100 protein-coding genes, 1 rRNA gene, 1 pseudogene and 1 riboswitch (1 of these 103 running past the window's edge) are annotated in these 115,343 nt (G+C 46.0%); of the genes and pseudogenes, 28 read left to right on the top strand and 74 right to left on the bottom strand.

The annotated features are described in order from the left end of the window. From ACFVQB_RS30655 to ACFVQB_RS30640, 4 genes are all read right to left on the bottom strand, one after another. A protein-coding gene (locus ACFVQB_RS30655; RefSeq protein ID WP_076291641.1) for an ArsR/SmtB family transcription factor crosses the window boundary here: on the bottom strand, window positions 1–84 show its beginning. The gene continues 246 nt to the left of window position 1, outside the view; only the first 84 of its 330 coding nucleotides appear in the window; it begins with the start codon at window positions 82–84; its stop codon lies off the left edge, out of view. Between the two features lie 177 nt (window positions 85–261). Then, window positions 262–1,614 carry a sensor histidine kinase gene (locus ACFVQB_RS30650; RefSeq protein ID WP_379448408.1) on the bottom strand — a complete coding sequence of 451 codons (1,353 nt, stop codon included), beginning with the start codon at window positions 1,612–1,614 and terminating at the stop codon, window positions 262–264. Continuing rightward, window positions 1,611–2,285: a response regulator transcription factor gene (locus ACFVQB_RS30645; RefSeq protein ID WP_379448406.1), complete on the bottom strand. Its 675-nt coding sequence runs from the start codon at window positions 2,283–2,285 to the stop codon at window positions 1,611–1,613. Before ACFVQB_RS30645 ends, ACFVQB_RS30650 begins: the two co-directional genes overlap by 4 nt. A gap of 54 nt (window positions 2,286–2,339) precedes the next feature. Next, window positions 2,340–4,313 (bottom strand): serine hydrolase domain-containing protein, encoded by a 1,974-nt coding sequence (locus tag ACFVQB_RS30640; RefSeq protein ID WP_379448404.1) that lies wholly within the window; start codon window positions 4,311–4,313, stop codon window positions 2,340–2,342. Between the two features lie 401 nt (window positions 4,314–4,714). Between ACFVQB_RS30640 and ACFVQB_RS30635 the strand changes: the two genes are divergently transcribed. Continuing rightward, a complete protein-coding gene (locus ACFVQB_RS30635) occupies window positions 4,715–5,110 on the top strand; it encodes a hypothetical protein (protein WP_379448402.1) in 396 nt (131 codons plus the stop codon). Window positions 5,111–5,253: 143 nt separating this feature from the next. Further along, on the top strand, window positions 5,254–5,397 hold the full coding sequence (locus ACFVQB_RS30630) for a hypothetical protein (RefSeq protein ID WP_379448401.1): 144 nt from the start codon (window positions 5,254–5,256) through the stop codon (window positions 5,395–5,397). Between the two features lie 94 nt (window positions 5,398–5,491). Here the strand turns inward: ACFVQB_RS30630 and ACFVQB_RS30625 are convergent, their stop codons facing one another. Continuing rightward, complete coding sequence (locus ACFVQB_RS30625) at window positions 5,492–6,481, bottom strand: phosphotransferase (protein WP_379448399.1); 990 nt, start codon at window positions 6,479–6,481, stop codon at window positions 5,492–5,494. Window positions 6,482–6,730: 249 nt separating this feature from the next. On the opposite strand from ACFVQB_RS30625, the gene ACFVQB_RS30620 reads away from it, so the two are divergent. Both ACFVQB_RS30620 and ACFVQB_RS30615 read left to right on the top strand, forming a co-directional pair. Beyond that, window positions 6,731–7,654: an alpha/beta hydrolase fold domain-containing protein gene (locus ACFVQB_RS30620; protein ID WP_379448397.1), complete on the top strand. Its 924-nt coding sequence runs from the start codon at window positions 6,731–6,733 to the stop codon at window positions 7,652–7,654. A gap of 170 nt (window positions 7,655–7,824) precedes the next feature. Then, a complete protein-coding gene (locus tag ACFVQB_RS30615) occupies window positions 7,825–8,148 on the top strand; it encodes a hypothetical protein (protein WP_379448395.1) in 324 nt (107 codons plus the stop codon). 133 nt (window positions 8,149–8,281) lie between these two features. On the opposite strand, the gene ACFVQB_RS30610 is transcribed toward ACFVQB_RS30615, so the two are convergent. Next, the gene (locus tag ACFVQB_RS30610; RefSeq protein ID WP_379448394.1) at window positions 8,282–8,497 is read right to left on the bottom strand and encodes a hypothetical protein; all 216 of its coding nucleotides are present in this window, start codon (window positions 8,495–8,497) and stop codon (window positions 8,282–8,284) included. Between the two features lie 390 nt (window positions 8,498–8,887). On the opposite strand from ACFVQB_RS30610, the gene ACFVQB_RS30605 reads away from it, so the two are divergent. Then, the gene (locus tag ACFVQB_RS30605; protein WP_379448392.1) at window positions 8,888–10,234 is read left to right on the top strand and encodes a lytic polysaccharide monooxygenase; all 1,347 of its coding nucleotides are present in this window, start codon (window positions 8,888–8,890) and stop codon (window positions 10,232–10,234) included. Window positions 10,235–10,392: 158 nt separating this feature from the next. Here the strand turns inward: ACFVQB_RS30605 and gnpA are convergent, their stop codons facing one another. Further along, window positions 10,393–12,567 carry a 1,3-beta-galactosyl-N-acetylhexosamine phosphorylase gene (gene gnpA / locus ACFVQB_RS30600; RefSeq protein WP_379448390.1) on the bottom strand — a complete coding sequence of 725 codons (2,175 nt, stop codon included), beginning with the start codon at window positions 12,565–12,567 and terminating at the stop codon, window positions 10,393–10,395. Window positions 12,568–12,580: 13 nt separating this feature from the next. Beyond that, on the bottom strand, window positions 12,581–13,600 hold the full coding sequence (locus tag ACFVQB_RS30595; protein WP_379448374.1) for a glycoside hydrolase family 88/105 protein: 1,020 nt from the start codon (window positions 13,598–13,600) through the stop codon (window positions 12,581–12,583). Between the two features lie 172 nt (window positions 13,601–13,772). On the opposite strand from ACFVQB_RS30595, the gene ACFVQB_RS30590 reads away from it, so the two are divergent. After that, window positions 13,773–14,717: a helix-turn-helix domain-containing protein gene (locus tag ACFVQB_RS30590; protein WP_379448372.1), complete on the top strand. Its 945-nt coding sequence runs from the start codon at window positions 13,773–13,775 to the stop codon at window positions 14,715–14,717. Between the two features lie 149 nt (window positions 14,718–14,866). On the opposite strand, the gene ACFVQB_RS30585 is transcribed toward ACFVQB_RS30590, so the two are convergent. The 6 genes from ACFVQB_RS30585 to lpdA form a co-directional block, all read right to left on the bottom strand. Then, window positions 14,867–15,172 carry an MBL fold metallo-hydrolase gene (locus ACFVQB_RS30585; RefSeq protein WP_379448369.1) on the bottom strand — a complete coding sequence of 102 codons (306 nt, stop codon included), beginning with the start codon at window positions 15,170–15,172 and terminating at the stop codon, window positions 14,867–14,869. Then, window positions 15,148–15,393 (bottom strand): MBL fold metallo-hydrolase, encoded by a 246-nt coding sequence (locus tag ACFVQB_RS30580; RefSeq protein WP_379448367.1) that lies wholly within the window; start codon window positions 15,391–15,393, stop codon window positions 15,148–15,150. The genes ACFVQB_RS30585 and ACFVQB_RS30580 overlap by 25 nt, the downstream gene beginning before the upstream one ends. Before the next feature lie 194 nt (window positions 15,394–15,587). Further along, window positions 15,588–16,760, bottom strand: a complete 1,173-nt coding sequence (locus ACFVQB_RS30575) for a DUF4317 domain-containing protein (protein ID WP_379448364.1) — start codon at window positions 16,758–16,760, stop codon at window positions 15,588–15,590. A gap of 438 nt (window positions 16,761–17,198) precedes the next feature. Further along, window positions 17,199–18,371 carry an ABC transporter permease gene (locus ACFVQB_RS30570; protein WP_379448361.1) on the bottom strand — a complete coding sequence of 391 codons (1,173 nt, stop codon included), beginning with the start codon at window positions 18,369–18,371 and terminating at the stop codon, window positions 17,199–17,201. After that, window positions 18,355–18,987 carry a biotin/lipoyl-containing protein gene (locus ACFVQB_RS30565; protein WP_379448359.1) on the bottom strand — a complete coding sequence of 211 codons (633 nt, stop codon included), beginning with the start codon at window positions 18,985–18,987 and terminating at the stop codon, window positions 18,355–18,357. Before ACFVQB_RS30565 ends, ACFVQB_RS30570 begins: the two co-directional genes overlap by 17 nt. 36 nt (window positions 18,988–19,023) lie before the next feature. Next, on the bottom strand, window positions 19,024–20,427 hold the full coding sequence (gene lpdA / locus ACFVQB_RS30560) for a dihydrolipoyl dehydrogenase (protein ID WP_379448357.1): 1,404 nt from the start codon (window positions 20,425–20,427) through the stop codon (window positions 19,024–19,026). 199 nt (window positions 20,428–20,626) lie between these two features. Here lpdA and ACFVQB_RS30555 point away from each other — a divergent pair, with 199 nt between their 5' ends. Together ACFVQB_RS30555 and ACFVQB_RS30550 are read left to right on the top strand one after the other, a co-directional pair. After that, complete coding sequence (locus ACFVQB_RS30555) at window positions 20,627–21,202, top strand: TetR/AcrR family transcriptional regulator (RefSeq protein ID WP_379448354.1); 576 nt, start codon at window positions 20,627–20,629, stop codon at window positions 21,200–21,202. Between the two features lie 309 nt (window positions 21,203–21,511). Beyond that, window positions 21,512–21,592, top strand: a complete 81-nt coding sequence (locus tag ACFVQB_RS30550; RefSeq protein ID WP_370739116.1) for a putative holin-like toxin — start codon at window positions 21,512–21,514, stop codon at window positions 21,590–21,592. A gap of 216 nt (window positions 21,593–21,808) precedes the next feature. Here ACFVQB_RS30550 and ACFVQB_RS30545 read toward each other — a convergent pair whose 3' ends face one another. Continuing rightward, entirely contained in the window at window positions 21,809–22,516 is a 708-nt protein-coding gene (locus ACFVQB_RS30545; protein ID WP_379448352.1) for a DNA alkylation repair protein, read from the bottom strand. Between the two features lie 512 nt (window positions 22,517–23,028). Here ACFVQB_RS30545 and ACFVQB_RS30540 point away from each other — a divergent pair. Further along, the gene (locus tag ACFVQB_RS30540; protein WP_379448349.1) at window positions 23,029–24,192 is read left to right on the top strand and encodes a glycoside hydrolase family 27 protein; all 1,164 of its coding nucleotides are present in this window, start codon (window positions 23,029–23,031) and stop codon (window positions 24,190–24,192) included. After that, on the top strand, window positions 24,193–24,396 hold the full coding sequence (locus tag ACFVQB_RS30535; protein WP_379448347.1) for a hypothetical protein: 204 nt from the start codon (window positions 24,193–24,195) through the stop codon (window positions 24,394–24,396). It abuts the gene before it with no gap. Between the two features lie 2 nt (window positions 24,397–24,398). On the opposite strand, the gene ACFVQB_RS30530 is transcribed toward ACFVQB_RS30535, so the two are convergent. Then, window positions 24,399–25,208 (bottom strand): AraC family transcriptional regulator, encoded by an 810-nt coding sequence (locus tag ACFVQB_RS30530; protein WP_379448331.1) that lies wholly within the window; start codon window positions 25,206–25,208, stop codon window positions 24,399–24,401. 117 nt (window positions 25,209–25,325) lie between these two features. Here ACFVQB_RS30530 and ACFVQB_RS30525 point away from each other — a divergent pair, with 117 nt between their 5' ends. After that, window positions 25,326–26,861: a carboxylesterase/lipase family protein gene (locus tag ACFVQB_RS30525; protein WP_379448328.1), complete on the top strand. Its 1,536-nt coding sequence runs from the start codon at window positions 25,326–25,328 to the stop codon at window positions 26,859–26,861. 239 nt (window positions 26,862–27,100) lie between these two features. Here ACFVQB_RS30525 and ACFVQB_RS30520 read toward each other — a convergent pair. From ACFVQB_RS30520 to ACFVQB_RS30510, 3 genes and pseudogenes are all read right to left on the bottom strand, one after another. Then, window positions 27,101–27,208 (bottom strand): annotated as a pseudogene (locus ACFVQB_RS30520) (DUF4256 domain-containing protein); the annotation flags it as partial. Window positions 27,209–27,321: 113 nt separating this feature from the next. After that, window positions 27,322–28,665: a HAMP domain-containing sensor histidine kinase gene (locus ACFVQB_RS30515; protein WP_379448325.1), complete on the bottom strand. Its 1,344-nt coding sequence runs from the start codon at window positions 28,663–28,665 to the stop codon at window positions 27,322–27,324. Then, complete coding sequence (locus tag ACFVQB_RS30510) at window positions 28,658–29,350, bottom strand: response regulator transcription factor (RefSeq protein ID WP_379448323.1); 693 nt, start codon at window positions 29,348–29,350, stop codon at window positions 28,658–28,660. Before ACFVQB_RS30510 ends, ACFVQB_RS30515 begins: the two co-directional genes overlap by 8 nt. Window positions 29,351–29,509: 159 nt before the next feature. Here ACFVQB_RS30510 and ACFVQB_RS30505 point away from each other — a divergent pair, with 159 nt between their 5' ends. Then, a complete protein-coding gene (locus ACFVQB_RS30505) occupies window positions 29,510–30,295 on the top strand; it encodes a TVP38/TMEM64 family protein (RefSeq protein ID WP_379448321.1) in 786 nt (261 codons plus the stop codon). 76 nt (window positions 30,296–30,371) lie between these two features. After that, window positions 30,372–30,950, top strand: coding sequence for a GNAT family N-acetyltransferase (locus ACFVQB_RS30500; protein WP_379448319.1), 579 nt, complete (start codon window positions 30,372–30,374; stop codon window positions 30,948–30,950). 169 nt (window positions 30,951–31,119) lie between these two features. Here ACFVQB_RS30500 and ACFVQB_RS30495 read toward each other — a convergent pair whose 3' ends face one another. Together ACFVQB_RS30495 and ACFVQB_RS30490 are read right to left on the bottom strand one after the other, a co-directional pair. Then, window positions 31,120–32,286 carry a cobalamin-independent methionine synthase II family protein gene (locus tag ACFVQB_RS30495; RefSeq protein WP_379448317.1) on the bottom strand — a complete coding sequence of 389 codons (1,167 nt, stop codon included), beginning with the start codon at window positions 32,284–32,286 and terminating at the stop codon, window positions 31,120–31,122. Window positions 32,287–32,534: 248 nt separating this feature from the next. Beyond that, entirely contained in the window at window positions 32,535–35,393 is a 2,859-nt protein-coding gene (locus tag ACFVQB_RS30490) for an HD domain-containing protein (RefSeq protein ID WP_379448315.1), read from the bottom strand. Between the two features lie 314 nt (window positions 35,394–35,707). Between ACFVQB_RS30490 and ACFVQB_RS30485 the strand changes: the two genes are divergently transcribed. Continuing rightward, window positions 35,708–35,788, top strand: coding sequence for a putative holin-like toxin (locus tag ACFVQB_RS30485; RefSeq protein ID WP_353057537.1), 81 nt, complete (start codon window positions 35,708–35,710; stop codon window positions 35,786–35,788). 218 nt (window positions 35,789–36,006) lie between these two features. On the opposite strand, the gene ACFVQB_RS30480 is transcribed toward ACFVQB_RS30485, so the two are convergent. Together ACFVQB_RS30480 and ACFVQB_RS30475 are read right to left on the bottom strand one after the other, a co-directional pair. Next, complete coding sequence (locus ACFVQB_RS30480) at window positions 36,007–36,576, bottom strand: SF0329 family protein (protein WP_379448313.1); 570 nt, start codon at window positions 36,574–36,576, stop codon at window positions 36,007–36,009. Window positions 36,577–36,929: 353 nt separating this feature from the next. After that, complete coding sequence (locus tag ACFVQB_RS30475) at window positions 36,930–37,907, bottom strand: tRNA dihydrouridine synthase (protein ID WP_379448310.1); 978 nt, start codon at window positions 37,905–37,907, stop codon at window positions 36,930–36,932. A 547-nt stretch (window positions 37,908–38,454) separates the two neighbouring features. Between ACFVQB_RS30475 and ACFVQB_RS30470 the strand changes: the two genes are divergently transcribed. Beyond that, window positions 38,455–38,661 (top strand): DUF2536 family protein, encoded by a 207-nt coding sequence (locus ACFVQB_RS30470; protein ID WP_379448308.1) that lies wholly within the window; start codon window positions 38,455–38,457, stop codon window positions 38,659–38,661. Window positions 38,662–38,860: 199 nt separating this feature from the next. On the opposite strand, the gene ACFVQB_RS30465 is transcribed toward ACFVQB_RS30470, so the two are convergent. Further along, entirely contained in the window at window positions 38,861–43,315 is a 4,455-nt protein-coding gene (locus tag ACFVQB_RS30465; protein WP_379448306.1) for an endo-1,4-beta-xylanase, read from the bottom strand. 422 nt (window positions 43,316–43,737) lie between these two features. Between ACFVQB_RS30465 and ACFVQB_RS30460 the strand changes: the two genes are divergently transcribed. Both ACFVQB_RS30460 and ACFVQB_RS30455 read left to right on the top strand, forming a co-directional pair. After that, window positions 43,738–44,619 carry a GNAT family N-acetyltransferase gene (locus ACFVQB_RS30460; protein WP_379448304.1) on the top strand — a complete coding sequence of 294 codons (882 nt, stop codon included), beginning with the start codon at window positions 43,738–43,740 and terminating at the stop codon, window positions 44,617–44,619. Window positions 44,620–44,803: 184 nt separating this feature from the next. Beyond that, on the top strand, window positions 44,804–46,669 hold the full coding sequence (locus ACFVQB_RS30455) for a leucine-rich repeat domain-containing protein (protein ID WP_379448302.1): 1,866 nt from the start codon (window positions 44,804–44,806) through the stop codon (window positions 46,667–46,669). Window positions 46,670–46,994: 325 nt separating this feature from the next. On the opposite strand, the gene ACFVQB_RS30450 is transcribed toward ACFVQB_RS30455, so the two are convergent. Then, window positions 46,995–47,585 (bottom strand): TetR/AcrR family transcriptional regulator, encoded by a 591-nt coding sequence (locus tag ACFVQB_RS30450; protein WP_379448300.1) that lies wholly within the window; start codon window positions 47,583–47,585, stop codon window positions 46,995–46,997. A gap of 148 nt (window positions 47,586–47,733) precedes the next feature. Here ACFVQB_RS30450 and ACFVQB_RS30445 point away from each other — a divergent pair, with 148 nt between their 5' ends. Continuing rightward, the gene (locus ACFVQB_RS30445) at window positions 47,734–48,672 is read left to right on the top strand and encodes a ketopantoate reductase family protein (protein ID WP_379448298.1); all 939 of its coding nucleotides are present in this window, start codon (window positions 47,734–47,736) and stop codon (window positions 48,670–48,672) included. A 196-nt stretch (window positions 48,673–48,868) separates the two neighbouring features. On the opposite strand, the gene rlmD is transcribed toward ACFVQB_RS30445, so the two are convergent. Next, complete coding sequence (gene rlmD / locus ACFVQB_RS30440) at window positions 48,869–50,665, bottom strand: 23S rRNA (uracil(1939)-C(5))-methyltransferase RlmD (RefSeq protein WP_379448516.1); 1,797 nt, start codon at window positions 50,663–50,665, stop codon at window positions 48,869–48,871. Between the two features lie 108 nt (window positions 50,666–50,773). Continuing rightward, window positions 50,774–51,655, bottom strand: a complete 882-nt coding sequence (locus tag ACFVQB_RS30435) for a diacylglycerol kinase (protein ID WP_063568189.1) — start codon at window positions 51,653–51,655, stop codon at window positions 50,774–50,776. A 614-nt stretch (window positions 51,656–52,269) separates the two neighbouring features. Between ACFVQB_RS30435 and ACFVQB_RS30430 the strand changes: the two genes are divergently transcribed. Next, entirely contained in the window at window positions 52,270–52,986 is a 717-nt protein-coding gene (locus ACFVQB_RS30430) for an NPP1 family protein (protein ID WP_379448296.1), read from the top strand. Between the two features lie 67 nt (window positions 52,987–53,053). Here ACFVQB_RS30430 and ACFVQB_RS30425 read toward each other — a convergent pair whose 3' ends face one another. Next, window positions 53,054–53,470, bottom strand: a complete 417-nt coding sequence (locus ACFVQB_RS30425; RefSeq protein WP_247900748.1) for a DUF4395 domain-containing protein — start codon at window positions 53,468–53,470, stop codon at window positions 53,054–53,056. 75 nt (window positions 53,471–53,545) lie between these two features. Further along, window positions 53,546–54,472 carry a ketopantoate reductase family protein gene (locus ACFVQB_RS30420; RefSeq protein ID WP_379448295.1) on the bottom strand — a complete coding sequence of 309 codons (927 nt, stop codon included), beginning with the start codon at window positions 54,470–54,472 and terminating at the stop codon, window positions 53,546–53,548. 204 nt (window positions 54,473–54,676) lie between these two features. Here ACFVQB_RS30420 and ACFVQB_RS30415 point away from each other — a divergent pair, with 204 nt between their 5' ends. Beyond that, the gene (locus tag ACFVQB_RS30415) at window positions 54,677–55,243 is read left to right on the top strand and encodes a TetR/AcrR family transcriptional regulator (RefSeq protein WP_379448293.1); all 567 of its coding nucleotides are present in this window, start codon (window positions 54,677–54,679) and stop codon (window positions 55,241–55,243) included. A 64-nt stretch (window positions 55,244–55,307) separates the two neighbouring features. On the opposite strand, the gene ACFVQB_RS30410 is transcribed toward ACFVQB_RS30415, so the two are convergent. The 11 genes from ACFVQB_RS30410 to ACFVQB_RS30360 all read right to left on the bottom strand — a co-directional run bounded on the left by ACFVQB_RS30410 (window position 55,308) and on the right by ACFVQB_RS30360 (window position 65,666). Next, complete coding sequence (locus tag ACFVQB_RS30410; RefSeq protein ID WP_379448291.1) at window positions 55,308–56,243, bottom strand: dipeptidase; 936 nt, start codon at window positions 56,241–56,243, stop codon at window positions 55,308–55,310. Between the two features lie 118 nt (window positions 56,244–56,361). Continuing rightward, window positions 56,362–57,108, bottom strand: a complete 747-nt coding sequence (locus tag ACFVQB_RS30405) for a creatininase family protein (protein ID WP_379448289.1) — start codon at window positions 57,106–57,108, stop codon at window positions 56,362–56,364. 54 nt (window positions 57,109–57,162) lie between these two features. Next, window positions 57,163–58,134 carry an ABC transporter ATP-binding protein gene (locus ACFVQB_RS30400; protein WP_379448285.1) on the bottom strand — a complete coding sequence of 324 codons (972 nt, stop codon included), beginning with the start codon at window positions 58,132–58,134 and terminating at the stop codon, window positions 57,163–57,165. Next, window positions 58,131–59,108, bottom strand: a complete 978-nt coding sequence (locus tag ACFVQB_RS30395; protein WP_379448284.1) for an ABC transporter ATP-binding protein — start codon at window positions 59,106–59,108, stop codon at window positions 58,131–58,133. The genes ACFVQB_RS30400 and ACFVQB_RS30395 overlap by 4 nt, the downstream gene beginning before the upstream one ends. Window positions 59,109–59,187: 79 nt before the next feature. Beyond that, window positions 59,188–60,021 carry a nickel transporter permease gene (gene nikC / locus ACFVQB_RS30390; protein WP_379448514.1) on the bottom strand — a complete coding sequence of 278 codons (834 nt, stop codon included), beginning with the start codon at window positions 60,019–60,021 and terminating at the stop codon, window positions 59,188–59,190. Between the two features lie 71 nt (window positions 60,022–60,092). Beyond that, the gene (gene nikB, locus ACFVQB_RS30385; protein ID WP_379448282.1) at window positions 60,093–61,025 is read right to left on the bottom strand and encodes a nickel ABC transporter permease; all 933 of its coding nucleotides are present in this window, start codon (window positions 61,023–61,025) and stop codon (window positions 60,093–60,095) included. A gap of 47 nt (window positions 61,026–61,072) precedes the next feature. After that, window positions 61,073–61,882, bottom strand: coding sequence for a carbon-nitrogen hydrolase family protein (locus ACFVQB_RS30380; RefSeq protein ID WP_379448280.1), 810 nt, complete (start codon window positions 61,880–61,882; stop codon window positions 61,073–61,075). 171 nt (window positions 61,883–62,053) lie between these two features. Next, window positions 62,054–63,637: an ABC transporter substrate-binding protein gene (locus tag ACFVQB_RS30375; RefSeq protein ID WP_379448278.1), complete on the bottom strand. Its 1,584-nt coding sequence runs from the start codon at window positions 63,635–63,637 to the stop codon at window positions 62,054–62,056. After that, on the bottom strand, window positions 63,634–64,302 hold the full coding sequence (locus tag ACFVQB_RS30370; RefSeq protein ID WP_379448276.1) for an RraA family protein: 669 nt from the start codon (window positions 64,300–64,302) through the stop codon (window positions 63,634–63,636). The genes ACFVQB_RS30375 and ACFVQB_RS30370 overlap by 4 nt, the downstream gene beginning before the upstream one ends. A gap of 297 nt (window positions 64,303–64,599) precedes the next feature. Further along, window positions 64,600–65,373 carry a sirohydrochlorin chelatase gene (locus ACFVQB_RS30365; RefSeq protein WP_379448274.1) on the bottom strand — a complete coding sequence of 258 codons (774 nt, stop codon included), beginning with the start codon at window positions 65,371–65,373 and terminating at the stop codon, window positions 64,600–64,602. 2 nt (window positions 65,374–65,375) lie between these two features. After that, window positions 65,376–65,666, bottom strand: coding sequence for a YerC/YecD family TrpR-related protein (locus tag ACFVQB_RS30360; RefSeq protein WP_017690665.1), 291 nt, complete (start codon window positions 65,664–65,666; stop codon window positions 65,376–65,378). Window positions 65,667–66,115: 449 nt separating this feature from the next. Here ACFVQB_RS30360 and ACFVQB_RS30355 point away from each other — a divergent pair, with 449 nt between their 5' ends. Both ACFVQB_RS30355 and ACFVQB_RS30350 read left to right on the top strand, forming a co-directional pair. Beyond that, window positions 66,116–66,748 (top strand): tyrosine protein kinase, encoded by a 633-nt coding sequence (locus tag ACFVQB_RS30355; protein WP_379448273.1) that lies wholly within the window; start codon window positions 66,116–66,118, stop codon window positions 66,746–66,748. Between the two features lie 180 nt (window positions 66,749–66,928). After that, entirely contained in the window at window positions 66,929–68,017 is a 1,089-nt protein-coding gene (locus ACFVQB_RS30350) for a DNA alkylation repair protein (RefSeq protein WP_379448271.1), read from the top strand. Window positions 68,018–68,381: 364 nt separating this feature from the next. On the opposite strand, the gene corA is transcribed toward ACFVQB_RS30350, so the two are convergent. The 4 genes from corA to ACFVQB_RS30330 all read right to left on the bottom strand — a co-directional run bounded on the left by corA (window position 68,382) and on the right by ACFVQB_RS30330 (window position 72,599). Continuing rightward, the gene (gene corA / locus ACFVQB_RS30345) at window positions 68,382–69,341 is read right to left on the bottom strand and encodes a magnesium/cobalt transporter CorA (protein WP_113055597.1); all 960 of its coding nucleotides are present in this window, start codon (window positions 69,339–69,341) and stop codon (window positions 68,382–68,384) included. Between the two features lie 352 nt (window positions 69,342–69,693). After that, window positions 69,694–70,683 carry an inorganic phosphate transporter gene (locus tag ACFVQB_RS30340; protein ID WP_110001756.1) on the bottom strand — a complete coding sequence of 330 codons (990 nt, stop codon included), beginning with the start codon at window positions 70,681–70,683 and terminating at the stop codon, window positions 69,694–69,696. 14 nt (window positions 70,684–70,697) lie between these two features. After that, entirely contained in the window at window positions 70,698–71,315 is a 618-nt protein-coding gene (locus ACFVQB_RS30335; RefSeq protein WP_062327047.1) for a DUF47 domain-containing protein, read from the bottom strand. 216 nt (window positions 71,316–71,531) lie between these two features. Further along, the gene (locus ACFVQB_RS30330; protein ID WP_379448261.1) at window positions 71,532–72,599 is read right to left on the bottom strand and encodes a DUF3048 domain-containing protein; all 1,068 of its coding nucleotides are present in this window, start codon (window positions 72,597–72,599) and stop codon (window positions 71,532–71,534) included. Between the two features lie 338 nt (window positions 72,600–72,937). On the opposite strand from ACFVQB_RS30330, the gene ACFVQB_RS30325 reads away from it, so the two are divergent. Together ACFVQB_RS30325 and ACFVQB_RS30320 are read left to right on the top strand one after the other, a co-directional pair. Continuing rightward, window positions 72,938–73,477, top strand: a complete 540-nt coding sequence (locus ACFVQB_RS30325; RefSeq protein ID WP_379448259.1) for a DoxX family protein — start codon at window positions 72,938–72,940, stop codon at window positions 73,475–73,477. 158 nt (window positions 73,478–73,635) lie between these two features. Continuing rightward, window positions 73,636–73,848 carry a hypothetical protein gene (locus ACFVQB_RS30320; RefSeq protein ID WP_076291601.1) on the top strand — a complete coding sequence of 71 codons (213 nt, stop codon included), beginning with the start codon at window positions 73,636–73,638 and terminating at the stop codon, window positions 73,846–73,848. A gap of 179 nt (window positions 73,849–74,027) precedes the next feature. Here ACFVQB_RS30320 and ACFVQB_RS30315 read toward each other — a convergent pair whose 3' ends face one another. The 3 genes from ACFVQB_RS30315 to ACFVQB_RS30305 all read right to left on the bottom strand — a co-directional run bounded on the left by ACFVQB_RS30315 (window position 74,028) and on the right by ACFVQB_RS30305 (window position 76,300). Then, a complete protein-coding gene (locus tag ACFVQB_RS30315; protein WP_379448255.1) occupies window positions 74,028–74,813 on the bottom strand; it encodes a DODA-type extradiol aromatic ring-opening family dioxygenase in 786 nt (261 codons plus the stop codon). A gap of 179 nt (window positions 74,814–74,992) precedes the next feature. Next, complete coding sequence (locus ACFVQB_RS30310; RefSeq protein WP_379448253.1) at window positions 74,993–75,823, bottom strand: alpha/beta hydrolase; 831 nt, start codon at window positions 75,821–75,823, stop codon at window positions 74,993–74,995. A 240-nt stretch (window positions 75,824–76,063) separates the two neighbouring features. Then, window positions 76,064–76,300, bottom strand: coding sequence for a hypothetical protein (locus ACFVQB_RS30305; RefSeq protein WP_379448251.1), 237 nt, complete (start codon window positions 76,298–76,300; stop codon window positions 76,064–76,066). A 413-nt stretch (window positions 76,301–76,713) separates the two neighbouring features. Between ACFVQB_RS30305 and ACFVQB_RS30300 the strand changes: the two genes are divergently transcribed. Continuing rightward, window positions 76,714–77,550 carry a hypothetical protein gene (locus ACFVQB_RS30300; RefSeq protein ID WP_379448249.1) on the top strand — a complete coding sequence of 279 codons (837 nt, stop codon included), beginning with the start codon at window positions 76,714–76,716 and terminating at the stop codon, window positions 77,548–77,550. 304 nt (window positions 77,551–77,854) lie between these two features. On the opposite strand, the gene ACFVQB_RS30295 is transcribed toward ACFVQB_RS30300, so the two are convergent. Together ACFVQB_RS30295 and ACFVQB_RS30290 are read right to left on the bottom strand one after the other, a co-directional pair. Continuing rightward, window positions 77,855–78,772, bottom strand: coding sequence for an AraC family transcriptional regulator (locus tag ACFVQB_RS30295; protein WP_379448246.1), 918 nt, complete (start codon window positions 78,770–78,772; stop codon window positions 77,855–77,857). A 351-nt stretch (window positions 78,773–79,123) separates the two neighbouring features. After that, window positions 79,124–82,291: a stalk domain-containing protein gene (locus ACFVQB_RS30290; RefSeq protein ID WP_379448244.1), complete on the bottom strand. Its 3,168-nt coding sequence runs from the start codon at window positions 82,289–82,291 to the stop codon at window positions 79,124–79,126. 287 nt (window positions 82,292–82,578) lie between these two features. Between ACFVQB_RS30290 and ACFVQB_RS30285 the strand changes: the two genes are divergently transcribed. Further along, window positions 82,579–83,544, top strand: coding sequence for a hypothetical protein (locus ACFVQB_RS30285; RefSeq protein ID WP_379448241.1), 966 nt, complete (start codon window positions 82,579–82,581; stop codon window positions 83,542–83,544). 127 nt (window positions 83,545–83,671) lie between these two features. Here ACFVQB_RS30285 and ACFVQB_RS30280 read toward each other — a convergent pair whose 3' ends face one another. The 23 genes from ACFVQB_RS30280 to ACFVQB_RS30170 form a co-directional block, all read right to left on the bottom strand. Then, window positions 83,672–84,274, bottom strand: coding sequence for a GNAT family N-acetyltransferase (locus ACFVQB_RS30280; RefSeq protein ID WP_379448238.1), 603 nt, complete (start codon window positions 84,272–84,274; stop codon window positions 83,672–83,674). Then, complete coding sequence (ilvA, locus tag ACFVQB_RS30275; RefSeq protein ID WP_379448235.1) at window positions 84,274–85,566, bottom strand: threonine ammonia-lyase IlvA; 1,293 nt, start codon at window positions 85,564–85,566, stop codon at window positions 84,274–84,276. The genes ACFVQB_RS30280 and ilvA overlap by 1 nt, the downstream gene beginning before the upstream one ends. Before the next feature lie 63 nt (window positions 85,567–85,629). Next, window positions 85,630–86,520: an alpha/beta fold hydrolase gene (locus ACFVQB_RS30270; RefSeq protein WP_379448233.1), complete on the bottom strand. Its 891-nt coding sequence runs from the start codon at window positions 86,518–86,520 to the stop codon at window positions 85,630–85,632. A gap of 343 nt (window positions 86,521–86,863) precedes the next feature. Continuing rightward, a complete protein-coding gene (locus ACFVQB_RS30265) occupies window positions 86,864–87,469 on the bottom strand; it encodes an alpha/beta hydrolase (protein ID WP_379448511.1) in 606 nt (201 codons plus the stop codon). A gap of 14 nt (window positions 87,470–87,483) precedes the next feature. Next, window positions 87,484–88,434, bottom strand: a complete 951-nt coding sequence (locus ACFVQB_RS30260) for a ring-cleaving dioxygenase (protein ID WP_379448230.1) — start codon at window positions 88,432–88,434, stop codon at window positions 87,484–87,486. 303 nt (window positions 88,435–88,737) lie between these two features. After that, window positions 88,738–89,820, bottom strand: coding sequence for a hemolysin family protein (locus tag ACFVQB_RS30255; protein WP_379448228.1), 1,083 nt, complete (start codon window positions 89,818–89,820; stop codon window positions 88,738–88,740). A gap of 136 nt (window positions 89,821–89,956) precedes the next feature. Beyond that, window positions 89,957–91,294 (bottom strand): hemolysin family protein, encoded by a 1,338-nt coding sequence (locus ACFVQB_RS30250; protein ID WP_379448225.1) that lies wholly within the window; start codon window positions 91,292–91,294, stop codon window positions 89,957–89,959. A gap of 715 nt (window positions 91,295–92,009) precedes the next feature. Further along, a complete protein-coding gene (gene purD / locus ACFVQB_RS30245; RefSeq protein WP_379448223.1) occupies window positions 92,010–93,275 on the bottom strand; it encodes a phosphoribosylamine--glycine ligase in 1,266 nt (421 codons plus the stop codon). 32 nt (window positions 93,276–93,307) lie between these two features. Further along, window positions 93,308–94,855: a bifunctional phosphoribosylaminoimidazolecarboxamide formyltransferase/IMP cyclohydrolase gene (gene purH / locus ACFVQB_RS30240; protein ID WP_379448218.1), complete on the bottom strand. Its 1,548-nt coding sequence runs from the start codon at window positions 94,853–94,855 to the stop codon at window positions 93,308–93,310. 284 nt (window positions 94,856–95,139) lie between these two features. After that, entirely contained in the window at window positions 95,140–95,766 is a 627-nt protein-coding gene (gene purN, locus ACFVQB_RS30235; RefSeq protein ID WP_379448216.1) for a phosphoribosylglycinamide formyltransferase, read from the bottom strand. Further along, window positions 95,766–96,806 carry a phosphoribosylformylglycinamidine cyclo-ligase gene (purM, locus tag ACFVQB_RS30230; protein ID WP_379448213.1) on the bottom strand — a complete coding sequence of 347 codons (1,041 nt, stop codon included), beginning with the start codon at window positions 96,804–96,806 and terminating at the stop codon, window positions 95,766–95,768. Before purM ends, purN begins: the two co-directional genes overlap by 1 nt. Window positions 96,807–97,295: 489 nt before the next feature. Further along, entirely contained in the window at window positions 97,296–98,774 is a 1,479-nt protein-coding gene (gene purF, locus ACFVQB_RS30225) for an amidophosphoribosyltransferase (RefSeq protein ID WP_379448211.1), read from the bottom strand. Next, entirely contained in the window at window positions 98,759–101,002 is a 2,244-nt protein-coding gene (gene purL / locus ACFVQB_RS30220) for a phosphoribosylformylglycinamidine synthase subunit PurL (RefSeq protein ID WP_379448207.1), read from the bottom strand. Before purL ends, purF begins: the two co-directional genes overlap by 16 nt. Next, window positions 100,980–101,669, bottom strand: coding sequence for a phosphoribosylformylglycinamidine synthase subunit PurQ (gene purQ, locus ACFVQB_RS30215; protein ID WP_379448205.1), 690 nt, complete (start codon window positions 101,667–101,669; stop codon window positions 100,980–100,982). The genes purL and purQ overlap by 23 nt, the downstream gene beginning before the upstream one ends. A 4-nt stretch (window positions 101,670–101,673) precedes the next feature. Beyond that, window positions 101,674–101,919 (bottom strand): phosphoribosylformylglycinamidine synthase subunit PurS, encoded by a 246-nt coding sequence (purS, locus tag ACFVQB_RS30210; protein WP_017690695.1) that lies wholly within the window; start codon window positions 101,917–101,919, stop codon window positions 101,674–101,676. A gap of 591 nt (window positions 101,920–102,510) precedes the next feature. Further along, complete coding sequence (locus tag ACFVQB_RS30205; RefSeq protein WP_379448202.1) at window positions 102,511–103,383, bottom strand: phosphoribosylaminoimidazolesuccinocarboxamide synthase; 873 nt, start codon at window positions 103,381–103,383, stop codon at window positions 102,511–102,513. Window positions 103,384–103,762: 379 nt separating this feature from the next. Continuing rightward, the gene (purB, locus tag ACFVQB_RS30200; RefSeq protein ID WP_379448199.1) at window positions 103,763–105,061 is read right to left on the bottom strand and encodes an adenylosuccinate lyase; all 1,299 of its coding nucleotides are present in this window, start codon (window positions 105,059–105,061) and stop codon (window positions 103,763–103,765) included. Further along, complete coding sequence (gene purK, locus ACFVQB_RS30195; protein ID WP_379448196.1) at window positions 105,058–106,260, bottom strand: 5-(carboxyamino)imidazole ribonucleotide synthase; 1,203 nt, start codon at window positions 106,258–106,260, stop codon at window positions 105,058–105,060. Before purK ends, purB begins: the two co-directional genes overlap by 4 nt. Continuing rightward, window positions 106,257–106,742, bottom strand: coding sequence for a 5-(carboxyamino)imidazole ribonucleotide mutase (gene purE, locus ACFVQB_RS30190; RefSeq protein WP_090904914.1), 486 nt, complete (start codon window positions 106,740–106,742; stop codon window positions 106,257–106,259). Before purE ends, purK begins: the two co-directional genes overlap by 4 nt. Before the next feature lie 187 nt (window positions 106,743–106,929). Continuing rightward, a riboswitch (purine riboswitch) is annotated at window positions 106,930–107,031 on the bottom strand. Window positions 107,032–107,300: 269 nt separating this feature from the next. Further along, window positions 107,301–107,735, bottom strand: coding sequence for a universal stress protein (locus ACFVQB_RS30185; protein ID WP_379448190.1), 435 nt, complete (start codon window positions 107,733–107,735; stop codon window positions 107,301–107,303). A 187-nt stretch (window positions 107,736–107,922) separates the two neighbouring features. Beyond that, on the bottom strand, window positions 107,923–108,186 hold the full coding sequence (locus ACFVQB_RS30180; RefSeq protein WP_063568208.1) for a DUF1294 domain-containing protein: 264 nt from the start codon (window positions 108,184–108,186) through the stop codon (window positions 107,923–107,925). Between the two features lie 129 nt (window positions 108,187–108,315). Beyond that, a complete protein-coding gene (locus ACFVQB_RS30175; protein WP_379448188.1) occupies window positions 108,316–108,453 on the bottom strand; it encodes a hypothetical protein in 138 nt (45 codons plus the stop codon). Window positions 108,454–108,511: 58 nt separating this feature from the next. Continuing rightward, complete coding sequence (locus ACFVQB_RS30170) at window positions 108,512–110,641, bottom strand: DNA topoisomerase III (RefSeq protein WP_379448185.1); 2,130 nt, start codon at window positions 110,639–110,641, stop codon at window positions 108,512–108,514. 385 nt (window positions 110,642–111,026) lie between these two features. Between ACFVQB_RS30170 and ACFVQB_RS30165 the strand changes: the two genes are divergently transcribed. Beyond that, entirely contained in the window at window positions 111,027–112,961 is a 1,935-nt protein-coding gene (locus ACFVQB_RS30165) for an amidase family protein (protein WP_379448183.1), read from the top strand. 240 nt (window positions 112,962–113,201) lie between these two features. On the opposite strand, the gene ACFVQB_RS30160 is transcribed toward ACFVQB_RS30165, so the two are convergent. Beyond that, window positions 113,202–114,197: a ketoacyl-ACP synthase III gene (locus tag ACFVQB_RS30160; protein WP_379448180.1), complete on the bottom strand. Its 996-nt coding sequence runs from the start codon at window positions 114,195–114,197 to the stop codon at window positions 113,202–113,204. A 297-nt stretch (window positions 114,198–114,494) separates the two neighbouring features. Here ACFVQB_RS30160 and ACFVQB_RS30155 point away from each other — a divergent pair, with 297 nt between their 5' ends. Beyond that, window positions 114,495–115,049 (top strand): NADPH-dependent FMN reductase, encoded by a 555-nt coding sequence (locus ACFVQB_RS30155; RefSeq protein ID WP_379448177.1) that lies wholly within the window; start codon window positions 114,495–114,497, stop codon window positions 115,047–115,049. 199 nt (window positions 115,050–115,248) lie between these two features. Here the strand turns inward: ACFVQB_RS30155 and rrf are convergent. Then, a 5S ribosomal RNA gene (gene rrf / locus ACFVQB_RS30150) occupies window positions 115,249–115,343 on the bottom strand; the annotation flags it as partial.

The raw sequence follows: 115,343 nt of genomic DNA, 5'->3' as shown, positions 1-115,343 counted from the left end.
CAGCAGCTCCAGAATCTGAATTCGCATCGGATGCGCCAACGCTTTGAAAAAATCTGCTTTAAACTGTTGTATGCTCTGATTCATACGCTATGCCCCTTCAACCAAACTTTTGAAGATGCAAATATCATAACATATAACATATTGAAAGGAAGTAGAAAGGAAATGTAACGCTCTATGTCGTCCGTGAAGGGTTCAGTGGTCGGATTTTAGCCGTAAAGAATCTAAAGGAATCTATAGGCAGCCCTGAGCAAGTATTCTTAATTATTCTAAAGGCAGATGAACCATCACCGTCGTACCCTTACCCTCCTGGCTTTTCATTTCGACGGTTCCGTGATGGAGCATTACAATTTTCTTGACGATCGCAAGGCCCAGACCGTTACCACTGATGCTGCGGTTTCGCGACAGGTCCGTTTTATAAAACCGATCAAACACATAATCCAGCTGCTCTGGCGCTATTCCAATGCCCGTATCCGTTATCGTGATGAGAATCTCATTCGCTACCTGGTGCGTTCGTATGTGAATATGCCCGCCTGCTGGCGTAAACTTGATGCTGTTCCCCAACAGATTCATCCAAACCTGATCAAGCTGATCCCGATCTGCTGTAATTTGAATCGTATCTGCCAACTCCAGATGAACCTGAATATTTTTGGTGGACCACTGCGGCTCGCAGGTAACGATAATTTGCCGAATTTGCTCGTCAAGATTATAGATAGTAGCCTCGAACGGATGATGATCGGAGTCCAGCGATGCAAGCTCCAGCAGATTATCGCTAAGTCTGGATAGCCGTCCACTCTCCGTAATAATGATATCGAGGTAATAGTTACGATCAGCCTCAGCAACCAGGCTACTATTTTTCATCGCCATGGCAAAACCGGAAATAGAGGTCAGCGGGGTTTGAATCTCATGAGATACATTGGAAACAAAATCCTGTCTCATCTGTTCCAACTGTTTGAGCTCACTCGCCATCTCATTAAAACTGTGTGTCAAAGCTCCCATTTCGTCCACACGTTTCGTTTGAATTTCCACGTCAAAATCACCCTTCGCCAGCCGCTTGGTTGCACGCGTCAATACCTGGATTGGTTTCACCAAGTACCTTGCAGCAATAAGAATACAGAGGCTTCCGATAAACAGTGCTAGTAATAATACCAGGAAGACCATCCGATTAATGATATTTTCGTTCTGCGGGGAAAATTGCATAAACACGGCTTGCGGCTCCCCTTGGAATGGGAAAGGAAGACCGATAAAGGTCTGATCCACCTCAGCCGGAGAACGATAGACCTGACCCTGCAACACCATTTGAACCACCTCAGGTGCAATTTGAACGGTATCCGTATTGTCCAGATCATAGTATGTTACGTTGCCGGAAACGTCATATAGATGAATGGGATAGGTGGATATCTTCACCATACTTTTAATGAATGCATCCCGGTCCTCCGGGTGAGTTTGTTCATAGAGACGTATCATTTCCTCACCTGTTGCAATCATGTCATTCTGACCGAGATGGTTTACTTCTTTTTTGAACAGAAAGAGCCCTATGAGGAAAGACGACAGCAGGCTACAGATAATGACAACCAGAAATGTGAAAATGATACGAACGTATAAGGTCTTGATCATGTGATCATTAACCGGTAGCCCAGACTACGGGCCGTTTCAATCTGAAAATGGTGTGCATCGCCAGCAAATTTTTCCCTCAATCGCTTAATATGAACATCAACCGTCCGGTCATCCCCTTCATAGTCGCTCCCCCAGATTTTCGTAATTAACTGTTCCCGGGTAAATATCTGCCCAGGCTGATTCGCCAGCATGAACAGCAATTCGAACTCCTTTAAAGGCAGATTGAGCGTCTGCTCCCCTCGAATCACTTGAAAGCTGCGGCGATTCAGTGTAATGCCCCCCAATTGAATCGTTTGGGAAGAGACAATCAGATACCGTTTCAGCAATGCTTTCACTCTCATCACTAGTTCCAGCGGATCAAAGGGCTTCGTCAAATAATCATCTGTTCCAAGCTGGAATCCCTTCACTTTCTGAGCCGATTCCCCTTTCACCGTAACCATCAAGAGCGGCATATTCAGATCCATGCGCCGGATCTCCTGGCATAGTTCCCAACCATCCAATCGTGGCATCATAATATCGAGGATAACCAGATCAATTTGGGATTTCTCAACAATATCCAATGCTTCCGCACCGTCTTTAGCCACCACAATCTCAAATCCCTCATTCCGCAAAAACAAGGTAATCAGCTCACGAATATGCACATCGTCGTCCACGACAAGGATTTGGGTCATATGAAATGCATGCCTCCAATAACTTTCTTCTCCTCTTCCACCTGGGTGGAGGGTTCAACCAAAATGCCAGCCCAACAGATTCCAATGATAGAAAAATAAACACAAGGTTACTGCTGCTAGAGTTACGAACGTATAGTACACACGCTTAGGTAACGTCCAATATTTGTTTTTCCATGCCAGAACGTTCATCGTTACGATCGCCACACTCCATCCCACAAGAATCAGAGGCATGAACAGATAAAGACGTAGAGATAGTGGAATGTGACTGAGTCGATCAATCAGATCCATGTTCATCACCAGAAGTGTAGCTCCCAAGGTCACCAATGACCACACGGACGTAACTACCAACAGTAGGACTGCCCATTTCTGCGCCCTTGGCATCGCTTTGATTTTGCGTCTGCGATAAACAGCTCCCAGCAATACGGTAATGAATAGAACGGCCGAGATACCGAGCAACGCAAGCCAAAACTTCGATTGATTGATTAACGGGGTTGGCTCCAGTGGCATGGGGTTGAGCATATCCAGAAACAGATACGTGACCTTGCCCTCTGTATCCGTACGGAATCCCATCTGATGCTTCCCGCCGACTTCCTGGAATAGATTCACTCCAATCGGAGTATATACTTGCTGATCTGCACCACTTCCAATCGACAGCCGGTTATCCGAAACCTCAATATTGATCTGAGTCAGAAAACTGAAAATCTTATCGATCTTCGTGTGATTACGACGTGTAAATTGATAGGAGCCTGCATATTTCTCCAGGGGTTCCCCCAGTTCGATAGAGGTTGCAGCAGGCTGCTTAGTCATATGGGCAGGATAGTAACGATCAAAGAAGGCTTGCGCCAATCCTCCCGCTGCCATTCCTCCTTCCCCTCCACTATAGGAAACAAATATGCCGACTTGTTGGTCTGGTACAAGATAGAGCGCTGTATTAAACAGCTCGTCAGCACCTTCATGAGAGATCACATGCAGTCCATTCATATTCAACTCATAAAAGCCCAAGTCCATGGCGGGTAAACGTTCGTCAAACTGGAACGCCGGAGAATGCATGAGCTTGGCGGTTTCTTTCTTGAGAATTTGTTTATCCTCATATCGCCCGTCCTGTAGATGAGCAATCATGAAATGAGCCATATCATTCGCCGAGACACTCCCTGATCCTGCTGGTCGGAAGCCACCTTCAAACGTAGGGCGCTTGGTTACATACTCGCCATTGGCTCGGGCATATCCAAGTACGGCATAAGGCTTCAACGAAGCCGGAACAGGCTCCTCCACCGTAGCATATTTCATGCCCAGCGGATCAAATATATTGTTCTGTATATAGTCATTATAAGCAATGCCACTAACTTCTTCGACGATAAGTCCCGCGAGGGAAGCACCATAGTTGGAATAGGCCAGCATCTCGCCTGGCGGCATGACCCTCGCTGGCATATGGTTTGCCATTGTTTCTGCAATGGAAACGGGGAGCTTCTCCGGATCGGTGGTAATCTGATATCCGACACCGCCTTCCTCGAAGCCTGCCGTATGGGTCATGAGATGACGCAACGTAATTGGTTCCGCATAGGTTGGTGGTATTTTCACCGTTTTCAGATAGGTGTTAACGTCCGTGTCCAAATCAAGCTTTCCCGCCTCAACCAGTTGCATCACTGCAGTCCACGTGAACAACTTTGTGGTCGAAGCAATCCGAAACAGGCTGGTCTCAGGATCAACGGATTTATTTTCTTCAATGTTCGAGTGTCCGTACCCTTTGGAGAGCAGAATCTTCCCATCCTTCACAATCGAAATGACTGCACCCGGGATTTGGAAGGAGTCCATTTGCACATCCATAATCCCATCAATGAATGCTGTTAGCTGTTCTTTGTTATCCAGGTTAACAGCGACTCTCTTCTCTTGTGTACCAGAACTCAATCCGGAAGCAGAAACCGCTGCTGATACGGGAGCCTTAATCCCTAACCAAGTTGCCCCTAGCGTAGCACCCAACAATACCAGGAACATCATTTTGCAAACCATTTTCCTTATCAAGGATGACATAACAAACCTCCACCACTCCGTATATTTTGATCACTGTTCCTCGGCTTTCTTTCGAGAGCATATCAAGAACGTATGAACGGAGCGTGAACCTTTTACCCATTTTTATCCAAAATACATTTTCACCGCAATCTATTAGGAATAGTTAGAACATATCGTTTAGTCCCCTTATAGGATAATGTAGCCCTTTATTTGATGGCATCATTTATGTAACTTATGCAATTTTTCACGTCATTTAATCCACTATTTACAACTGTATTTTATTGGTATATAGTATAGCCGTCAGGAATGTTAACGCTAACATAAACTGAAAAAAGGAGGATGTCTCAATCCACTTTCGAAAAGGTTTTCGTTTTAGTGAGCTTACACTTTAAAACATTTCATTTTGAAAGGATGAGGTATCGATGAAAAAACTAAGCACCACATTATTTGTATTTTTTATGGGTATATCCCTTATGTTTGGCCTGACCGCATCAGCTAATCCCTCCATCGTAAGTTATGGAGGAAGCTATTCCAATACGCTCACTGCTGGTCAAGGATACGCCTACATTCTCCCTAATGCCAAAACCACCGGTACAAGCGTAAAAATTACGGCATCCGCAGCCAATGCACTTCAACTGCACTACTACTGGAGCTACAATAATACGACAATCGACCTGGGTACAGCCATCGTAAACAACAACAATTACACCGGCGGTTCAGCCTACTACAATCCTGGCACTCTGGTCACTGTGGTAGAACGTGTACCAGCGTCCACGACGTTGTACCCTTCCGTATCCTATACCATTTCTTTCAATTAAATTGATCGAACAGATAGTATCTATTCTTATATGCAGATTCAAATACATGAACTCTTTCAGTTTAATCAAAAATGCACCTCTTAGAAGTACAAATTGGAGCCTGCCAAGGAATCCATAAACTTCTGTTGGGGTGCTTTTTTTCTGTGAACGGTGTGGTCCCATTTATAGTAAACTGGAGAAAAGGTCCAATCATTCGGGAGGTCACCAACATTATCATTGCCCAACAGGCCGCCATGGCCGCTGCTGCAACATCGGCTGCCGTCGTAGCTTCGACTTCATCGAGCTAAAGGTCATGAAATACATCTTACAAAATAAAACAGGCCCTCTGGAACCATCCAGAAGGCCTTCTTCATTTGAGTCCATCATTGTTGTTAGTCATCACTACTGAACAATTCCCGTGTCACGAAATTCCTCAATGAAGCTGTTCAGCCAATCCGCACCATAATCCAGTGCACCCATATCACTTTCGATAAAAGCAACATCCAGACCCATAACCCAAAATCTGCGAGCCATAATGAATAGATCTACGGCCTCTTCATCTTGTGCAGAGAAGCTTCTAACCGAACGATAGCCCTTCAAGAGCGCATTCCATAACGCTTCTCTCTGTTCACCAGATTGTCTCTTCCGGGCTTTCACCTGCGCCAGATCGTAGGCGCGCCAACCTTTGGCCGCCCACTCAAAGTCATAATGGATAAACTGTTTGCCCTGTTGAAAAGCGTTATTGTTCCCATGCATATCGCCATGACACAGCCCTGTGTCCAAACCTTGTTTGGAAACGGCAGCGATGCGTTCTTTTAACGCTGTGCCAAACGTATGGAGAAATGCTGCTGCTTCATTTTTTTCACCGATGTAGTTGATAATTCGCTCAAGCGGCTCGTCGATAAGAAATTTCAAATCAAGCTCATATCGTGGCAGCTCCACGGTCACCTGATCCATCGCCTTATGCAGCTCAGCCGCAGACTGACCAAAAGCGTAACATGACTGTTCATCTTCTAGATTGTTTTCTGTCCCCTCGATGTATCGAAACATCACGGCCATCCGTCTCCCTTCTGCCGCATCCAGAGCGGTATATCCACTACGATCTTTCTTCTCGATGTACTCTCCAATATCAGTATGTACAGATGAACCTAGAATGCCCTTTAATTGAGATAACAGGGACAGTTCGTACTGAACATCAGCCTCCGTAATTTCAGTACGGTAGACACGAAGAATATACATGCCAGCGGATGTACGTACCCGGTAGGTATCATTTAACCCTCTCAGCCAAAACAAACATTCTTTCCATTGTCCAATGTCATACTGATCACTCAATACAAACTCCAGATATTTAGGGTTGAGCACTGAACGTAATGCAGTCGGTTGGTTGAACATATGTATGCTCCTTCAGTTTGATATGATCTTTGCTATATTTACAGATAAATGATCCCTTCATCTATCAACCTATAACATAGTATATTTTTAATTTATTTTCCAGAATATATATTTAATTAGGTGAATGCTTAGCTGAATTCATTTCGCCTCTTTTATGCGCACAAATCATTTTCCCAGCCTTGACCTTGAAGTATACTTCAGGTTTTATACTGTGAATATCATACTTTATGGATGAGAGGCGGCGCACAGATGAGTGTGAATATATATAACAAAAAACGCTCTATCAAGAGCTATCTATTAGAAAAATACATCGGAACTTTAGATAGCAAGAAGAATTTCTCCACGCGAGAAAATACCCTGAAACACCTGGAGCACATGGGTGTAGAGAACACTAAGCCTTATGAGCTGGGAAAGGTTAAATTAATCTCCTCAGTAAATGAACGTTCCTTTGAAGACATGCAGGTATTTACATTGAATGACCAGATGTCTGCTGATCAAAAAGTGATTCTATATATACATGGCGGCGCTCATACACACCAGCCTCTAACCTTTCATTGGAAGTTCATGGACCGCATTGCACAATCGTTGAATGCCAAAGTTATAGCACCCATCTATCCCAAAGTACCTCATTTCAACTACCAGCATACTTATCCAAGACTCTTGAACTTATACCAGGAAATCATTGAATCGATAAAGAGTCTTGCACAACTTACCATTATGGGAGATTCAGCGGGCGGAAATATTTCGCTAAGTCTCGCGCATTACATTAAGATGAATCTTCTTCCTCAACCCAAAGATATCATTTTGTTATCTCCATGTGTGGATATGGTTCTGGACAACCCGGTGATATTCGACTATGAGACCCGAGATCCGATGCTGGCTGTGGAAGGCTATGATGTAATTCGGAGAATATGGGCGGCAGATAAAGATCTGGATGATCCACTGATCAGCCCAATCTACGGAGATTTCAAAGGACTTGGAAAGATTACCATTTTCATCGGAACCCATGAAGGTTTATTTCCCGACAACATGAAGCTCGATAAACTGCTTACCGACCAAGGCATTGACCATAATACCTTTGTTTATCCAAAAATGAATCATGCCTTTGTGCTTTATCCTATTCCTGAAGCCAAAGATGCAGAGCGCCAAATCATTGATATTATTAAGTATTGAACGGTTACTTCTTCAACTCCAAATCACTACAATGCAGCCCATAGCCATCTCTTGTATATTCTCTGCATGATTAAATTCCAAAAAAATCCTATAACCCACTTGTAAATTATATTATTCCGGGTATAATACTCGGTATATAGAAAAGCGAAGCGACTGGAGTGAATCACGCCATGAGTTCTTGGACACAAGCTTGGGTTAACGATTATTTGGATTTATATAATTATGCCCGTACTATAGGAGACTCGGAATGGGCTGAAAATATTCTCAGAAAGCTTCATGAGCAGAAGGATGCTTTGCTACAAAAAGAAAAGAAGGTTGCTATGTTGCGAGAGTTGCTTGCCAACTATGACCGGATCAACAACCAACTGTTGGAGATTTTCAACAAACTGCGGGTTGCTTCTGAAGGTTCTCAGACCGAATCCCTTCAAGAGCAATGGTTCAAATTAAAACTGATGCGGATTGATGTCTCTCGGAAGATTCTTCAATATAAATAAGAAAAAAGCCGGTCTGCAGTTCGTCTGCTTAACCCGCCTTGATTAAAGGCTTACTATTCTTTTGATGCGTACAGTCAACTGTTCCGCACATATGTAAAGCCCGCCAGCTTTACATGATATGAATGATTAAAAATTACATGGTTGCTTTCTTCATGTTGCTCATCATGCCCATCATTGTAGTCATCATTTCGTCGCATTCTTGCATACAGGACATCATTTTATTCATGTCCATGCCTTCCATCATGCTTTTGTCTTCCATGCATTCCATCATCATCTTCATGGATTTCATCTTGCACATCATTTCTTCCATACACATGTTCATCATCATGTTCATACACATATTTTCCATTTCAAGTTCCTCCTTTTCAAATATAGTAAACTTCCTTTTTTTAGAATAAACGATTCCTCACTTAAAAGCAATCTTTTCCCTCTTGCCTTTTATGTAAAATCAATGTATAATACGCACTTCACTTATCAATCCAGTCGGAAATAAAGGCTTTTGTGGAGATATGATCTCTCCGCAAAGGCCTTTTTGTATGCCTACCTAAGTTTTGAATAAATGGATTATCTATCAAATTTATCCTTGTTCAGCAAATGTGCGTCCTTTACAATAACTTTAGAAATTCCCGTATATCGATTTCTTTATCGAACAATATCCATATATGGTATAGCACTTCTTTAATTACGATATAAGCTCTTATTTGAGTTTATATAAAAAAATGATACAGGAGGCTATCGAATGTCCTTATTCAGATTCATTTTACCGTCTTCCAAGCTAGTATTGATTTGCTGTCTGCTGGTGCTTACAACGGTAAGCATGCTGTTCAACAGTCCAAAGGCGTTGTCACATGGTTACGTAGAAGGGCCGGCGAGCCGAGCTGCACTGTGTGCTTCGGGTGTCAACCAGGATTGCGGCAGTATCGTGTATGAACCCCAAAGCCTGGAAGCACCTAAGGGCTTCCCTGCTGCAGGACCTACAGACGGCCATATTGCAAGTGCTAACGGCGTCTTCCCTAAGCTCGATGAGCAATCCGCTACACGTTGGTCGAAAGTGAATATGTCTAGTGGAACCAATACGTTTACTTGGAAGCTAACAGCCAACCATTCAACGGCAAGCTGGAAATATTATATTACGAAAACGAACTGGAATCCGAATGTACCTCTTTCCCGTGATTCGTTTGACCTGACACCGTTCTGTTCAGTTGCCTATAATGGCAGCCAACCTCCATTTAGCTACACCAACTCATGCAACGTACCAGAACGTAGCGGTTATCATGTGATTCTAGCAGTCTGGGAGGTTGCGGATACTCCCAACGCCTTCTATAATGTCATCGACGTAAACTTCTCCGGGACCAACCCGGTTGATAATGTAGCACCAACACCTCCAGCATCACTTTTGGCAACTGCAACTGCTGCGACCAGTACATCCTTATCGTGGAAGGCTTCATCAGATAATGTAGGCGTAACGGGGTATAAAATTTACAACGGGACTACCTTAATAGGGAATGTATCCGGCACAACTACAAGCTATACGGTAACGGGGCTGACAGCAAGCACGGCCTATACCTTTACTGTCAAAGCAGTCGACGCAGCAGGCAACGAATCTGCAGCCAGTAATAGTGTAAGCGTTACCACGACTGCACCTCCTGCAAACGACACTACCGCACCCACATCTCCAGGCGGGCTGCATGTGATGGGGACACCGACCGCCTCCAGCATTCAGCTGATGTGGACGGCATCCACGGATAATGTAGGGGTGACAGGGTATAAAATTTACAAAGATTCTACTTTGGTTACAACGACATCCGGGACGGCAACGTCCTATACGGTAACTAATCTTGAAGCGAACACGACCTACAACTTCTCGGTTTATGCTGTTGATGCGGCAGGCAACCAATCGGCTGCTAGCACGGTCAGTGGTAAAACAGCCGCAGCTTCAACTGCACCTGCATGGGCAGCCAATACGCAATACACAGTGGGTACAGTCGTGAGCTACAATAACCTGACGTACAAATGCCTCCTTACACACAAGTCTCAAGTGGACTGGATCCCTTCGGCAACACCAACCCTCTGGCAATTGCAATAACCGGATTGACTGAGGACTAGATATAATGAATTCCATGTAGATTCTGATATACAAACACAGCCGATCCATATTCATAGGATCGGCATTATTACACCATGCAAAAATAAGACGCTTCCGGAAGCATTCCCGAAACGTCTTATTACTTGCTTTTTGCGTTCCTACACCGACTTTATCAAGCCAATATGGGTGATCTTGGTGTCATACGGATCTAATTCCACGGTTTGTTGTCCATACTCCGTATCAATCGTCGTGGTTTGAACTTGATCACTATTATTAATCACGACCAATATTTTACTCTCCGGATAATAAGTACACTCTGTAAATAAGTTATCCGTGATGTACTTCGTGTCACGGGATTCATGGCCCGCATAGCGAATCAGATTCAGCAGCAACCTCGTGTTCTCCCAACTGAATTCGAAGGCAGGCAGGTAGATTCCTTTTCCTCTACCGAAGTCATGTGTGGACAATGTTATACTACCGCCCTGTGCATCCACTACATCAGCTGTTCCATCGGTAAGATAAATGTTATGTTTCGGCGCTATATTTGCCCCTTCCGGCAACAAACCATGCTCATCACGAGTCTCATATGTCCATTTTCCATGAACCACCCTGGCGCCTGTATCCTCATCCACCCCAAGAACATGTGCCAGTCTGAAAAAACGGTCGTAGCCTTCTACCGCCGATGGCTGGTTGATGCCAATAAAGGTACCGCCCTCATACACCCATTCGGTCAGCAGGTCCACACACTGGTGGTCATTCCAATGTTCTCCGCCGCTCCAGGCTGAACCAGCAGAGCCGGCATTGATCACGACATCTATATTTTGCAGCACGCCCTGACGGATATCTTCAAAATCAATGAACTGCACTTCAACCGGTAAGCCGGACAAAGATTCATTTACATGAATCAAGTCATGCATGTACGTTTCATGAAAATGGCCGGACAATGTCCACGATCTCAATTTGCCCCAGCTATGCAGAACCGCTACCTTCGTCTTAATCTGATAGGGCTTGCCTTCATGATGCAGCTCTTTTATTTCCCTGAACTCATCCGCAATCTTCTCGATGTAATCGCAAAAGTCCGGGTAAGGCTCAACCAGATGCAGATATCCACCCAATCCAATCCGGTCAATCGGCTCTCTGAGCAAAGCGCGCCTTATATTGATCCAATACTTTTTGGCATCCAGCGTGGGGTCTCCGCCCTCCTTAAAGGTAGGAAGACCACCTAAGCCAACCGGAAACAGGTAGGGATGCAGCCGAATCTCATGGGTATCCACGTTGACACCTGAACACATCCTTGCCTCATAACCGGAGAATACACATTTAATCATCCCGTCGAATCCAAACTCCTGAAAGCGGTCATTGTAAGGCTCCATGCCAACCCAGCTATCATCATAGAAGACATACGCCAGCTTGCCGTGGTTATGCACGATATCAATTAACCTTTTCCCGAATTCGATGACAAAATCATTAATAAATGCCATCCAGTCCAGCTTACGCTGCTCAGCTGGGATATGACTTACCCGATATTTTCCGCCATTCACAAAATCCTCAGCAGAGAGCGAATATCCATACTTTTTGGCGAATAGATCGAGCGCTCTTGAACTTACCGTAAAATCATATGAGCCCCAATCCGAGAAGAGATGGCGATTACGCTCGTCGCTGCCCCAGATCCATGCGAAATTATAAAATAACGAGGTGAACCGGACCACCGTTGTTTCCGGATGCTGCTGACACCAATTCTCCATCCAATCCAGCAGATATGTCTGCGTTTCCGAATAGATTGGATCAATTTGCATCAAATGCTCTTTGTCCCAATGGTTCGTCGTGTGATTGTACATCGAAATCTCTTCCCAGATCCGATAGGCCATGAAGCTTACCGTGTATTTATGCCAAGGGACAATGCCGGTAATAACCACATGGCCGGATTCCCTCTCATAATTCCACTGTCCTCTTGGCACTTCCTCCCCGGTTGTCCGGTCAAAGACCTGCCAATACTTAAACGCCTCTTTCGAATCATTCACCTTGAATTGTTCAGCAAAAAAATCCTCCATCAAATAGAACGATACATAATCTTGTACAGCTACCTTCGGATTCGTAATTAGAAAACATTGCTGCAGTTTATCGGGATTGCGGGATGCCCACTCGTTATGATCCCGGATGATGCAGATGGTCGAATAAATACCATACCCCGCGTTAATAATCTCATCGGATAATTGTGTACCGTCACTGTCACGAATGACATCGGCACCCCACCGTTCGGCAAGTTCCAAAGTCAGTGCCTCATAACCGGATTCGCCGGGTAGCGTAAAGGAGCCTTTGATTGGTTTGGACAACGTGGTTCCCTCCCTATTTCAACATGTCGGACAGGAAAGCGAGCGCCAGGCCCTGACCCCAGCCCTGAATCCAGTCTTTTGGAATATTGCGATATCCATCCCGATCTTTCATCACCGCCGTACCACCCGATACGCCCAGTACACGTCCATCTTCGCTAATATTTTTCAAGATGCCTTCCAAGGCCTTTTGCACGTATTTCGTATGCAGCGGATTACCGTTATTGATCATCGCAGCCGCAATCCCGCAAGATGCTGATACTTCCTCATACGACTCCTCGTCATCCAGAACTGTCCGCCACAAGCCATTCTCTGTCTGAACGAGCTTCAGAGCTGCCAGTTGATCCCGCAGCGAGCACTCCACGTCCATGCACTGTGGATACAGATACCAGTCCTTCAATTGTGGTTTTACTTGCGACATGGTGTAGGCGCCCCAGGCGTTCGCTCTTCCCCAATATAATCCGGACATGTGGTCCTTGTTAACGTTATTGTAGCCGTGGTACCAGAAACCACTGCTCGGATCTTGCAGGTATTTGATATGCCAGTAATATTGATTCAGAGCATCCTGGATCATTTCCTGATCCTTTAATTTGCTTCCCACACGGAGCAGGAAAAATGCCGCCATAAACAAGGTATCCGCCCATGCCTGCTCGGGAAAATCATTGGAAATGGATACGGTATGCTGTAGCACGTTATCTCCGAATCGAAGCGCATGATTTTGAAGATAATCCACCTTGCTCATTACAATATCCCAATATTTCTGGTTCCCTGTTTCTTCATATAAAGTAATCAGCATATGGCCCATCGCACATGTATTTACGGTCCAGTCCGGCAAGCCCAACTCGATGTATTCATCCGCCCATTGGATAAGCCTGTCCAAATACTCTTGATTCCCTGTCGTTTGATAAGCTCTGGATACACCATAATACGCCACACCACAAGGCCAATCCCACGTCAAATCCATTGCCAGTGTTTTTTTGGTAACGTTATCAATAACGTTTAAAATTTCTTCCCTGTCATATTTCACTTGAAGCATCGGTGATTCCCCTCTCGTAGCGCACACGCCCCCAAATGCGCTTGAGAGCTGTCCGTCCTTGGTTTGAAAACGCTTTACTTATTCCATTGTACGCAGTAAAATAGTGTCAATCTAAGCATATTCGCAACAAAACTGCGCAATTTCAATCATTTATGAATGGGAGTTATCGAATGTGCCCAGAAAAAAACAGCCCATTATTGAATATCGCCATTACAGCTTGCCGATTCACTTTCCAATTCTGCTGTTAAGCGGTGAACGTTGGAAGATCTCTGATGTCAAAAGTGAACATCTTCATTTCCACAACCATTTGGAGATTGGCATTTGCCATTCCGATAGCGGCATTATGGAGATCAAAGGTGAATCAGTACCTTTTAAAGCCGGTGACGTGACCTTTATCCCCAGGTATCTTCCACATACAACGTATAGTTCACCCAATGAAGCCAGCTTATGGTCTTATCTCTTTTTCTCGCCAGAGGACCTCTTTCAACATTCGTTTAAGAGCAGTGCCTACAGTAACTTTGAACCCAATCTGTGGGCCATTAAGGGATTGAACTGCATTTTAAACAGGGAGGAACATCCGAGGATTTATACCCTTGCGTCATCCGTCGTAGAGGAATTGAAGCAGAAAAATCCTTTTTATCAGGAAAGTGCCTATGGCTTATTGTTATCTCTTTATATCGAACTCCTGCGAATCCATTCCCGGAATGAACCCTTGCCAGATCAAGAAACACATCATAATTTAAAAGGGAATCTTGTTGTTTCTCCGGTTCTGGAGTATATCACCACAAACTATATGTCGCCCATCACCATCGATTTTCTCGCTGATCTGTGTCATCTGAGCACCACTCATTTTCGAAGAAAATTCCATGACATTATGGGAACCGCACCTCTGGATTTCCTCAACAGCACCCGGATTGAAGAAGCCTGCAAACAATTAAAAAGCACGGACGCTTCCATTCTTTCAATCTCAGAACAAGTCGGTTTTCAGTCCATTTCCAGCTTCAACCGCTGTTTCTCCAAACTTATGGGGAAATCGCCGAAAGAATGGCGCAAAGGCGCACAGTCCGAAGTGCAATCTGCGAAAGCCTCCATATTGGAGTTTACGGGGTGGATGTAAGGAAGGGATATCTGCGATAGAGTTTATAGCCAAATTAAAGACGCTTCGGAAGCGAATCTCGAGCGTCTTCTTGATCTGGAACGTTTAGATTAATTGCCATGCTTAAAGGTACCACTCACTGTCTACACATTACAAAAACGACTTAACACTTAAATGATTTGTTCCTTGCTCGCTCTCATTTTAATAGGATCAATCTTGCCTTCCCCATGATAGTAATCTCCACTATGTGCATCACCTGCAAATAAAATTCCGGCTTCTTTTAAATATACAACACAAGAATCTTCTTCATGAGGTCCGCCTACCTTTAGTATCTGGCAAGTGGTATCCCCCAAATCTAGCGTCAAATAATCCTCGAACATAATCGAACCCGTGCTAACCGCAATATCATCAAACGTGTCATATTCTTTTTTCATACAGTTATAGACAAAATCTATTTCTTCTTTTGTCTCCAGCATTTTAAGACAGATTCTTCATTCCATTCCCAGCCTTTCAGTCTCTGGAGTATTTCATTCGTTGCCGATGAGACTATGGCTTCTCCATCAAACGCACGCATACCAAATGTATGATCCCAATGCCAGTGGGTGATCAAAGCATATTTGGGACGTGGCAGCTCTTGATCATCCAGACACTTGATAAATGCATCGAAATGCGATTTTGAGTTGCCACAATCAATCATAATGGAGAAGTTTATAGCGTTCCCACCTTTATGATACAGACTTAAAATGTACTATACCAAATCTCTCAAGCCAAAAAGAGAAAAATGGGCTACAACTACAATATGGGCTATCCAAAATCTTGATAAAAGATTTTAAGAATAGCCCATATAGCATTTCTTCTATTTATCTCAAAAAACAAAACCGTGAAGCGACTCTACAGTACCTCTGTCGTAAGCGTAAACCCTTCGATTACGGCGTCTTCATCGACCTCAATCATGATGCACCGTCTACCTTGATAATTCACCTGTTTTAGATACTTCAAATCCTGCGGGCTAACCGAGATCGTGGCTACTTTGGTTTCAATCTTAATGGATTTCGAAGTGAATTTCGGCAGAACACTGTTCGCTTTCAATTCATAATGCTTATCGTCCACGATCGTTTCAAATGCCCGTTCCACTTTCTCCGACGTCAGATCCTCTACACCGCTTGCGGTTAGCACACGTTCCACATCTTTATAATCGAGCTTCGGGGGCTCCTCTTCATGCGTCTCTTCATTGATTTCGATGACCCGGTTGATCTCCTCGTACACATGGGCGAGGGTGCTTGCGTCGAGTTGTTCACCAGTCAGCTCCTTCACGATATCTTCAAAGATCGCTCGTTCTTCCAGCGCTGTCACGGAACGTTCTCCGTTCAAGACCTGTTCGACAAAATGTGGATCCGGAAAATTCGATTTCCCTGTACAATACAAAATACGATTAACATCGGAATAGTTGTCCGTCACGCTCGGGTACAGGAACCCCTGCTCCGGCGTGCTTAATTTGACAACCGGATCTACAATGACATTGTACTTAAATTCTCTCTCCACGTAATCAAACAAGAGGGTTTTCCGCTGCTTCTCCGTGGAATTCACACTGCAAAGAATGAATGGATGTGCGAACACTTCATTCTTCTCGCTCTCTTCCGCTTCATCGTTACGGGCCTTGGTCGGCAAGTAATACTGTCCACGGACGAACGTGATCACCATATCCCGTTCATACTTGGCATCCGCCAACATTCTTTCCACCAACAGGAGCATCAGGTCTTGCCATTCCTCCGGATCTCCTGTTACCAGTGCTTGGTGAAGCATCACCTGAGCCGGCTCCTCCGCTTGCTCCTGAAACTTCAGCTCAAACAATTTCTGATCCAGCTCGCCCGTCAGCAATTTTTTGAAATTGCCCATGTACAGTTCCTGCTTCTCTCTGTATACCAGCTCAAACGGATGGCGCTCCCAATGATAGATCTCGTTCGTTTCTTTCGTAATATACACGTTGAGAATATCGTAAATATTCATTAGATCATGATCCATCTTAAACTGCTTGCGTATATGCGCGACTTCTTTTTTATTCATGATTCGTTAGACAACTCCTCAAGTAAATTGGCTTTACAAGTATAAACGATATAAAAAACCTTCGCTATATAAGTTCAACTAAAGAATATTTACACTGGCACTCCGATGACAGAACAACCTTCCGATCGCTGTTATCCCCAGATTTCTTGATTCTCTTTTTAAAAAGATAAATCCGGGGATAGCTTATGCTTCCGATGTAGCTTTCTTTTAGAAAGCTTTTAGGCGAAGTGTATGCTTTCGAAGTAGCTTTCTTGCAGAAAGCTTGTAGCTTCGCTTCTTCAGGTTATTTCTGTCCTCTCCGTTATCGTGTAAATGTTTAATTGAACTTATATAAAAGGACCTTTATCGTTATATGTCATCTGCGGGATCTCCAAAAAGAAAGACGCATCAGGAATGATTCCCGTGCGTCTGTTCTCGTATTAATAGTTATCTTTTCAATCAACTACTGCTCGGCAATACATCTGCATTCAATAGGGGTTCCCGACTGGTAGACACTTTCCTCGTTTCCCGCAGAAACAGTAACCCCATGAACAAGGACACGACGCCAATAATAATCAGCAATGCCCCCAACTCCTGACTGTAGGCTGTCAGCGCTCCGTCCCGAAAAGCCATTCCGCGAATCAGGCGGTTAAGCCAGTTCATTGGTAATGCCCATGCGAAAATTTGGAACGGCTCTGGAAACGCCAGCGGTGTTAGTTGAATTCCCGTAGCCAGAAAGGACGGATACAATATAAAGCTGGTTCGTAGGCTTACTTTGGATATGTCTTTGGCTGTGTATCCAATCAACATACCCAGAAGTGACAAGGCGAAGGCATAAATAACCAGTGGGATGATAAAAAGATAAGGCTCCGCTTCAAAGCGCATTCCCCCCACCTGCTTTAACAATCCATAGGATAGAAGCAGCGAAAGCGAACTCAACACAGCGTAAGGAACACACCGAATCCATAGCTGGAAAGGTGACTTTCCGTTTGCAAACAGTTTTCCTTCCTGACGAAGCCGAGGTGCAATCGAGCCCGCTGCGCTTGTTGTAATCATCAATACTACGATATTCACAAATCCTAGCACCATAAAACCGACATAACTGGAGGTTGGATTAAACAGCATTCGCTGCTGAAGGGATAACGGCGACACGATTCCTTTAGCTGTTTCGGCATCCATCCCTTTCTGGACCAGACGTGTCATGGAAAGGGTCATATTTTCCGTCTGGATGATCTCCTGAATCGCGGTCCGAATTCCGGTTAGCCCCGAGGGCATCGTGTTATCCATCAAGATGCCGATATTCGTCGATTTCCCCTGTTGTTGACGCAATCCCAACTGATTGGGAAGCATAATGACCGCTACAGCCTGCTCATTGGCAAGCAATGTATCCGGACTCATTCGGCCGGCATATACGCTTTTGACGCTCATGTATTGTGAAGCATTTATTTTGGAAATCAACTGCCGTGAATATTCGCTATGATCCTCATCAATGACCACAACTGGCGATTTGCTAATTTGATTCTGCGAGAACATTAAACCAAAAAATAGGGCTGCAATAAGCGGGCCGATAAAAATGAATCGAACATACTTACTTCCCGATACGTACTTCCACTCGTCAATCAGTGATTTCATCAAGTTTCACCTCTGCCGTCATCCCCGGAAGCAGATCAGTATTCGAATCCATCGATATTCGGACCAGAAACATACTTAAATCGGCTTGCCCTTTTTCCCGTGACATGCGTATGCTCGCAAATTGAGGGGCAGATGAGATGGACGTAACAACTCCGCTCACCTGTGTTGGCTGATCCAAGTACGGAAAATGAACATCAATACTTTGATTTACTTCAAGCTTTTGAATTTCACTTTCCTGGATATAGAGGTCCGTATAGTAATTATTCTTTTGCAGAACCGCCAGCGGCACTCCTGCTTGTACTTGATCTCCCTGCTTTACAGCAACTCGGTCGACCAATCCGTCATACGGTGCGAGTACATCCACATCTCCTTCCCCAGCTGATTTCACTTTGAATAGCACCTCTCCCTCTTTCACGGAGTCACCTGCAGATGCACCAGCCTCTACAATCGCCCCTGGACTATTTTGATAAAATAAAGTCGTTTGCTCTGCCTCAAGCATGCCTTGTTTCCTGCTCTCGGCCTGACTTACAGCATCCTTCCCTTTAATAGCCAGAAGTGAACCTCCAACAATGAACACCATTGCAATCCCGATATACAAACCTGCTTTTATCTTCATTCTTTTATCTCTCCCATTCCCAATCCTCGTGTATAGTTAAATTTGCTGCGTATTTTTACTTTTCATTATCATTTTGGTGACCGCGTTCTCGGCAGCCTCCATGATCACTTCTCCCAATGTGGGATGAGGGTGAATCGTCATGGCCAGATCCTCCACGGTTGCACCCATCTCGATCGCAAGTGCAAGCTCCGATATTAGTGTGGATGCCTCTACGCCAACGATTTGCGCACCAATGACAATTCCTGAGGTTGGGTCTGCCACTATTTTCACAAATCCTTCGGTTTCCCTTAATGCCAATGCTCTTCCGTTGATCCCGAAAGAAGATTTTCCGATAACCACCGGAATGGCCTGTGCTTTGGCTTCCGTCTCACTTACTCCAACACTGGACAGCTCCGGATCAGAAAAGACGACAAGCGGAATCACCTTGTAATCCACTTTGGAGGTCAGACCCGCAATGGCCTCTGCTGCTACTTTGGCTTCATAGGATGCCTTGTGAGCGAGTGCCGGACCGGCTGTAATATCTCCAATGGCATAAATGTGTGGGATAACTGTTCTGCACTGTTCGTCCGTCTCAACCAGTCCCTTGTTCGTTACGGGCAAGCCTATTCGTTCCAGTCCTAACTGGCCGTCTGTATTGGGTTTCCTGCCGATCGTAACCAATACATATTCCGCCGTAACCTGGTACTGCTCCTGATTTTTTGAATAATGCAGTGTAATGGAATCAGCATTCTGCTCCACCTTTTCAGCAATCGCTCCAGTTACGATGTGGATGCCATCCGCCTTCAATTGTTTGACTACAGGGGCTGCAAGTTCCGCCTCGAATCCGGGCAATACCTGTGCTCCTCCCTCCAGAATCGTCACCTGTGTTCCGAATTTGGCATACATCTGTCCAAGCTCCACACCAATATAACCTCCGCCGATAACAACCAGACTACTTGGAACCTCCTGCAGAGACAGTGCTTCTGTGGAAGACAAGATACGACCTCCAACTGGAAATGCTGGCAGCTCAATCGGACGAGACCCCGTTGCCAGTATGAGGTTTTTAAAAGAAATGCTTTGCTCCTGTCCAGTTTGCTGAATCAACGCTGTATGCTCATCAACCAGACTGGCCTCGCCTTCGAGAATGGTCACACCCGCAGTCTTTAGCAAATAGTGGACGCCACCTGCCTGTTTATTCACAACCCCCTGCTTGAAATCCTGTGCAATCTTAAATGTCGCTTCCGCGTCAGCTTGATTGAACTGTCTGAACAAATCATAGCGATGTGATTCCGCAATTAATGCTTTGGATGGTATGCAACCCACATGCGTGCAGACCCCGCCGAGCTGTTTACGTTCGACGATTGCCGTCTTCATCCCCTGTTGCGAAGAACGAAGCGCCGCCACATATCCTCCCGGACCTGATCCAATAACTAACGTATCTACAGATTCAAGCTTACTCATATCCTGATTCCCCCGATTTGAAGTCGATTTAAAATATGATGATCGTAATATATTATAACCATCATATTTTAAGGCAGTCAACAACCGTATTTGCCCTTTTGTAAATCAACAGACATCCAGTCGCCAAATTGACAGGCCTTATTATGATGACTATAATATTTTAAAAAAGCAGAATTATGAAATTATGGAGTGAATGATAATGCCCTATCCCAAAGGCCATAAAATAAAAGTACGAGGTAAGATTGTTGAGAGTGCTGCTCGGGCTTTTCGCACCAACGGTATCCAAGACGTCAGTGTACCGTTCATTATGAAGGGAGCCGGATTGACTCATGGGGGGTTCTATTCACACTTTGACAACAAGGAACAGTTGGTCGCCGAAGCCTGTGAATATGCCATTAGCGATACCATCGCACTTCTTCAGAAAATCGCGGATCAGGAAGAGCAGAATCCCAAGATTCAGACGGTCATCGATTATTATCTTAGTCCCTATCACCGCGACAAAACGGAAATGAGCTGCATTTTCCCTGCCCTTTCCAGCGAAATATCCCGCTCTTCCGAAGAGGTTCGGCAGGTATTCACTCATGAACTGGAGCGGATGGTCACTTTTATCTCCAATCTGGCGAATATGGATGTGTCCAAAAGCCGTGCACTGTTCAGTACATTAGTCGGCTCACTTGTTCTTGCACGCTCTGTGAATGATCCTGAACTAAGCGACAGCTTTCTCGCGGCGGGCAGACAGCAAGCCAAAGAATTGGTTAGAAGTAACTATATGTAAACACTTCGGACTTTTATACGATACGTAACTTTGATACTGTTACATTTTTAGTATCCAGCTGTAAACACAAAAAAACACGCCTATAAATGGCGTGTTTCCTCTTATCTATATACAACTAAATAATGCTTCATACTAGCCACCGTAACGCTCTTTTCGCATTCACTGTACTGGGGAATTATCATGCCAAGACTTTTATGAAAACGAATATTGTTCATCTATTAGCTCCAAGAAAAATATGGTATACTCACAGAGCAATGGAAAGGCTTATATGGGCGGTCGGCTAATCTCCCGGAAGGGAGGTGATGCCTTGTGACAGTTTTTGAAGCGATTATGCTAATGCTTACCTTCGGTTTGCTGATAGTAGCGCTGCTGTCCAATAAAGACAAATAGACCGCCCTCTGGCTAAGGGATGCGGTCTATTTAGTCGGTACCCTGCTTTGAAGTCCACCGCCCTTAAAAGCGGCTATTGCATCAGAGAGTCGTGTTAGCGCACGGCTCTCTTTGCATTATAAGCTGTTTCTGTCCTTATTATAACATGGTGATTGTGGATTTCAATTCACAGATTCGGATGTTCCCTATGCCAAAACTGACGATAAGGCGAAAGCGTCAGCATCTTACATATTTACGTTTGAACCCAGTTCGCCCTTTTTCCACTGCCTTTTGAATATTTTCGGAAGCTTGCAGGAACTTGCTCTTAGGTTTGTCCTTGTCGACTTCAACAGGTCCCACGGCCTCGGCCGTCTCCACCGCCTGATCAAGCAACGGAAGGTAGGAAACTGCAACGGTGTACAGGAAATTGTTCATGGAATACTTGGTGCGTTCAGGTGATTCGTGAATCGTCTGTTCTACCTGTTTAAGCATATCGTTCAGCTTACTTTCGGAGAATTCGCTATCCGGTCGGCTACCGAGTAACCAGCAATAACAGCTCCAGCCTGCAGACATTTTCAAATCATCCCCGCTCGCAATCCACTTGTCCGAAACCGCTTGGGCAATATCCGTCTCCGCCAACGTGACGGAAACGATGAAGTCAGAGATCATGTAAAAATAAGCGGCATCGATCCAACGATCAAAATCAGCTTCCGTCATCGCTTGGGGATCGGCAATCACGCCAGCAAAGTACATCGCATCATAGTTCCCTGTAGCGTATAGCAACTCAGCCAATGGTTGATCCTTTTTTATTTTCTTCGCGATAGGTTTCATCGCCCCGGTTGCTACTCCAAAAAGCGGTTCATGTGCGCCATTGGACATATATATTTTCTTTGTTCGTTCTTTCCCAAGCGCTTCTAGCTCTTGCATAACTTCATCTCGATTCATTTCGCGACACTCCAAATCCTATAAATTTTATATCTGATCAAATCAAACAGACACTTATGTTTAACGAAAAATTGATGGGGAAATCGCACATTATCCAATTCGAACCAATCTGCCATTTGCATAATCGTTCTGGCGAGGTTGTTACCTTAGTATGGGGGACTCCCCACTGGAGTATTTTTCCTGAAAGGACAGATTACTATTCAGATTTCCCTGTTGCTCTGAAATCCTGTTGGTGGATTATTACCGATCATAACATCTATGCCATTGTTTAGCACAGATACCTGAGTAGATGTAACTTCTTCGCAGACAGATTTTTTTTCCTTTCTTATGCTTCTACCGGCAACTTCTGAATACCTGCCCAGAGTCTGATTGGAAGAGCTAATTCCACCAGCACAGCAGAGCAACATATGTCCATGTCCAAGCAACGTTAAGCTATGGAAGGAAACGTCGCTCATCGTTTATGTTCAGTTTAGTGTTGTTAACAAAACCGAGAAGAGGAAGGATGCGAGAGCATGAGCAACAATCAAGTGTTAGGCTTTGCCCCTGCCCTGGGCTGGAATTCGTGGAATACCTTTACGTGGGATATTAACGAACAATTAATTCGGGATGTCGCTGATGTGTTCGTATCGAAAGGTTATCTGGCCGCTGGCTACGAGTATATTGTCATTGATGATTGCTGGAGCCTGAAGGAACGGGATGCGAGCGGCAATCTGGTGGCTGATCCCGAGAAATTCCCGAGCGGAATGAGAGCGCTTTCTGATTATATCCATAGCAAAGGACTGAAATTCGGAATGTATTCATGCGTGGGTACGCATACATGTGCCGGGTATCCAGGCAGTTTCGAACATGAGTTTCAGGATGCTGCCCTTTTTGCCGAATGGGGCGTTGATTATTTGAAGTATGATTACTGCTTCAAGCCGCGCCATATCTCAGGAGAGCTGCTCTACAAACGGATGAGCCTTGCGCTCAAAAACTGCGGACGCGATATCCTGTTCTCCGCCTGCAACTGGGGAGCAGATGACGTATACGATTGGATTCGGGAATCGGGCGCTCATATGTACCGCTCCACCGGCGATATCCGCGACAACTGGGATTCAGTGAAAGAACTTGCCCTTTCTCAATTGGGGAAGCAAAGCTACACCGGCTCTTTCTGCCATAACGACATGGATATGCTGATTGTGGGTATGTACGGTGGAAGCAACAATGATTATATTGGCAGCATCGGCGGATGTAACGACATCGAATATAAAACCCACTTTTCACTCTGGTCCATGATGGGTTCCCCATTAATGATCGGATGCGACGTGCGCAAGGCTAACCAGATCACAAAAGATATTCTCCTGAATCCTGACCTGATCGCCATTAATCAGGATTTAGAAGCGCGCGGAGCTTACCGCATTAAACCAGAGCCGCAATGGTTTCACACAGACGATGTATTTATGCTGGTGAAGGTACTCACAGATGGCGATCTAGCTATTGGCTTCTTCAACCTAAGCGACAGCCAGCGGGAATTGTCTTTGCAATTTTGGGATATGGGTCTGCCTTACGCTGCCGGTTATGCTCTCTCACTGTATGACTGCTGGGAACATAAAGAGCTTGGCGTGTTCTGTGAACGCTTCGCTCCCGTTGTCGCAGCACATGATTGTTTAGTTGTGCGTGCAAAACTGGTGAAATAGATGGCTCAACATCGCCTGTGCACCTCTTGTCAGGTTCCGCTCTCTTCAGACGATGTGGGCATCTATCTCAAATTGATCTCGCGCTCTGCCCAGCAATTTCTGTGCATCGATTGTCTCGGAGTGAAGCTGAACTGTGGACGCGAGCCTATTGAGAAGCTGATACGTTATTTCCGAGAGTCCGGGAACTGCACCCTGTTCCGTTAACGTTATGCCATTGTCTGGTGCAGCATCATGTAGGCTGTTGGCGTATGTGAAGTTGCTTTCTTGAATACTTTGGAAAAATATAACGGATCATTGTAGCCGACCGAGTAAGCTACCGATTGAATCGGCAGGCCCGACGTCTTCAGCAGTTCACAGGCGCGCTGGAGCCGGCAGGATGTAATATACTCCAAAACAGACTTGCCGGTTGCTCCCTTAAACAGACGAAACAAATAGCTACGCTCCAGATTGACTGCCTTTACGATCTCCGTGACGGTCAATGTCGGCTTCCAGTAGTTCTGCTCGATGTACTTTCTCGCCAGCCAGACATAATCCTTGGCGTCCACCTGCGGCTCCTTCGGATAATATTCCATATAGTAGGAAAGCAGCAGACGCAAACGCGCATCCGCCCGCAACAATTCATAGGATGATGCACCCGCGTTCCAGGCAAGGTGAAAAAAAGGCTGCAGTGTCTCCGGCGAGACCGTCACCACGGGTTGTACCTCTGAAAGCTGCGTCAGCCCCAGCAACCGCCCGGCATCCTCACCGCTAAACTCCACCCAGACGTACTCCCATGGATCTTGGGGGTCTGGATAATAGTAAATCTCCTTTTGCGGAAATATGATAAAGCTTTCCCCCGTAACTAGCCGAAAAACGCGGCCCCCCGTCTCCAGCGTCCCTTGGCCGCGGATAATATAGTGCAGCGCATAAACGTCACGCACGCCTGGCCCCCATTGGTGAGGATTGGCTGGCTTGTGACCACCGCTGATAAAATACAAATTACTGGCTCTGCTGCTCTCATGCCAAATGGGATTCAACCTTGATTCCCCCTTTCTATAGCCGCCCTGTTCTGGCGTTCGGTTTATCTTATAATATCGTTGATCAGATGGTTGGGTATCGTTTTGCACGCTAAATCCAGAGAGGAGAATGTTGTGATGCTTAGAATGGTTATGGTAGAACATGGACAAGTGCAAGGACTGCCCGCGGCGGACCCGCGGATTACCAGCTTCAAGGGAATTCCTTTTGCCGCACCTCCTGTAGGTGAGAACCGCTGGCGCGCTCCGCAGCCGCTGGCGAACTGGGAAGGTGTACTGCAAGCTTTTGATTTTGCCCCCATCTCCATGCAAGCTCCAACAGTCATCGATGATAACAATATCTATACCCGCGAATGGGCCGTTGATCCCGACCTGCCCATGGACGAGGATTGTCTATATCTGAATGTCTGGACACCCGCCAAGCGCACGGACGAGAAGCTGCCTGTCTTTGTCTGGTATTTTGGTGGGGGCCTACAAGTCGGCCATACGGCCGAAATGGAATTTGATGGCGAGCGAATCGCTCGTAGAGGTATTGTCGTCGTGACGATTAATTATCGGCTGAATGCCTTCGGCTTCCTGTGCCATCCTGAGATTAGTGCAGAATCCCCCCATGCACCCGCCAACTTCGGTCATCTCGATCAGCAAGCAGGCACCCAGTGGGTCAAACGCAACATTGCCGCCTTTGGTGGTGATCCAGACCAGATCACCATCGGCGGACAGTCGGCAGGCGGAGGAAGTGTACTCAGCCAAATGACCTCTCCGCAAAATAAAGGCTTGTTCCAGCGAGCCGTCATCATGAGCGGTATGGCTACAGAGTTGTACCCGAAGGTCCGCGTGCCTTCTGTCCGTTCCACACTGCGGGATGCAGAGCAGGCAGGGGTTGAATTTTTCCGCTACCTGGGCGTATCTTCCTTGGCTGAAGCGAGACAATTGGATACCGGATATCTCCGTGACAAAGCACTGGAATACAAAGGCTTCTGGGGGACCATCATCGACGAACAATTCTGCGCAGGCGATCCGTTTACCCGGTTTATTCAGCAGGAGCGTGAGCCAATTCCCGTGATGCTGGGGCATACATCTTCTGAATTTTGGACCCGTCCCGCCGCAACCAATCTGGAAGAACTGAATCAGATGGCTGCGGAGCTGTTCGGCGAGGATACTCCTGCCTTTTTGCAGCTATGTGAGGCCGATACCGACCAATTCGAGCATGTCCTGCAACAAGCATCGGTCCGCATGATCCAACATGCCATTCTGCTCGCCATCCGCGCGAACAGCGGTCATCCGTCTGAAACGCCGCTCTACTATTATAACTTCGACGCCGAGATTCCGGGCTGGGACCAGCCGGGCACCTTTCACTCCGTCGATCTGTGGTTCTTCTTCGAAACACTTGCCAAATGCTGGCGGCCTTTCACAGGCAAACATTATGATCTGGCCCGCCAGATGTGCAATTATTTATCCAATTTTATTGCTACAGGTGATCCGAACGGTTCGGACTCCACCGGAAAGCTGATGCCTCATTGGATTCCTAGTACTACGGAACAGCCTTATCTCATGGTATTTGGCGATCAGGCTCAATTACAGAAGGCTGAGCCCGGACCGATGCTCGCGTTTCTGATTGAACACTATTTCAAGAAACGTAGTGCACCTGTTGTTTAAAACAAGAAGCTTGCCCTCTCACGATATATGTAAGAGCCATGCTGTCGCATGGCTTTTTTGTATAGTGTGAATGGTAGAGCGATGTTCATTCGCCTACGCCTATTTAGCAAGCTACTCCACTACAGAAGCCTAAGGTAACAAAATTAGACAGCCAGAGGAATCCCACGGAACACTCAGCATCATTTAAAGAGATCCGTTTTTGTTGTACGCAATAGTAAGATTCTGCTTGACTCCAGCGCTTCACGGTCATAATGAACAACATCCGGTTCGCCACCAGTCCTCTCCATTTCATGAATCGACCAAAGTTTTTCTGGCTGAGCTTCAAACTTGGCTTGCAGCTTGCTCCAGAAGTGTGATCCGCTTCATCCTGTAAGAGTATCCCAGCGAATCCAGCTCCCTGAGTACTCGCTCCTTGTCTAGCGGTGCTTGATTCATTGTCATAACGTCTCTCTCCCTTCCGTTATATATGAGTCTGTGTTGGTTTATTGAAGATGACAGGTAGCGTAATCTGTAGTGAAAAGACGTCTTCTCCCTGCGACACCGTCAACGTCCCGTTGTGCTGCTGGATCATTTTCTGACAACTAACGAGCCCAATTTCGTTGCTATCTTTCTTTTTGCCGACACGTTTAATCTTATTATCCACCCCAAGAATGACCCATTGTTGCTTCAAAGAAACCTGGATATGAACGGGATGCGCCAGATCGGCGTATTTTCGAATATTTGAAAATATGTTATCGAATACACGACGAATAGCGACCAGATTGACTTCCAGCAAAAACTTCTCATGATTTGCATCTGTCTGAACCTGCACATCTATACCGTCCAAAACCACTAATTGCTCGTCTATGAGTTGATCGATAAGCGCTCTGCCCTCATAAATTTCAAATTCTACTTCCTCTTCTTCAGCGGCAGAGGATACCGTAAAATATTCGAATAGTTTGTCCGACAGCACTTTGATTTGATAGGCCTTTTCCCGGCTATTATGAATATACTGCAACAGATCCTCATGTGTCTTATATTTGTTGAGCTCTATGATATCCATATATCCTAATAGAATTGTGAGTGGCGTTCGCAAATCATGGGAAATCGCCGTGATCAATTCGCGGTTGGCCATCCTGACCCTCTCCTCGCTGCCAAGCCGCTCCACAAATGATTTCCTCATCTCATCAATACTCTGGGCCAGAGATGACAGTTCATCCTTTCCCGATATCGTAATCGAATAATCCAAATTTCCACCTTCGAGTATTTTGATCTCTTGTTCAAGCACGCCAATATAAGATGTTTTCTTATTAATCATCAGTAGAAAGGAAACAATGAACACAATGGCCGCTATGAAAACACCAATAATCAGAATGAGGTTGTAGTATTGATACTCATAAAAGCTAACCAAGTATATCTGGGCATCCTGATCCGCAAAATGGATGGTGGTGATGGGTATTTTCGATGGCACGAATTGAGTTAACAGCTCTTCATTAATGGCAGGATCAATCTCCGTGTTTGAGGAAAATATCAATTTGTCTTTTGCAAAAATATACAGATTTAAGTAGCGCTCATGACTTATCCAAGCAGACAATTGCTCATGATCACGGGTTGACACGTTCTGGTTATTCACGAATGCTTCGAATCGATCAAGCGCATCTTGCTGCCTGTTCTCTACAAAAGTGGATTTGCTTAAATAACTATCCAATACAGTCTCGCCAACAACTTGTAAAATAACGAATGCACTTATGGAAATGACCAAAGAAATTACAACCGCCAGAACCAGTTTAATCTTCAGCCTTTTTCCCATTAGTAATCTATTCAATTTTGTACCCCTTCCCCCAAACGGTCTTCACATATTTAGGGTTCTGTGGATCATCCTCCAGTTTGCCTCTCAAATTACGAATATGAACCATGACCGTGTTATTACACGTATAAAAGTAGGGTTGCCCCCAAACACTCTCATATATGTTTTCCGCCGAGAACACCTTTCGTCGTTTCTTAGCCAACAGCAGCAAAATGTGGTATTCAATTTCAGTTAGAGCAATTTCCTTCTCCCCAACAAACACGGTTTTTGAATCCTGATGAACGGTAAGATCCTTAACGATAATTTGGTCCGTTTCTTCGGTCTTCTCCTTGCCCCGATAAACATAATACCTCCGCAGTAAGGCCTTCACCCTTGAAACGAGTTCTGTATAGGAGAAGGGTTTGGACAAAAAGTCATCACTACCTGAGGAAAAGGCTAATTGTTTGTCAGAATCCTGCGTTTTCGCCGTGAGAAACAGGATCGGTGCGCTTGTTTTTTCACGAATCTCCAGACACGCCTTCAGCCCCGATTTATTGGGCATCATCATATCCAAAATAATGAGATCCGTCTCTTCATTCACTTTATCAATCGCATCTTGACCATCTATCGCTTCAATCACTTCATAATTCTCGCTCTCTAACAAAATCCTTACAATTTCACGGATTTCACTGTTATCATCAGCAATTAAAATTTGCTTGTTCATCTAATCCCTCCGTCCAATTTTAGTATAATATGCGCTATTAGCGACTACCAGCAAATACAATCAACTTAAGAATTCTTCAGAAGTTATGTAAGTGACTCTTAATAATTTCGTTTTATACTGTAAATATGTAGAGGTCATTACACAAAGGGGTCGTCAGCTATGCCACAACCTTCAAAAAAAGTAATGATTAACATATTGTTGGGTCTGTTAATCATATTGTCCATTGGTCTACTGGTCTATTATTCTCCTGCCATTATTAAAATCATGTCGTCCATGGACAACTTCAGAGCGTATATTCATTCAACAGGTCATTGGGGCCCGGTCATGTTTATTTTATTCCAGATTCTTCAGATCGTGGTTGCACCTATTCCAGGAGAAGTTGTACAAGTCGCAGGCGGATATATTTACGGTACAGCCATTGGTTCATTGTATACAACTGTAGGTTTGATATTAGGCTCAGCGATCGCCTTTTATTTCACTCGTTTTATCGGTCGCGCTTATATTTCACGGCTGCTGCAAAAGAAAAATAATAAGTGGATTTCGTTTATTCATGATGAGAAGAAGTTCTCTGCTTTTTTATTTATCTTTTTCGTGATTCCCGGCTTGCCCAAAGACATGCTTGTATTTGTCGCCGCTCTTACATCGATTAGTTCGTTTAGATTCTTCACGATCCTTATAGTCGGTCGTCTGCCGTGGATCATCGCATCTGCCGCTGTGGGGTCCACAATTCATATGCAACAATACACGATCGCCATTATTATTTCTGTTATCGCTGTGATCGGGTTCGTACTCGGCTATATTTATAGGGAGAAATTGGTGGGATTGTTCTCCCGGTCAGACAGAACCAAAGCGCGGCTTACATCTCCCGAAGCCAGCTCCAACGCCGAAGTCAACATGAGAACTAAAGCCAAACCCAAGGCTATACCCAGCTATAGTAAAGAATAGTGAGTTTGGTAGAATAAAAAGAGATACAACATGAACAAAGCTAATCTATTGATATGAAAACCGGAGGTATATCCACATGCAAACACTTGAAACCAATCGGTTAATCCTGCGAAAATTCACCGCAACGGACGCAGCAGGACTGTTGGAATACACAGCAAATCCAAGAGTGAACTGTTTTATGGATCACCGGATTTCAACGTTGGAAGACGCAGCGGCAGAGGTCGCAAAAAGAAGCAGTGACGATTCCCACATCGCGGTCTGCCTGAAAGACAGTAACGAACTGATCGGTGAGCTGTTTGGTATGAGGGAAGATCGGGATTCCGATACGGATAAGGATTCGAATTCAGATACGTATAGTATTGGTTGGAATTTTAATGGAAGATTTGAAGGGAAAGGGTACGCCAGTGAGAGCGCCAATGCTTTCATCGAGCATCTCTTTATGGAAAAGGGAATAAGAAGACTGTACGCCTATGTCGAGGATGATAACTTCCGTTCCCAGAAGCTGTGTGAGAAGCTGGGCATGCGCCGGGAAGGTCTTTTTTTGGAGTTCATTTCATTTGTCAAAAATGAGGACGGCACACCGAAATACGAGAATACGTATCAATATGCTTTGTTGAAAAAGGAATGGCTGGCACAGCGTGAATTACAGAAATAATGATCGATGAATCTCATCGTTTTTAAAATAAGGAACGTTCCAACACAAAACAAATACGGCGGCTTCTCCCTGGATAGATTCCAGAGGAAAAGTCGCCGTTTTATTATCGTACAGAACACTATTGAACGGGCAATGCGTTTATAAGGTCACAATACATTCAGCTTGAATCCTAGACGGTGCTGCCCCAGTATTGCTTGGCAATCTTTTGACCTTGATCAATTTTGGCCCATTGCTCAGTTTCGCTTAGTTCGTTACCGCCATCGCAAGATGCAAACCCGCATTGGTGCGAAAGCAACAGACGATCCTTATCAATAATTTTGGAGGCTTCGTCAAGCAAACGGATTACGCGTTCTTCATCATCAAGTGTATTGGTCTTAGATGACAACAACCCTAATACGATTTCCGTTTCAGGTCTATCTTTGAAAACTTCCAATGCTTCGATAGAACCCGCACGATCATCATCCCATTCCAGGAAGAAACGGTCATATTTCAACTGCTTCAGGAACAGATTGGCGATTTTCGCGTAAGATCCACCGCCCATGTTGCGGGAATCATAGTTGCCGCGGCAATTGTGTGTCCACATTTTCAAGCCCAAGCTATGACCGAAGTCAATCACTGTATTGTTAATATCAATAAATTCGGTGGCGAGACCCTGTACTTCCTCTTGATTAATATGCTCCCCTGTAAACGGAGAGTTCGGGTTGTCGTCTGCAAACAGCTCCCACAAGCAATCATCGAATTGCAGGATTTTACCGCCCGCCGCAGCGAATTCCTCTACAAATTCCTTATACGCCTTCACAAGACCCGCTTTGAGTTCCTGAATGTTCTGATAAACAGCATCCGTACCGCCGATATTATCCGACCAAGAGAGTTCACCAAAAATATGGGATGGCGACGGAACGCAAAGTTTCGTTTGCTGGTCACCCGCCGTGTCTTGCAGTTGTTTGAACAGTTGAATGAAATGATGATTTTTACCACTCAATTCGCCAGTTATGCGCAGGCCAATATCTTTACGTGTTTCATATTTTGAAGATCCATCGACATCACGGAAAAAATAGCCATGGTCAGCAATATAACGCTCAACTCCGCCAAAGCCCCACACAAAATCCAGATGCCACATCGATTTAGAGAACTCGCCATCTGTAATAATCGACAGGTCATGTTCGATTTCTTTTTTCACCACTTGTTTGATGGCCTCAGTCTCGCATTTCTCATAACCTTCAAAACTTTCATAGAATGGATATTTGATATCATCACGATGTTCAATTTGCGTTTTATATGTCAGCAGCTCATCAGGACGCAACAAACTACCTACGATCTGGAACTTATCAGTCATGTCAAAAACCCCCTCGTTGTATACTCTTATCATATCATGCAGAACGAGGTTGGTTGGGATACTTAAAAAACATAACTAGTTATAGTTAAAAGCTATAGCAAACAAATAATTCATTCCTTATTTTTTGCTCCATTACTTTGTATGAAATTATTATGCTTGGCGCCTACCTTCGGTTCGCTAATTGTAGCGATGCCACCGTCTAGCTTTTTATAAGCAAATTTAAATAGCATTCCATGTAATTATTATAACTATATATATTCCGACAAATATTCGAAAGCCCGTGGATACTTATCTCTTCTTTCTTTTAATTCGTACGGAATAAAGACTTCCTCTTCGAAGCAATGATCCAAAACTTCTTCAAAATATTTATTAATTCTCTCAATTTTCTCCCTATCATCTTTATTGTATTTTCTGATTTTTTTAGGTGCTATAAATATCTCAATTAGGGTATCTACGTTCAACCCGTCTTCGCTTTCAAAAAAAGAATCATCAATTGTTGCTGGAGGCGGATTGTTCAGAATAATACAAATCATGTGCTCCTGCTCTTTTTCGATCTTTAGCTTATCCCAAATGTCTTTCCTCATTTTTATTTTTCCGTTCATCAAATCTAACCCAAGTTGTTTAGGAAGATAAATTCTATTGGAAACAATCCTAAAATCATGCATAAAGCTTTTTTCGTAAAGCTCATTCTTTACTAATTCAATCGATTTTGATAGTGAATAAGTGGAAACCATCGCACTTTCTAGATAAGACCAAATTTTATAGGATAGTTCTTGTGTAGTTTTAGACCAAATCCGAACAATTTTATTTGTCTTAAGTTTCCTAATATTATGGGGATGAGGGAGAAAATATCCCTTTTTTGAAAGCACGAGTAAGCCTTCTCCTTTCATGCTCCCTTTTCTTAGATCATCCACTTTTTCTTGTGGCCTTAAAATAGGATGTCTGAAATATGTTATGTTGTAGCCTAACCCAACCGTATTCATCTTTAGTGTTACGAGTTTTCCCATCATATCTAAAATCAAGCTTTGAGAAAGTTCTTTTTCGAATGGAAGTTCGCCATCCCCTGCCAACTCATCCCTAGTCAATGTAAGTGGCATATTACTCTCATAATCCTTTACCATGATCGAAGGAAATTTATAAAATGAGGGATACGCACGATAAATGGGAAAACGACTTTTATATCCTTTGGGAATAATAATTCCATTGCAGAGTAGGGGCTGTTCAAAGAATTGCTTGGACAATACTCCGTTAAACTTCCACAAAACTAAACCCAATCCTTGAATTTCGATTCCCTTCCAATCATCTATACCAACAATTGAGTAAAACTTATCAAAACCTTCTCGTCCCCAATCATCTGGAAACTCATATCGAATAGCAGGTTTATTTAACATATACCAAGCAAACCATGCTGGCTCACTTCTATCTGAACGATAATCGTGTTCCACCTGCTCCTTTAATTCCAATAAAGACTTTTCATTAAGTTTAATTCTTATCGTAGTACCAACTGAACAATCAATAATATTATTAACTTCCACCTGCACATCATCCAAACTTGCTCTAAAATAGTGCCCCATCTCCGAATCAATATTCTTCGTCATAACTTCAATTTGATCTCCTAGTAAGAAAGCGGCTAGTACCCCTACCCCAAATCGACCGCTCCTTGAAATCTGAGTATCTCCATCCAACGTAAAGTTCATTTTCCAATTGATATTGTTTCTATATGTTGATCCAACTTTAAAAAAGTAATGAATGATAACTTCTGCAGACATGCCAATACCATTATCTTCAATTTGAAAATAATACTCGGAATCTGTCTGGTAGATGCCCACCTTTATTTTCGGTTCGTAAGCGATATTCACTGATCTAGTGTGGTACAGGTATTCAAGTTCGCTGCATGCGTCTACTGCATTTTGAATAAGTTCTCTCACTCCGTAACTGGATCTTCCGCCATACAAAGGTGCTACCATTAGCTTAATAGCCTCTGGAACACTATCGAACATCACTTTTTCTGGAAGATATGAAAGAGAATCTGTGTACTTTCTGTTATCCAAATTCGACCTTACTCTTCGTATTGAAATTTTCAAGTTGTTTAATTTGTTATATCTTCCGTAAACTTCACCCAGAATGGCCCAACTTAAATCTAACTCATTTTGGATGCCATCTAATAAAGATCTAATTTCAAGAAATTCACTACTGTTAGCGGGTCTTGCATTTATAAAAAGTGACTCAGGATCTTCATGATTCTGAGTCATATCTTTAATGGCTTGATGAAGATTCCATTCTAATTTAGAAATAGGGCTAGTAAAGGAAGTGATAGACACACTTCTAGTTGGGGCACGATCAGGAGTTATATGAAGGTAATCAGAAATCCTCAAAACAACCATAAGGTAAATTACTTTAATCGTATATGGAGTACGGTAATCATAATGTTTATCTTTTAAATAGGTAAATGTAGAACGTAAGTCCATTCCGTGACTTCGACCAATAAATCCTATAATATCCTTTATTTCAAATTCTAGATCTATCGCAAAAGGTATATCATTCTCATGATCCAGTGGGAAATTGAATAATACAATTTCGTGAGCCATTCTTGAATGATGGCGGCGAATGAACTCCCCGATAAATAATTTGTCTGTTTTGGTATATTCATTCTCATCCTTAGAAGGTTCTTTAAGTAGTACATTTTTCTGTCCAAAAATCTCCTGCTTTTTTCTCTCACTCCACTTCTTAGATTCCTGAACATACTTGCTCCATTCTTGGCTCCACGTTAAAGTGTCAACTTCCTTAATTACTTCGTGTCTTTCTTTTTTAAGAAGTCTATTGAACCCTTCGAAGTTAAGATGCATACCAAGATCATGTGCCAAAATGGACAGTACTAAAACTGCGATATCCCTCGCATTTAAAAGACCCAAACTCTCACCAATCAAATCTCTGGCATTTGATAAAACGGCTTCTACATGTGAAGAATCGTGTTTCGTATACTCTGGAAAAAAATCGAATTTGCTTTCTTGTATTATTGCTTTAAACAGTGAGACGGTTGACCGTACGACTCCAGAAAGATGCATGTCTTTATCAAGAATATCCCTGAACTCCTTCGGAATAAACATATATATTTTCCTCCTTTTTATAGTAAACATATGCATGTTTTCAAACCCTGAGTCACTAAATATTCTAGATCAACAACAAAAAAAGACTCCAACTATAGTAGGAGTCTCAGTTTTGATTAACACTAGCCCTTGTTAAATCTAAACATAAGCAGTCAGCTGTTATAGTGATGCACAACTGAAAGGAATAAGGTGTTCTGGGCGCTGGATATGTTGGTTGGTCTATCTAGAGAAATGAATATTATGGTATAATCGCAGAGTAATAGAAAGGCTGATATGGGCGGTCGGCTAATCTCCCGGAAGGGAGGTGATGCCTTGTGACAGTGTTTGAAGCGATTATGCTGATGCTTACCTTTGGTTCGCTGATAGTAGCGCTACTGTCCAATAAACACAAGTAGACCGCCCACCGTGCAAAGGTTGCGGTCTACTTGGTCGTATAACCTCTTGTTAAGCCCACCGCCCTTAAAAGCGGCTATTGCGTGGAGAGTCGTGTTGACCGCACGGCTCTCTTTGCATTATAAGCTGTTCATGCCCCTATTATAACATGACGAATGGGGATTTCAATTTTTAACTTTACATGTGTAGAGTAAGTAGCAATACATAATATTCAACCGACCTACATCGTACTACGTCGTAACTCATAAAAAAACTGCACGGCAGGATGCTTTAGCTTTATCTGCTCGGACATATTCAAAATTCGCTTTTTGCCAACTCGTCTGTCCACCAAAGCTAGAATATTTAACAGGATATCATTACTCTCCAAGTTTTCCTCTATAGAAGTAGATAAAAACGTAGTAGCTGCAACGGTAAAATTCGATTTACTTAATGCGGCCTGTACCAACAAAAGCTCTTTTGCATGTACGGAGATTTTTCTGCTTCTTGCCATGACTTGAAGACGGTCCTCGGGAACGGCCCCTTTGGACTCTTTTCGGATGGCTTCAATCTCTTCATTGTTCACAGGAATCAGAATATTGGGATCGTTCTTGATCTCCTGATCCGTCTGATACCATCGGATCGAAGTTGTTGTATCACTCATATTGAGTACATTCTTTTTATCTACCGTAATGTAACAATCCCCTGATTTACCAAGTAAATAACGGTAACTTGTTGCACGGTATTCGACCCTTCCATTTAACGCAGGACAAAGGAAACTCTCCAGATTTTGCTTCAATTTGCTCCAGGACATATATCCTCCTATTTTCAAAAGCCTACCGCCTGAATTGCGACATTCACCTAAATTATAACACACCAAAACGAATGAACGTCTCAACTTGATTTAATGGCGTTAAACTCTACTACATAAGGAAGACACTTTGCTTACCCAAACCGCTTAAACGGCTCGAACGGAAGAAATCCGATTAATGATTTTTCATTCCCCTGTGTGATAAACTTGCAGAAAATTATCTACTTTCTATAAAATCATCTTTCTATTAAACCGTTTTTACCTATCATTGGAAAATAAGTGATATCCACAAGGATTTTCAGCCTATCCTTTCCCACTTCACACATTCCCTTAGCAATTAGCAACTAAATTCCACGTTACTCCGCCCCATCATGCTCCTTGCTACCAAATTCATCGAGCAATGCACGCACTTCACTTGTTGATTTGGCGTTCATTAAGCTATTTCTGAGTTCACTTGCCCCGCGGAATCCACGGACATATATTTTGAAGAAGCGGGTAAGAGGGCTGAACGAACGTGGCTCCTGTCCTGAATATTGATCATAGAGATCCAGATGAAGCCGCAGCAGATTAAGCAATTCTTCACTGGTGTGTTCCTTCGGCTCTTTCTCAAAAGCAAATGGATTCTGGAAAATACCACGACCAATCATAATTCCATCCACTCCGTATTGCTCAGCGAGTTTGAGACCCGTTTCACGATCAGGAATGTCTCCGTTAATGGTCAGCAGCGTATTCGGTGCAATCTCATCCCGAAGTTTTTTAATCTCCGGAATCAGTTCCCAGTGAGCGTCTACTTTGCTCATTTCCTCTCTTGTCCGCAGATGAATAGACAGATTCACAATGTCTTGTTTCAGAATGTGGGTTAACCAGTCGCGCCATTCGTCTACAGCAGTAAAACCGAGCCTTGTTTTTACACTGACGGGTAGTCCTCCGGCTTTGGCGGCCTGGATGATATCGGCTGCAATTTCGGGACGGCAAATCAGTCCGCTACCCTTCCCATTCTCTGCTACGTTCGCTACAGGACACCCCATATTAATATCGATGCCTTTAAACCCTTCTTTCGCCATACCGATGCTCATCTCGCGAAAGAATTCCGGCTTATCTCCCCAGATATGGGCCACAATGGGCTGTTCATCCTCTGTAAAAGTCAGACGCCCGCGCACACTTTTGTTCCCCTCCGGGTGACAGTAACTCTCTGTATTCGCAAACTCCGTAAAAAACACATCCGGTCTGCCCGCTTCACCTACGACATGGCGAAACACAACATCCGTCACATCTTCCATCGGCGCCAGTATAAAAAATGGTCGTGGCAAATCACGCCAAAAATTTTCTTTCATGTTAAAACTCCTCTATATATACCAGGACATTTCGTTATCCCGAAAATAGTCAAATAATCTGTTCATTTGCTTGTGTATCATTCAATATACATGTCATTGCTTCTTCTTCACTTACATCATCTTCACTTAACCATGTTACCGCAACGTAGTTCAAACAGCAGTATATGTTAATGGCACATCAAAATGAATAAATTACAACCTGAATAGAAGCAATGCTTTTCTATGGATTCACATAAAAAAGAGGGGCGATGCCCCTCTTGGCTATTTACCCAATGGTTCCTGGATCCGGGTTTCCCCTTTCTCCATTCGTCCTTTCTCTAATTTTATCACGTCTTTAGTTGATTTTCAGCACGAGTTTATTAGTGATTATTTGAAGGATAACTTTATCTTCTCGTTTTGGCTCCCCCAGAATAGAAATCAAACCTCCTCCATCGTTCTACTTGTTCACTTCATTTGCTCTTGCCGAACCGGAAAAGCTCCTCTACAATAAAAGCTCGGCAGGCTTTTGTACCTGCAAATCGTGACATGGAGGAGGCCTGAATCAAACATGGAAATTACACTGGATATTATCAAAGACAAAGTCGAATGCTTGCAGGCTTATGACTTCAATGAACTGGAACGGGCAATCGAAGACCGAATCGGAATTAACAAGGCATTGCTGCTTCGGTTGAAGCAGGTTCAGCATCAAGTCACGTTCGACCCGCTTCGCAACAAGATGTTATATAGTGCAGTTGTTCATTTTTCTGCAGAGTGATGGACGAGGTTTTTTTACTTTGCTAGCGCCCATTTACAAAAGTATACCCGGTCTTTACGGAACCCATGGAGAATCCGCCAAAGATGGTATTTACATTCTCCCCGCCGCCTTGTATTCGATATGAAATAGTAGAACTACCCCCGTCTGATAATATACGGGGGTAGTCTTTTTTATCAGCTGGTTTAATTAAACTTTACATTTACATTTCCCAGATCCGGTAGAGAACCATCGCTGCTTCAGCACGGGTCAATGGTTCGGCTGGTGCGATTTTGCCATCTTTGCCCTTAACAATTCCGCTTCCTACGAGGGAAGTTACACTATCCATCGCGTAAGTGGAAATGCTTGCAGCATCGGAATAAGGAGCTAGATTTCCGTTGCCGGCAGATTGCTTACCAGCTGCTTTCAGAGCTTTTGCCGTAAGAACCATCATGTCTTGACGGGAAATGCTGTTGCCTGGTTTGAACGTGTTGTCTTCGAATCCAGATGCGATACCGAGTTCTTTGGCAATAGCCACGGCCTGTGCATAGTGAGCGTTTGGCTGTACATCGCTAAAGGCTGCCGTATTCGTGCCTGAGTTCTTCAATTCAAGTGCTCGGACAAGCAAGGTGATAAAGTCGGCTCTCGTGATAGAAGCTGCAGGAGCGAAGCTGTCATCAGAGATTCCTTTAATAATATCGCGTGCAGCCATCGCTTCGACTGCTTGTTTAGCCCACAGGACACTTTGCACATCGGCAAAAGACTTGGTTACGTAAGCTACAGCATAGGTGCTAAAATGAGTTGTTTTAAATACCATCAAGCCGGATTTAGCATCATAACGTCCGCTTGGTATGGCCGTTGCCTGTCCTTGTTTGTCAATGTAAAGAATCACGATCTGATGTGCATGGACAAGCTCCTGTGCAGCAGGCGTATACGGAACAGATACCGTTACAGGTGCCTCAGGATTACTCCAGGCAAGGACACGGTCACCAGCTTTTACGCTTAGATCGATCACCGGACGGCTGCCCGCAATAGCGCGAACATCTGCGCTCAGACGATCTGCCGAGACTTTGTTAATCTGAATAGAGACTTGATCGGCTTGTTCCGTAATATTGGAAAGCATGTTGGACGGAATTTGAAGTGTTGCATTTTCCGTCTTAAGCACAAACTCAACATTATTGTTGCTTTGCAGGCTGGAAGTCGGCAATTGTACAACATAGGATTGTGCATTTGCTTGCTTCGGCACGTCGATGGTAACCTGCTTCTTGCCATTTGCATCTGGAGAAGCTTTTTCAATGGCTTTATTTAGGCTGTCGCTCGATACGGTTGCTGTGGCTGTTCCATTTTCGACCTTAATTACCGGTACTATCTTCGAGTCGTTGTCTGGAACCTGTGGTTGAGGCTGAGGCTGCGAAGTAGTTCCTGAGCTCGATCCGCCACTGTTACCCCCGCTGTTGTTACCTCCACCATTGTTGCCTCCGCCATTGTTTCCGCCAGAAGAAGATTTGCCAGTCAGCGTCAATTCACCGAATACGGAAGTATCCTGGTAACCTTGACCGGATGGATCGTTCCATGCGTTCACGCTGATTCTGTTGCCGTCTTTCGCATCATTAATCTGCGCATCAAAGCCAATTTTAGCATTGTTCGCAGGCTTAACCTTTTTGAACGGAATCTTCATTTCAACGGTGTAGTTGGTACCGGAAACAGTGACTTTGGATTCGAAGCCTGCAGCGATTTCCGCAGGATTAAAGGAAGCTACGTTCTCAAAGTTCACTCTGTATTGCCCATCATCGTCTTGGAAGTTAGCTGTTTTCCCGTTGTTTTCATCGACGAATACTTCAACGGAATCCTGCTCCCATACATTCGGGTTGGACTTGTTCAGTTGATCATCTCTGACTTGAACCAACACATACAGATTGTCGTCATCCCACAGTACTTTTGCTGTTCCTGTCGCACCTGACCATGCCATTTGCTTCGTATCCAGTTTCATTTCAGGAGCTTTGCTCCATATGCTGTCTACGGAGCCATCAATAGCTGGTGTCCCATAGTGCGCGCTTGATTTCTTGTATTGAAGGGCTTTGGGTGGATTTTCCGCCATGTACTTTTGCGGATCAACTACCGCGTAGAACGCCTCTTTTGCTTGAAAATTCTTGTCGAACAAGGTTGGATTCTGCTCGGCTCTCCAGCTGGTGCTGTCATTTAATCCCCAGAAGGTGACACGTGGAATATGCGCACTGTTCTTCTTATAGAGATCCATTAATTGCGCATACAGATAGGCCTGCTGCTTTGCTTCTTTTTCAGTAATTGTAGAATTGGTGCCTGCCATAATGTCCAACTCGGTGACACTGACTTCTACACCCAAAGAAATGAAACGTTCGAGCGACATCTTGACATTGTCCAATCTCGTGCCCAAATTGTAGTGGGCTTGCATGCCGATGCCGTCAATCAGTTTCTCGCCAGGGTGATTTACGGCGTACTTCTCATTGATCTCTTTAACCATGCTGTAGATGGCTGTAGATTTGTTCTGGTTGTCATCATTGTAGTCATTGTAATAAAGCTTGATATCCCAGCCATTCTCGTCAATGACTTCTTTGGCTGCAAGGAATGCCTCCTCAAGAAAGTCAGGGCCGATGGCTTGTAACCAGCCTGAATTGCGCAATGCATTTTTCCAATTTTCCGGATTAGACGGGTTATCGTTCATGGCTTCGTTGACAACGTCCCAGGAAATGACTTGGTCACCAAAGTGTTCAACGACCGTTTTAACATGTGTTCTCAGGTTCGTCAGAGCTTCTTCACGGCTCAATGGTTTACCGCTCTCTGCCGTATGAAGCCAGGTAGGTGACTGGGCATGCCATACGAGCACGTGACCGTGCAAATCAAGGCCAGCATCCTTTACTCTTTGAACAAGAGCATCTTCTGCGGTGAAATCAAATTGTCTGTTCGCGTTGTATGCATAATCCGGCTTCATATCATTCTCAAACGTGACCACATTGTGATGCTTCTTCAGAAGCTTGAGCCGAGTCTCATCAAAGGTAGACGGATTAACAATGTTCCCGATCAGGAAATCATCCTCGTAAATATCCTTGATATTAGGAAGATTTTCTTGAATCGGAGGTGCGGCAGTTACAGGTCCCAGATATTTTAGAACAAAGTCATCTAAGAAAAAGGTACGGTTGCCGCCGTCATTGTTTGCTGTTTCAATATAAGCATTGAGTACGCTTGGAGTAGTGGTGAGCGTGTACTTACCCGTTAAGTGTACCCATTCCTGATCTGTAACGGTTGCATTTTGTGAAACGTTTGCAAAGCCGCTGTCAGCGTATTGAACACTAATACGAAGTGTTGTAGGCGCTTCGCCAGGTGCCATTTTCACCCAAGCAGATAGCTCATATTCGTGATTCTTTGCCATTTTGCCAGTCGCATCAACTAAAGCTGCATCATATTGTGTCGTAGTCGTCACAAGCAAGCTTTGCTTGCCGCCAGATGTATGATTATCGTCTTGGGAAAGAGCTATCGTTTCACGGCCATTCCGTGCTTTGAATCCATCCAGACCATTCTCAAAATCGGCAGAGATGCCCGTTTTATCTACATTTTCCGGTGCGGTTTGATCAGGGGTTACATCGGTGATGATGACTTCATCAATGTAAATATCCGAGGTTAACGTATTGTCCGATGGTTCAACATAGATCATAATCTCATTCGTTTTAGAAGGGATTTCGTAGCCTTTGGTTTCTAAGAGCGTCCAGTCAGAAGCGGTTACAAGCTTGTTGCCTATAATCCAAGGATACTTCTGGTCATCGGCTAATATTTCAGAATTTATTTTGGAAGCCAGATGGAACTCGCCTTCACCTGAACCGAGTCTAACCTTGAGGGAAATATCATACTTACGGTCGGATTTCATCTTGTCAGTAAGTACGAGAGCAGGAACGGCCTTCTCATCGGCCCGGTTGAAGAACTTCAGAGATTTCGTACCTTCGGAGGCTACGTCGTCAACGACCGCAGTATCCCCGTTCGCCCCCCAAGAAAGCTTTCCCCAGCCTCCGGTATTTCCGTCTTCGAAGCTTTGGTTAAGGACTACAGTAGGCTCTGCAGGTGCTTCTGCTTGGGTAATCGTGATATCCCCGATATAGAATTGAACACCATTTCCGGCATCATCAGATTTAATCCGCAGAGCTGTCTTGTCAACACTGGTAACGGAGAGAGCGGCGGATAGCGTAATGCCTTGTCCTGCTTTAAAGTCAGCAGAGCTAATTCCAGTGTATCCCTCTGAGCCAGTAACGCCCTTATTAGATACAATCTCCAGTACTGCTTTCCCAGCTGCAGGCGGGTTAGAATCAGTATCGACATAAACGGAAGCGGTTACAGAATACTCTTGGCCAACTGCCAAACCCAGATCACCGAATGTGAGGTCCACGCCATCCCAGTTGTTAGATCGGTTACTAACTTTTAGAGCTGCTCCATCATCATTGCCTTCAAACGGCTTGCCTGTTACAGTGCTCAGCTGGGCACCGCCTGATTGAGTTACCTTGCCTTGACCATTCTGGAATGTTTCTTGATACACAATTTGTGAATTAGATGCCGCTAGATCCGCAGCGCTAACTGCCGGAGCTATCAAGCCGCCCGGAAGAAGCAGAGCCGCTGCGAGTAACCCGGAAACGACCTGCTTAAATGATTTCCTCATTCGAAGCATTCCCCCCACACCAAATTTTTTATAAAACATATAAAGCGCTTACATAATTTACTGTAACCAGCCTCCTTTCACCCCAGATAATACCACTTCATGAAAGAGAAATCTTACTCCAAATTAAAGGTGAATCTTAGTTTTTTACAGAACTGTACCAATTCTGATACGGGTATGGTCATGCTCTTCGTTCCGCTGATCAGGCCGCGGCAGATAGAATCGGGAAGCTATATAAGTTGAAACGTTGTTCATTACTCATCACGAAATTGTTATGTTCAAATATCATGATAAATCTCTATCAAATACATAAAATCCACAGTCAAGCGTTTCCGTGAATTCGATGCTTGATATACCAGTTTAAGTACTGGATAATACCATTAATATACAGACAGTCACTTTTGAGGATTAAGGGGGAACATATAATGCAGGAATTTATATTTAAGAAGGATTATAGAAACAATGAAGCACTTCGAGCAAGTTTCTTCGAACTTGCTGCTAACACTTTTGATTTAAAATTTGAAAATTGGTACCAACAAGGGTTTTGGGGAGAACGATACATACCTTTTTCATTTGTAGATGGAGATCAGGTTATTGCCAATGTTTCCGTTAACATCCTTGAATTCATCATTCATGGGGAGAAGAAAAAAGCTATTCAAATCGGCACGGTGATGACACATCCTGATTATCGGGGGAAAGGACTTTCTGCACGTTTAATGAATAAAGTTTTAGAGGAATACGAGAACAAGTACGATTACATGTACCTTTTTGCCAATGAATCGGTGCTTGATTTTTACCCCAAGTTTGGGTTTAAGCCTGTGGAAGAACATCTTTTTTCAATGAATTATAAGGCAAAAAAATCACCCGAGCCTGCGAACCTTCGGAAACTCGATGTTACTAACGCGGAGGATTTACGCCTTATCCTTAAATTTGCATCCCAAAGGCTGCCTGTTTCGCAACATTTCGGAACCGCCCAGACTCAAGGCATACTCATGTTTTACTGCCTGAATGTGTTCAGTAACGATATTTATCACTTGGAAAATGAAAACACCATCGTGATTTATCAGAAGGAAGACAATAATATTGACCTCTTCGATGTTATTTGTTTAAACGAAATCCATATGACAGATATTTTACATCAGATTGCAGATGAGGATACGGAGAAAATAACCTTCCATTTCACACCAGATGCTACAGAACATCTCGTTCTAAAAAGTACCATCACCAATGACGGTTTATTTGTAAGAACCCCTGGTGATCATCTCTACCCTGTGCAAGTTAAACATCCGATTACTTCGATCGCTTAATGACTTATGTAATAATGCTCACCTCTAGCTACACTTTAAAAAGATCAAAGAGGAGCAGGATTTCCCTGCTCCTTCGCTATGTGAAACTTCTTTCTCTCATCAAACGTAAATTCACAAGGTATAATGAAGTCAGATGACCGTTCGGCATGATCTTATGACCATCATAATGAAGGAGGGGACATTCGTGGCTTTTATCCCGTTAAACTGTCCCAATTGCAACGGAAGAATTGAATACAAAGAGGGTGAGATTTTAAAGTGTCCCTATTGTGAAACAGAGCTTTTATTGAAGCAAAATCATGTCTATTACGTGGACCAGACCATTAATCACTACCACGGAACGCCCCCTAAAGCACCACTGAAGCAGACTGTCTCCGTAAAGCTAATGCTGATACTGATGTTAGTCCTAGCTGGCGCCATCGGTACATATTTTTATTATAGCAACAGCTCCACCTATCCAAAAACAGAAGCCAATCTGCCTGTGCGAAAGATGCCCGAAAGCGAGGTTCTGCTCTCATTTTTGCGAGATATCTTCGATAAAGGGTCCGCCTTGCCCACAGAGGAGGAACTGGCTCGTCTTCGCTATTTAACCGTAGAGCATTCGGAGAATGATCAGTGGAAGTTTACATATAGCCTCTCCGATCCCTTCAGCGATGAACAGGCCGAGAAGATCACTTATATTACTCAGGACAAGAAACTGAATAGCCAGCGGATTGATCAGCGAGATTTTGAAGCTTTTAAGGGACTGACGGCATTGGACCTGACGAATACCTATGAAATCTCCCAGACGGACCAAACCACTTTGGCCCATATGCCCGGATTAAAAAGTTATGGAGGCGCTTTTAACGAATTCTTTAGTAAATTTTCGGGCTACTTTGGCGACAAGTCTAAAATTACGGAAATTTCCACTCAGCTTCGCAGCAATCAGGAATTGGCCCTACTGCTGGAATTTCCTAATCTGAACTCGTTATCCATTACCTATGTGGATGAGTCGGTAACGGATTTTTCTCTGTTGAACAAACTGCCGCTCAAGTCCCTGTCGCTCACGTATGTCAATGAGCTGGGATGGTTGTCGTCCATGACCGGGCTGACCTCTCTGTCCATCCACTACAGTGAAGCTACAGACCTGCAGCCGCTGTACGCTCTAACCCAGCTTCAGGAGCTTCAGCTTTCCTATTTAACCAACGTAAAGTCCATTGACTTTGTGCAAAATATGCCTGCTTTACAAACACTGGATATTGAAAATTTAAATTTCTCCAGTCTGGAGCGTCTGACCGACAAGACTTCCATCACGAAACTGCGTCTGGCTTCTTTAAGCAAGCTCAGCTCGGTCAAACCCATCAACAGCCTCTCCTCTCTGCGGGAATTAACGCTATCCGGTTATTACGAGAAGGAGGAAGCTCTGACACTGCCTAAAGTAGAACGAGTGGAAATTCCGGGTTCCTTTCTCCCCGGGCTGAAGGCACCTGCCGTTACCAGCCTGACGCTTCGTGGCGGAAGTGGAAAGTTGAATTTGGCGGCGCTGGGGAAATTTCCGAAACTTAAGCAACTCTCCCTCTCGGAGGTCAGTGAAGTAACCCGTCTTGGCGCCCTGGACGGCTTGTCCAGCTTAGAGGTCCTAAGCATTTACGACTCGTCACTATATAAGGAGAGCGATGCTTTATTTCGTTTGAAGCAGGTCAAATCTCTGATGTGCTCCGAGTGCAGGCTGAACTTTGAACAACAGGCGGCTGCGGAGAACAGCGTGCTTGAACATTTGACCTTAGAGCAGCCATACTTCAGCATAAACAACACCTCTGTTACTGAAGTTGACCAAATGATGCCTTACTTTGCCAAACTGTCCGCTCTGCGTTCCTTTACTATGCAAGACAGCAACTTGGCTTCTCTTGAATTCATGAGTAACTGGCAGGCCGTAGAAGAGCTTCATCTCGAGAACAATGCCATTTCCAATATCGAGACTCTAAGTCAGCTGCCTGATCTGCAAAAGGTATATCTATCCGGTAATTCCGTACAAAACAAATCCGTGGTTGGTGCGGATGTGCACGTATATTAATTACCGCCTGGGAAGATGGCGATTTTTAGACTACTACAGTTAATGAATGGTATTGAAACAAAGACAAAAAAGGGGTTCGAGAATCATATAAATTCTCGAACCCCTTATGTTTATGTTTAGCTTTCTAACCATCATCGCTACATTCTCCACATAGGATGAGTACTGACCGTACAATAACCTAATACGATGTGGCTGCATTCACCTATTCAAGCAATCTTATATTTGTGTGACAAGCTAATTGTTCATAAATCCCCATCTCTTTATAGCGACCCTAGTATCAGGGTCCTGTTACAGTATGTCCCTCACTCTCTTTCTCCTCGTCCCTTTAGTTTTTATTCGGATCAGAGCGCTGCGGATTGACCGTGCCAAAGATATGATATGGTGTTATCCCCTTTGCAAACAGACTATCTATCAGCTTGATCAATTCTTCCGACGATAGATCTTTGTCTCTGTGTATCCAAAGGCGAAACATAGATATTAATGTTGATATGTAAAACTCCATGATGTATGGTGCCAAGATATCATCTGTTGGAAAATCCACAATCAATCGCTCAAAGGGAATTTCTCTTTTCAAGCGTTCCACAAAATGAACAGAACCATAGTCGCCCAAGATAGCTTTAAGAACTGAAATTTCCTCTGCATTTTCCAAGCATTGAAGTGCATCTTGGAAAGTATGTGTAGAAAACTCTCTGCCTGCCATTTCCTCCTTAATGGATTTCAAAATACGCTCTTCAACGCAGTCCAACAACGCATAGATATCTGTAAAGTATTGATAAAATGTACTCCGATTATATCCTGATTGGTTAGCAATCTCTTGGATGGATATCTTTTCGATTGGTTTTCGGCAATATAAATCGCAGAATACATTGATAAATGTCTGCCTTGTTTTATCCGTAATTTCAGGTTGCTTATTCATTATTTACCTCCGTTTTCTGTTCAATTGATTATACGACAGATATTAAAAATCTGATGGTTGATGACCGTATAGTGAATCTATACAATAACATTATACAACACGTTGTTTGATCATCAACAAGGATGAATATGGATATTGGGAGGCTAAGATGAGAATTTTATTTTTCGGTAGAGGTGTAATATCGACCCAATACGCGTGGGCTTTAGAAAAGGCAGGGCATACCGTTGAGTTTTACGTTAGAAAAGGGAGAAAGGAATCGTTCGGAAGTCATATAGCGCTTGAAATGTGGGACGCACGAAGAGGGAAACAGTTAATCCAAGAAAGCTGGAAAGTCAAGCTGCATGAGGAGATAAGCCCAAATTACGATCTCATTATTGCGAGTGTCAACACAGAGCAACTTCCCGAAGCAGCACAATTACTATCGATTACTGCTGGTAACATCCCGATCCTAATATTCAATAATATTTGGCAAGATTTAAAATCATCGATCTTGCCCTTGTCAATGAACAATGTTGTCTTTGGGTTCCCAGGAGCAGGAGGCGGCATTGAGGACAATAAGCTTAGGGGCGGCTTTTTAAAAATGATATTTCTGGAAAAACCACGGGTAGGCACGGAACAGATAAACAACAAGGTCAAAGAACTATTTGAAAGCGCCCATTTTAAAATCAATTGGATCAAGGATATGCAAAGCTGGTTATGGAATCACTATGCCATGAATGCGGCGATGGAGACCGAGGTGTTAAAACGGGGAAGTTTCCCAGCACTCATGAATCATAGTGACTCATTCGCAAATCTCGGCAAGAGTATGCGGGAAATGACGCCTGTTCTTAAAGCAAGAGGCGCAAAGATGGACGCGATTACTCTACTGTTGACCAAGATCCCACCGGCACTTCTCGGCACGCTGTTTAACAAGGTTATTTTTGCAAAGGGCAGCTTACCACGACTTTTCATTGAATACAACAATAGTAAAGCCGGTTTTGCAGTACTTGAAGTTGTGAGAGAAGCAAAAAAGTTAGGTATACCTTTGCCACGTCTTACCTTGGCATTAGAAAACACTGAACAACACACAGCTATTGAAAACGGATAAACTGGAAAACTGGATATTGTTCAGACCAACATCAACTCTACTAATGATTATATAAAACTAGTATCCGACGAACGGAAGCCTCATCAAATGCCCTTCGCTGAATGAATTACTTTGGTTATAACAAATATAGCCCGAGCTTTAGAAGCTTCGGGCAAAGTAGCTATTTATTAAAACAGGTAAATGTAGCTTCAAAACACTACACCCTTACCAACATCGCCACCGACTCCACATGCACCGTATGCGGGAACATGTCCACCGGCGTTACCTCCACTGTGCGATACCCGCCATCCTCCAGCACACGCAAGTCACGTGCCAAAGTGCTCGGATTACAACTCACATACACCACACGCTCGGGCTTCATTTCCAGAATCGTATCCAACAAACGTGGATCGCAACCTTTACGTGGTGGATCGACGACGATGACGTCGGCTTCAATGCCTTGCTCTTTCCAGCGTGGAATAACATCCTCCGATGCGCCGACTTCGAACTTGACGTTCTTCATCTCGTTCAACATCGCATTGCTCCGTGCGTCTTCAATCGCTTCTGGAACAATCTCAACCCCGTACACCTGATCCGCATGCTGCGCGAGGAAAAGAGAAATCGTACCGATGCCGCAATAGGCATCAATCACGGTCTCTTTGCCACTCAGTTCGGCGTACTCTACCGTCTTCCCGTACAACACTTCTGTCTGCACCGGATTCACCTGGTAGAACGAACGTGCCGAGATCGCAAACTGTACGTCCCCGATATAATCGTAAATCACATCACGGCCCCACAGGACGCGGGTTTCATCGCCGAAGATAACGTTGGTCTGCTTCTTGTTCACGTTCTGGCAAATGCTCGCCACATGCGGAATCGCTTCACGAATACTGCCAATCCATTCGTCCTTGTACGGGATGTCGCGGCCATTGGTGACGAGAACAAGCATCATCTCGCCAGTACGGAACGCCTTCTTCACAACCACATGACGCAGCAGGCCGCGACCTGTCTCTTCGTTGTACGCGCTAATACCGAGATGACTGCCTAGCTCCTTAACCTTGGCGACCACTTCATCGTTATGCTCATGCTGAATGAGGCAGGTGTCCATGTCGATGATCCGATGACTTCCTTTAGCGTAAAAACCACCCACCAAGCCACCCTCTGCTGCACCGATAGGCACCTGTGCCTTGTTGCGATAGCGCCATGGCTCGTCCATGCCCATTGTCGGTAATACACGAATGCCCTGCTCCGCATCTTCTTCATTCATGACACCTTCGAGCCGAAGCCGAATACGATTGCTGCCGTTCATTTGCACTTCAGATGTAGCCAACTCAGTTGTCTGATTAGCCTCACCAACTGAAGCGTCATCCTGCACACGCTGTTCTGCGCCCTCTTTATCATCCTGCTCGTTGGATGCCAACGTCTCTGCATCCTCCACCATCACGTTCAATTTGCCAATCCGTTGCAAATTATCGACCACGAGCTGGCGTTTCCACGCAAGCTGTCCGGCGTAACTCATATGCTGGATCTGGCATCCGCCGCATTGATCGTAGATCGGGCAAGGCGCGGATACACGATCCGGGCTGGCCTTCACGATCTCCAGCAGTTTGGCGTAGCCGTACTGCTTCTTGGTTTTCATCACGCGCACGCGTACGGTTTCGCCTGGAAGCGCACCTTGCACAAACAGCGTGTATCCATTGGCACGGCCGACACCTTCACCGTCATGGTTCATGCCGATGATGTCGATGACGGTCTCTTCATTTTTGCTGACAGGAAGTCCTTCAATTGGTGCAGATTCACGTTCCCGTCCCTTTGGACGAACGACAGAAAGAGATGCGCCTTGTGGCCGCACCTCTTTCCCTTGCTGAGATGGACGAGATGATTTGCTCGACTGACGGGACGCTGAAGCATTCCCTTGCCCCTGAGAGGCAGCCGAATTCCGGCGGTTTTTTCCACGACCGCTGCGGTTGGTATTAGACAACGTACATTCACTTCTTTCTTCATATATGTTCATCCCTTGTGAAAGGGAGATTTCATTCATTTTCAGGCACCATGAGATTATACGTGATCCCACTACACACGGCAACAGGAAATCACATCTTCTCCCCGATCAATACTATGCTTAACGATACAACATCAGGTGATGACGCAGGTTCTTGAATGTCGCAGGCAATGTGCCGCCCAGCTCGCCATCCAGGTTCAACTGTACATAGCCTGGTGACGTCACTTCCATATAATCCGTTTGGAAATGAACGACCTTCTTATCATTCAGATGTTCACCACGCAGCGCAAGGGTTACGAGGCGAATCATGTCAGCCAGATTACATTTGCGCACACCGATCACATCGAACAGACCATCATCAATGGTCGCACCCGGAGCCAGCTTCTCGAAGCCCCCGACGGAGTTCGTATTGGCAATGAGGAACAGCATGAATTCATCATGAATTTCTTCCTGACCCGCGGCACGGATAACCAATTCCTGCGGAGACAGGCTCGCCATTTTCTCAATACCCTTCATATAGTAGGCCAGTTGCCCAATCATCGTTTTCAGACGGCTTGGCACCTCATAGGTCAGTTCGGTTAACGAACCCCCGCCTGCAATATTGATAAAATATTTATCATTCGCCTTGCCCAGATCGAGCGGACGAAGCTGCTGGTTAATGACCAGATCCACGTAATCTTCCCATTGTCTCGGAATACCCAGCGCACGGGCAAAATCATTCGTCGTTCCCAAAGGAAATACACCCAGCGGAGGACGATTCTCCCGCTCGGCCATGCCATTAATCACTTCATACAACGTTCCGTCGCCGCCAGCCGCAATAATCATGTCATAGCCGCGTTCAATCGCTAGCTCCGCTTCCCGGGTTGCATCTCCTTCACCCGTTGTTGCGTGACACGAGGCTTCGATACCACCTTGATCCAAACGCTGCAAAATATCAGCCAGACGTTTCTTCATTTCTTCCCGGCCTGAGGTCGGATTATATATTAAGCGAGCTTTTTTCATCTCATACGCCACCTATTCCACATTATCCATGAGTCTGAACGATCTCATTTTCTTACCACCTGAGAGTGACCACAGTCGAGCATCATTTTACACAATGACTCACGTCCGTTAATCCTGACCCAACATTTTTCTCTACATATATATATATGCATAAGGAATTCCGTCTCATTCCAAAGCCTTTATGTACTATCATATCATCAAATGTGAAGATGTCCTAGCCTGTGATACATAAGTAATTATTTTCATATAAATTCTATCGAAATTTTACATCTGGATAACTATAACGATAAAATCTAAAGAATTACCTCACTCCAGCAATGACGAGCATGCTTTCTGTGCATTTCCGAACTTGTCTATCCTTTACAAAATAAACCTCTGGCACTCCTCTTGAATCTAATCCTATGGATTTCCTGTCATTTATAACCATCCATCACCATTCTGCCCGCTTGGGCCGGAAATAGTCTTATATCCTTTCAAATCATGAGGACAACCATATCCTGCAAAAAATTTACAAAAACCCGAACAAGATGACAAATAAAAAGAAACCTTTTCCAATATAGTCTTAGTGCATCCTCAACACATTCCAATATCATACCCATGAAGGAGATCACCGAATGAAAAAACTCGTATTATTGCTTATGGTTTCGCTCTTGGCCTGTATTCCCTTTGTCACAGACGTTGAAGCGGCAGTCATTAACCATGATCAGGTTGTCGGATTCCAGGAAGCAACTCCCGTCACAGTCACGCAAATAGCAGCCAAGCGTTTCCAACCCTACTTAAAAGTCTACCATGGATGTGTTCCATTCCCCGCCGTGGATCAACAGGGCAATACCAGTGCAGGCTTGCAAACCTCCGGTTCACCGAATGGAAATTGCAGCTCAAGTACAGGCCAAGTGTACTCCCGTTCGGCATGGCATAATGGTGTATGGGCGATTATGTACGCATGGTACTTCCCGAAAGACTCCCCTTCCTCTGGCCTCGGCCATCGTCATGACTGGGAAAGCATCGTTGTATGGGTAGACAATCCCGCCGCACAAAATCCTCAAATCCTCTCCATCGCCTATTCAGGACATGGGCAGTTCACGAATGTTGCACCAAGTAACACGAACCTGAACGGTACAAATCCTTTGATTAGTTACAACAGTACCTGGCCTCTAAATCATGAGCTTGGTGTGACTGGAACCGTGGGTGGAATGCAGCCTTTGATCGGCTGGGATGATCTGACGTCTGCGGCACGCAATGCGCTGAATACGACCGATTTTGGCAGTGCCAATGTTCCGTTGAACGATAGTAATTTTACGAACAATTTAAACAAGGCCTGGTTCAGATAAAAAAGTAAAATCCCCTTCAAGTAGACCACAGAACTTGGAGGGGATTGTTTTTGCAACTACATTTAGTTTAGAAGCCAATCTTTCTGCCAGCGCGGAGTTGTTTATACCAAAAATATACGGTGCAGCCCACACAGTAACCGAGCAACGCGGCACTTGCAGCCAGGAGAAGCATCGACGAGAAAATATAACCTGCTACCTGCCACCCAAGGCCGAATGAGACAAGTGCCAGCGTGAGAAACAATACGGCCAGAACATTGTTGAAGCGTTGCAGTTCCACTGCCTGTGTCTCTGTCCCTTTTCCCGTTAACACAGCCTTCGCAATCTGTACAAACAGATTAAGCTTGCCTCCAGATGCCAGACCGACAACTTGGATGATCCATAACGCTCCCAGAATTAACGGTTGATTGAACAGAAACGACAGGACGACAAATAGCACAATCCCGATTTGGTTCGCTTTGACATAGCGCATAGGCACTTCCCGCATCTGCATATCTCCTTATCCCCATTTTATTAGTTGGTTTAATTGTAGTCGGTAAGGGGACTTAGAGCAATAGCCATTTCATTTGAGATTAGAATATTCTTTTTTTAGCACATCCCAATGAGGTGTAGGGGTTTTAGTAGCCTTTTTCCAATCGGTAAATGCATCATTCAACGCCTCGATCTCCCCATAAGAACCCGCAACCAGTTTATAGATCGGAAGTATACTATAAATTTTCAATAGAAGGTAAAACATCCGTTGATGTTTGCGAATCAGTTTGGCCTGAATCTCCGGTATAATCGTTATGCCCATGGCCTCAAGCACGCTAAAGCCCTCATCCATCGCCCCAATCATATGCTGGAGTTGCTTTCTGTTCCCGTCCAGCTTGATCATCTCGTGCTTCTCATTAAAGCTCACCGTATTAAGCATCAGAATGGGCACAATATGGCTTTTCAGCCAGGCATCGATATCGTCCAGGTAATTCAACTTGTATTTCGTCTTCTCAAAAGCTTGATCCAGTATCGATTTAAAGGTAATCTCGCCGTCCAGCCCACCAATCACCATTTGCCCGCCTGCTCCACCAATGGATAACATGCGGTCTTTTTGCCGCCGCCCACCGCTGACCTGAAAACCAAATGCGATCCTTTTTTCCACCTTGCTGTTCTCCTCCAAAAAAATTTGCATGCTTCGTGCATCTGCATTGTTGCCGACGATCACAATGTGACTGCTCTGATTGGCCGCCAAAATAGGCAATACCGATGGAAAATCATTATATTTCATAACCACGAAGATAAGATCATAGTGATCATTCTCTTCCAACGTTCTTGTTACCCGAACCGGATCAATGGTCGTTTTAAACTGGAACACATGACGAATGACAATACCATGCCTCTCCAGCTCCTCTGCCCGCTTCCCTCTAGCCAGAACAGTGACATCATTGCCACCGCGCACCAGAACGTGTGCCAGCTGACTGCCCAGAACACCTGCGCCATACACTAATATCTTCATTGGCTATCCCTCTATTTCATATTTTATAAATAATCGTTGTTTTATCAACATTTGTTGATAAAATAAGAGTATCAAAGCAACTGCTGTGCTTCAATCGCTAAAATATCCGCTTTCGTTCAATAATCAACGAAATATTCATTATTGTTGATAAACATTAGAAATGTAGAGACATTGCAGACATATTAAAATATTAGAGGAGGCGCCATGGACAGACGCGTGCTAAAAACAAGAAAGGCCATTATGGAGGCTTTTGTGGGATTGCTGGAAGAAAGGGATTTCGAGCAAATGACCATCAACGACATTGCCGACCGAGCCAATGTTAACCGGGGAACGATCTATTTGCATTATACAGACAAGTTTGATCTGCTGGACCGATGCATTGAGACCTATCTGCAACAATTGGTGGAAGCCTGCATGAATGATCATTTTCAGACTCCACTAACTGCGAAGGACGCCCTGCTCCGCACCTTCGGCTATCTCGAAGAACATGCAGCCATCTATACGATGCTCCTAACGAAAGAAGGGATTCCTGCATTCCGAGGCAAGCTGATGACGCTTATGATTCAGGGCGTTGAGGAACAAATGAATGCGTGCGGCGTCCAGGGAGGCATGAGTAAGGAGATCACTACACAGTTTCTTGCCTCTGCTGCTGTTGGCCTTGTGGAATGGTGGATTATGAATGCCATGCCTTATCCTGTGGAAGAGATGGTTGACCAGTTAATCGCTTTGCTGGAACTCCATCTGAGCCTGCCTGCGTTAGCGGTAAAATGAACACCCTGTCTCCTGAAATACTAATCCATGCAGCCGTAGAGGGAAGTCCATTTCAATCTCACGCCTACAGCGAATTCACCCGCCGCAGGAAGTTATTATAGGCAAATCCCCGCACCTGCTCTTCGGAATAATATTTAAGTAACTCATTAATCAGATTTTGGCTTTGGGCTGCATTCTCAAGCAGCTCTACATGGCTAGTGATCCCGTCAAAATCAGAACCCAGACCAACATGACGTACTCCTCCAAGGGAGCAAAAATGATCAATGTGCTTGATCAGATCAGCGATCGTAGCGTTACCCTCTTCAGCAGATTTGATAAACTCAGGGAAATAAACCACATGTACAGTAGCATCTTTGGCAAAGAGTGCCTTTGCCTGTTCGTCGCTAAGGCTCCGAGGGTGATCATATACAGCTTTCGCATTGGAATGGCTCGCAATCAGATAATCGGCTATGTCGAGGATATCCCAGAAACCGCGTTCGTTTAAATGACTGACATCCGTCAGGATTTTATGCTTATTGTTGAATTCAACGATATTACGCCCAAATGTGGACAGCCCTGCCCCTCTGGGCTCCAAAGCCCCATCAGCAGCGAGATTAGCATAGTTCCAGGTCAAGCCGACCGAGCGGACTCCAAGGCGATACAGAATGCTCAGCTTATGGAGGTCATTCCCGATAGGATCAACTCCTTCCAGCGTAAGAAAGGCACCGATCTCATGCTCCTGCACATGATCAATATCACTCCAGCGGGTGATGTGCTTGATGTCCGGATTTTTCTCCAACACTTCCTCATAAAAATAGTGGATCTGATCCAGCGCAGATTGAAACTTCTCCGTATCATTCAGATTGGGAGACACGAACACCGCGAATCCCTGCACCTTAACCCCACCTTCGATCAGGCGTTGTTTACTGGTCTCCAGCTCAGGTGCATCATGGAAGGAGAGTTGACCCTTGGCAAGCCATATTCTAAACAGCGAATCACAATGCAGATCTATAATGTTCACAGATTATGCTCCTCTCTAAACCAAATATGATGACTGATATTTCAGACCTTCTTCACTTAACCCTCCACACCTTTATCATCTGACCCTCCATACCTTCATGATCCCATATTCCAGCCCTTCATGATTTGATGTTCCAGACCTCATTAAGAAATTGAACAATGCGCTGCACCGAGTGCTGAACCAATGCTTCGCCTTTTTCCTTGGTAGCGAACGACGGAGAACCGACCACACCAGACTTGGAGATGGAGGAAAGGCGACCATATTTCACGATTTCCGGAAAAGAGTCTTCATATGAAGGCACTTCATCTGCGATCTTATCCTGATTCACAAGCTCGGGGTGCAGATGCAGCAGAACTGAGGTGCCAATCTCCGCGGCGTGACCGTTAGCCCATTTGCCAGATTCGGATATGCCATGATCCTGTGCCTTGATGAATCGCCAGCAATCAATCTGCGCGGTCTGCACGTCACTGTGCTGCTCCCGAAGCTGATGAACAATCTGATTAATAACCGGGACATTACCGGCATGACCATTGATGAAAAGGATACGTTTAAATCCCCATGTAATCACACTATGTACAATATCGCCAAGATACGCCCTCAAACTTTCGGGACGAATTGTAATGGTTCCAGGAAAATCATTCAGGACATTGGAATCACCCGCTTCTACAGCTGGTCCAATAACAGCACCGACACGCTCGGCTACCAACTCGGCCAACCGCTCTGCAAGCAGGCCATCCGATCCAAGGGGCAGATGAGGGCCATATACCTCGATTGCGCCTACAGGTATAATCACAAGCTCCGTTTGCTTTTTATATTCCTCGAACACGGTCCAGCTAATCTCTCTAAGTTTACGGCTCTGTGTCATCGTGATCTCTCCTGTCGGTATAGTTATGTGAATAAAATGATTAGAATGCTTCGTTTAAGCCTTGGCATACAGATGACAGGCGACGTAGCGACCTCCCACATCCTGTAACTCTGGTTTATCCGTCCGGCAAACATCCATGCACGCGTGGCAACGCGTATGAAAACTGCACCCGGAAGGCGGATTGGCTGGACTGGGCACATCTCCTTGCAGCACAATTCGCTCCTTCTTGATCAACGGGTTCGGACTAGGTACCGCGGACAATAACGCCTGTGTATAGGGATGCAACGGCGCTTCGAATAAGTCTTTTTTATCCGCAAGCTCAACGATGCCGCCCAGATACATCACACCAATACGACTGCTAATATGTTTAACTACGCTTAGATCATGGGCGATGAACAAGTAGGTCAGCTTGAACTGCTCCTGTAAATCCTGAAGCAGATTAATAATCTGTGATTGAATGGAGACATCCAGCGCGGATACAGGCTCGTCGGCAACGATGAGCTTCGGATTCAAAGCAAGTGCTCTGGCAATACCAATCCGCTGCCGCTGTCCTCCACTAAACTCATGACCATAGCGGTCTGCATGACGGCTGCTTAAGCCGACGATTTCCAACAACTCATCCACACGCCTGGCTCGTTCTTTGCCAGTTGCTGCCTGGTGGATATCAAGAGGCTCGGCGATTAGCTCGCCTACAGTCATGCGGGGATCGAGGGAGGCGTACGGGTCCTGAAATACCATCTGCATGTCTTTCCGCATTTTGCGCAGTTCCTCCGCTGGCAGTCCAACCATATTTCGTCCCTCATAGATAATTTCACCTTCTGTTGGACGAAGCAGCTGTAGCAATGTCCGACCTGTTGTTGATTTGCCGCAGCCACTCTCTCCAACGAGCCCCAGTGTCTCCCCTTTGAAAATAGTAAACTTCAGACCGTCTACGGCCTTCACTTGTCCCACCGTACGATTAAAAACACCTTTCTTGACCGGAAAATACTTCTTCAGATTGTTCACCTCAAGCAGCGGCTCATTCATTGAATCGCCTCCTTCACATCTGCGTGAAGCCAGCATCTGGCTGTGTGTCCGTTCTCTACCGTCTCCAGCTGTGGCAGCTGTTCATGACAAATATCTTGCGCGTATTCACAGCGGGGGCTGAATCGGCAGCCTTGTCTCAAACTGCCGGGCGGCGGAACGCTACCTTTAATGGAATAGAGCCTGCGTTCATTGGTGTCGAGTGTTGGCATCGACTTGATCAGTCCCTGTGTGTACGGATGCTTGGGATTCGTAAATAGCGTTAGTACATCGCACTCTTCAACAATCTGACCGCCATACATCACGGCTACACGGTCACACATCTCTGCAACAACGCCGAGGTCATGGGTGATAAGCAAAATGGAAGTCCCTTCGCTAGCCTTCAGCTGCTGCATAAGCTCCAAAATTTGCGCTTGAATGGTAACATCCAGCGCGGTGGTTGGCTCATCGGCAATGAGCAACTTGGGGCTACAGGCCATCGCCATGGCAATCATGACCCTCTGCCTCATGCCGCCAGACAAGCGATGTGGGTATTCATACAGAATCTGCTCAGGGCGTGGAATACCGACAAGGCGCAGCATCTCAATCGCTCTCTCTTTGGTCTCGGATCGACTGACTTTCCGATGATTGCGAATCGCTTCCCGAATTTGGTCACCAATCGTGAACACCGGATTGAGCGAAGTCATCGGCTCCTGGAAGATCATCGCCATTTCATTACCTCTTACGGTTCGCATCTCCTTCTCGGAGAGGGCAAGAATGTCTTTGCCATCGAAGGTAACGGAGCCTTCGACCTTTCCTTGCGTTAATCGCATGGCGGTTAACGAGGTAACACTTTTGCCAGAACCAGACTCGCCAACAATACCAACCGTCTCACCTTCATAGATCGTAATATTGAGACCGTCTACAGCAGGAATGACACCCTCGTTTGTGTGAAAATACGTCTTGAGTGCCTTCATTTCAAGTAATTTGCGTTTCAACGCGAGCCCTCCTTGTCATTTCCGGCACAGTAAGCTGCGCTCTTGTTGTCTGCTGCCATTCCTTGTGAAGCGGAGCAAACTATACCTTCATCTTGGGATCAAGCGCATCGCGCAGTCCATCACCCAGCATATTGAAGCCCAGGACAACAAGCATAATCGCCACACCTGGCACGATGGAGATATGAGGTGCAGCTCGAAGAAATTCCCGGCCCGTACTCAGCATTGTCCCCCACTCTGGTGAAGGCGGTTGAGCCCCCATCCCCAGAAAGCTCAGTCCGGATGCGGACAGGATCGCCGTTGCAACCCGCAACGTGGAGAGAACGATGATTGGAGCGATACTGTTCGGAATAATATGTTTGAAAATAATTCGGCTATGCTTCGCTCCCATGGATCTCGAAGCTTCAATATACTCTTTGCTCTTAATGGAGAGCACTGCGCTGCGGGAAATCCAGGTAAACGATGGAACAGAGAATATGCCGATGGCAATCATCAGATTCATCATGCCGGGTCCAAGAACACTAACGATGGCCAGTGCGAGCAAAAAGCCTGGGAAAGCCATAAAAATATCGGTAATCCGCATAATGAGCGCTTCAATTCTGCCTCCAAAATAACCGGCGATTGTGCCGAGTGCGACGCCAAATACGACAGAGATGACCACACCGACAATGCCGACCATCAACGAAATACGTGAACCATAGAAGATACGCGAGAGCATGTCCCTTCCATACTCATCGGTTCCTAATGGATGACTGAGGGACGGTGATTGCAGCAGCTTATCCATATTTTGCTCCAGTGGATCATACGGAGAAATCCATGGCGCCAGAATCGCGATCAAAATAAACAAGGTGACGATCCATAGGCCAATCATCGAGCGTTTATTGCTGCCTACTCTCTTCAGAATCTGGCTTAGCATTCCGCGTCTGATGGGTGCAGCTGCTGGACTTACCTGGACGGATATGGGCACAGCCTTGGGTTCACTCACGGTTATGCCTCCTTCCGGTCATAGCGTATTCTCGGATCTACAGCGGCATAACACAGGTCCACGAGCAGGTTAATAATGACAAAGATAAAGGCGACAAACAGAATGCTCCCCTGTACAGCCGAGTAATCCCGGAATTGAATCGATTGAATGATATATCTGCCCAGCCCGTTCATCGAAAATACCGTTTCCGTCAGCACCGCGCCGCCCAGCAGATTGCCGATTTCCATTCCAATGACGGTAATGATAGGTACGAAGGCATTTTTAAGCGCATGCTTATAAATAATGAGCCACTCGCGTACTCCCTTGGCTTTGGCTGTCCGAATGTAATCCTGATTGATCACCTCAAGAATACTGGATCGCGTCAGGCGGGCAAGTACAGCAGCGGAGGATATGCCAAGTACAAGAGCAGGCAGTATAAAATGCTTAAATTCGCTACTGCCTCCGGAAGGCAGAATGGGAATATAATATGCGAAAACAAGAATCAGAATAATGCCTAGCCAGAACACCGGCATCGATATGCCAAATAATGAAAAGGCCATTGAAGCGTGATCCCGCGCACTACCTGGCTTGGTTGCAGCGATAACTCCGGTGAATAATCCAATGACAACCGTTACAAGCGTGGCAAGCAATGTCAAAATAACCGTGTTCGGAAAACGCTCCAGAATTTCCTGAAGTACCGGATTATCCGAACGCATGGACGTGCCAAGATCGCCTTTCAGCAGTTGCAGATTGTACTGCACATATTGCTCATACAGCGGTTTGTCCGTTCCCAGCCGCTCCCGAATGATCTGAACTTCCTCAGGACTGGCATCCATCCCGGCAATCAGCTCAGCCGGATCACCGGGAACAAGCTGAAGGATGATGAACGAGAGTAGAGAAACACCGATTAAGGTAGGTATCATTTGAAGCAACCGCTTCAGAATATAGTTAAACACGTTGTGCTCCTTCCTGGCTGATTGCCCGGTTCGGGCCATCCTGACGGTTAGCCGTACAAATGAGCTTGTCTATGCAAATGGGAAGGGAGCTTGGCACGAACGTCACGGACCCGCTCCAGGTCAATGCGGTAAGGGATTAACGTCTCCGTCTCGTCGCCGCGTGCAACGACAACACCCATCGGGTCAACAATCAGGCTCTGCCCGATATAAAACTCGTTGATTTGGTTAACGGCAACGACATATGCGGTATTTTCCAGTGCTCGTGCAGTGACGAGTGTTTCCCAATGTTGCTCTTTGACATGACCGCGTACCCAGCCGGATGGAACAAGAATGATGTCCGCACCATGCAGTGCTTGGTAACGAGCAATCTCCGGAAATCTCAGCTCATAACATACGAACAATCCCAGTTTTCCAAAAGGCGTATCAATCGGCTCGAACAATGCTGTACCCGGTTTAATGTCACGTGATTCCTTCGCACCGAAAGCGTCGTATAGATGGGTTTTGCGATAGCTGCTTACGATTTCCCCATCGGAATCAATGATGACAGCCGAGTTATAGACCCGATCGTCATTGGAATCCTCCGTCGTCTCCCGCGTACCGAATACAACCCACACACCATATTGCTTGGCAAGTGCGCGCATCGTTGTGGCGAAATGCCCATCGAGCGGCTCTGCATCTTCCAGCTTCTGTTCCCGCGGCGTGCCGATTTGGTAGAAACTCATGAAGGCTTCAGGGAAAACAACGATATCTGCGTTATGGATACGCGTTGCTTCCTCTAGTGCTTTTTCCGCTTTATCCAGGTTCTCCTGCTTGGTGCTGGACGACCCGAACTGTGCCATAACGAGTTGAAAGGTCATTGCTGTACTCACACTCCTAATTTGTTTTTTTGCAAAACATCATCTTCACTTATCCACTGATTCTTTCACTGCATTCGTTCTCTATTTCGTCCATGGATTCATACATTGAATCGTCCATTCATTCATCGCTTCACATATGGTAAAGGTGCCGTCTGCACGGCACCCTTCTGCTTATTTGAACTTCACACCACGCAAATCCCATAATAGCGAAGGCAGAAATGTAATACCTTCAATCTTGCTGGAATACGCAACTTGAACGCTATCTTCGTACAGTGGAATCCAAGGTGCATCCGCTTTAATCAGTTGCAGAGCCTCGTTGTACGCGGTTTGGCGTTCTTCCTTATCCAGCGCTTGACCGCCAGCAAGAATGAGTTCATCTACCTTGGGATTGTTGTAGAACGCGTAATTGGACTTGCTTGTCGAGAGGAAACTGTCCCTAAGCAGAGCATCCCCGTCGCCAGTAAGTGAGGAAGCTCCTCGAACAAACAGATCATAGCTATCTGGATTTTTGAGTGCATCGAGATAAGACGCAAGTTCCAGCACCTGTAGCTCCGCTTTGAATCCCAGCTGTTGAAGGCTGTTCTGTACGAATTCAGCAGCAGGACGATCCTGAACCGTGTTGGCTGCGAGAATAATACGCAGTGGCGTTCCTTCCGCAACTCCTGCTTCTTGCAGCAGCTTCTTCGCGGCTTCCACATCGTAAGCGTAGGCACCTACGTCCGAATAACCAAAGGAATTTTTAGAAATAAACGAAGTAGCGACTTCAACACGTCCCTCATACAGTTTCTTGACCAACGTTTCACGGTCGATCGCCAGGTTGAGAGCATTGCGAACCTTCACATCATCAAACGGTGCATGCTTCGTGTTAATGCCGATATACCCCACACGGTTGGTCGAACGGGTATTCACCGTAAAGTTGCTGTCATTGGACAGGCGCTCAATGTCTGTAGCTGGCACTTTATCGATGATGTCGGCTTCTTCGGATTCAAGCATGATGACACGAGCGGCATTTTCAGTTACCGTCTTGAACGTAATACCACTTACACCAGGTTTGCCACCCCAATATTGCTCATTGGCTTCAAGCACAACCTCATTACCTGAACTCCAGCTCTTGAGCTTGAAGGGACCTGTGCCTACAGGTTCTTTGGCAATACCTTCTTCATTTTCCTGAATGGATTTGGGGCTAATAATACTACCGGAGGTCACTGCAATATTGTTCAAAAAAGCGCCCTGCGGCTCTTTCAGCTGAAACACAACCTCGGAATCACTCGAAGCGGTGACGGATTCAATGAACTGCCCAAGCGTTGCATATTGGGAAAGCTTCTTATCCGGATTGATCAGACGATCAAAGTTCGCTTTTACTGCTTCCGCGTTGAATGGTGTTCCATCCTGAAACGTCACACCTTGGCGCAGTTGGAAAGTCCATGTTTTGCCGTCGTCGGATATCTCCCAGCTCTCGGCCAGCTGTGGGACAATCTCAAGCTTGTCATTGAATGTAACAAGGCGGTCATAGATCTGATAATTAATAAAGTTGGAGATGGAATCGGTGGCGTTCTGGGGATCGAAGCCAATGGCATCTCCTGTTAAAGCGATGGTCAAACCCTTGAGCGAAGCGTTCTTGGCTGAGCCACTGCTATTACTTGCAGACGAATTGGCATTCGTGTTCGAATCGGCCTCGTTGCCACAGCCAGCGGCAAACAGTGATAAGGCAATCAGAATACCGCTAAACTTGTGGATAAAAGGTCTTTTTTTCATCTCGTGCTTCCCCCTTCATGGTCTGTTGCGTCGTGATGGACGGAATGGGCTGCAAGGAGCTTCCCATACCCGAGTTCCTGCCGGCGTTGCTCTTCCTTACGCTGTTTGTCCTGGGCAATGACCCCGATCTCCTTGGCGTGGCGCGGATTAATGACAAAGACACCATCATCATCACCTACGATCAGATCGCCGGGCTGAATACTGACGCCGCTAACGCTCACCGGTGTGTTGACCTCGCCCTCAAGCTGGAGCGAACGAGTGGTTAGTGCACTAATGCCTTTGGAGTAAATGGGAAATCGCAGCTCTGTAATCGGACGAACATCGGTCACACATCCGGAAATAATCGCTCCGGCAATTTTTTTGTCCAATGCTGCATACGTTACAAATTCACCCCAGCATGCCCGCTGGTCATCGCCTGACATATCCACGACGATAATGTCGTTCGGCTGGGCAATCTCAAAGGCGTGGCGGATCGCGGATGCGTCAAGATGAGGAATTCGTACAGTGACGGCATTTCCCAGCAATCGAATGGGACGGAACAGTGGCTGTAAGCCATTTAGAAAACCAAAATCAGTCAAATGTCCGATTGTTGATGGACTAATATCCGAATACAGCTCTAGCAGCTCATCGGTAACCCCCTGTACTCTTGGCTCAATGCGAAACATAAGATGAATTCTCTCCCCGCTTACTAAAATGGTAAATAATAAATCACATAAGAATAGTATGATTTTAACTTAATGAAGAGGATAGCATTGCCTGTCCTTGGCAGTCAATGCATTAGCATATAGATAATTCCAATAGTGGAATAGGGGAAAACTATCGATCCTTGTCGTAAAAATGTGTTATCGCAAGGCGAGTATTCAAGTAATAAACGAGGATGAGCTTAACTCGGCGAACATACAAAAAAACCACGTCGAATGACGTGGTTTGGTTGTTTATATGAAGACACTTCAAGAAGAAGCTTAAATCTCATTACATCTTTCCAGCAAAAACTGGATCTGGCGCTCCAGCCACTGCCCAAGCAATGGGTGTGGCAACAGCGTCTCACCACTGTACGCATAATCCAGTTCCTTCAGTCGGCCCGGGATCACCTTCATGGTGAAATAACCGGCACTCAAAAACAGCGGCGCCACAATAACCCGGCTCCCCCGCTCTTCACTCCAGTATTTCGCCTTGTCGTACACACTATCTGGATTTAGCAGTGCATAATCGGTATGAGCGACACCGCTAACTTCCTGCACCCGCTGTGCGAGTGAAGAAATACCCGCTTCCCAGCGCTGACGGAATCCATCATGAATACTCCCATGTCCAACTAGCAGAATCGTCTCCTGTTCTGGTTGCTGCGACAGGGCCTTTACCTTGTCCCAGACCATGACCGCAATATCCGGGTCGTTATCCACAGGATAACCGAAGTGGACGTGTGCTTTCACCTCGAATGGTTCCAGATCAGTCTCGCGCTCTGGAGCGTCTTTGGCACCGATGGCATACTCAATTTCATCCACATGTGTACTACCCGACGAAACAAACAGAGGTACGACCAATATATCGGTTACGCCCTGTGCTTCCAGTCGGTTGATACCGTCCTGGATCAGACGTCCTTCCACAAGTTCAAGAAACCCGGCTTCAACGGGCAAGGGTTCAGGCAGATTCAACCGGGAGACCGCGTCATCGACGGATTCTACCCAGGTCTTCTCCTGAGAACCGTGACTAATGATGAGTACACCCGGTTTCTTCATCCTTAACGTCCCAGGCGTTCGAGCGTCATTTTATAACCATCATTACCGTAGTTCAGGCAGCGTTTTACACGAGAGATCGTGGCTGTACTTGCACCTGTCTCAGCTTCAATCTGGTTATAGGTATTTCCTTTGCCAAGCATACGTGCTACTTCCAGCCGCTGGGACATGGATTGAATCTCGTTTACCGTGCAGAGGTCATCAAAGAACACATAACACTCTTCAATATCTTTCAGAGTCAAAATAGCCTCAAATAATTGTTCAATACTTTTATCATTTAGCTTTTTCAGCTGCATTTCATCATCATCCCCTAGCGGTTACTGTGTACCTTCATTGTACCCAGCCTGAGTTGGTATTTCAAGCGTTAACGATTTCACGCACTACAGAATAAAAATACATGTTACCGCTTTCATATAGGATTAATGTCCTCCCTGCGTGCACAATCCCCCTCTATCTCTCGATTTATCCCATTTTTCACCGTATATTTCCGATTAATTATGTAGGAATTATTCTATTTGAAATGTGACAAATTTGTGTCCAAACCATATAATTCCACGGTGACCCTGTCATCCTCTCCTGCGCCCAAATCCGCAAATATCCCGTTTTGCGGGATAATCGCCTACGCCGTCTCTCCGCTAATGACATACAGTATAGCAAAAGGGAGTTCCAACTCGGTCTGTTATGCACGTCCAGCAGCTGAAGGAACGCAATTCCGAAATCCAACATAGAAGGAACGTGATAGTTCATGCCACAGCATTATTATCACCGCCAGCCCGCTCCACGGCAGCGTCCGTCTTCCCATACGCAACGGCAGGCCCATACTCGTGCCTATATGCCGCCACGGGCATTGAATGAAGCTCAGGTTCCACCCATGTATCCTGGAGTAGAGCCTTACTACCCTCAATTCCAAGAGGTTGAAGCATCCGGACTTGTACCTTATAGTCCAGGTGGTCCGGGGGGACCCGGTGGAAACTTTTTCGGCGGGGGGGCTCCTGTTGCTCCCCCTGTTCCGGTGGAAGCGCCTGCGTCTTCCTCAGGCTTTTCCCTGGCCAACATCGGAGAACTGAAAGGAATGATCGACCGCTTCGGTGGAATTGATGGCATCATGAGTGGAATCGGCAAAATGCAAAAGGTCGTTGGCGGCTTCCAGCAGATGGCACCCATGATGAAACTGGTGATGGGGATTCTGCCTTTTGGAAAAGGAAAAAAAAGCAGCAGTGTTGCGGATAAAGATTATGAAGAGTATTCGCCATCTCGCTCACGCAAACGCCGTAAAAAAACGACCTCTGCTCCGCGTAAACGGAACACGAATAGTAAAACTGGCCGTAATAAATCCAATTCCACCAAACGCAGTCCCAAAAGAAGCAAAAAACTCTAACACTTTTCCCAGGCGCCCTCTTACATAAGGGGGTGCCTTAATCCACTTCCATCTTCTTCCCCTTCAATAATCCACTCATTCGTTCATATAAGAGAATATTCACATCGGATTTTTTTAAGAACCTGTGTTCTTATTCCCGTGAATTGAGGTATACTGAGTTATAGATAAAGGAGGCGGATTATGGAACTGTTCAAAGACAAATATACTCCCGCATTAATCGACCGGACAGGAGAATGGTTACACCAATTCTACCCCAAGTTGGACAAGCAGCAATTTCGTGAACTTGTATTTGCCGCGGGCTGGGGAGAGCTGGAATTCAAAGCTCGTATCCGCCGCATTACATTGGCATTGACCGAAGTTCTCCCAGACAACTATGAAGAGGCATTACACGTGATCGAACAGGCAGCACCACAGATGCGAGGGGTAGAGTATCTGTTCGTACCCGATTTTATTGAAGTTAACGGACTTGCGGCGGAAAACTACGAACTATCCATGAAGTACTTGACCGTCTTCACACCTTATTCCAGTTCCGAGTTCGCGGTACGCCCGTTTATTGAGCGCTACCCGATCGAAACGATGAAACGCATGATGGAATGGACGGGAAGTCCTAATGAACACATACGCAGGCTTGCCAGTGAAGGCAGCCGTCCACGTCTTCCATGGGGTTCCAAACTTCGGGGGTTCATCACCGATCCCACACCAGTACTTCCTATTCTGCATGAATTGAAGCAGGACGAGTCCCTGTATGTCCGAAAAAGTGTAGCCAATCACCTGAACGACATTTCGAAAGACCATCCTGAACTGGTCCTGGATCTGGCCTCCAGCTGGTATGGACAACGTGAACATACGGACTGGATCGTTCGTCATGCAAGCCGCTCTTTGCTGAAAAAGGGGCATCCGAAGGCGCTGAGTCTCTTTGGTTATGTCGAGCAGGATGCGACACATATCGAGCATCTTCAGCTTGCAAGAGATACCGTAGCCATCGGGGAAGATCTTCATTTTTCGTTTGATGTCGTTAATGAAAGTGGTCAGTCACAGATGCTGCGAATCGAATATGAAATCGGATATATGAAAGCAAATGGCAAGCAGGCACCCAAACGGTTCAAATGCTCTGACAAGACTTTCCCTACTGGAAGAACCAAGGTTGCAACGAAGCAATCGTTCAAAGTCATTACGACGAGAAAGCATTACGCTGGCTTGCATACACTAACGATTGTCGTCAATGGACAACCTGCTGCTACGGCCACATTTGTATTGGAGCAAACATAGTAACCTATGAAGGGCATGTTAGCCATCCAACGTATCATAGAAAAGTAACACGGATCATTTATGATATGAATCCCATGTTAAAATTCAACTCATGGAATCCATTCCTTGAGAGATTCCCCAAGGCATCTTCAGTACTGAAGATGCCTTTTACTATTTTCACCCTGTTCGTAACAGCCAAATTCCCCTCAAAATCAAGTTATGCACATGATGCTTCTTCATTTATATTATCCACATGTGGACATCTATTCCGAAAACGAATCTATATGTACTCCTATTTGCCATCTTATGCACATCATACACAGGTTAAAGAAGCGATCTTTACAGACCGCTAACTCTTCACTTGCTATCCAGTTTCTACTCTTCCTTACTTAAACCATCCCCGCTTCACAAACCAGGCCACCATGCTTCCGCCCAGAACAAACATCAACAGCAGCACAGCTCCATACCCAAACTTCCATTGCAGCTCAGGCATATAAGCAAAGTTCATGCCATAGATCCCCGCGATCAGCGTCAGTGGCATAAAGACTGTTGTAATCACGGTGAGGGTCTTCATAATCTGGTTCATTCGATTGGAATTTAAGGAGATGTAACTGTCGCGCAGGTCTGCCGTCATCTCCCGATCAGCTTCAATCATGTCTGTCAGCTTCAACAAATGGTCATAGATATCGGTAAAATATACCGTATGCTCTCCTGTTCTCTGCACATGCTGAGAATTGACTACCCGATAGAGCAAATCCCGCATGGGCACTACCGTTCGTCTAAGTTTCAGCAATCGACTGCGCAAGTCGAACACCTGATTCATCAGATCTTCCACCGACTCCTTGCCGCCCCGGTTCTCCAGTTCAGCCAGCTCATCCTCAATGGCAAACAGAGACGGGAAATAATGATCGACCAGCTTGTCCATCACCGTATATGCCGCTGCCACCGGGCCCCGGGCCCAGATGGTTCGTTCGTGCGCATGATGCAGCAACCTCTCCCAAGCTTCGTCGACTTCCTCCAGTGCCCCGTGATGAAAGGAGACCAGGAAGTTCGCACCCAGAAACAGGTCCACCTCCTCCGCTTCCAATGTGGTAGGATTCAGCGCATGCAGCACGAGGAACTGCAAATTGTCATAATAATCGAGCTTGGGTCGCTGCAACACATGCATACAATCCTCAATGGCTAATGGGTGAAAATGAAAATATGTATCCAACAACTGACTTTCCTCTTCTGAAGGCTGATTGAAATCCGCCCATACCCAGGCGTAATCCTGCAGATCCAGCTGTGTAAGCGGTACATTTACAGATACCTGATGATCCCGTGAGATGGCGAGTGTACGAATCATAAATTAGACCACGTCCTTGTCTTGTATCCTTTACGTTATTGTACAACTTTAACCATTGAACCGTCTCCTGCAACAGCCCATTATACACACGTTATCCTGCAAACGCGACAACAAAAAAAGCCAACCCTGTTGGCTTCTCTCATTTCCCTATCCACAGTCTCCTGTATCCACAGGAATATCTTCTTTTGGTTTATCATTCCACGGATGGCTATCCACATATCCAGCCTGTCCACACGTTCATGCACAGGCGTCTCTTCATTTTGGTTGTATAATTGTCCACATATCCCGATATTCACATAGTTATGAACAGTTTGTCTGAAATTCAGAATTTGTCCCGTAACACTTTCTCGAATTAGAAAATGATCCAGTACAACAATCCTGCCAGCGCCCCTGTAATCGGAATCGTAATGAACCACGTAATAATAATACGTCCGGCAAGTCCCCATTTTACGGCTGAGAAACGTTTCGCGGAACCAACACCCAGAATGGCAGATGTGATTGCGTGCGTTGTGCTCACCGGCAGGTGGAGCAAGGTTGCCGTGAAAATAACAGATGCAGCTGACAGATCAGCGGCAAAACCGTTAATCGGTTCGATTTTAAAAATTTTGGTTCCCATCGTTTTGATGATTTTCCAACCACCAATGGAAGTACCAAGAGCCATCGCTGTTGCCGCGGAGATTTTAACCCACAACGGAACATCCAGATGATCCTGTACGCCTGCTGCGACCAATGCAAAAGTAATGATCCCCATTGCCTTCTGCGCATCATTGGTACCATGCGTAAACGCCTGGAGCGCTGCTGTGAAAATCTGTACCGTACGGAAACCTTTGTTCACGTTATGCGGACTCCGTTTGGCAAAAATATATTTGAGAATGGTCATGACCACATAACCGATGGCAAATGCGATCAGAGGTGATAATAACAATCCTCCGACGATGTCAATAAATCCACTCCATTTGACTTTATCAGCCCCTGCGCCAACAAGTACAGCACCAGCAAGAGCACCAATCAGTGCATGCGAGGATGAAGAAGGAATTCCGAACCACCATGTAACGAGATTCCAGATAATCGCGGCGATCAAGGTGACTATGACGACCTCAATCCCGTTATCCAGCTTGGTGGGGTCTGTTACACTCCCCCCAATCGTCTTCGCTACTCCAGTAAACATCATGGCACCGACAAAGTTCATCACCGCAGCCATAAGGATTGCCCGGCGCGGAGTCAGTGCCCGTGTCGAGACCGAAGTTGCAATGGCATTCGCAGTATCGTGAAAACCATTAATGAAGTCAAACGCCAGTGCAAGGAAGACGACTATACCCAATACCCAAATCGTTGTTTCCATTATTCTCTGGCTCCTTAAGAATTACGCATGATGATGGATTCGAGCACATTCGCTACGTGTTCACAAGCATCCGTTGTCGTCTCAAGACGTTCGTAAATTTCCTTACGTTTGATCAATTCAATCGGATCAGGCACGGTAGCGAAAAGGTTCTTGATACAGTTGCGCAGCACTTCGTCGCCCTGGTTTTCCAGATCGTTCAAACGAATCGTGTACTCGCGAATCGCCAGCAATTTTTTCTGAGACAGCAAATGAATGGCCTTCTGAATTTCGTAAGCCGATTGGCGCAAAATTTCAGCGAATTGAACGATATATTCGTCCGGGTCAGTCAGTTGGTACATATAGAAACGGGAAGCCGTTGCTTCTAGTCCGTCCAATACGTCATCAAGTGTCGTTGTCAGCTCCATAATATCATCGCGTTCGATCGGCGTGATAAATGTTTTGTTGAGTTCCGTAATGATCGTGTGCACATAGTCATCACATTGGGACTCGTACTTCTTCATTTCATTGGCAAAAAGAGTCACATCCTGAAGGTTGGAAACATGTTGGGAGAAATAATCTGCCGCTTGCACGACCGTATCTGCCATGTTCTCTAGTGTCTCAAAAAATATATCCTTCTTCTTCTTAAGCTTCATAGCTCTATCCCCTTTACGAGAAATTGCCGATAACCGATGAAACATGAAATGACAACCTTTGATATCTTATCATAAATGTTTCACGGTTTGTACATAAGGCATGATCCTTTTTTATATTCTTATCACATAAATCTGAAATGAATCTTAATTATTTGGAATGGCTGGAAAAATGATGATGAAATTTTACACTGCGTTTACATTTCTCTTCAAATTGGATTAATTTTGAATTTCGACATGCCCTGCAAAGTCAGGCTGATTCGGAACGATACTAATAAAAGTCTTGCCAGGAACAAGAGCAACTTCGGTCCCATTTTGTACAAATCGAATAATATCACCCGGCTTTTTGACCCACTGCCCTCGAATCATTTTGCCTTTCTGAAACAGCATGGCTTCACCGCCCTGCTCCAAATTAACGGAAAGTCTGCCCACATTATCGAGCACCTTGTGATCCGCACCCGCTACAATAATATTGGCTGCTCCAATGGGATTGCCGTTATCCAGATCCTGATCTGCCTTTCCGTTCACCAATCTCATATATCGTCCACTAACTTCATCATAATCATACGTGACCCGGTAACTCTCCAATAAATAATGAATATCGAACTGCTTGGCCAACTCTCCGGCGGACGTGGCACCTTCTTCGTTATACGTATATACAGGGGACTTGAAGTCATGACTATAGCCTTTGGTATCCGCGCCTTCTCTCAGCTTGTCCGCCGACGTATATAGATTGTGAGGTGCTTTACGATCGGAGGAACGCCAGAAATAGGGGCCGCTATTCGATATCTCATCCATATGCTGTTTCTGCTGCTTCTGCAAAATGGAATAGGCATCCGGGCTGCCGCCCGCATGAACCAATACACCATCATAACTCTCACCAAGCTCGATCAGATACGGACGGATACTGCGCACGGGTCCGACCGTCTCTGCCCCGCCTCCACTTTGGAAGATGGCAATAAAACGGGTAATGCCTCCCTCAGCGAGCACTTCGATAATAATATCTGCCGCACTCAGACCTGACTGGGGCCGCGCTGCAGGAGCATTGTTAATCATGACCGCCAGAGGGCGGCGTGTAATGGCTTCATCTACATGCAAACCCGTCAGTGGTGCTGTGTAGAGCGACGTGGCAGGTTCTTCAGTCTCTTGTTCTTCCTGTACGGGTGTAGGAACGGACTCCGGCTTCGGAATCTGGACCATCTCCTTACTCTGGCAAGCGACCAGACTTAGGGCCAGAATAAGCAGCGACGCCGAAGAAATCATCTTGTTCCATTTCAATTGCTTCAATATATGTACCTCCTGAACGATATGGCTGAAATCTAAGCTGTAGTTGCTCTTATGTAGGTGGCCATTTCACGTATTTCTTTCCATTTAATCACACACAGCACCATTTGTCTTCGATAAGGAGAGCATTTTATACCCTGCATTTTACGTTTGAAACCTGGAGCAGGATGAAAAATATGTCCTAAATGTGAACTTCTCAAACCTTACTTAAAATTTAAACTAGATTGTGATAATAATCACAAACAAGATGACTTTTGAACTATACAATAAAGACATCAAAGGTGATCACTTAGAAAAACAAAAAAACAACACACACTAAATTCCATGAAGGAGTGGTTTATATGTTCAGCTTCAACCAATGGCTTAGAGAAAACAAAGTGGCAATGTGGATTTTGACAGTACTTCGGGTGTATATCGGTTACGACTGGATGACACACGGCTGGGGCAAATTGACAGGTGGATTTGAGGCAGGGGGCTTTCTGGCAGGCGCTGTAGAAAAAGCAACTGGTGATCACCCGGCGGTGCAAGCTTGGTGGGCAACCTTCCTTGAAAAATTCGCGGTACCAAATGCAGGACTGTTCGACTTCGTTATCCCTCTCGGTGAATTCCTTGTAGGTCTGGGTCTCATTCTGGGATGCTTTACAACACTGGCAGCACTGATGGCGATGGTCATGAACTTCGCGTTCCTCTTCTCGGGAACAGTAAGCACGAATGCTCAATTAGTTCTGATGGAAATCTTCCTTGTAGTCGCTGGTGCAAATGCTGGTAAAATCGGTTTGGATCATTGGGTAATGCCTTACCTTCGCGGATTGTTCACTCGCAACAAAGGCAGTCAGCCTAAAGATACACCCACGATAAACCATACGCACAAAACAGCCTAAATCGTAAATAGACATTATCCGGTCCTGCTCCCCTCCCCCTGGAGAGCAGGACTTTTTTTGTTCTTTATATATGCTTGTATGTCATCTGACTTGCCCATCGACAGAAACACGTATTATGATGAACATATCGATCGACTACAATCAAAGGAGTACATGACATGCCAACCCAGCGCCGTCTTGAAACCGATGCCGACTTCCAGGAAGCTATGGAAATGAAGCATAAAGTTCGTGTTTTTAAAGATAATCACCAGATTGATTCCGGTGGCGTCATTATCCGTTTTGACAGCAATACCGTTGTTGTTCAGTCCAGTGTAAGTGAACTGGCGTATCACTCGCGTACAGCATGTGAGCTTTTTGAGATTCGCAAGTGATTATACTAATTTGCAGAATGCTCACGTCTTAGAAAAAGGTTCCTGAGGCCCATTACGCTGGCCCCAGAAACCTTTTTTTTGTTCAGCTAATTAATATCCAGCGTCTGTCTGGTCAAGTTAACTACGTGTATTGCAAAATAATACCCACAGACCGTTCACGTACTCTTGTCTGTTCCAAGTTATACGCCGTCACCAAACTGCCAGCAGTTCAAACTGAGCGTACCGTAAGGATACGACTGGAATAGACGTTTTGCAGATCGTGACATATCGGCCGTACCCATGGCATAGAACAAGGGCGCAATGTGCTCCGTTCCATAAGATGGAACTGCTGTGCGGGCATGAGGTGCTTTTTTGTCATATTGAAACAGCTCTCTCGTATTCCACTGCTCAAGCCGCTCGCCAATCCAGTTATCGAATTCCACTGCCCAGTCTTGCGGTTCATCATTACTGCCAAGCATGCGCAAGTTATGAACGGTTCCGCCGCTGCCAATGATCAGCACATTATCATGACGCAGTTGTTCCAGCATCCGGCCGATATCATACTGCTCCTGCGGGGAACGCAATGAATCGACAGATACCGCAATAACAGGAATATTGGCCTCTGGATACATGTGTAACAGCGGTACCCATACACCGTGATCCAATCCTCGGCCTCGAACCGGTTGATGTGGAAGATTACTCCGAGTGAACAGGGCGCTGATCTCATTCGCAAGGTCTGGCTGACCAGGTGCAGGGTAATTCATTGTATACATATTAGAGGGGAATCCGTAAAAATCATGCAAGGTCTGATGTGTATCATCCATTGTCACGGACGGCTCGGGACAATCCCAATGCGCCGTAAATACAACAATGGCTTTCGGAGCCGGCAGCCTGTCTCCAAGCTGGTTCAAAAAGTGAGTGTAGTCATTGCTCTCCACCGCCAGAGCGGGAGAACCATGCGCAATGAATAGTGCGGGTAATGTCATTGCTGCCAACCTCCAGACACGGATAGGATGCTTACCCTTCTATTTTACCCCGAAGAAGGCGCTTTTCCAAGCTAACATCCCAATCAGATGCAATCTGGACGCGCATGTTGCCTTATGGACCATTCCATGTGGGACATGAATGTTCTTGCTTGATAATAAAGTTTGATATATATCCTCTCTTAGATCATCCAGTGCTGCCAATCCTGTTCGATCTTCTGGCGCTCTCCTAGCCACTCTCTCGTACGCGTAATCAGCTGTTCACGCTCTTTACCGGAAGAGAAGGTATGATCGCCTTGGAAAATAATCTCCTTGTCGCAGCGGCCTTCCTGGCGCATCCAGAATACCTTTTGATACAGGAACGCGTAATCGACAGGAATAATCTCATCCGACGTGCCGTGTACCACCAGAACATCCCCATTAAATTTAACGGCTTCCTGGAAAGGCTGATGTTCAGCCAGTGATTCAAAGAATGCTGGTGTAAACTTGTAGCCGAGATAATCAGCAGACCCCAGTTTCACCCCTTCATCGTACACATCACGTCCCGTAATCTTCACAATATCATTGAACGGATATCCCACGGATGACCACATGACGAGATTCTTGACTCGTTTGTCACGAACAGCAGTCAGCAGAGCAACAGCTCCACCCAGACTATGACCGATCAGCGTTACACGGGTTGGATCTACATCACTGCAATTTACCGCATAGTCCAGCACAGAACGTGTTTGGGTAATCATGGATTCAAGTCCTTCAGCTCCGTACTCACCGCTGCTCTCCCCGCAGCCGATATAATCAAAGCGCAGCACCAAATACCCATCTTCGGCCAGCTCACGGGCGGTCTTCACAAACAGACGATCCACACCGATCCGACTTCCTACGAATCCATGGCAGATGATAGCAAGAGGCACGCGCTGTTGGTGATTTCCCTCCTTGATGTCTTTGACGACAGGATAATGAATCGTGGCTGTTAATTCTTCTTGCCCATGACGAATACTGATCTGACGCTCCATGCTCATTTCCCCTTTCCATTCTTCCTTGCTCTTGTCCATTTTGTTAATTATATATAAATCCGATAAGTTTAATGTGTATTAAGATGATATTAGTATATTATCATCCTGTGAACCTCAAGTCAACGTGAGGAAATGTCCATTTCCAAACGTACCTTGTCTACATTTTATCGGTAAATTCGCAAAAAAAAATGAGCCAAGCTGACAACAGCTGACTCGAATCATTTTTAATACTTAAAGCCATTACTCATAACTACGGCGGAACATCTCATGGGTCTCCACTCGACCCTGCCATTCATGTTCATGAACCGAATTCGAGCTCCCCCAGAAGCTCCCTGACTGAAAGGTTCCATCTGTATACTCTTCGGCATATTCAGCATCCTCCAACGTCTCATCCATTGGCACAACTTCATCCGTTACTCCACGGGAGTTGCTGTTCAGCAGCAGCTTCCTTGTTAATTGTTCCGTTTGTTGATCCATACCTGCCACACTCCAATCCCTGGTTTCTGTTGGAAATGCTACTATTGTGGTGGAATCGGCTGTACTTTATTCATTCTTCAGACAATCGTTGGAACTGGACGATCCCTTATGCATATTAACGGCGAACCACGGAGAACCTAAGCAATATATCATAGCCAACATTTGCCTCCGATTCCTTCTGGCGAAAGGGTTGAATTTATGGAACACATCTTGGAATGGATTCGTAATCACGGAAAACTAGTGCTGCTATGCACCTGTGTCATTCTGGCCTGCGCAGGGCTATGGTCGAATCGTAAACAGTTGTTTTATAAGGAATGACTTTGCGAAACGAGAGCCCTTCCCGTATACTAAAATACCGTCAGGGTCTCCAGATCACCGGGGATCAGAACGTGTGTAGACAGGGGGAGCAATCATTGGGGATTTCCTATAAGAAGTTGAAAGAAATACAGAATCGGCAAATGACCGAAATGAGTAAGATGACACCGGAACATGTAAAACTGTTTGATCAGATCAGCACCATTGCGCGTCAATCACCTGCCGATGAGAGAACGCAGGAAGAGTGGATTCTCTCTGCTGGCAGAGCCATCGTACAAACTCAGCGCGACGGCAAGTCTGCTCGCGAGTTGTATGGACCTGATCTGAAACAACATGTCTATTCACAACTAGGTGTAGCAGATCATAATCCGGCTGCAACTGCTGGTGAATCTAATATGGACTCATCCAGACCTTCAAGTACGGCTGTACAGGGCTCCGGAAGCAAATCCAATAAAACCAGTACGTCAGCCAAGAAGACAGCACCAGTTGAAGCCGAACCAGCGGAGACTCCGGATCAAATTAAACGAACGCCCAAATGGTACTTCATGATCTCCTGGGCAGCTTTGTCTTTTGTCATGCTGATTCAAGGTGGGGTTGGACTATTTATTGGCTGGACGGGTGGAGATACAGAACCATTTAGCCATATCAGCCTGTTCTCCCTTATCGTTGCGGCGGTTGGGGGTATTGCATTGGTTGAAATGCTTCGTCGCCTTGCTGAGCGTCCAGATGATCAGGGAGCAGACAAGACTGCCAGACCGCAGGTCAATCTTCGCGGGATCGCCATCTATATCGTTATCGTTGTGCTTGTCTTATTTGTAGGATATCCGCTGCGTGACAGCCTTCCCGTATTTACGCTGGCTCCGTGGATAAGTCTTGTGATTGGAATTGTGGGATTAGCTACGTTGAGACCACTCTTCGGACAAAAGAAAGCGTAAGGATAGCCCTTTACTGGGCAGCATCTTTGGGTATATCGTACAGGTGTATGGTGTGCGAAGAGGAACTACGACATTCGGTGATGAGATAGAATATCGAGTTTCAACAAAGGGGCCATTATGGCCCCTAGCCAGCTGTTGAGAAATTCTCGACAGCTATTTTTATTTGCAGACCATTCAGGTAAAATTTCATAATATTTTTATCTAGCAGAGGTAAAGGTGATCACGTACCACATTTTATGTGTAACCTTAAATATGGCCAGCAGCTCGTTTGAAGCTAATCCCGCCTTCGAAAGGAATGGTCATGTCAAGCTTCAGATAGATGATCCACAGCGCCCGTAGAGTCTCTCTCCATTTTGAGCTGAATGCGATGCTTGATCTCCTTGCCTGGGGTCTCTCCAAATTCTCGCTTATACATGCGGATAAAGTAGTTCACTTCCATACCAACCGTCTCCGCAGCCTCTCTTACACTTGCTCGAGGGTGCTTGTCCAGCCATTCCGACGCCTTCTGCAAACGCAATCGCTGCATGTACTGATGCCCTGTCACCCCATGTCTCTGATGAAATAATCGGTTTAAGTGCTGCACCGAATAACCAACGGCTTCAGCTACATGCTTCAGCAGCAGATCATCCTGGTAGTGTGTGTGCATCAGCGACACTGCTCGACTGAATGCTTCATTTGCCGATTCCGACTCGCGCTCAGAACGTGTTAATGACCCACTCCGTACTTCTCGCTCTTCTGTCTCATCATGCAGCGGAAGGATGGACCGGGACACGTCCAGAATAAGCTGGTAGATGATTGTTGAGCTGTTCCACATTTCAGTCATCCCATTGTTCAGCGAGTGCCAGATATCCGTCACTCGTGACCAGAACTGTTCAAATCCGGACAAGCTCCGTGGCCCCATCGGCAGCAGTCCCGCCGACCGAAGCACCGCCCCCGCTGCCTCTCCACCAACGCCGATATATCCAAGTTCCCCGTGTGTTTTGGAATGCGGAATATACTCATGGGCCACCCCAGGTTCGATCACGAACAGTTGTCCCGCCGATACTGTCCACGCTCCTTCACCTGGTACCTTAAATTCCCCCTTGCCGCTGCGTAACAAAAAAAGCTGATACACCGGAAATCCATCCGGTCTAAAATGAACTTTCTCTTCTTGTGTCCCTACACAATACAGATACAGAGGTAACCGGGAATCCGGCAAGCCGGTCAAGCGAAATGCAAGCATCCCATCATTCCTTTCGGATCATGCTCTTCTTTCTCCTATTATCCATCGGTTTACCCACTTGCAGCAATGGCCAAAGGAACCTTTTTGGTGACAGGATTTTATAGTGCAGTATATTTGATTCAGAGAATTCACTACATTAGCAGAACAACCTTTGAGATTAAGAAAAACTCCCCTTCACTTTTGGAAAGGGAGCCTGAGTTGTTAACATAACTGAAAGATAAAATTGTTGGTTCTCGGAGTGACCGTTCCGGTTTCGAGCGCTACCGCTTCTTCAGAATCGATTCCGTCCCCTTCACTACTTCTGGCGCTTAACAAAACAAACTACTCATCAAAGCATCAAACTCTTTACAATTATTGAGGTGGAGTTTCTCCAGTAGGAGTTTGACTACCATTATCCGGATTGGACGTAGGAACTGCCGGAATAGTAAATGTAGCTATATCTGACCTTGTGGTTGTATATTTCGCAGAGTCACTAGACACGGAAACCACTCTGATTTTATATTTTCCTGGTTTGAAAACAGCTCCATCCGAATCCGTTGAATTACCGGTAATGTTAACGTTCGCTGTTGATGGATTGCCAGCCCCACTATTCACAGTGGCTACTCGACTACCAAGGCCGTTATCGATTGTGGTGCTAGCATCTTGGACAATGTAAACATCATAGCTTGCAACTCCAGTTTCATTGCCAGGCTTGGTGAAACTTACACTAATCGAAGTATCGGTTGCCGTTGCCTTCACATCTGCTACCTTCTCTACAAATGTTGGTGACTGTTTTTTAGCATTAATTATGAAAGTAGATGAAGTCATACTTGATTCCCGTTTGCTATCAGAAGATTCTGATAAAATGTAAGCCGTGTACGACTTGCCCGATACAATAGGTTGCCCGTTGATATCATTCAGTGCATTCGGAAGTGTGGCAATCCCCCCTGTTGTGTCCACTGACTTGATCACGTTAGGATTGTTTTCTTTTGCAATAGCTTTCGCCAAATTAAGATTAAATCCGCTTCCAGTCGGGGCAATCATTACAACATAACGACTGATCCCTACTTTTGAAGCTGGTTCCGTATATCTCAAGGTCACATCCGTTGCATCGCCAGCAGCCTGCTCTTCATTTTTAACTTCTACATCAGTGATTTTAACTGCTCCAACAGCACTTGTTACAGACAATTTAATATCAGCATAAGCTGTGGACAGCACATTGGAAGAGTTGCTGTTATTGCTTACTGCGAGCACAAATATACGATAGTTTTCCTCATTGAGAATTTTTGTACCATCTGTTGCTTTTACATCATTTAAAGTCAACGTATAATTTCCGCTTCCGCTAGCTTTATTCACAACCTTATAGTTTGGATTCCGATTTGCTTCTGCCAAATCGAACCCACCCAAGTTCGCCGTTTTGACTACGAAAACACGGTAATGATAAACATTCGTCTCATTAGACGATCTATTAAATGTCACCTGCAAATCACTACCGTCTCCATTATCTCCGATGTCCGCTGCAGTCACATAGGTCGGAGCGGCCACAGTCGAGTTCTGTACTAGCGTAATTTGTGAAGAATAAGATGACAATGCATTCTGGCTGGAATTGCCGCTATTGCTTACCGACAGGACGAACACACGATAAGAAACACCATTAGTGATTCGAGACCCATTAGTATCTACCGCGTTGCTCGGAAGAGTAAATGACTGATTTCCACCCGTCTTGCTCACCTGATAATAATTGTTCGATGCATTAGCTGCGCTCAGTGTGAAGCTGCCTGCATTTCCGGAACGGACCACATATACACGATACGCGGAAACGTTAGTTTCATCCGAAGCTCTATTAAACGAAACCTTCAGGTCACGTCCATCGTTGTAGTCACTCACATCAGCCACACCGATGTTGCTTGCAACTCCAGCATTACTATTCGTTGTCAGTCTCAACAGCGTTGACGAGGAAGACAGCGCATTGGTATATCCATTCTGCTGGTTGCCTACAGCCATAACGTAGATTCGATAATCCTGCAGATTCGTTACATTGTAACCACTTGTGTCCTTCATGGAGGATGGCAGTGTCGTTGTAATATTGTTGCCTGTTTTGTTCACGTTATAGTACAAGCTTGAAGACAGATTGCTCGCCGTAGTCAGATTAAAGCTGCTGGATACCGAGTTCCGCACTACGAAAATTCGATAATTAGCCACTTTGGATTCATCCGATGAACGGTTGAAACTCACCTGAATGTCACGACCGTCTCCATAATCCGAATTGTCTTTCACTTGCGTGATGACTGGCGCTGTTGCTGTGTTTACGCCCAGCGTAAGTGAAGATGATACTGTGGACAGTTTATTGTCTGCTGTTGCCGCATTGGAGCTCATGGATACAATGTAGACGACATAGGATGTGCCGTTTTTGATCAATTCCCCGGATGTATCACGCGTCGAGGAACTGAGCTGGCTTTTGACAGCCGTGCTGTTGCCTTTGTAGATAATGGTTGAATTAGAACTGGAAACATTATTGGCCGTAGTCAGATTGAATGAAGAAGCGTCTTTGGCCTTGACTACAAAAGCACGGTAATACGTAATATTCGATGTGGTGCTCGGCTGTGTGAAGTTAATTTCCAGGTCACGTCCATCCCCGTAGTCACTGATATCTGCGATGCGCAGGCCTGTGATAGGTTGCACCGTCGTTTTCACATTGTTTAGTTTCAAAGACTGGGAAGACCACGCCAGCAGATTTTTGTAGCTGTTGTTGCTGTTCCCCACCGTAAGTACATACAATCGATAGGTCTCATTGGAATTCAACAGATCCCCGTTCACGTCACGAGTCTGTGCATTAAGCGTCAATCTAGGGTTACTGCCATTTGGAGTCACGGATGTATAGTTCGAAGCAGGTACTGCCGATGCCGCAGACTCAGTAAAGCTGTTCACATCACGCGTTTTTACCAGCATAATCCGATATGCGGATACAGCCTTCTCGGACGTCGGACGGGTGAAGCTTACAGTCAGATCTCGGCCATCCCCATTGCTTCCGGATACAGAACCATAAACGTTCCATGCCGCATATTGCGTCTCATCCACTGGAGGCGTGGACGTTGTTTTGATATCTACCCGCTGATTGCGGGAATTCCAGAACACTTTCTCCCCAAAAGCTTCACTAACAAAACGAATTGGAACCATTGTGTTTCCCTTGATGGTATTTGCAGGTACATCCAGCGCTACAGCTTCGCCGTTGATGTAAGCCGTTTTGGAACCCAGTTTCAGTGATACTTCCTGATCTCCCCGGTTCGCCGTGATCGTTTTAGTTTTATTGGTGTACTTTACAGTCGCATCCAATCCTTCGAAAATGGAGCGTAATGGAACCAGTACACGTCCACCTTTCATGACAGGTGCCTGTGCGGACGAGAGCTCCGCATCGTTAATATAAATGCTGATTCTTGCAGCTGCATCCATAACTGACGTTGGAAGTGCAGACATCAACATGGCCGATACGGCCAGTGCTGACATCACCTTTTTCACTTGACGTCCTCCTGCTTTCTTCATATCCAGTATCCCCATTCTCTTCATTATTTAAGTTGAAATGTAATCGTTGTTGACTTTCATTTTATTCCTGTAATTTCCTGTGCACATCTAAGACGTATGAACATGAGTAAAAGTTTCCAATCCCACAAAAAATATTTTCGCAGAAATGTCCTTCCTCCATCTACCCTCCAAAGGTTAAAAATAACAGAATAATTTGTCATTATTCCGCAACAACATCCTTCCCAAATTCGTTTAATGTATAGTGAATAACAACCTATTATTTTTAAAATTACGGGAGGTTCACACGGATGACATCATCGTATTTATCTGGCCAACGCAAAGGGTTGCGATTCTTCATCACAGTCGTTACCATTGCTGCAATCTTTACAGGAACCACAGCTACATCTGGAGTTGCTACTGCCGCTCCTTCGAGCCCGGATACCAAAGTAACCACCAGCAGTTCAACCGTCATATATAAAACATTTCAATCCATGCTCAAAAAAAAGAACGGCTTACCCGCCGCTGACACCTATCTGGAATCCAATATCAAAAAAGTAACAACGCATCACGCCACCCTGATGGTGCTTCAATTGGAGAATGCGCGCCTGCAGGCTCTAACCGCCATGACGGACCGCTTGCTCGTGCCAAACGTTCAGGACAAGATGCTCAAGGCATACCAAGCGAACGACAGCTTCACCAAACTCATGGAGCGTACCCAGGACTCCGATCTGCGTGCACTGTTAAAAGAAGCCCGTGACAGCGGTTATCGCCTCGTCATGCTCGAAGGTTCCCTCTATCCCATTATGAATTATGCGGCACTCGTGAAATATAACTCTGATATTACAGAGGATATCTCAAGCTACATCCTCATCATGACGAAGGAAACGAAAAACTTGCCTGCGGATGACGGAGCGCTGGTCATTGGCTATCAGGAAATACTCCTTCGAGCACGCAGCCAGGAACGATTCCTGGAGCTGCATCCGAAATCCAACCGGGCCAAGCAGGTGCAGGATCTGTTGAACAGTTATACCCTGTATACCTTTTATGGGCTGAACAATACACCGCTGTTTGATTATGAAACGAACAAAATGGTTGCGAACGCCCAAAGAGGATACAACGGCGTCTTACAACGTCTTGCATCCGTCGATAGTAAATTCCTCACCAAGCTGGATGCCTTTATGGATGTGGTTAAGGAAGCGAAGTATGAGAAAACAGCTGCGGTGGAGAAATGGCTAGTACAGAATGTTTCGAACGGGGCTGATGCCGGCTATTAATTGGTTCATGATATTAATCACCTAATGAACACAAAGAAACCGACACAGGATTCGTTCCCATGTCGGTTTTCTTTGGATTCTATCGTTGAATTGAATCTCCTACACCAGGCCAGCTCTGATTCAAGAACTACAGAATCGGCTTGACCATATGGTTATACTCATGTCCAGAAATGACAATCACTTCATCCTTGATATAACCCTGCCGTTCGTACAACATCAAGGCCCGGCCATTGTCACGTTCAACAATGAGGGATACCTGCGAGTGTCCAAGTTCCTTTCCCTGCTGCTCAAAAGCAGCCATCAATGCCTTGCCGATGCCCTGCCCCTGATACGCTTCGCTTACGGATAGAGTATCCAGATAATACTCCCCGGGACGGGTTTCTTTGACCAATGCATATTTCTCATCTGTACTCCGACCAGGCCGATCCAGAATCGGCTGATCCAGAAGATCTGCTTCACCGCCATCATACGCTACCAGTATTCCCGCGACCTGTTCATTCTGCTCCATTACCGTTATATTACGATAACTGATCCGATTGTCTTCCTGCACGTAAAATTGCCGCAAAATCTGCATCGCTTTCTCATGATCGCCTTCACCCGCCAGCGCATAGGCAATATCACCAATCGCCTGATAGAGCAGAGGAATGACTTGTGCCGCATCTTCCTTGCTAGCAGGTCTCAACAGAGGCTGTGCCTCGCTACGGTCCGACTTCACATTGGAATGATTCATCAGATTAACATGTTGAACAGATTGAGATTTTTGTTCAGCTCGGTATACGCGAGGCCTTTACGATTCATACGTTCAATCAGCGGCTGGTAATCTTCCTTGTACATCAACTCGATGCCCACCAAGGCAGGGCCATTTTCCTTATCATGCTTCTTCGTATATTCAAAACGGGCAATGTCGTCATTGGGTCCCAATACTTCCACAAGGAATTCACGCAAGGCTCCCGCACGCTGTGGGAAATTGACCATGAAATAATACTTCAGACCTTCGTAGATCAATGAACGTTCTTTGATTTCCTGCATCCGGTCAATATCATTGTTGCCGCCGCTAATCACACAGACAACCGTCTTGCCCGCAATCTGTTCGCGATACTGCTCCAGTGCAGCAACCGCCAGAGAACCGGCAGGCTCCACAACAATCGCATTTTCATTATATAGCTCCAAAATGGTGGTGCAAGCTTTGCCCTCAGGCACCTTCACAATGTCGTCCAACGTGCCGCTGCAGATGTCAAATGTCAGGTCACCAACACGTTTCACCGCAGCACCATCCACGAATTTATCAATATCATCCAACGTGACAACCTGCTTACGGAACATCGCCTCACTCATGGAAGCCGCGCCTAGTGGTTCTACGCCAATGATGCGGGTTTCCGGGCTAACCGTCTTCATGTAGGTTCCAACACCGGCAGCCAGACCGCCACCACCGATTGTGACGAATACATAATCCGCTTTTTCATCCAGACTCTCCATGATTTCCATCGCCACCGTACCATTACCCGCAATGATCTTCGGCTGGTCGAACGGATGAATAAACGTCATGCCCTGTTCATTACACGCACGCATAGCTTCTTCATAAGCATCGTCATACGTATCACCTGTCAGCACAACTTCAACATTATCTCCACCAAATCGACGTACCTGTTTCACCTTCTGGTTTGGAGTTGTGCTCGGCATGAAGATTTTACCGTGGATGCTAAGCGCGTTACAGGAAAAAGCAACTCCCTGTGCATGGTTACCCGCGCTCGCGCAGACAATGCCCTTCTCCAGTTCAGCTGGAGTCAGACTGCGAATCATGTTGTATGCTCCACGAATTTTGAATGAACGCACCACCTGCAGGTCTTCCCGTTTAAGATACACATTACAGTTATATTTGGCCGACAATACAGCATCCCGCTGCAAAGGTGTTCTTACAATGACTTCACGCAGCACATGATGTGCGCGCACGATATCTTCCATGCCAACACCGGTACGGCCGGGATTGGCAGTTCCCGTTGGTTCTTGTTCCACTGGTTTCATCTCTTATCCACACTCCGCTTATCTTGGTTGGCAATGCAAGCATTGCTTTTTCTTTTTATTGTATCACTTTTGTTCTGTTCTTGCGCCTGAGCTCGCATCATTTACCATTCGCAATATTTCATCAACAATGACCTGGGGATCTGTAAACATGACCATATGGCTCGATTGATCAGCTCCGATCCATTTTGCATTCGATAAAGTACTCACAGTCTGGCGGTGTGCCTCGATAATAGCAGGTCTTATTTTACGCTCTCCCATGCCTGTTTTCGTACCTGAGATGACCCTGACTTCCAGATCACCAAGATCGAGAGGAGTAATCAGCAAGGAAGCCAAGTCATTTAGAAAAGGTTTCGACTCTGCAACCATTGTCCTGGCCGCCTGTAAGGTGAAATCCTCTGCACGGTGATCCCCGACAACGTCGTCAGGTTGTACACTTCCAGGTCTGCTGCCTAATAATCTGTACAATCCCGTACGTGCCATGAGCGGAATCAGGAGACTGTTCAAGGCAAAATTGAATTTGGCTGGTTTGGAAAAATACAGTTCACAGTGCTCGTCTGAAGGATCAACAAGAATAATTCCCCTTAGCCGAGACAGTTTCGAGGCCGCAGCCGCTCGTACAATGGGGCCTCCCCAGCTGTGCCCTACCAATATGAACGGACCAGGCCCCAATGCAGTCAGCAGATCGTCAAGATCTTCTGCTATTCTACGGAGATTGCGTGGAGACGAATCGACTTCACTTCGTCCTGTCCCCGACCTGTCGTACACAACGGCATGTGCATATTCAGCAACTGCAGGTGCTACCAAACCCCAGGTTGATCGTGAGAAACCCATTCCGGACTCAAATACAACGGTCAGATCGCCTGTTCCTCTGGACATATAATGTAGTTTGCGACCATCCCGGGTCTGAATAAAGGCACTTGAACCAAAAGAATGTGAGCTGTGGTTAGGCTTCATCTTCCCCTCCTAATTGCACGCAAAGTCATAACAAACCGAATCTAATTGAAAATGATTATCAATTACTTGATTATAGATTATTCCACTCTTTAGAACAAGGCATAGTGTCGGATTTGCAAGACTCTTCAGTTTTCATTAATCAACAAATATATCAACGCCTCTCTCCCGAAAAGCATATCAAAAACCCGATCCATTCAAGGATCGGGCAGTTAAACGGACTGCATAAACAGTGTGCCAAATTTACTTCATTCATTATTTATTGATTCACGCTAAAAGCAAAGCACGTAGCCTACAGATCAGACTGTGACTTCGATATTCATAACTTCCTACTCTAGGCAACCAATCACGCCTGAGTCTTAAACCATGCCGCAGCAGCTTCCGCCTCGGTACGGGTCAACTGATGCCCCTGACGCTCCCAGTGCATGTGTACATCGGCACCTGCTCCACTTAGCAGTGAAGCGAGTTCATCCGTTTCACGTTTTGGCACAATTGGATCGTTCTCTCCTGCTCCGATAAATATAGGTAAACCTTTCAGGTCCGGCAATTCCAAACCGCGAAGCGGTACCATCGGATGGTGCAGAATCGCTCCTTTAAATACGTCAGCCTGATGGAAGATCAGACTTGCTGCGATGTTTGCTCCGTTGGAATAGCCCAGCGCGAAGACATTGGCACGATCAAAGCCATACTCCACAGCAGCTGCATCCACAAAAGAACCCAGTTCCGCTGTCCGTGCAATGAGATCCTCTTCGTCAAACACCCCCTCCGCCAAACGGCGGAAGAAACGGGGCATTCCATTTTCGGATACGTTACCACGCACTCCCAGAATACCTGCTCCTGGCGCGATCATCTCGGCCAGACCTACCAGATCATTCTCCGTTCCACCTGTCCCGTGCAGCAACAAAATTGTGGGTGCATCCGGCTGAGAACCTGCTTTATAAATATGTTTCATTGTATTGGTAGTCGTCATGATTTGGGCTCTCCTTTCCATTCACGTACTTGAATAGGTGGCAACAGCTGTTCAATCTGCTCCCGCTGTGGTTCATACCATTCAGGCAGCATCAGTTTTTGACCCATGCTCTCTTGTGGTTCATCCCGTGCAAATCCTGGAGGATCCGTAGCCAGTTCAAACAGTATACCTCCCGGTTCCCGGAAATACACGGCGTTAAAGTACTGGCGGTCAATGACCGGAGTTGGATGATATCCGGCTTTTTCAAGATTCTGCTGCATTTGTTCATGCTCGACATAATCTTTTGCACGCCATGCGATATGGTGAACCGTACCTGCTCCGCCAATTCCCCGTTGGATTCCAGTCGATTGAATGTCGATCAGTTGACCAATGTCACCACTTGCCTGCAGACGAATGATTCCATCCTCTTCCCCTACCTGCTCGAGACCGAGCATCGTTGTCAGCACATCCGTTGTTTTGTCAGGTACATGGCTGAATAACACAGCTCCACCAAAACCTTTGATGGCATGTTCCGAAGGTACACCATTGAATGCCCACTGACTTGGCTGACCTCCTTCACGCTCGACCAATTCGAGCAACAGACCGCCTTTGTCGAAGAAGCGAATGTACTGCTCGCCAAATCTTGTTTTATTTTCAAATGGAATATCGAAGGATGTCAGACGTTCTTTCCAGAATGGCAGACTGCCCACCGGAATCGCATATACGGTTACCCCCGTCTGTCCTGCACCGATGACACCTCTTCTAGCATTTTTCTGCGGGAAGAAGGTGATAATGGTGCCGGGTGCCCCATCCTCATTGCCATAATACAGATGGTACACATCTGGTGCATCAAAGTTAATTGTTTTTTTCACCAGTCTCAATGCCAATACACCTGCGTAAAAATCAACATTTTTCTGTGCATCATCTACAAAAGCCGTAACGTGATGAATTCCTGAAGTTCTGAACATAATCTCCACTCCCTTGGTTTTATTTGTATCATTGTTATATTTAGCAGTTTGTTATACATTACTTTTTGTTTTTTATCTTTAAATTAAGATTCTTTAAATTTATATTAATCCATTGATCCTCAAAATGCAAGCTTTTGTTTTAAAGTTAAGATACTATTGGTCTTTGACCTGCTGAAATGCCGCTTGAGTTTACTGAAATCGACAATAAAAAAACAGGTCCCGATCACTCGGAAACCTGTCTTCCTTGAAACTTATTCCATTGCCTCCATACAACATCGACCCATATAACTTTGTATTACTTCTTTAGGTCAATTTTAATCGCTTAGACGGTTGAACCAAATCCTTGCCATCATATTCATCTTTGATATCTCCAACAATTTCTTCAAGAATATCCTCCATCGTAACCAGACCAACCGTTTCCCCCTGTGCATTATGCACCGTTGCGATATGGGAACGACTTTGCTGCATCTGGACCAAGACATCCTTAATCGGCGATAACTCCGAAAATTTCAACATGTCGTGTACAAACGTATCCATATTGAACGCCCGGCCTGCGGCAACACTCGTGAGCATTTCCTTTGTATGGATAAATCCAACGAAGTGATCCTGATTTCCTTTTTCGATCACAGGGAAACGTGTATATTCATGCTGCTTTAGAACCTCGATCATACGATTCAATGGCATTTCTTTGTCCAGTGTGACAATTTTTTCTTTGCGGATCATAATCTCCTGAAGCAAACGCTCATCAAAAGCAAAAATGTTTTTGAGGTAGTCCAGCTCCGTCTGATTAATTTCTCCACTCTCATAACTCTGCGCCATAATCAGCTTCAGTTCCTCTTCGGAGTGAACCGTATCGTGACCAGCGGGCTTTATACCAAAGATGCCAAGCAATAGACGGGCAGCCCCATTCAGCGCGTAGATGAACGGATTCATGATCTTACCAAACCAGTACAGCGGTGGTGCGAGCAATAGTGTCATCTTCTCTGCAAACTGGATCGCCAGTGTTTTCGGTGCCAATTCACCGATAACCACATGCAGGAACGTAATGATTGCCAAGGCAATCCCGTACGAAAGTACCGTAGACAACGCCGCTGGGACTTCCAATCGCTCAAACAGCGGATGCAGCATTTTCTCAACAGTGGGTTCACCCAACGCACCCAATACCAGTGCTGTGATCGTGATACCCAATTGACACGCAGATAGATAATAATCCAGATTGTGAGCCACTTTTTTGGCCAATACCGCTTTTTTGTTCCCTTCCAGGATCAACTGATCTATTCGGGACATCCGTACTTTCAGAATTGCAAATTCTGCTCCAACGAAAAAGGCGGTCAGACCTATAAATACGGCTACTAAAAATAAGTTTAAGGCTATTATTCCGTCCAATGATTTCCCTCAATATGAGGGATTCACCTCCAAGTTGATCATTTTAATTTGAGTTTTCAAATAAAATTGCTTAGCCACTCCGATGACAGTAGACCCTTCCAGTAGCAGTGAGGAAAGCACTTTTAAAGTAATCCGATCAGGCCAGGTCACTGGCAGATTCATCGACCTGAGCACCATTTACACGTTCAAGCAGAACCTGCTTAATGTGAAAATTTTCTGCGTCCACAACGGTCCAGACGTAATCACCGTGCTCTACTGTATCGCCTTGTTCCACACCGACACCCTTCTGGAACTGAATCCATCCGGCCACGGTATCCATCTCTTCATTGCCTTCAAAGACAATCCCAAACTGCCGCTCCAACTCATCCAGCAGCACCCGGCCGTTAATGAGATATTGGTTCTCTCCAGTTTCCTGAATGTCAGCAACTTCATCGGCATCGAACTCATCCCGAATCTCGCCGACAAGCTCCTCCAGAATATCCTCCATTGTAATGATTCCCGAGGTACCTCCGTATTCATCCACGACCACGGCCATGTGCACACGTTCCTGCTGCATCTTGATCATGGCATCCTGGATACTTGTAACTTCAGAAACGAAAGGAATTTCGCGAACAAAATCGACAAGTTGGTGCTCCCTCAGGGCAACCATGTCGGGCAAAATCTTTTTCACATTCACTACACCGACAATGCGGTCCTTGTCCCCATCCTCGATGACGGGATAACGTGAATAATGATGCTCATCCAATATCGGAATAATATCGTCGTAAGTCATATTCTGATTCAGTGTCACAAGCTCTGTCCTCGGAACCATGATGTCTTTGGCATCACGCTCATCGAACACGAATACGTTTTCCAGATACGAAAGCTTAGTCTTGTTGTTCTCGTCCCCTTCATAACTCTGGTTCATGATGATTTTGATCTCATCCTCCGAGTAGGCCTGTTCGTGTCCGGCAGGCTTTACGCCAAATGCCCGAAGAATTACCCGGGATGCACCATTCAGCGCCCAAATGAAGGGATACATAATTTTTCCGAACCAGTATAGCGGCGGCGAGAGCAACAGCGTCAATTTTTCCGAAAATTGGATCGCCATCGTTTTGGGAGCCATCTCCCCAACCACAACGTGCAGGAACGTGACAAGTATAAAGGCAATCGCATAGGAAGCAACCGCCGATATGGAAGCTGATACATCCAGATAATTAAATACCGGGTATAACAACCTTTCAACGGTTGGCTTACCGAGCGCCCCCAATCCAAGGGCAGTTACGGTAATACCGAGCTGACAGGCTGACAGATAATAATCGAGGTCCGAGACTACTTTCTTGGCCAATATGGCCTTTTTATTTCCCTCGGCAACCAGTTGATCCACTCTTGATGTACGAATCTTAACCACAGCGAACTCAGATGCAACGAAAAATGCGGTCAATGCAATCAAGATAATGAGTAATACAATATTTAATATGGTGATTATGTCCAATGATTTCCCCGCTTCTCAGGGATTCACCTCCAGAGATAGTTACAGCGTGATCGGTTAACTTGGTTAACCATTCAACAGCTGATTGACGTTCAATATGGCGTATGCCTTATATGAAATCGATAAATGATAAAGTGTGTATAGGTTGTACTTTGACCTTGTAAAATTGCAAAACAGGAATTCAGGATGAAGTCCATCACTTATAGAAACTACTTCACTAAAAACAGGGTTCCCCCTCATGCTGTCATTGTTTCTCGATTTACTCCACCAAAATTCTCCATTTGGACAGTTTACAATATCGCCTTCCCAATAGATATCCACCTCCCCTCTTGTTCATTCCTGTTTCAGAAAAGTATAACATGATCTACGCCAAACCATCCAGTTGCACGTTATGGTTTGGAATATAGATTATACAATGAGTTCACAAAATAAACTTTTATGTACGTGATCTTGCTCTCATCTACAATTATTTTATGTGATATTGTTCACATGATTAGTATAGACCAGTTTATAGAAATGGTACCCTTTACTTTAGTCGATTAAACCTGCCACGGGCCTTTATTTACAGCCATTCTTCTTTGCCGAATCCGGACTATGACAAGTCCAGCAATGACACCATAATCATGTATACGTTGAAAAGGGCCCGCAGGATGCAAACACCTTTTTTGGTGTACATCTTTACGGACCCCTATAATTCACTTTATCAAGTTAGAATTAGTTATACCAACGCTTTCGCAGCAATATCAGAACGTTGATGTTTACCGTCAAAATGGATTTGTTCCGCTTGAGCGTAGGCTTTGTTTCTGGCTTCGGCAATATCAGAACCAAGACCCACAACGCCCAGAATCCGTCCACCATTGGTGACCCATGATCCAGATTCATTGCGTGCCGTTCCAGCGTGGAATACCACGGCTTCGTCGACTTGATCCAGTCCCTCAATGACTACACCCTTTGCATAAGGACCAGGATATCCTCCAGAAGCAAGCACCACACATACAGCGGCTTCTTCGCTCCATTCAATCTCAATATCCGCCAATTTCCCATGTACGGTTGCCCAGAAAATGTCGAGCAGATCACTCTTTAGACGTGGCAATACAACCTGCGTCTCGGGATCACCGAAACGGGCGTTGAACTCAATCGTTTTGGGTTTGCCATCTGGTGAAATCATCAGCCCGGCAAACAATACACCTTGGAACGGACGTCCTTCGGATACCATCGCTTTGGCGGTTGGTTTGATAATCGTCTCTACCGCTTCTTCAATAATCGAGGCCGGAATGTGTGGCAAGGGTGAGTACGTACCCATTCCGCCTGTGTTTGGCCCTTGATCATTGTCGAATACCGGTTTGTGATCCTGTGCAGCAGCCATCGGACGAACGGTCTCCCCATCGACAAAAGCCAAAATCGACATTTCCTGACCTGCCAGGAATTCTTCGATGATAACTTTGGCTCCTGCTTCCCCAAATACCTTGTCCACCATAATGCTGCGGAGTGCTTGATCTGCCTCATCACGTGAATAGGCTACGGTAACGCCTTTTCCAGCTGCCAGCCCATCGGCCTTGATCACCACAGGGATGGCCAGCTCATTCAGATAAGCCTGCGCTTGCTCGTAATTGTCGAATTTCTCATAGGCTGCAGTCGGAATATTGTATTTGTGCAGCAGGTCTTTCATGAACGTTTTGCTGCCCTCAATCTCTGCTGCATTGCGTCGTGGTCCAAATACCGGAATACCTGTCTTGTCAAAAGCATCCACAATCCCGTCTGCTAGCGGATCATCTGGACCAATAACAACCAATCCCACGTTAAGCTCCACGGCAAGCGCCGTCAGTTTATCGAATTCATTTACCGCAATCGGATGACACTCGGCGAGCTGTGCAATGCCTGCATTTCCCGGAGCACAATGTATCTTGCCAGCCTTCGGGCTTTTCGCCAGTGCCCATATGATTGCATGTTCCCGGCCACCGCCGCCCACTACCAGAATATCCATTAGCTAGTTTCCCCTCCATGAATTTCGGGATTTTAGTGTTTGAAGTGACGAACGCCAGTGAAGACCATGGCAATGCCGTATTCATTCGCTACTTTGATGGACTCTTCGTCCTTGATTGAACCACCTGGTTGAATAACGGCCGTAACTCCAGCTTTGGCTGCAAGTTCCAGTGTATCGCCCATCGGGAAGAACGCATCGGATGCCAGAATGGCTCCTTTGGCTAGTTCTCCTGCTTGTTCAATAGCAATCTTGGCTGCGCCGACACGGTTCATTTGCCCTGCGCCTACACCTACAGTCATGTCGTTTGCTGCAAGCACGATCGCATTGGATTTCACATGCTTAACCACTTTCCATCCAAACAACAGCTGTTTCAATTCTTCTTCGGATGGTGCACGATCTGTAACTACCTTCAATTCGCTCGCTTCAATGGAATGCACATCGCTTTGTTGCACGATCATGCCGCCGTCGATGGAAGTTACTACGAACTTACTCTCCCGATTGCGGGCAGCGTTCAGTTCACCCGTTTTGAGCAAACGAATGTTTTTCTTTTTGGTCAGGATGTCGAGTGCCTCTTGTGTAAAATCAGGAGCCAGTACGATTTCCAGGAAAATCTCACTCAGTTTAGCCGCTGTATCGCTGTCGATAATGCGGTTGGCTGCTACGATACCACCAAAGATGGAGGTTGGATCTGCCGCATAAGCTTTGCCATAAGCTTCGTAGATGCTTTCGCCAATACCTACACCGCAAGGATTCATATGTTTAACCGCCACAACAGCCGGTTCTTCAAATTCCTTGACAATCTGCAAGGCAGCGTTCGCATCGTTGATGTTATTGTACGACAACTCTTTGCCGTGCAATTGCTCGGCTGTTGTCAACGTATCTTGGGCTGCCAGCGGTTTGCGGTAGAATGCCGCCTGCTGATGTGGATTTTCGCCGTAGCGCAAATCCTGGAGTTTTTCATAAGTAACCGTCAGACGCTCTGGCAGTGGATCACCGTTCAGGTTGGAGAGATAATCGGAAATAACTGCATCGTATGCCGCTGTATGGCGGAACACTTTTGCCGCAAGCCGTTTGCGTGTCTCGAGTGTGGTGTCCCCATTGCTGCGGACCTCTTCAAGCACCTTGCCATAATCTGCTGTGTCTACAACGACACTAACATAAGCATGGTTTTTGGCAGCAGAACGAAGCATGGTTGGACCACCAATATCGATGTTCTCGATTGCGTCCTCATACGTTACGTCCGGTTTGGCGATGGTGTCCTGGAACGGATACAGGTTTACAACAACGAGGTCGATATAACCCAGTCCGTTCTCTTCCATCTGGCGCTTATGCTCTTCGCTGTCACGAACAGCCAGCAAACCACCATGAACTGCCGGATGCAATGTTTTAACACGTCCATCCATAATTTCCGGAAATCCGGTCACATCCGAAATTCCGATGACAGGTACGCCTTCCTTCGACAACAGGCTGCTTGTACCTCCTGTCGAAATAATCTCCACACCCATTTGCGACAGCTCGCGGCAAAAATCCACGATGCCTGTTTTATCCCATACGCTGACCAGCGCTCTTTTGATACTCACAATATGCTCCTCCTTTAATGTCCCATGGCTTCGCGTTTCATGGCGAAACACAGCCGATTTATTTCCCGAGAAATATCACAAAATGCGTACCAATTTTCGACTTCTGTTATATAAGTGGAACCAAGATGTTTACACCGGACACTCCGATGACAGAACAACCTTCCAATCGCTGTTATCCCCAGATTTTTCGATCCCCTTTTCTTAAAGGGAAAATCCGGTGATAAAGGCGAACGCTTCGCTTTTTCAGGTTTTTTCTGTCCTCTCCGTTAATGTGTAAAAAAATTTCAACTTATATCAAACCTGTTGTTAACAGTGACGTGACGACCGTCTAACTGAACCAGACCTTGAGCGAACCAGGATACAACCTCAGGGTACAGCTGCTGTTCGGCAGCATGGATGGAGCGACTGACGGATTCAGCCGTATCCTCTGGCAAAATCGGAACAGGATGCTGGGCAATAATCGGCCCTGTATCCATGCCTCCATCCACGAAGTGCACGGTAACTCCGGTAATTTTAACGCCGTATTCCAGTGCCTGTCCTATGGCATCTTTGCCTGCAAACGCTGGCAACAAGGACGGATGAATGTTAATCAGTCGTCCTGCATAGCGATCCACGACTACCGAAGTCAACAATCTCATGTATCCGGCAAGAACAACCAGGTCAATGTTTTTGGATTCAAGCACTTCCACGATCTCAGCCTCGTAGGCTTCGCGGGAATCATAATTTTTGGGAGTAAACAGATGGCATTCCACGCCTGCATCCTGCGCCCGCTGCACCACACGTGCAGCCGGTTTGTCACATACCAGCAGATCTATGGATGCCCCCAACCCTCCGTTCCGTGCTGCATCCACCAATGCCTGAAAGTTCGACCCTTCACCAGAGGCAAATACAGCAATACGGTAGTTCGCCATTAAACATCCGCTCCCGTGAAGGTTACTCGCGCATCTCCTTCGGTCACACGTCCAATGATGTATGCTTCTTCACCGGATGCTTTCAGTTGTTCCAATGCTTCTCCTGCATCTGCTTCGTTCACAACCAACACAAGTCCGATCCCCATGTTAAACGTGGTGAACATGTCGCGGTTTGAGACAGATCCTTTTTCTTGCAACAGGTTGAAGATTGGCAGAATCGGCCAAGAACCGTAGTCAATATCTACATTCACGCTGCTCGGCAGCATACGCGGGATGTTCTCGATGAAGCCACCACCTGTAATGTGGGCCATGCCTTTTACTTTTACCTTTTCAAGCAGGGACAGGAGTGGTTTTACATAGATTTTCGTTGGTTCCAGCAGTGCGTCACCCAGCTTGCCACCCAGTTCAGCGACTTCATCCTGCAATCCCAATCCGGCTTGTTCCAACAAAAGTTTGCGTACCAAGGAGAATCCGTTGCTGTGCACACCACTGGATGCAAGTCCGATCACCGTGTCGCCAGGAGCGATGCTTGTACCATTAATGATTTTTGCTTTGTCCACGATCCCCACAGTAAATCCGGCAATATCGTATTCACCCTCACTGTACATGCCCGGCATTTCAGCCGTTTCGCCACCGATCAGGGCACAGCCCGACTGATGACAACCTTCTGCGATTCCCGCAACAATGGCTTCGATTTTCTCCGGGATGACTTTGTCACACGCCAGATAGTCGAGGAAGAACAACGGCTCTGCGCCCTGTACCACAATGTCGTTCACACACATGGCTACCGCGTCGATTCCGATGGTATCATGACGGTCCATGGCAAATGCGATTTTCAGCTTGGTTCCTACGCCGTCTGTACCGGATACAAGCACCGGCTCATCATATTTATCTTTGTTCAAACCGAACAGGGCGCCAAAGCCTCCCAGATCTGTCATCACTTCCGGACGGAAGGTACGCTTTACGTGTTTTTTCATCCGTTCAACCGCTTCGTTGCCTGCCGCGATATCGACGCCGGCGTTTTTGTATGCTTCGGACAAGTGGAATCAGCTCCTTTTTTTTCGCCCCTCCTAAATCCTCCCGCCCGGGAGGACCCCAAAGGACCTTGGCAGGCCCTCTGGACACCCGCCAAACAAGCGGTGCAGGGGTGGCTGGTATGATCTTGCTATGGTTGGTTCGTTCGTGTGCTCGCGTGGTTGTTCGCCGACCGATGGCCGCAGGCCATCGGTCGGCGAACCCCGCTCGGCTGCGCTGCGGGGCAAGCCCGCGAGGGCAGCTGCTTTGCTCGGCTGCCTGGGCCCCTGTTGCTCCGCAAGGCGGGGCTAAGGGCTCGGGCTGTGCCCGGAGGGCAGCTGCTTCGCCTGGCTGCCCTGGCCCCTGTTGCTCCGCAAGGCGGGGCTAAGGGCTCGGGCTGTGCCCATGGGCAGCTGCTTTGCACGGCTGCCTAGGCCCCTGTTGCTCCGCAAGGCGGGGCTAAGGGCTCGGGCTGCGCCCGGTCGGCGAGTTACGTTTGTATCGCCGGATAACAGCTAGCAGCTGCAGCCGAATTTTTCTTCGCCGCCAAAATCGAGGTTGGTTGGGTAATCATTATCAAAGCATGCGAGGCATAGCCCGCCTTTGTAGTCATCCTGATTATCACCCTGAATCGATGCAATCAGTCCATCCGGACTGAGGAACGACAGGGAATCCGCATTAATTTCACGGCAAATTTCTTCCACCGACAGCTGTGAGGCGATCAATTCGCGGCTGTCAGGCGTATCAATGCCATAGAAGCACGGGTTTTTGAAAGGTGGTGATGTAATGCGCACATGAACTTCCGTTGCTCCTGCATCACGCAGCATGTTCACGATTCGCCGGGAGGTCGTTCCCCGTACAATGGAGTCGTCAATCATAACCACACGTTTGCCTTCCACAACGCGACGCACAGCGCTCAGCTTCATCTTTACGCCCTGCTCCCGCAATTCCTGACTTGGCTGGATAAACGTACGTCCGGTGTATTTGTTTTTGATCATACCCATCTCATACGGAATCCCGGTTTGCTCGGCGTAGCCGATTGCCGCGGAAATACTGGAGTCCGGTACACCTGTTACCAGATCGGCATCCACAAACGACTCAATCGCCATGCGGCTACCCATCCGTTTTCGCGCAGCGTGCTGGTTTGCACCATTCATGTCACTGTCCGGACGAGCAAAGTAGATATACTCCATCGCGCACAGTGCCTTGCGGTGTTTGTGATGATCGAAGCGGTCCTCATGAAGACCATCCGCATCCAGCACCAACAGTTCACCCGGTTCAATGTCACGAATCAACTCTGCACCAATCGTCTCCAGCGCACATGTTTCGGATGCGAACAGATACGCATCTCCCAATTTACCCATTGTGAGTGGACGCAGACCATGGGGATCAGAAGCAACCAGCAACTTGTCGTTGGTCATGATCAGAAATGCATAACCACCCACAATCCGTTGGAACGCATCCTTCGCGGCTTCTACCAATCCTTTGGAAGATCTCGCGATTAGATGGGCAATAACTTCGGTATCACTGGTCGTTTGAAAAATAGACCCGCCCTGCTCCAATTCACGCCGGATTGTTGGCGCATTTACAATATTTCCGTTCGTTGCTACAGCCAGATCACCATCACGGTATTTAAATACCAATGGTTGTGCGTTCGTCAGCTTACTGTCACCGCTTGTAGAATAGCGAACATGTCCGATAGAGATATCCCCGGTCAACGTTTGCATCAAGTCTTTAGTGAAGACTTCCTTCACCAGACCCATACCACGGTGGTAGTGAAACTCGTTACCGTCACTTACACACATTCCTGCACTTTCTTCACCCCGGTGTTGCAAGGCATGCAGGCCATAATAGGATAGTGATGCGGCGTCAGGGTGTTTGAATACCCCGAATACGCCACATTCTTCCTTTAATTTGTCGAGTCCTTCCTTACCGGACCCTTCATTATAATAATCACCTGTCCACAATGGTCCTGTCGTCAGTTCATGAGACATGGAATCGCATCCTCCCAGACCTGAGTTAAACCTCCTACAGGTTCGTTCACGGCTGATGTTCCGTTCAATTCAATTGTCAAGTTGCTTCCTTCTACACGTCCAATGATAGCTACAGGTACACCGCGCTCACGTACAAACGCTTCAAGTTTACCTGCTTGCTCCGGCGAAGCCGAAAGCAGAATACGAGATTGGCTTTCACTGAAGAGTGCATGATCCGCACGCAGTGCAGTTTCTACATTCACCTGTGCACCCACGTTGCCGCTGATGCAAGACTCTGCCAGTGCTACAGCCAAACCGCCTTCAGACAAGTCATGCGCTGAGCGAACGAGACCGGATTGAATAGCTTCCAGCACTGTTCCCAGCAACGCTTTTTCCACTTGCAAATTCAGCTCTGGCGGACGACCTTCCGTTTGACCATATACCGCGTATTGCAACTCGCTGCCACCGAGCTCAGCTTTTGTCTCACCGAGGAGGATGATGACATCGCCTTCGGATTTGAATGCTTGTGTCGTGATATGATCCGTATCATGAACGAGACCTACCATACCGACAACTGGCGTTGGATAGATCGAGCCTTTGGCGTTTTCGTTGTACAGACTCACATTACCACCGATAACTGGCGTATCCAGCACGCGGCAAGCTTCCGCCATACCGTCTACTGCTTTTTCCATCTGCCAGAAAATATCCGGCTTCTCCGGGTTACCGAAGTTCAGGTTGTCCGTAATCGCCAATGGCTCTGCACCGGAACATACAATGTTACGAGCAGCTTCACTGACAGCAATCCGTCCGCCTACTTCTGGATCCAGATATACATAACGTCCGTTACAATCTGTTGTCATCGCCAAACCTTTACGTGTTCCACGAATCGTTACAACCGCTGCATCCGAACCTGGGCGAACCGCAGTACTTGTACGCACCATGTAATCATATTGATCATAAACCCACTTCTTGCTCGCTACCGTTGGGGATGCCAACACTTGTTTCAATGCACCGCCGAGATCCGACACTTCATCGTAACGAAGGGTGTCGATAGAGGCACTTTGCTCATAATAAGCAGGTATAGAAGAAGGCTTGTCATACACTGGGCACTCATCAACCAGTGCTGTTACCGGCATATCTCCAACCACTTCGCCATGGTGGATCAATTTCAGACGTCCATCATCCGTTACTTTTCCGACTTTTGCACAGATAACGCCCCAACGTTCAAAGATCTCCATCGCTTGCGCCTCATCCTTCGGCTCAACAACAAACAGCATCCGTTCCTGGGACTCGGACAGCATCATCTCATAAGGCGTCATGCCTTCTTCACGTTGTGGCACCTGATCCAGATACAGTTCCAGACCGTTACCCGCTTTACTTGCCATCTCCGCACTGGAGCACGTCAGACCCGCTGCACCCATATCCTGAATACCAAGCACGATCCCTGTGTCGATCAATTCCAGACAGGATTCCATGACAAGTTTCTCCATAAACGGGTCACCGACCTGAACCGCTGTCCGTTGGGACTCGGATTCTTCAGTAAGCTCAACAGATGCAAAAGTCGCTCCATGAATACCATCCCGGCCTGTTGGCGGCCCTACATAATACACAGGGTTACCTACACCTTTAGCTACGCCGCGCTGAATTTTGTCATGATCAATCAGACCCACACACATGGCGTTAACCAGCGGATTGCCTTCATAGCTCTCATCAAACATCACTTCGCCCGCTACGGTAGGAATACCGATACAGTTCCCGTATCCAGCAATACCGGCTACCACATGCTCGAACAAATATTTAACGCGATCGCTCTCCAGCTTGCCGAAACGAAGGGAGTTAAGCAATGCTACCGGTCTTGCGCCCATGGAGAAAATATCACGGATAATGCCGCCCACACCTGTTGCCGCACCTTGATAAGGCTCAACCGCGGAAGGATGGTTATGGCTTTCAATTTTGAATACAACGGCCTGGTTATCACCGATATCCACGATACCGGCACCTTCACCAGGTCCCATCAGGACACGTGGTCCAGTGGTTGGGAAACGACGCAACAATGGCTTGGAGTTTTTATAAGCACAGTGCTCGGACCACATTACACTGAACACACCAATTTCTGTGTAGTTTGGCTTGCGCCCCATGAACTCACAGATCAGCTCATACTCGCTGTCAGATACGCCCATTTGTGCGTAAAGTTTATGTTCTGCGACCTGTTCTGCTGTCGGTTCCTTAGCGGATAGCTGCTGCGTCATGCCGATCCCTCCATGCTTTCAAAATAGATGTAAACATACGTTTGCCGTCTTCCGAACCAAACAGTGAGTCCACTGCACGCTCTGGATGCGGCATCATGCCGACCACGTTTCCACCCTCGTTACAGACTCCCGCGATATCGCCCAAGGAACCGTTCGGGTTGTTGCCATACGTAAATACGATCTGGTTGTTTGCTTGCAGACTCGCGAGCGTCTCCTCGTCGCAATAATAGTTACCTTCACCGTGAGCAATCGGGATGATAATCTCTTCGCCGGGTGCATAGTCACGTGTAAAAGGCGTATCTGCATTCGCCACTTTCAATACCGTATCGTGACAACGGAATTTCAGGGAAGTGTTGCGGATCAATGCACCTGGAAGCAATCCCGCTTCCGTCAGGATCTGGAATCCGTTGCAAATACCCAAAATGTATTTACCTTGTTCAGCAGCTTTCGCTACCTCGTTCATTACCGGTGCAAAGCGGGAAATAGCTCCACAGCGCAGGTAGTCACCATAAGAGAAACCACCCGGAACTAAAATACAATCATAAGCCGATAGATCTGTAGCCGTGTGCCATACATAATCAACCTCTTGTCCAATAGCATCTTCCACTGCCTTGTAACAGTCGATGTCGCAGTTGGAGCCAGGAAACACAAGAACTGCAAATTTCATGAGATTAACCCTCCAATTCGTAGCGGTAATCTTCAACAACGGTGTTGGCCAGCAGCTTCTCACACATGACTTTCAATCGTTTCTCCGCTTCCGCACGATCTGTTGTATCCAGGTTCAGTTCCATGACTTTACCGATCCGTACACTTTCCACTTCATTGAATCCCATTGAATGCAGGGCTCCTTGAACAGCTACGCCTTGCGGGTCGAGTACGCTTTGCTTAATAGTGACATATACGGTTGCTTTGATCATGATCCTTATGTTCCTCCTCAGTAATGAACGGGATAAATGCTTTATGCTGTTAAAAAGGTGGCTTTGGAGCTTGCTCCGGGGCGGATTGTTCTTCCGGTCGCTGGTTGTCCCCAGGTTTTTTTGATTGTTTTGAACCGCTGTGCGGTCAAAACCCGGGGACAAAGGCGAACGCTATCGCTCCTTTAAGAACAATTCCGCCCCTCCGCTAGTCCATGCGACGTTTTTTTAAAGGCCTAAACCTTTTACGTTTCACGGTGTGTAATGGTCTAGCCTGACCATTACGTGAAAACAGTGAATGGTCTATAAAATACTTTAGTAATCAATGAATTTAATTCTCGTAATTTTTTCAGGCTTTCCTACCTGTGGGAAGCCTCCGCACTTAATTGCCTCATCCCCCAGTTTGACACTGGCGGAGGGAAAGATTTGAGCTGTAGAAGCGAAGCGGTCGCCTTTGCAACCGGAATGGTTCCTTTTGAAAAAAGGATTCCAATCAAAACATTCCGGGGGCAACAGCGATCGAAAGCCAAACTTTCTCGTAGCCCGCTCAAACGTTAGCCTCCTCAAACTTTCCCGTAGCTCGCTCAAACGTTATTATCTCGTTAAACGGTTATAAATATCGACGTATCTAGCGGTTGTGGCCTCCACTACCTCTTGTGGCAGCGGGTCAGGTTTACTGTTCTTGTCCCAATCGCTGCCTAACAGATAGGTGCGCACCGGCTCTTTATCCATGCTGTCGATCTCGATGTCGAGTGCGTAATTCTCTTTGGCCCAGAAGCGAGAAGCATCTGGAGTGAAGATTTCATCTATTAGAATGACTTTGCCATCGACCATGCCGAACTCGAATTTGCAGTCTGCGAGAATGATGCCCCGCTGATCGCAATAGTCGCGAGCGAAATCGTAGAGACGCAGGCTCTTTTCCTGAAGTTCAATCGCCAGAGCATCTCCAACGAGTTCTTGCATTCGATCCATCGGGATGTCTTCGTCGTGACCGACATCGTTTTTGGCCGCCGGGGTAAAGATGGGAACGTCGAGCTTGGCGTTTTTGCGAAGTCCATCCGGCAGCTTGATGCCGTTGACCTCTCCGCTTTTCTCATATTGTCTCCATCCGCCTCCGGTAATGTATCCACGTACCACACATTCAATATCAATGCGCTCGGCTTTGCGGGTCACCATGATGCGGTCTTTGAGCAGTTCAGGATCAGTGATGATATCGCCCAATTGGTTTACATCCGTATGCACCACGTGGTTATCCATCATGTCACCCGTCAGTTCAAACCAGAAGCTGCTAAGTTTATTAAGCACATTGCCTTTCTCAGGAACGGCTGGGTCCAGCACATAGTCAAATGCCGAAATCCGATCCGTAACCACGATGAGAAAATGTTCACCCAAATCGTACAACTCACGTACTTTTCCCTTATATAACAAAGGAGCTTTAACGAGATCTGCTGCAGTGGACAGCGCCATGGAGGCTCACCTTCTTTCAGGAGATGTAAAATATAAGTTCAATTCCCCTCATCACGCGGGCCACTCCGAATGCAGAACAACCTTTCGATCGCTGTTATTCCCGGATTTTTTAATCTCACTTTCAAAGGGTTAAAATCCGGGAATAAAGGCGAACACTTCGTTTCTCCAGGTTTTTTCTGCCTTCTCCGTTCCAGCGTGAACACATAATCAACTTATACTTTAGTTAGTAAAACTTGTTCTAAATTTGATAAAGGCGCAGCGGCGTATGCTTCCGAAGTAGCTTTCTTTCAGAAAGCTTTTAGCTTCGCTTCTTCAGCTCATTTCTGTCCTCTGCGTTCCCAGCAAACCCATCATTCCGTTATATAGCCTTATTAGAGTATTAATCGTTCAAACCAAGCTTCTTGAAGATCGTATCCACGTGCTTCAGGTGCCATGATGGGTTGAACGCATCTGCGATTTCCTCTTCGCTCAACACTTCAGTGATTTCCGGTGTGGATTTCACGATATCCTGGAACTGGCGCTGTTCTTCCCATGCCTGCATCGCACGTGGTTGAACGGTATCGTACGCCTGCTCACGGCTGAAACCTTTGTCAATCAACTTGGTCAACACTCGACCGGAGAATGGCACGCCGAAGGTGCGCTCCATATTGCGTCTCATATTTTCAGGGAATACCGTCAGGTTCTTCACGATGTTACCGAAACGGTTCAGCATGTAGTTCAGCAGCATCGTTGCATCCGGCAGAATGATACGCTCTACGGAAGAGTGCGAGATATCACGCTCGTGCCACAGTGTCACGTTCTCGTATGCCGATACCATATGTCCGCGGATCACGCGGGACAGACCGGAGATGTTCTCACTGCCGATTGGGTTACGTTTGTGCGGCATTGCCGAAGATCCTTTTTGACCTTTCGCAAATGCTTCTTCCACTTCACGGAATTCACTCTTTTGCAGCGCACGTACTTCTGTAGCGAACTTGTCCAAAGACGTTGCAATCAATGCCAGTGTAGCCATGTATTCTGCATGACGATCGCGTTGCAGCGTTTGAGTCGAGATTGGTGCAGGCTTCGTGCCCAGCTTCTCGCAGACAAACTCTTCTACAAATGGATCGATGTTTGCGTATGTGCCGACTGCTCCAGAGATTTTACCGTATTGTACGTTGTCTGCCGCGTGGCGGAAACGCTCCAGATTCCGTTTCATTTCTTCATGCCATAGTGCCATTTTCAGACCAAACGTCGTTGGCTCCGCATGTACGCCATGTGTACGTCCCATCATTGGCGTGTGTTGATAAGTCAGTGCTTTTTCACGTAAAATTTCGATGAAGTTCACAATGTCACGTTCCAAGATTTCGTTTGCCTGACGCAGTACATATCCAAGAGCTGTATCAACGACATCCGTGGAAGTCAGTCCGTAATGCACCCATTTCCGCTCTGCACCCAGACTTTCAGATACCGTACGTGTGAAAGCAATAACGTCATGACGTGTTTCCTGTTCAATCTCGTAAATGCGGTCAATATCAAAAGAAGCGTTCTGACGAAGCAAAGCTGCTTCTTCCTTAGGAATGACTCCAAGCTCCGCCCAAGCTTCGCATGCACAAATTTCAACTTCCAGCCATGACTTGAATTTGTTCTCCTCCGTCCAGATGGCTCTCATTTCGGGTCTGCTATAACGTTCGATCATAAATTTGTATTCCTCCAAAGATTAGTTTGTTCAATCCATTGTAATCCTTCTTCGACATCCTGACAGAGCAGATTGACATGCCCCATTTTCCGTCCGATCTTCGCTTCGGTTTTACCATATATATGAAGCTTAGGAATCACACCGAGTTCCAACGCTTCCGCGTCAGCCTGACCCGTTCTGGCAATAATACCTTCCAGATGTTCTCCAAGCACATTGACCATAACAACCGGGCTCAATAATGAAGTATCTCCAAGCGGCAATCCGCAAATCGCACGAATATGCTGTTCAAATTGTGATGTTGCACAGGCTTCCATCGTATAGTGACCGGAATTATGCGGCCTAGGGGCCAGCTCATTCACGTACAGTCTTCCATCTACCGCAACAAACAACTCCACTGCCAACAAGCCAACGGCTTGTATGGATTGAACCACTGCTGCTGCCAATTTCTGCGCCTCAATCTGTATTTCAGTCGCCACTCTTGCTGGTACGATCGAAGCATGCAAAATGTTGTTCACATGGATGTTCTCCGCAGGTGGAAACGTCTTAATTTCTCCATTCGTGCTGCGTGCAACAACGACTGAAATCTCGCAGTCAAACTTGATAAATTGCTCCAATACCAGTTCCGCACCGGTAGCTGCAAGTTCTTCATAAGCAGCCAACGCCTGATTGGTTTCGCGAATAACCCGTTGACCCTTGCCGTCGTATCCGCCTGTCACCGTCTTCAGTACACAGGGAACACCGAGTTCACTCACTGCTGCCTTCATTGTATCGCTGCTTGTAATTTCCCGGTAAGGAGCTACACGTACACCAGCCGCCTCAATAGCTCGTTTTTCGCGCAAACGATGCTGGGTTGTGTACAATAATGCACTTCCTTGCGGTACATAGGATTCCCGTTCTAGGAGAGAAGCAACATCTGCATCTACATTCTCGAACTCATAGGTGATTACATCACACTGCCGAGCCAGTTCGAGTGCAGCCTTTTCATCGTCATATCCCGCTTCAATCTGATCGGCAATTTGTCCACAAGGAGCATCTGCTGCCGGATCAAGCGTAACGAACCGATACCCCATCGCTGTTCCGGCTAGTGTCAGCATTCGTCCAAGCTGCCCGCCCCCGAGAACACCAATGGTTGTTTTTCCTGGGAGCAAAACACGTTCTGCTTCACCTGCTGATCCGGGTTGTATTCTTGTATTAGTCATATTTCGTCACTGCTTTCGAGCACTTCTTGTTTGATTCGCTCTCTGCGGGCTTCGCTGCGACGTTGGACATCTTGGTCAAAAGCACCGATGATCTGAGCCGCAAGCAATCCGGCATTCGTTGCACCTGCCTTGCCAATCGCTACCGTTGCGACGGGAATGCCGCCAGGCATCTGAACAATGGACAGCAAGGAGTCGAGACCATTTAGCGCCTTGGATTGCACCGGAACTCCAATGACCGGAAGCATCGTTTTGGAAGCGACCATACCGGGTAGATGTGCTGCCCCACCCGCACCTGCAATGATAACCTTGAATCCACGGCCAATCGCTTGCTCCGCATATTCAAACATCAAATCTGGTGTGCGATGCGCAGATACGACTTTTTTTTCATACCCAATCTCCAGCTCGTCCAGCACCTCACAAGCATACTTCATCGTTTCCCAATCCGACTTACTGCCCATAATCACAGCCACCTGTACTGACATGAATACATCCAACTCCCGTCTGAGCGTTTTGGTTTAATCCTGTTGCTTCTCGTTTAATTGTGAAATAAAAAAATCCGCTACCCGCGAAAACATCACATTTTCTCCGGACACCGGACTCCAAGAAATACGTATCCCGCATTTGGGCATGCCAAAGGCAGGCTTGCTGTCCGCATCTGATTTCATGCGTCTCTCAGCCGTATCTCCTCGTAGTCCGGAAATTTACGGTTCCCGGGTAGATACTTCCGGGCCCTATTCCCGGCGTTATACGAGCAAATATCTATTCAACAAATTAATTCAATAATAATGAAGATTCCACATCTTTCGAACCTACTCGACCTTATATATAACTGATCGACACATCTAACATTCTAACAATCCCCTACAGCTAATGTCAACTTAAAGGCGAACATTTAACATATTGACAAATGTATTGTTCGGAAATGACCGATCATTCGGAGGTGCTCATTCCCTTTTATTCCAAAAAAGAAAGCCGACCCCTCTTCATCCTATCGAAGACAGCCGGCTTTTCTCTTTTATGTGTACACACACATTCTATAATTATTTCACGATAAGTACCGGAACCTGAGCATGCTGCACCACGTTATGACTGACGCTGCCCAAGACAAATTCCCGGATTCCACCAAGACCACGGCTACCAATGATAATGATGTCTGATCCATTCTCTTTGGCGTAATCGAGAAGGACCTCGGCAGCAGCCCCTTGAATCAGATCCACGTTCGCTGTAACACCAGCAGCCAGAATCCGCTCTTTTGCTTCATCCGTCGTTTGCACCGCCAGATTATAGTAGTCATTATTCAAAGAAGGCGGCAAAGGCGCCAATCCTTCCCCTATGAATACACGCGGAAAGTCAAAAGCATGAATAACATCCAAGAAAGCATCCGGAGAAACTTTGGCTAACTCAATCGCACGATCGAGTGCTTTATTCGAAGCTTTCGAACCATCATAAGCCACTAGTATTTTGGAGAATAACATGTAAATCCCGTCCCTTCCTTTATATGTAGAACATTCGAAGCCAGCTTCGGTCTGACATAAAATACAAGAACCATGTAACTCCTTAAACGTCCCCAGGTCTAAATGAACCATTTATAAGAAACATTTTACATAATAAATCTTACCATTCACCTGAAGTGCAGCAGATCCCAACCATTCAATCCATAACTTATTGCAGGAAATACCCATAGATTACCGCATTCAGGAATAACAACAACGGAATGCCAATCGTAAAACTGGGATGTTTGGTCTTGTGACGTTTACGATACATTGCAATCCATACTCCCAATGCCCCACCAATAAAGGCCAGCAGAAACAGCGTTCGTTCGGGTGTACGGTCTCGACGGCGCTGCGCACGTTTCTTGTCATCCGACATGACCAGGTAACCTACGACATTGATAAATAAAAACCACAGTATCAATCCGGTTTGCATATAATTCTAGCGGTCCCCCTGTCCCGGGACATCTCCCTGTACCCCCATTATAGTCCTCTGAAGGAACATGATCAACGCGAGAAGGGAACCGCAAAGATATTTAGAAGCAATGAATCCCGAATACCGAACCTATGACTCCTGTTTAGGAATACCATTCAGGTTTGGTGCTCTTTTTGCTGCCTTATCGGGACTTACAGAGATACTCTCTTCCTTGATACTGTCTTTGTTCTGCTGATTATGAATCTTTTCTGGTTTGTTATGTGGCATCTGCGTATCACCTCCTAGGCTTACGTTGCCTGAAAAAGGAGAATCTTATACGACAGTCTTACTCTCCCTTTTTCTCCATGGCTGCCTTCAGCAGTTCTCCCAGATTGGAACCGATCGACTCCTGTTTTGCATATTGTTTGACCAGCTTTTGCTGATCACGTTTGTTCACATGCTGTTTGTCTTTATCCAAAGTTTCCGTTATGCCGCAAGGCAGGCATTGCACGTATAGACCTGCCTTACCCTCTTTAATTTCCATCTTTTTATGACACTGTGCACACCGACGGTTGGATAATCGTTTCTCTGCCGAACGACGATATCCGCAATCCTCTGTAGGACACACAAGGAACTTGCCACGTTTGCCCTTCTTCTCCAACAAGCGCGCATTACAATCCGGACAGTGACTATTGGATACATTATGCGGCTTATACTCCGCTTTGCTTCCTTTTACGGTAGATACAAGCTCTTTCGCCATTGAACGAATGCTTTCCAGGAAAGGTTCTGGCTTCCCTTGCCCACGAGCAATACGCTCCAGTTCAGCTTCCCAGCGGGCTGTTAAATCCGGTGTACGCAGCTGAGGAGCAGCCAGTTCAATTAACTGCTTCCCTTTTCCCGTTGGATGCATGCTGTTCCCTTGACGATCGATAGTGTCGGAACTTATCAGTTTCTCAATAATATCCGCGCGTGTAGCCGGAGTACCCAGTCCATACTTCTCCATTTGGGAAAGCAAAGCTGCCTCGGTATACCGTTTTGGCGGCATCGTCCGTCCACTTTTGATATGACAACGTTGAACCGTCACGAACTGACCTTGCTGCACGTCTGGCAAAAGCGCACGCTCATGGTCCGAAGAATCATCAGCACGATCATCATCCTCATCGCTATAATCTCCGCCGTATACTTCCCGCCAGCCGCTTTCTTTCACCGTTGTGCCTTTCACATGAAAGGAATCGTTGCCCACCTGAACAGTGATCGCAACAGAATCGTACTTCGCAGCCGGATAGAACAAGCTTATAAAACGACGTACGATCAGATCGTATAACTTACGTTCTTCTGGATTCAGCTGATTGAGGAGAACCGTCTGTTCTGTTGGAATGATCGCATGGTGATCGGTTACCTTGCTGTCATCCACGATACGTTTGGTGATATTCAGATTTTTACGCAACAACGGACGAGCCAGAGACGCATAGGGACCAATCGCTACACTATCCAGTCGTTCTTTCAACGTTCCCGTCATATCCGATGTCAGGTAACGGCTGTCTGTACGCGGGTAGGTTACAAGTTTGTGCTGTTCATAAAGACGTTGAAGCACATTCGATGTTTGCTTGGCGGAGAAACCGTATTTCCGGTTGGCGTCCCGTTGCAATTCCGTCAGGTCATAAGCCAGCGGATGCGGCTCAACCTTTTCGCTTTTTTTCACTTGGGCAATCGTGCCCTTGCGACCCTCTATTCGTTTCTTCAATTCTTGTGTCTCTTGCGGATCAAAGATGCGTGAATCCCCACCTACAGCGCGCCATACCGCCTGAAAATCTCCCAGATCCGCCGTTAACGTCTCATACTCCTGCGAGCGGAAACCATTGATCTCATTTTCCCTGTCCATAATCATGCCAAGTGTAGGGGTCTGTACCCGTCCAGCTGACAATTGTGCATTAAATCGAACCGTCAATGCACGGGTCACGTTAAGACCGATCATCCAATCCGCCTCTGCCCGGCAACGTGCCGATTCATAAAGACGATCAAACTGGCTGCCTGGTTTCAGCGATGCAAATCCATCCTTGATGGCCTTGTCCGTCTGGGATGATATCCACAGCCGCTTGAACGGCTTTTTCCACTGCGCCATTTGCATAATCCAACGAGCAAGCAATTCTCCCTCACGTGCCGCATCCGTTGCAATGACCAGTTCACCAACATCCTGACGTTTCATCAGCTGTTGTACCGCTTTGTATTGATGGTTTGTCTCTTTGAGTACCTTCAGCTTGGTACGATCGGGCAGAATCGGCAAATCCTCCAGATTCCACGTTGCATATTTTTTGTCATAGTCCTCTGGTTCAGCCAACCCAACAAGATGTCCAAGTGCCCAGGTCACGATATATTTCGGGCCCTCCATATAGCTTTTATGTTTATCACGCGCTCCCATCACTCTGGCTATTTCGCGTGCCACAGATGGTTTTTCTGCGAGTACTAATGTTTTCAATCCATATCTTCCTTTCTTTAATAAAACCTATGATTCCCTTGCTTCTATCGTTAATTAAGAGAATTCTTCTACTTCTATCTTTTCATTATATCATTTCATGGTATTGGTTTGCTTTGGCTTCACAAAGAACGATTTTCCTCATGAGATGCCTATCTTGCGACTTATATGTCAGATTAGTTAACGCAATATTCTTCGACAATTTTCTTCTGTGCATGGAATTAGGAGCATTTGGTAGGAACTATAGCGTTAATATAGTATGTATACGTTTTTTCGGATAAATATGAGTGTTGTAAGAATACCTTACATATATTTAGAATGTGACAAAAGCAACTATATCAGATTCGCTAACACACATCATTGATACACAGGAAGGGAGCGTGGATGCATGACTTATCATGGATCTGTATTGAAAAAAAGTGGGGCCTTGTTACTGGCCGGAGCGGTTGTTGCCACAACATGGGGAGGAATGGCTCCCTCAGCGTCAGCTGCAACAGCAACGCCTTCGAGCAAAACTACGGTTGCAGCCATAACCGCTGGTAAGGCTCCTGTCACAGCAGCAGCATTTGTTCAAGCCATGGAAGAAGCGGCTACACTTGCAGGTGTTCCTTTTTCCATGGACAAGCTTTCCGGCACAACAGTACAGCGTAAAGATGCTGCTTTAGCTTTGCAAACCTGGTTGAAGCTGGAGTCCACTCCAGAATCGTTCAAGGATGTTCCGGATCAGGCCAGCTTTGCCGGTGCCGTTGGTGCTCTGAACTCCGCGGGGTTGATGAAAGGATATACTGACGCCCTCTTCCTTCCTAATGCAGTACTTACCCAAAATGATGTCGCCATATTGAAAGACCGCATTTATAACTACATAAAACCCTTTGTTCTGGAGGAAGCAACCATTACCGATCTCCAGGCTGCCATGACGCAAGGAAAGCTGACATCCAAAGAACTCGTGCAGAAGTACCTGGATCGTATTGAAAAGTACGATGATCAGGGTGTGAGCATTAACGCAGTCCTGACGCTGAACCCGGATGCACTCAAAATCGCTGAAACTTTGGACCAAGAACGTGCAGCTCAAGGTGCCCGCGGACCTTTACACGGTATTCCCGTTTTAGTTAAAGACAACTTCGATACCAACGATATGCCTACCACCGCAGGATGTATCTGTTTGAAAGATTCTGTACCTGCTCACGATGCTGAACAAGTGAAGAAGCTCAAAGCAGCAGGGGCCATTATTTTGGGCAAAACTAATCTGCATGAATTCGCATTCGGCATTACCACGTCCAGCTCGCTGGGTGGACAAACACTGAATCCTTATGCGTTGGATCACTATCCAGGCGGGTCAAGTGGTGGTACAGGTGCCGCCATTGCCTCAAACTTTGCAGCTGCAGGCATGGGTACTGACACGGGTGGATCGATCCGTATCCCTTCCAGCTTCAACAGCCTTGTCGGTATTCGTCCAACGATCGGACTATCCAGCCGTGAAGGAATTATCCCTCTCGCACTGACACAGGATGTCGGTGGCCCTATGGCTCGTACCGTGAGTGATGCCGCAATCATGCTGGACGCTACAGCAGGTTATGACAAAAATGATGTCGCTACAGCTTATGCTGTAGGCAAGATCCCTTCCAGCTATACAGACTTCCTGGATGTAAACGGACTGAAAGGTGCACGGATCGGTGTGGCCACCGAACTCATCCCAAGTACCAAAGCTGAGGAAAAAGCCGTCGCTGACGTGATTAACAACGCTGTAGAAGAACTCAAAACGCTGGGAGCTACGGCAGTTCCGATCAGCATTCCAAACCTGGCGGAAATCAACAAATACCCAAGCTTGAGTGGATACGAGTTCAAATTCCAACTTAATGACTATCTGGAGTCTCTTGGTGACGAAGCCCCTTATCACAGCTTGTCCGAAATTATTGCTTCCGGACAGTTCGACAAGTCACAAGAACAATCGATGAAGACTCGTGATGCACGGGAAACGTTGGAGACTACCGAATATAAGGACATTGTACTGAAACGTACCCAAATCACGCGTGAGTCCTTACTGAAAGTTATGGCGGACAACAACCTGGATGCCATCATCTATCCGACATCCACGCAAGCCGCTGGTGTGATTGGCGAAGGACAAAACTCCGGTGGTAACAACCGATTGAGTCCATTCTCCGGCTTCCCGGCAATTACCGTACCTGCTGGATTTACAACTGAAGGTCTGCCGGTAGGTATGGAATTCCTGGGGCGCGCCTTTGATGAAGGAACTTTGATCAAGCTGGCTTACAGCTACGAGCAAGGAACTCATCACCGCCAAGCACCAAAGCTCACACCATAAACCTTTAAGTAGGTTAAATTAAACTACGATTGGAACAACATAAGCATTTAGGCTATTTACCCGAATCCATAGGGACTAAGTGGTATCAGACACAAAGCTAATCGCTATCGAGTTAGAAAACCTTATCTTCAATCATCCATCATTATGCTACACAAAAAAGTACACCCACTTCATCCGTACATGAAGTGGGTGTACTTTCTTTGTGTTATCTCAATTCAAGCATGAGAGTCATATCGTTTTTTAATTGGTATCCGGTACGCTCCATCTAAGGACAAGACCTGCGTAGGTCAGCCCGCCTCCGAAACCAAACAGGGCTACTTGCTGTCCATTCTTTAATTTCCCTTCGTCTACTGCGAGCTGTAGAGCGAGCGGAATGGAAGCCGCGGAGGTATTTCCTCGGTACTCCACACTTGTTAAAGTACGTTCCAACGGAATAGGACCGCGTTCACAAACGGCTTCAATCATTCTTAGATTCGCACTATGGGGGACAAACCAATCGATCTGCTCCGGTTTCATCTCTGCTTTGGCTATAAGTCCACCCAATTGTTCTGGAATCGTGCGTACTGCCCACTTATAGATCTCCCTGCCATTCTGGACAAGGCATCCCTCACCCTGCAGAGGTACACCATTCATCTCCGAAGATAGGCCACTCTTATAGAGATGAATACCTCCTTCTCCACTCGTACCTGAGATGGCTGCCACAAAATCGCCTTTCCCAGCAGCTCTTTCTACCAAAAAAGCTCCTGCCCCATCCCCGAACAATACACATGTCGTACGGTCTGTATAATCGGTAATCTTGGACAACGTCTCTGCTCCAATAACCAACACTTTATGATACATGCCACTGGTTACCAAACTGTCAGCCAGCTGCAATCCATACGTGAACCCTGCACATGCCGCATTCAAATCAAGTACTCCCGTATGTGGAATCTTGAGATTGCCCTGTACTCTGGATGCTGTGCTGGGAAATGAATATTCAGGTGTGCTGGTAGCAACCAAAATCATATCCACATCTTCTACGCTAACATTATAACGACGCATCATATCTTCTACAGCCTTGGTGGCCAGATCAGATACAAATTGATTATCAGCTGCTATGCGCCGTTCTCTCATCCCTGTACGCTGTACAATCCATTCATCACTCGTATCGACCAGCTTCTCCAAATCAGCATTACTTAATATTCTATCCGGTACATACGTACCCATTGCGGTAATGGTTGCCATTGATTGATTCATACCGGTAATCACCTCGTTTGTTTTTTATCATTATAGCACTAAGTATTAGTACTTGATACTAATTTTTAATAATATTTATTATGATTCATTCGTCAGTTGTTTATTTTTAGTGATCTCTTCATCCTATTACCCAGAGTCACGCAAACTATCGCATGCAGTTTTGATGAAGAATTGTGGATATCCTCTGAGTAACATGAAGAATGCCTTAATTAAATCCGTTTTCTATAGACAGTCCATTCCCACAGGAGGAAAATAAACAAATCGCCTACATTACTAAAGAATAGAGATGATGTTAAGTTGAAGAAAGAATTGAATATTCTTGCGATTTCCGGAAGTCTGCGCAATCAGTCCTCCAATACGTTACTAATGCACGCAATGATTAAACTGGCTCCTCCTAACCTTAAGTTTGGAGTATATGATGGATTAAACGATCTACCGCATTTTAACCCTGACCTCGATGTCGAGGAAGGCCCAGTATCCGTGCAGAATTTGAGAACCAAATTGGGGCATGTGGACGGAGTCCTCATCTGCACGCCGGAGTATGGAAACGGAGTTCCTGGGGTCTTAAAAAACGCATTAGATTGGATTGTATCCTCTGGAGAATGGCTTAATAAACCCACCGTTGCCATCACTGCTTCTCCAAGCCCCATGGGCGGTGACAAAGCCCATGCTTCACTATTGCTGACGTTAAACATGATTAATGCACAAGTCTTACATGAGGCCTCCCTGACCATTCCTCATATTACATTGAAGATGAATAAACAAGGAGTCATCATTGATTCAGAGACCCAGCATGCATTGGAGAACTCGCTTTTAAGCCTAGGGGATGCATGCAACCAAATGGATAAATAGACAGAACCTGCTTAAATTAAACTGACTATACAGAAATGAACAACCTAAAAAGATTTAATCATATTCACATAAATTAAAATAAAAAAACAGCCCTGGATTTGCTCCGGGCTGTTTACGGTTTATATTAGATATTTCGTATTAGAAACCTCATATTAAACAAATAAAAACCACCACCGAATAACATCGGCAGTGGTTCTTTGCTTGGCGGCGTCCTACTCTCCCAGGACCCTGCGGTCCAAGTACCATCGGCGCTAGAGGGCTTAACGGTCGTGTTCGGGATGGGTACGTGTGGAA

This window comes from Paenibacillus sp. NPDC057886 (genome assembly GCF_042796655.1).
In the GTDB taxonomy this organism is placed as follows: domain Bacteria; phylum Bacillota; class Bacilli; order Paenibacillales; family Paenibacillaceae; genus Paenibacillus.
Note: the sequence above shows the minus strand (reverse complement) of the source record. Positions and strands in the feature narration are given on the sequence as shown.

What these genes read in the sequence shown, in the direction of transcription:
- ACFVQB_RS30650 (WP_379448408.1), bottom strand. Translation starts at nt 1,614, where the DNA reads ATGATCAAGACCTTATACGTTCGTATCATTTTCACATTTCTGGTTGTC.
- ACFVQB_RS30645 (WP_379448406.1), bottom strand. Translation starts at nt 2,285, where the DNA reads ATGACCCAAATCCTTGTCGTGGACGACGATGTGCATATTCGTGAGCTG.
- ACFVQB_RS30640 (WP_379448404.1), bottom strand. Translation starts at nt 4,313, where the DNA reads ATGTCATCCTTGATAAGGAAAATGGTTTGCAAAATGATGTTCCTGGTA.
- ACFVQB_RS30635 (WP_379448402.1), top strand. Translation starts at nt 4,715, where the DNA reads ATGAAAAAACTAAGCACCACATTATTTGTATTTTTTATGGGTATATCC.
- ACFVQB_RS30625 (WP_379448399.1), bottom strand. Translation starts at nt 6,481, where the DNA reads ATGTTCAACCAACCGACTGCATTACGTTCAGTGCTCAACCCTAAATAT.
- ACFVQB_RS30620 (WP_379448397.1), top strand. Translation starts at nt 6,731, where the DNA reads ATGAGTGTGAATATATATAACAAAAAACGCTCTATCAAGAGCTATCTA.
- ACFVQB_RS30615 (WP_379448395.1), top strand. Translation starts at nt 7,825, where the DNA reads ATGAGTTCTTGGACACAAGCTTGGGTTAACGATTATTTGGATTTATAT.
- ACFVQB_RS30610 (WP_379448394.1), bottom strand. Translation starts at nt 8,497, where the DNA reads ATGGAAAATATGTGTATGAACATGATGATGAACATGTGTATGGAAGAA.
- ACFVQB_RS30605 (WP_379448392.1), top strand. Translation starts at nt 8,888, where the DNA reads ATGTCCTTATTCAGATTCATTTTACCGTCTTCCAAGCTAGTATTGATT.
- ACFVQB_RS30595 (WP_379448374.1), bottom strand. Translation starts at nt 13,600, where the DNA reads ATGCTTCAAGTGAAATATGACAGGGAAGAAATTTTAAACGTTATTGAT.
- ACFVQB_RS30585 (WP_379448369.1), bottom strand. Translation starts at nt 15,172, where the DNA reads ATGCTGGAGACAAAAGAAGAAATAGATTTTGTCTATAACTGTATGAAA.
- ACFVQB_RS30580 (WP_379448367.1), bottom strand. Translation starts at nt 15,393, where the DNA reads ATGATTGATTGTGGCAACTCAAAATCGCATTTCGATGCATTTATCAAG.
- ACFVQB_RS30575 (WP_379448364.1), bottom strand. Translation starts at nt 16,760, where the DNA reads ATGAATAAAAAAGAAGTCGCGCATATACGCAAGCAGTTTAAGATGGAT.
- ACFVQB_RS30570 (WP_379448361.1), bottom strand. Translation starts at nt 18,371, where the DNA reads ATGAAATCACTGATTGACGAGTGGAAGTACGTATCGGGAAGTAAGTAT.
- ACFVQB_RS30565 (WP_379448359.1), bottom strand. Translation starts at nt 18,987, where the DNA reads ATGAAGATAAAAGCAGGTTTGTATATCGGGATTGCAATGGTGTTCATT.
- lpdA (WP_379448357.1), bottom strand. Translation starts at nt 20,427, where the DNA reads ATGAGTAAGCTTGAATCTGTAGATACGTTAGTTATTGGATCAGGTCCG.
- ACFVQB_RS30555 (WP_379448354.1), top strand. Translation starts at nt 20,627, where the DNA reads ATGCCCTATCCCAAAGGCCATAAAATAAAAGTACGAGGTAAGATTGTT.
- ACFVQB_RS30545 (WP_379448352.1), bottom strand. Translation starts at nt 22,516, where the DNA reads ATGAATCGAGATGAAGTTATGCAAGAGCTAGAAGCGCTTGGGAAAGAA.
- ACFVQB_RS30540 (WP_379448349.1), top strand. Translation starts at nt 23,029, where the DNA reads ATGAGCAACAATCAAGTGTTAGGCTTTGCCCCTGCCCTGGGCTGGAAT.
- ACFVQB_RS30535 (WP_379448347.1), top strand. Translation starts at nt 24,193, where the DNA reads ATGGCTCAACATCGCCTGTGCACCTCTTGTCAGGTTCCGCTCTCTTCA.
- ACFVQB_RS30525 (WP_379448328.1), top strand. Translation starts at nt 25,326, where the DNA reads ATGCTTAGAATGGTTATGGTAGAACATGGACAAGTGCAAGGACTGCCC.
- ACFVQB_RS30510 (WP_379448323.1), bottom strand. Translation starts at nt 29,350, where the DNA reads ATGAACAAGCAAATTTTAATTGCTGATGATAACAGTGAAATCCGTGAA.
- ACFVQB_RS30505 (WP_379448321.1), top strand. Translation starts at nt 29,510, where the DNA reads ATGCCACAACCTTCAAAAAAAGTAATGATTAACATATTGTTGGGTCTG.
- ACFVQB_RS30500 (WP_379448319.1), top strand. Translation starts at nt 30,372, where the DNA reads ATGCAAACACTTGAAACCAATCGGTTAATCCTGCGAAAATTCACCGCA.
- ACFVQB_RS30495 (WP_379448317.1), bottom strand. Translation starts at nt 32,286, where the DNA reads ATGACTGATAAGTTCCAGATCGTAGGTAGTTTGTTGCGTCCTGATGAG.
- ACFVQB_RS30490 (WP_379448315.1), bottom strand. Translation starts at nt 35,393, where the DNA reads ATGTTTATTCCGAAGGAGTTCAGGGATATTCTTGATAAAGACATGCAT.
- ACFVQB_RS30480 (WP_379448313.1), bottom strand. Translation starts at nt 36,576, where the DNA reads ATGTCCTGGAGCAAATTGAAGCAAAATCTGGAGAGTTTCCTTTGTCCT.
- ACFVQB_RS30475 (WP_379448310.1), bottom strand. Translation starts at nt 37,907, where the DNA reads ATGAAAGAAAATTTTTGGCGTGATTTGCCACGACCATTTTTTATACTG.
- ACFVQB_RS30470 (WP_379448308.1), top strand. Translation starts at nt 38,455, where the DNA reads ATGGAAATTACACTGGATATTATCAAAGACAAAGTCGAATGCTTGCAG.
- ACFVQB_RS30465 (WP_379448306.1), bottom strand. Translation starts at nt 43,315, where the DNA reads ATGAGGAAATCATTTAAGCAGGTCGTTTCCGGGTTACTCGCAGCGGCT.
- ACFVQB_RS30460 (WP_379448304.1), top strand. Translation starts at nt 43,738, where the DNA reads ATGCAGGAATTTATATTTAAGAAGGATTATAGAAACAATGAAGCACTT.
- ACFVQB_RS30450 (WP_379448300.1), bottom strand. Translation starts at nt 47,585, where the DNA reads ATGAATAAGCAACCTGAAATTACGGATAAAACAAGGCAGACATTTATC.
- ACFVQB_RS30445 (WP_379448298.1), top strand. Translation starts at nt 47,734, where the DNA reads ATGAGAATTTTATTTTTCGGTAGAGGTGTAATATCGACCCAATACGCG.
- rlmD (WP_379448516.1), bottom strand. Translation starts at nt 50,665, where the DNA reads ATGAACATATATGAAGAAAGAAGTGAATGTACGTTGTCTAATACCAAC.
- ACFVQB_RS30435 (WP_063568189.1), bottom strand. Translation starts at nt 51,655, where the DNA reads ATGAAAAAAGCTCGCTTAATATATAATCCGACCTCAGGCCGGGAAGAA.
- ACFVQB_RS30430 (WP_379448296.1), top strand. Translation starts at nt 52,270, where the DNA reads ATGAAAAAACTCGTATTATTGCTTATGGTTTCGCTCTTGGCCTGTATT.
- ACFVQB_RS30425 (WP_247900748.1), bottom strand. Translation starts at nt 53,470, where the DNA reads ATGCGGGAAGTGCCTATGCGCTATGTCAAAGCGAACCAAATCGGGATT.
- ACFVQB_RS30420 (WP_379448295.1), bottom strand. Translation starts at nt 54,472, where the DNA reads ATGAAGATATTAGTGTATGGCGCAGGTGTTCTGGGCAGTCAGCTGGCA.
- ACFVQB_RS30415 (WP_379448293.1), top strand. Translation starts at nt 54,677, where the DNA reads ATGGACAGACGCGTGCTAAAAACAAGAAAGGCCATTATGGAGGCTTTT.
- ACFVQB_RS30405 (WP_379448289.1), bottom strand. Translation starts at nt 57,108, where the DNA reads ATGACACAGAGCCGTAAACTTAGAGAGATTAGCTGGACCGTGTTCGAG.
- ACFVQB_RS30400 (WP_379448285.1), bottom strand. Translation starts at nt 58,134, where the DNA reads ATGAATGAGCCGCTGCTTGAGGTGAACAATCTGAAGAAGTATTTTCCG.
- nikC (WP_379448514.1), bottom strand. Translation starts at nt 60,021, where the DNA reads ATGCTAAGCCAGATTCTGAAGAGAGTAGGCAGCAATAAACGCTCGATG.
- ACFVQB_RS30380 (WP_379448280.1), bottom strand. Translation starts at nt 61,882, where the DNA reads ATGACCTTTCAACTCGTTATGGCACAGTTCGGGTCGTCCAGCACCAAG.
- ACFVQB_RS30375 (WP_379448278.1), bottom strand. Translation starts at nt 63,637, where the DNA reads ATGAAAAAAAGACCTTTTATCCACAAGTTTAGCGGTATTCTGATTGCC.
- ACFVQB_RS30370 (WP_379448276.1), bottom strand. Translation starts at nt 64,302, where the DNA reads ATGTTTCGCATTGAGCCAAGAGTACAGGGGGTTACCGATGAGCTGCTA.
- ACFVQB_RS30365 (WP_379448274.1), bottom strand. Translation starts at nt 65,373, where the DNA reads ATGAAGAAACCGGGTGTACTCATCATTAGTCACGGTTCTCAGGAGAAG.
- ACFVQB_RS30360 (WP_017690665.1), bottom strand. Translation starts at nt 65,666, where the DNA reads ATGCAGCTGAAAAAGCTAAATGATAAAAGTATTGAACAATTATTTGAG.
- ACFVQB_RS30355 (WP_379448273.1), top strand. Translation starts at nt 66,116, where the DNA reads ATGCCACAGCATTATTATCACCGCCAGCCCGCTCCACGGCAGCGTCCG.
- ACFVQB_RS30350 (WP_379448271.1), top strand. Translation starts at nt 66,929, where the DNA reads ATGGAACTGTTCAAAGACAAATATACTCCCGCATTAATCGACCGGACA.
- corA (WP_113055597.1), bottom strand. Translation starts at nt 69,341, where the DNA reads ATGATTCGTACACTCGCCATCTCACGGGATCATCAGGTATCTGTAAAT.
- ACFVQB_RS30340 (WP_110001756.1), bottom strand. Translation starts at nt 70,683, where the DNA reads ATGGAAACAACGATTTGGGTATTGGGTATAGTCGTCTTCCTTGCACTG.
- ACFVQB_RS30335 (WP_062327047.1), bottom strand. Translation starts at nt 71,315, where the DNA reads ATGAAGCTTAAGAAGAAGAAGGATATATTTTTTGAGACACTAGAGAAC.
- ACFVQB_RS30325 (WP_379448259.1), top strand. Translation starts at nt 72,938, where the DNA reads ATGTTCAGCTTCAACCAATGGCTTAGAGAAAACAAAGTGGCAATGTGG.
- ACFVQB_RS30320 (WP_076291601.1), top strand. Translation starts at nt 73,636, where the DNA reads ATGCCAACCCAGCGCCGTCTTGAAACCGATGCCGACTTCCAGGAAGCT.
- ACFVQB_RS30315 (WP_379448255.1), bottom strand. Translation starts at nt 74,813, where the DNA reads ATGACATTACCCGCACTATTCATTGCGCATGGTTCTCCCGCTCTGGCG.
- ACFVQB_RS30310 (WP_379448253.1), bottom strand. Translation starts at nt 75,823, where the DNA reads ATGGAGCGTCAGATCAGTATTCGTCATGGGCAAGAAGAATTAACAGCC.
- ACFVQB_RS30305 (WP_379448251.1), bottom strand. Translation starts at nt 76,300, where the DNA reads ATGGATCAACAAACGGAACAATTAACAAGGAAGCTGCTGCTGAACAGC.
- ACFVQB_RS30295 (WP_379448246.1), bottom strand. Translation starts at nt 78,772, where the DNA reads ATGCTTGCATTTCGCTTGACCGGCTTGCCGGATTCCCGGTTACCTCTG.
- ACFVQB_RS30290 (WP_379448244.1), bottom strand. Translation starts at nt 82,291, where the DNA reads ATGAAGAAAGCAGGAGGACGTCAAGTGAAAAAGGTGATGTCAGCACTG.
- ACFVQB_RS30285 (WP_379448241.1), top strand. Translation starts at nt 82,579, where the DNA reads ATGACATCATCGTATTTATCTGGCCAACGCAAAGGGTTGCGATTCTTC.
- ACFVQB_RS30280 (WP_379448238.1), bottom strand. Translation starts at nt 84,274, where the DNA reads ATGAATCATTCCAATGTGAAGTCGGACCGTAGCGAGGCACAGCCTCTG.
- ilvA (WP_379448235.1), bottom strand. Translation starts at nt 85,566, where the DNA reads ATGAAACCAGTGGAACAAGAACCAACGGGAACTGCCAATCCCGGCCGT.
- ACFVQB_RS30270 (WP_379448233.1), bottom strand. Translation starts at nt 86,520, where the DNA reads ATGAAGCCTAACCACAGCTCACATTCTTTTGGTTCAAGTGCCTTTATT.
- ACFVQB_RS30265 (WP_379448511.1), bottom strand. Translation starts at nt 87,469, where the DNA reads ATGAAACATATTTATAAAGCAGGTTCTCAGCCGGATGCACCCACAATT.
- ACFVQB_RS30260 (WP_379448230.1), bottom strand. Translation starts at nt 88,434, where the DNA reads ATGTTCAGAACTTCAGGAATTCATCACGTTACGGCTTTTGTAGATGAT.
- purD (WP_379448223.1), bottom strand. Translation starts at nt 93,275, where the DNA reads ATGGATATTCTGGTAGTGGGCGGCGGTGGCCGGGAACATGCAATCATA.
- purN (WP_379448216.1), bottom strand. Translation starts at nt 95,766, where the DNA reads ATGGCGAACTACCGTATTGCTGTATTTGCCTCTGGTGAAGGGTCGAAC.
- purF (WP_379448211.1), bottom strand. Translation starts at nt 98,774, where the DNA reads ATGTCTCATGAACTGACGACAGGACCATTGTGGACAGGTGATTATTAT.
- purL (WP_379448207.1), bottom strand. Translation starts at nt 101,002, where the DNA reads ATGACGCAGCAGCTATCCGCTAAGGAACCGACAGCAGAACAGGTCGCA.
- purQ (WP_379448205.1), bottom strand. Translation starts at nt 101,669, where the DNA reads ATGAAATTTGCAGTTCTTGTGTTTCCTGGCTCCAACTGCGACATCGAC.
- purS (WP_017690695.1), bottom strand. Translation starts at nt 101,919, where the DNA reads ATGATCAAAGCAACCGTATATGTCACTATTAAGCAAAGCGTACTCGAC.
- ACFVQB_RS30205 (WP_379448202.1), bottom strand. Translation starts at nt 103,383, where the DNA reads ATGGCGCTGTCCACTGCAGCAGATCTCGTTAAAGCTCCTTTGTTATAT.
- purB (WP_379448199.1), bottom strand. Translation starts at nt 105,061, where the DNA reads ATGATCGAACGTTATAGCAGACCCGAAATGAGAGCCATCTGGACGGAG.
- purK (WP_379448196.1), bottom strand. Translation starts at nt 106,260, where the DNA reads ATGACTAATACAAGAATACAACCCGGATCAGCAGGTGAAGCAGAACGT.
- purE (WP_090904914.1), bottom strand. Translation starts at nt 106,742, where the DNA reads ATGTCAGTACAGGTGGCTGTGATTATGGGCAGTAAGTCGGATTGGGAA.
- ACFVQB_RS30185 (WP_379448190.1), bottom strand. Translation starts at nt 107,735, where the DNA reads ATGTTATTCTCCAAAATACTAGTGGCTTATGATGGTTCGAAAGCTTCG.
- ACFVQB_RS30180 (WP_063568208.1), bottom strand. Translation starts at nt 108,186, where the DNA reads ATGCAAACCGGATTGATACTGTGGTTTTTATTTATCAATGTCGTAGGT.
- ACFVQB_RS30175 (WP_379448188.1), bottom strand. Translation starts at nt 108,453, where the DNA reads ATGCCACATAACAAACCAGAAAAGATTCATAATCAGCAGAACAAAGAC.
- ACFVQB_RS30165 (WP_379448183.1), top strand. Translation starts at nt 111,027, where the DNA reads ATGACTTATCATGGATCTGTATTGAAAAAAAGTGGGGCCTTGTTACTG.
- ACFVQB_RS30160 (WP_379448180.1), bottom strand. Translation starts at nt 114,197, where the DNA reads ATGAATCAATCAATGGCAACCATTACCGCAATGGGTACGTATGTACCG.